This is a genomic window from Opitutaceae bacterium TAV5, from assembly GCA_000242935.3.
Classification (GTDB): Bacteria; Verrucomicrobiota; Verrucomicrobiia; order Opitutales; family Opitutaceae; genus Geminisphaera.
This window is the reverse complement of record CP007053.1, coordinates 799,109-914,451: the sequence shown is the minus strand read 5'-3', so window position 1 is coordinate 914,451 and position 115,343 is coordinate 799,109. Positions and strand designations below refer to the sequence as shown.

At 62.5% G+C, this 115,343-nt stretch carries 101 protein-coding genes (2 of these 101 running past the window's edge); 49 read left to right on the top strand and 52 right to left on the bottom strand.

Annotation, left to right across the window (positions count from 1 at the left end; all coding sequences use genetic code 11):
- Window positions 1-744, top strand: partial view of a TonB-denpendent receptor gene (locus tag OPIT5_04570; protein AHF89616.1) — the final stretch only. Its footprint begins 1,332 nt before the window's first position; 744 of the gene's 2,076 nt are visible here — the last part of the coding sequence; its start codon lies beyond the left edge, outside the window; its stop codon occupies window positions 742-744.
- A gap of 36 nt (window positions 745-780) precedes the next feature.
- Here the strand turns inward: OPIT5_04570 and OPIT5_04565 are convergent, their stop codons facing one another.
- Window positions 781-2,001 (bottom strand): glutamate-1-semialdehyde 2,1-aminomutase, encoded by a 1,221-nt coding sequence (locus OPIT5_04565; protein ID AHF89615.1) that lies wholly within the window; start codon window positions 1,999-2,001, stop codon window positions 781-783.
- Window positions 1,998-2,780 carry a hypothetical protein gene (locus OPIT5_04560; GenBank protein ID AHF89614.1) on the bottom strand — a complete coding sequence of 261 codons (783 nt, stop codon included), beginning with the start codon at window positions 2,778-2,780 and terminating at the stop codon, window positions 1,998-2,000. Before OPIT5_04560 ends, OPIT5_04565 begins: the two co-directional genes overlap by 4 nt.
- A 346-nt stretch (window positions 2,781-3,126) precedes the next feature.
- Between OPIT5_04560 and OPIT5_04555 the strand changes: the two genes are divergently transcribed.
- From OPIT5_04555 to OPIT5_04545, 3 genes are all read left to right on the top strand, one after another.
- Entirely contained in the window at window positions 3,127-4,902 is a 1,776-nt protein-coding gene (locus OPIT5_04555; GenBank protein AHF89613.1) for an acetolactate synthase, read from the top strand.
- Between the two features lie 1,635 nt (window positions 4,903-6,537).
- On the top strand, window positions 6,538-9,831 hold the full coding sequence (locus OPIT5_04550) for a hypothetical protein (GenBank protein ID AHF94074.1): 3,294 nt from the start codon (window positions 6,538-6,540) through the stop codon (window positions 9,829-9,831).
- A 41-nt stretch (window positions 9,832-9,872) separates the two neighbouring features.
- Window positions 9,873-10,535: a hypothetical protein gene (locus OPIT5_04545; protein ID AHF94073.1), complete on the top strand. Its 663-nt coding sequence runs from the start codon at window positions 9,873-9,875 to the stop codon at window positions 10,533-10,535.
- 218 nt (window positions 10,536-10,753) lie between these two features.
- Here the strand turns inward: OPIT5_04545 and OPIT5_04540 are convergent, their stop codons facing one another.
- The 5 genes from OPIT5_04540 to OPIT5_04520 all read right to left on the bottom strand — a co-directional run bounded on the left by OPIT5_04540 (window position 10,754) and on the right by OPIT5_04520 (window position 18,759).
- On the bottom strand, window positions 10,754-14,068 hold the full coding sequence (locus tag OPIT5_04540; protein ID AHF89612.1) for a beta-galactosidase: 3,315 nt from the start codon (window positions 14,066-14,068) through the stop codon (window positions 10,754-10,756).
- A 253-nt stretch (window positions 14,069-14,321) separates the two neighbouring features.
- Complete coding sequence (locus OPIT5_04535; GenBank protein AHF89611.1) at window positions 14,322-15,530, bottom strand: AraC family transcriptional regulator; 1,209 nt, start codon at window positions 15,528-15,530, stop codon at window positions 14,322-14,324.
- A gap of 436 nt (window positions 15,531-15,966) precedes the next feature.
- Window positions 15,967-16,977, bottom strand: coding sequence for a polyphosphate:AMP phosphotransferase (locus tag OPIT5_04530; protein ID AHF89610.1), 1,011 nt, complete (start codon window positions 16,975-16,977; stop codon window positions 15,967-15,969).
- A 159-nt stretch (window positions 16,978-17,136) separates the two neighbouring features.
- Entirely contained in the window at window positions 17,137-18,237 is a 1,101-nt protein-coding gene (locus OPIT5_04525; GenBank protein ID AHF89609.1) for a peptidase M23, read from the bottom strand.
- A gap of 12 nt (window positions 18,238-18,249) precedes the next feature.
- On the bottom strand, window positions 18,250-18,759 hold the full coding sequence (locus tag OPIT5_04520) for a hypothetical protein (protein ID AHF89608.1): 510 nt from the start codon (window positions 18,757-18,759) through the stop codon (window positions 18,250-18,252).
- Between the two features lie 115 nt (window positions 18,760-18,874).
- On the opposite strand from OPIT5_04520, the gene OPIT5_04515 reads away from it, so the two are divergent.
- A complete protein-coding gene (locus OPIT5_04515) occupies window positions 18,875-19,105 on the top strand; it encodes a hypothetical protein (protein AHF94072.1) in 231 nt (76 codons plus the stop codon).
- A gap of 261 nt (window positions 19,106-19,366) precedes the next feature.
- Here the strand turns inward: OPIT5_04515 and OPIT5_04510 are convergent, their stop codons facing one another.
- Window positions 19,367-20,644, bottom strand: coding sequence for a coproporphyrinogen III oxidase (locus tag OPIT5_04510; GenBank protein ID AHF89607.1), 1,278 nt, complete (start codon window positions 20,642-20,644; stop codon window positions 19,367-19,369).
- A gap of 53 nt (window positions 20,645-20,697) precedes the next feature.
- Between OPIT5_04510 and OPIT5_04505 the strand changes: the two genes are divergently transcribed.
- On the top strand, window positions 20,698-21,639 hold the full coding sequence (locus OPIT5_04505) for a cell surface protein (GenBank protein ID AHF89606.1): 942 nt from the start codon (window positions 20,698-20,700) through the stop codon (window positions 21,637-21,639).
- Window positions 21,640-21,810: 171 nt separating this feature from the next.
- Here OPIT5_04505 and OPIT5_04500 read toward each other — a convergent pair whose 3' ends face one another.
- Together OPIT5_04500 and OPIT5_04495 are read right to left on the bottom strand one after the other, a co-directional pair.
- Window positions 21,811-22,623: a hypothetical protein gene (locus OPIT5_04500; GenBank protein ID AHF89605.1), complete on the bottom strand. Its 813-nt coding sequence runs from the start codon at window positions 22,621-22,623 to the stop codon at window positions 21,811-21,813.
- 108 nt (window positions 22,624-22,731) lie between these two features.
- The gene (locus OPIT5_04495; GenBank protein AHF89604.1) at window positions 22,732-23,403 is read right to left on the bottom strand and encodes a phosphoribosylanthranilate isomerase; all 672 of its coding nucleotides are present in this window, start codon (window positions 23,401-23,403) and stop codon (window positions 22,732-22,734) included.
- Window positions 23,404-23,567: 164 nt separating this feature from the next.
- Between OPIT5_04495 and OPIT5_04490 the strand changes: the two genes are divergently transcribed.
- The 5 genes from OPIT5_04490 (at window position 23,568) to OPIT5_04470 (ending at window position 28,934) form a co-directional block, all read left to right on the top strand.
- Window positions 23,568-24,761, top strand: coding sequence for a LacI family transcriptional regulator (locus tag OPIT5_04490; GenBank protein AHF89603.1), 1,194 nt, complete (start codon window positions 23,568-23,570; stop codon window positions 24,759-24,761).
- A gap of 217 nt (window positions 24,762-24,978) precedes the next feature.
- On the top strand, window positions 24,979-26,358 hold the full coding sequence (locus OPIT5_04485; protein ID AHF89602.1) for a hypothetical protein: 1,380 nt from the start codon (window positions 24,979-24,981) through the stop codon (window positions 26,356-26,358).
- Between the two features lie 42 nt (window positions 26,359-26,400).
- Window positions 26,401-27,225, top strand: a complete 825-nt coding sequence (locus tag OPIT5_04480; protein AHF94071.1) for a hypothetical protein — start codon at window positions 26,401-26,403, stop codon at window positions 27,223-27,225.
- Between the two features lie 71 nt (window positions 27,226-27,296).
- Window positions 27,297-28,139: an anchor protein gene (locus OPIT5_04475; protein AHF89601.1), complete on the top strand. Its 843-nt coding sequence runs from the start codon at window positions 27,297-27,299 to the stop codon at window positions 28,137-28,139.
- 132 nt (window positions 28,140-28,271) lie between these two features.
- Window positions 28,272-28,934 (top strand): N-terminal cleavage protein, encoded by a 663-nt coding sequence (locus OPIT5_04470; GenBank protein AHF89600.1) that lies wholly within the window; start codon window positions 28,272-28,274, stop codon window positions 28,932-28,934.
- Between the two features lie 16 nt (window positions 28,935-28,950).
- On the opposite strand, the gene OPIT5_04465 is transcribed toward OPIT5_04470, so the two are convergent.
- Window positions 28,951-30,060: a Pleiotropic regulatory protein gene (locus OPIT5_04465; protein ID AHF89599.1), complete on the bottom strand. Its 1,110-nt coding sequence runs from the start codon at window positions 30,058-30,060 to the stop codon at window positions 28,951-28,953.
- A gap of 117 nt (window positions 30,061-30,177) precedes the next feature.
- Here OPIT5_04465 and OPIT5_04460 point away from each other — a divergent pair, with 117 nt between their 5' ends.
- A complete protein-coding gene (locus tag OPIT5_04460; protein ID AHF89598.1) occupies window positions 30,178-30,771 on the top strand; it encodes a damage-inducible protein CinA in 594 nt (197 codons plus the stop codon).
- An 18-nt stretch (window positions 30,772-30,789) separates the two neighbouring features.
- On the opposite strand, the gene OPIT5_04455 is transcribed toward OPIT5_04460, so the two are convergent.
- Window positions 30,790-31,848 (bottom strand): LacI family transcriptional regulator, encoded by a 1,059-nt coding sequence (locus OPIT5_04455; protein ID AHF89597.1) that lies wholly within the window; start codon window positions 31,846-31,848, stop codon window positions 30,790-30,792.
- 305 nt (window positions 31,849-32,153) lie between these two features.
- Between OPIT5_04455 and OPIT5_04450 the strand changes: the two genes are divergently transcribed.
- From OPIT5_04450 to OPIT5_04425, 6 genes are read left to right on the top strand one after another with little or no spacing between them, the layout of a single operon-like run.
- Complete coding sequence (locus OPIT5_04450) at window positions 32,154-33,053, top strand: hypothetical protein (protein AHF94070.1); 900 nt, start codon at window positions 32,154-32,156, stop codon at window positions 33,051-33,053.
- A gap of 46 nt (window positions 33,054-33,099) precedes the next feature.
- On the top strand, window positions 33,100-33,846 hold the full coding sequence (locus tag OPIT5_04445) for a hypothetical protein (protein AHF89596.1): 747 nt from the start codon (window positions 33,100-33,102) through the stop codon (window positions 33,844-33,846).
- A 29-nt stretch (window positions 33,847-33,875) separates the two neighbouring features.
- Window positions 33,876-36,488, top strand: coding sequence for a glycoside hydrolase family 10 (locus OPIT5_04440; protein ID AHF89595.1), 2,613 nt, complete (start codon window positions 33,876-33,878; stop codon window positions 36,486-36,488).
- Between the two features lie 6 nt (window positions 36,489-36,494).
- Entirely contained in the window at window positions 36,495-38,396 is a 1,902-nt protein-coding gene (locus OPIT5_04435) for a hypothetical protein (protein AHF94069.1), read from the top strand.
- A gap of 11 nt (window positions 38,397-38,407) precedes the next feature.
- Entirely contained in the window at window positions 38,408-39,475 is a 1,068-nt protein-coding gene (locus OPIT5_04430; protein AHF89594.1) for a hypothetical protein, read from the top strand.
- Window positions 39,472-40,338: a hypothetical protein gene (locus OPIT5_04425; GenBank protein ID AHF94068.1), complete on the top strand. Its 867-nt coding sequence runs from the start codon at window positions 39,472-39,474 to the stop codon at window positions 40,336-40,338. Before OPIT5_04430 ends, OPIT5_04425 begins: the two co-directional genes overlap by 4 nt.
- A 53-nt stretch (window positions 40,339-40,391) precedes the next feature.
- Here OPIT5_04425 and OPIT5_04420 read toward each other — a convergent pair whose 3' ends face one another.
- The 4 genes from OPIT5_04420 to OPIT5_04405 all read right to left on the bottom strand — a co-directional run bounded on the left by OPIT5_04420 (window position 40,392) and on the right by OPIT5_04405 (window position 43,787).
- Window positions 40,392-40,811 carry a lactoylglutathione lyase gene (locus tag OPIT5_04420; protein AHF89593.1) on the bottom strand — a complete coding sequence of 140 codons (420 nt, stop codon included), beginning with the start codon at window positions 40,809-40,811 and terminating at the stop codon, window positions 40,392-40,394.
- A 200-nt stretch (window positions 40,812-41,011) separates the two neighbouring features.
- A complete protein-coding gene (locus OPIT5_04415) occupies window positions 41,012-42,328 on the bottom strand; it encodes a toxin HipA (protein AHF89592.1) in 1,317 nt (438 codons plus the stop codon).
- Window positions 42,325-42,720, bottom strand: coding sequence for an XRE family transcriptional regulator (locus tag OPIT5_04410; protein ID AHF89591.1), 396 nt, complete (start codon window positions 42,718-42,720; stop codon window positions 42,325-42,327). Before OPIT5_04410 ends, OPIT5_04415 begins: the two co-directional genes overlap by 4 nt.
- 296 nt (window positions 42,721-43,016) lie before the next feature.
- A complete protein-coding gene (locus OPIT5_04405) occupies window positions 43,017-43,787 on the bottom strand; it encodes an HAD family hydrolase (protein ID AHF89590.1) in 771 nt (256 codons plus the stop codon).
- Between the two features lie 215 nt (window positions 43,788-44,002).
- On the opposite strand from OPIT5_04405, the gene OPIT5_04400 reads away from it, so the two are divergent.
- The 7 genes from OPIT5_04400 to OPIT5_04370 all read left to right on the top strand — a co-directional run bounded on the left by OPIT5_04400 (window position 44,003) and on the right by OPIT5_04370 (window position 53,219).
- Window positions 44,003-44,716: a peptidase gene (locus OPIT5_04400; protein ID AHF89589.1), complete on the top strand. Its 714-nt coding sequence runs from the start codon at window positions 44,003-44,005 to the stop codon at window positions 44,714-44,716.
- Between the two features lie 261 nt (window positions 44,717-44,977).
- Window positions 44,978-46,069, top strand: coding sequence for a LacI family transcriptional regulator (locus OPIT5_04395; protein ID AHF89588.1), 1,092 nt, complete (start codon window positions 44,978-44,980; stop codon window positions 46,067-46,069).
- 126 nt (window positions 46,070-46,195) lie between these two features.
- Window positions 46,196-47,047 (top strand): glycosyltransferase family 1, encoded by an 852-nt coding sequence (locus OPIT5_04390; GenBank protein AHF89587.1) that lies wholly within the window; start codon window positions 46,196-46,198, stop codon window positions 47,045-47,047.
- A gap of 79 nt (window positions 47,048-47,126) precedes the next feature.
- Window positions 47,127-48,464: an FAD-dependent pyridine nucleotide-disulfide oxidoreductase gene (locus OPIT5_04385; protein AHF89586.1), complete on the top strand. Its 1,338-nt coding sequence runs from the start codon at window positions 47,127-47,129 to the stop codon at window positions 48,462-48,464.
- Between the two features lie 86 nt (window positions 48,465-48,550).
- Window positions 48,551-50,623, top strand: a complete 2,073-nt coding sequence (locus tag OPIT5_04380; protein AHF89585.1) for a beta-agarase — start codon at window positions 48,551-48,553, stop codon at window positions 50,621-50,623.
- A gap of 109 nt (window positions 50,624-50,732) precedes the next feature.
- Complete coding sequence (locus OPIT5_04375) at window positions 50,733-51,500, top strand: N-terminal cleavage protein (GenBank protein AHF89584.1); 768 nt, start codon at window positions 50,733-50,735, stop codon at window positions 51,498-51,500.
- Between the two features lie 123 nt (window positions 51,501-51,623).
- Entirely contained in the window at window positions 51,624-53,219 is a 1,596-nt protein-coding gene (locus OPIT5_04370) for an ABC transporter substrate-binding protein (protein AHF89583.1), read from the top strand.
- A 26-nt stretch (window positions 53,220-53,245) separates the two neighbouring features.
- On the opposite strand, the gene OPIT5_04365 is transcribed toward OPIT5_04370, so the two are convergent.
- The 6 genes from OPIT5_04365 to OPIT5_04340 all read right to left on the bottom strand — a co-directional run bounded on the left by OPIT5_04365 (window position 53,246) and on the right by OPIT5_04340 (window position 63,990).
- On the bottom strand, window positions 53,246-53,926 hold the full coding sequence (locus OPIT5_04365) for a glycosyltransferase family 1 (protein AHF89582.1): 681 nt from the start codon (window positions 53,924-53,926) through the stop codon (window positions 53,246-53,248).
- A 208-nt stretch (window positions 53,927-54,134) separates the two neighbouring features.
- Complete coding sequence (locus OPIT5_04360) at window positions 54,135-57,389, bottom strand: carbohydrate-binding protein (GenBank protein ID AHF89581.1); 3,255 nt, start codon at window positions 57,387-57,389, stop codon at window positions 54,135-54,137.
- Window positions 57,390-57,547: 158 nt separating this feature from the next.
- Entirely contained in the window at window positions 57,548-59,044 is a 1,497-nt protein-coding gene (locus OPIT5_04355) for an autotransporter (protein ID AHF89580.1), read from the bottom strand.
- Between the two features lie 79 nt (window positions 59,045-59,123).
- Window positions 59,124-60,791 carry a glycosyltransferase family 1 gene (locus OPIT5_04350; protein AHF89579.1) on the bottom strand — a complete coding sequence of 556 codons (1,668 nt, stop codon included), beginning with the start codon at window positions 60,789-60,791 and terminating at the stop codon, window positions 59,124-59,126.
- 166 nt (window positions 60,792-60,957) lie between these two features.
- Complete coding sequence (locus OPIT5_04345) at window positions 60,958-61,761, bottom strand: N-terminal cleavage protein (protein AHF89578.1); 804 nt, start codon at window positions 61,759-61,761, stop codon at window positions 60,958-60,960.
- A gap of 132 nt (window positions 61,762-61,893) precedes the next feature.
- Entirely contained in the window at window positions 61,894-63,990 is a 2,097-nt protein-coding gene (locus OPIT5_04340; GenBank protein AHF89577.1) for a beta-agarase, read from the bottom strand.
- Between the two features lie 168 nt (window positions 63,991-64,158).
- On the opposite strand from OPIT5_04340, the gene OPIT5_04335 reads away from it, so the two are divergent.
- The gene (locus OPIT5_04335) at window positions 64,159-65,265 is read left to right on the top strand and encodes a LacI family transcriptional regulator (protein ID AHF89576.1); all 1,107 of its coding nucleotides are present in this window, start codon (window positions 64,159-64,161) and stop codon (window positions 65,263-65,265) included.
- A 3-nt stretch (window positions 65,266-65,268) separates the two neighbouring features.
- On the opposite strand, the gene OPIT5_04330 is transcribed toward OPIT5_04335, so the two are convergent.
- The 5 genes from OPIT5_04330 to OPIT5_04310 all read right to left on the bottom strand — a co-directional run bounded on the left by OPIT5_04330 (window position 65,269) and on the right by OPIT5_04310 (window position 70,832).
- Window positions 65,269-66,081 (bottom strand): hypothetical protein, encoded by an 813-nt coding sequence (locus OPIT5_04330; protein ID AHF89575.1) that lies wholly within the window; start codon window positions 66,079-66,081, stop codon window positions 65,269-65,271.
- Entirely contained in the window at window positions 66,069-68,858 is a 2,790-nt protein-coding gene (locus OPIT5_04325; GenBank protein ID AHF89574.1) for a hypothetical protein, read from the bottom strand. Before OPIT5_04325 ends, OPIT5_04330 begins: the two co-directional genes overlap by 13 nt.
- Before the next feature lie 142 nt (window positions 68,859-69,000).
- Window positions 69,001-69,690 carry a hypothetical protein gene (locus OPIT5_04320; GenBank protein ID AHF89573.1) on the bottom strand — a complete coding sequence of 230 codons (690 nt, stop codon included), beginning with the start codon at window positions 69,688-69,690 and terminating at the stop codon, window positions 69,001-69,003.
- A gap of 101 nt (window positions 69,691-69,791) precedes the next feature.
- Window positions 69,792-70,502, bottom strand: coding sequence for a hypothetical protein (locus OPIT5_04315; protein ID AHF94067.1), 711 nt, complete (start codon window positions 70,500-70,502; stop codon window positions 69,792-69,794).
- Window positions 70,503-70,655: 153 nt separating this feature from the next.
- Window positions 70,656-70,832 (bottom strand): hypothetical protein, encoded by a 177-nt coding sequence (locus OPIT5_04310; GenBank protein ID AHF94066.1) that lies wholly within the window; start codon window positions 70,830-70,832, stop codon window positions 70,656-70,658.
- Here OPIT5_04310 and OPIT5_04305 point away from each other — a divergent pair.
- The 10 genes from OPIT5_04305 to OPIT5_04260 all read left to right on the top strand — a co-directional run bounded on the left by OPIT5_04305 (window position 70,831) and on the right by OPIT5_04260 (window position 80,273).
- On the top strand, window positions 70,831-70,941 hold the full coding sequence (locus OPIT5_04305; protein AHF89572.1) for a hypothetical protein: 111 nt from the start codon (window positions 70,831-70,833) through the stop codon (window positions 70,939-70,941). The genes OPIT5_04310 and OPIT5_04305 overlap by 2 nt on opposite strands.
- 1 nt (window position 70,942) lies before the next feature.
- Window positions 70,943-71,206, top strand: coding sequence for a DNA-binding protein (locus OPIT5_04300; protein AHF89571.1), 264 nt, complete (start codon window positions 70,943-70,945; stop codon window positions 71,204-71,206).
- 119 nt (window positions 71,207-71,325) lie between these two features.
- Entirely contained in the window at window positions 71,326-71,610 is a 285-nt protein-coding gene (locus OPIT5_04295; protein AHF89570.1) for an XRE family transcriptional regulator, read from the top strand.
- Between the two features lie 251 nt (window positions 71,611-71,861).
- Window positions 71,862-71,993, top strand: coding sequence for a hypothetical protein (locus OPIT5_04290; protein AHF94065.1), 132 nt, complete (start codon window positions 71,862-71,864; stop codon window positions 71,991-71,993).
- Between the two features lie 65 nt (window positions 71,994-72,058).
- The gene (locus OPIT5_04285) at window positions 72,059-72,853 is read left to right on the top strand and encodes a hypothetical protein (protein AHF89569.1); all 795 of its coding nucleotides are present in this window, start codon (window positions 72,059-72,061) and stop codon (window positions 72,851-72,853) included.
- Window positions 72,850-76,020, top strand: coding sequence for an ATP-dependent helicase (locus OPIT5_04280; GenBank protein ID AHF89568.1), 3,171 nt, complete (start codon window positions 72,850-72,852; stop codon window positions 76,018-76,020). The genes OPIT5_04285 and OPIT5_04280 overlap by 4 nt, the downstream gene beginning before the upstream one ends.
- A 77-nt stretch (window positions 76,021-76,097) precedes the next feature.
- Window positions 76,098-77,231, top strand: a complete 1,134-nt coding sequence (locus OPIT5_04275; protein ID AHF89567.1) for an anticodon nuclease — start codon at window positions 76,098-76,100, stop codon at window positions 77,229-77,231.
- Window positions 77,232-77,247: 16 nt separating this feature from the next.
- The gene (locus OPIT5_04270) at window positions 77,248-78,249 is read left to right on the top strand and encodes a 2-hydroxyacid dehydrogenase (protein ID AHF89566.1); all 1,002 of its coding nucleotides are present in this window, start codon (window positions 77,248-77,250) and stop codon (window positions 78,247-78,249) included.
- A 97-nt stretch (window positions 78,250-78,346) separates the two neighbouring features.
- Window positions 78,347-78,703, top strand: coding sequence for a hypothetical protein (locus OPIT5_04265; GenBank protein AHF89565.1), 357 nt, complete (start codon window positions 78,347-78,349; stop codon window positions 78,701-78,703).
- Between the two features lie 310 nt (window positions 78,704-79,013).
- Window positions 79,014-80,273, top strand: coding sequence for a threonine dehydrogenase (locus OPIT5_04260; protein ID AHF89564.1), 1,260 nt, complete (start codon window positions 79,014-79,016; stop codon window positions 80,271-80,273).
- Window positions 80,274-80,389: 116 nt separating this feature from the next.
- On the opposite strand, the gene OPIT5_04255 is transcribed toward OPIT5_04260, so the two are convergent.
- Window positions 80,390-82,180, bottom strand: a complete 1,791-nt coding sequence (locus OPIT5_04255; GenBank protein ID AHF89563.1) for a hypothetical protein — start codon at window positions 82,178-82,180, stop codon at window positions 80,390-80,392.
- Between the two features lie 159 nt (window positions 82,181-82,339).
- Between OPIT5_04255 and OPIT5_04250 the strand changes: the two genes are divergently transcribed.
- Window positions 82,340-83,107 carry a hypothetical protein gene (locus OPIT5_04250; protein ID AHF94064.1) on the top strand — a complete coding sequence of 256 codons (768 nt, stop codon included), beginning with the start codon at window positions 82,340-82,342 and terminating at the stop codon, window positions 83,105-83,107.
- 427 nt (window positions 83,108-83,534) lie between these two features.
- Window positions 83,535-84,104, top strand: a complete 570-nt coding sequence (locus OPIT5_04245) for a hypothetical protein (GenBank protein ID AHF94063.1) — start codon at window positions 83,535-83,537, stop codon at window positions 84,102-84,104.
- 284 nt (window positions 84,105-84,388) lie between these two features.
- Here OPIT5_04245 and OPIT5_04240 read toward each other — a convergent pair whose 3' ends face one another.
- From OPIT5_04240 to OPIT5_04190, 11 genes are all read right to left on the bottom strand, one after another.
- Window positions 84,389-85,318, bottom strand: coding sequence for a lactate dehydrogenase (locus tag OPIT5_04240; protein ID AHF89562.1), 930 nt, complete (start codon window positions 85,316-85,318; stop codon window positions 84,389-84,391).
- A gap of 121 nt (window positions 85,319-85,439) precedes the next feature.
- Entirely contained in the window at window positions 85,440-86,522 is a 1,083-nt protein-coding gene (locus OPIT5_04235; GenBank protein ID AHF89561.1) for an aldolase, read from the bottom strand.
- Window positions 86,523-86,563: 41 nt separating this feature from the next.
- Window positions 86,564-86,878, bottom strand: coding sequence for a carbon dioxide concentrating mechanism protein CcmL (locus OPIT5_04230; protein ID AHF89560.1), 315 nt, complete (start codon window positions 86,876-86,878; stop codon window positions 86,564-86,566).
- An 11-nt stretch (window positions 86,879-86,889) separates the two neighbouring features.
- Window positions 86,890-87,156: an ethanolamine utilization protein EutN gene (locus OPIT5_04225; GenBank protein AHF89559.1), complete on the bottom strand. Its 267-nt coding sequence runs from the start codon at window positions 87,154-87,156 to the stop codon at window positions 86,890-86,892.
- 124 nt (window positions 87,157-87,280) lie between these two features.
- Window positions 87,281-88,756 (bottom strand): aldehyde dehydrogenase, encoded by a 1,476-nt coding sequence (locus OPIT5_04220; protein AHF89558.1) that lies wholly within the window; start codon window positions 88,754-88,756, stop codon window positions 87,281-87,283.
- A gap of 122 nt (window positions 88,757-88,878) precedes the next feature.
- On the bottom strand, window positions 88,879-89,184 hold the full coding sequence (locus tag OPIT5_04215; protein ID AHF89557.1) for an ethanolamine utilization protein EutN: 306 nt from the start codon (window positions 89,182-89,184) through the stop codon (window positions 88,879-88,881).
- 140 nt (window positions 89,185-89,324) lie between these two features.
- Window positions 89,325-89,630 carry a carboxysome shell protein gene (locus OPIT5_04210; protein ID AHF89556.1) on the bottom strand — a complete coding sequence of 102 codons (306 nt, stop codon included), beginning with the start codon at window positions 89,628-89,630 and terminating at the stop codon, window positions 89,325-89,327.
- 77 nt (window positions 89,631-89,707) lie between these two features.
- A complete protein-coding gene (locus OPIT5_04205) occupies window positions 89,708-90,913 on the bottom strand; it encodes an acetate kinase (protein ID AHF89555.1) in 1,206 nt (401 codons plus the stop codon).
- A gap of 195 nt (window positions 90,914-91,108) precedes the next feature.
- Complete coding sequence (locus OPIT5_04200) at window positions 91,109-91,387, bottom strand: microcompartments protein (GenBank protein AHF89554.1); 279 nt, start codon at window positions 91,385-91,387, stop codon at window positions 91,109-91,111.
- Window positions 91,388-91,442: 55 nt separating this feature from the next.
- Entirely contained in the window at window positions 91,443-91,715 is a 273-nt protein-coding gene (locus OPIT5_04195; GenBank protein AHF89553.1) for a carboxysome shell protein, read from the bottom strand.
- Window positions 91,716-91,798: 83 nt separating this feature from the next.
- Complete coding sequence (locus OPIT5_04190) at window positions 91,799-92,476, bottom strand: transcriptional regulator (GenBank protein AHF89552.1); 678 nt, start codon at window positions 92,474-92,476, stop codon at window positions 91,799-91,801.
- A 384-nt stretch (window positions 92,477-92,860) separates the two neighbouring features.
- Between OPIT5_04190 and OPIT5_04185 the strand changes: the two genes are divergently transcribed.
- A complete protein-coding gene (locus OPIT5_04185; GenBank protein AHF89551.1) occupies window positions 92,861-93,475 on the top strand; it encodes a hypothetical protein in 615 nt (204 codons plus the stop codon).
- A gap of 54 nt (window positions 93,476-93,529) precedes the next feature.
- On the opposite strand, the gene OPIT5_04180 is transcribed toward OPIT5_04185, so the two are convergent.
- Window positions 93,530-94,384: a diaminopimelate epimerase gene (locus OPIT5_04180; GenBank protein ID AHF89550.1), complete on the bottom strand. Its 855-nt coding sequence runs from the start codon at window positions 94,382-94,384 to the stop codon at window positions 93,530-93,532.
- A 380-nt stretch (window positions 94,385-94,764) separates the two neighbouring features.
- On the opposite strand from OPIT5_04180, the gene OPIT5_04175 reads away from it, so the two are divergent.
- Complete coding sequence (locus OPIT5_04175; protein ID AHF89549.1) at window positions 94,765-96,150, top strand: arginine biosynthesis protein ArgJ; 1,386 nt, start codon at window positions 94,765-94,767, stop codon at window positions 96,148-96,150.
- On the opposite strand, the gene OPIT5_04170 is transcribed toward OPIT5_04175, so the two are convergent.
- Window positions 96,138-96,302, bottom strand: coding sequence for a hypothetical protein (locus OPIT5_04170; protein ID AHF94062.1), 165 nt, complete (start codon window positions 96,300-96,302; stop codon window positions 96,138-96,140). The two genes, OPIT5_04175 and OPIT5_04170, sit on opposite strands and share 13 nt — an antisense overlap.
- 95 nt (window positions 96,303-96,397) lie before the next feature.
- Here OPIT5_04170 and OPIT5_04165 point away from each other — a divergent pair, with 95 nt between their 5' ends.
- Window positions 96,398-97,891, top strand: coding sequence for an acetyl-CoA hydrolase (locus tag OPIT5_04165; GenBank protein AHF89548.1), 1,494 nt, complete (start codon window positions 96,398-96,400; stop codon window positions 97,889-97,891).
- 545 nt (window positions 97,892-98,436) lie between these two features.
- Here the strand turns inward: OPIT5_04165 and OPIT5_04160 are convergent.
- The gene (locus OPIT5_04160) at window positions 98,437-100,053 is read right to left on the bottom strand and encodes a xanthan lyase (GenBank protein ID AHF89547.1); all 1,617 of its coding nucleotides are present in this window, start codon (window positions 100,051-100,053) and stop codon (window positions 98,437-98,439) included.
- Between the two features lie 76 nt (window positions 100,054-100,129).
- Here OPIT5_04160 and OPIT5_04155 point away from each other — a divergent pair, with 76 nt between their 5' ends.
- Complete coding sequence (locus OPIT5_04155) at window positions 100,130-101,332, top strand: LacI family transcriptional regulator (protein AHF89546.1); 1,203 nt, start codon at window positions 100,130-100,132, stop codon at window positions 101,330-101,332.
- A gap of 22 nt (window positions 101,333-101,354) precedes the next feature.
- Here the strand turns inward: OPIT5_04155 and OPIT5_04150 are convergent, their stop codons facing one another.
- Entirely contained in the window at window positions 101,355-102,803 is a 1,449-nt protein-coding gene (locus OPIT5_04150; GenBank protein ID AHF89545.1) for a LacI family transcriptional regulator, read from the bottom strand.
- 170 nt (window positions 102,804-102,973) lie between these two features.
- On the opposite strand from OPIT5_04150, the gene OPIT5_04145 reads away from it, so the two are divergent.
- The 3 genes from OPIT5_04145 to OPIT5_04135 all read left to right on the top strand — a co-directional run bounded on the left by OPIT5_04145 (window position 102,974) and on the right by OPIT5_04135 (window position 107,064).
- Entirely contained in the window at window positions 102,974-103,903 is a 930-nt protein-coding gene (locus OPIT5_04145) for a hypothetical protein (GenBank protein AHF94061.1), read from the top strand.
- A 73-nt stretch (window positions 103,904-103,976) separates the two neighbouring features.
- Window positions 103,977-106,337: a glycosyl hydrolase family 5 gene (locus OPIT5_04140; protein AHF89544.1), complete on the top strand. Its 2,361-nt coding sequence runs from the start codon at window positions 103,977-103,979 to the stop codon at window positions 106,335-106,337.
- A 22-nt stretch (window positions 106,338-106,359) separates the two neighbouring features.
- Window positions 106,360-107,064 carry an N-terminal cleavage protein gene (locus OPIT5_04135; protein AHF89543.1) on the top strand — a complete coding sequence of 235 codons (705 nt, stop codon included), beginning with the start codon at window positions 106,360-106,362 and terminating at the stop codon, window positions 107,062-107,064.
- 120 nt (window positions 107,065-107,184) lie between these two features.
- On the opposite strand, the gene OPIT5_04130 is transcribed toward OPIT5_04135, so the two are convergent.
- The 3 genes from OPIT5_04130 to pyrH form a co-directional block, all read right to left on the bottom strand.
- Complete coding sequence (locus OPIT5_04130) at window positions 107,185-108,300, bottom strand: glutamate 5-kinase (protein ID AHF89542.1); 1,116 nt, start codon at window positions 108,298-108,300, stop codon at window positions 107,185-107,187.
- Between the two features lie 135 nt (window positions 108,301-108,435).
- Complete coding sequence (locus tag OPIT5_04125) at window positions 108,436-108,981, bottom strand: ribosome recycling factor (protein ID AHF89541.1); 546 nt, start codon at window positions 108,979-108,981, stop codon at window positions 108,436-108,438.
- Between the two features lie 70 nt (window positions 108,982-109,051).
- Window positions 109,052-109,816 carry a uridylate kinase gene (pyrH, locus tag OPIT5_04120; protein AHF89540.1) on the bottom strand — a complete coding sequence of 255 codons (765 nt, stop codon included), beginning with the start codon at window positions 109,814-109,816 and terminating at the stop codon, window positions 109,052-109,054.
- Between the two features lie 325 nt (window positions 109,817-110,141).
- Between pyrH and OPIT5_04115 the strand changes: the two genes are divergently transcribed.
- Window positions 110,142-111,317 carry a hypothetical protein gene (locus OPIT5_04115; protein AHF94060.1) on the top strand — a complete coding sequence of 392 codons (1,176 nt, stop codon included), beginning with the start codon at window positions 110,142-110,144 and terminating at the stop codon, window positions 111,315-111,317.
- A gap of 2 nt (window positions 111,318-111,319) precedes the next feature.
- Here OPIT5_04115 and OPIT5_04110 read toward each other — a convergent pair whose 3' ends face one another.
- The 5 genes from OPIT5_04110 to OPIT5_04090 form a co-directional block, all read right to left on the bottom strand.
- Window positions 111,320-111,631, bottom strand: coding sequence for a hypothetical protein (locus OPIT5_04110; protein ID AHF94059.1), 312 nt, complete (start codon window positions 111,629-111,631; stop codon window positions 111,320-111,322).
- Window positions 111,631-112,074 (bottom strand): hypothetical protein, encoded by a 444-nt coding sequence (locus tag OPIT5_04105; protein ID AHF94058.1) that lies wholly within the window; start codon window positions 112,072-112,074, stop codon window positions 111,631-111,633. Before OPIT5_04105 ends, OPIT5_04110 begins: the two co-directional genes overlap by 1 nt.
- 167 nt (window positions 112,075-112,241) lie before the next feature.
- Complete coding sequence (locus OPIT5_04100; protein AHF94057.1) at window positions 112,242-113,060, bottom strand: hypothetical protein; 819 nt, start codon at window positions 113,058-113,060, stop codon at window positions 112,242-112,244.
- Window positions 113,061-113,072: 12 nt separating this feature from the next.
- Complete coding sequence (locus tag OPIT5_04095) at window positions 113,073-113,423, bottom strand: hypothetical protein (GenBank protein AHF94056.1); 351 nt, start codon at window positions 113,421-113,423, stop codon at window positions 113,073-113,075.
- A gap of 46 nt (window positions 113,424-113,469) precedes the next feature.
- A complete protein-coding gene (locus tag OPIT5_04090) occupies window positions 113,470-114,045 on the bottom strand; it encodes a hypothetical protein (GenBank protein AHF94055.1) in 576 nt (191 codons plus the stop codon).
- 30 nt (window positions 114,046-114,075) lie between these two features.
- Here OPIT5_04090 and OPIT5_04085 point away from each other — a divergent pair, with 30 nt between their 5' ends.
- A complete protein-coding gene (locus OPIT5_04085) occupies window positions 114,076-114,327 on the top strand; it encodes a hypothetical protein (GenBank protein AHF94054.1) in 252 nt (83 codons plus the stop codon).
- Window positions 114,328-114,376: 49 nt separating this feature from the next.
- On the opposite strand, the gene OPIT5_04080 is transcribed toward OPIT5_04085, so the two are convergent.
- Entirely contained in the window at window positions 114,377-114,937 is a 561-nt protein-coding gene (locus OPIT5_04080; protein AHF89539.1) for a transcriptional regulator, read from the bottom strand.
- Between the two features lie 80 nt (window positions 114,938-115,017).
- On the opposite strand from OPIT5_04080, the gene OPIT5_04075 reads away from it, so the two are divergent.
- Both OPIT5_04075 and OPIT5_04070 read left to right on the top strand, forming a co-directional pair.
- The gene (locus OPIT5_04075; GenBank protein ID AHF94053.1) at window positions 115,018-115,317 is read left to right on the top strand and encodes a hypothetical protein; all 300 of its coding nucleotides are present in this window, start codon (window positions 115,018-115,020) and stop codon (window positions 115,315-115,317) included.
- Window positions 115,314-115,343: the beginning of a hypothetical protein gene (locus OPIT5_04070; protein ID AHF94052.1), read on the top strand. 342 nt of this gene lie beyond the right edge of the window; the window shows 30 of its 372 coding nt (coding positions 1-30); it begins with the start codon at window positions 115,314-115,316; its stop codon lies off the right edge, out of view. The genes OPIT5_04075 and OPIT5_04070 overlap by 4 nt, the downstream gene beginning before the upstream one ends.

Genomic DNA, 115,343 nt, shown 5'->3' with positions numbered 1-115,343 from the left:
CCGACCTGGGCGCTCGCGCTGTCGCTCACCGCGACCGAACGCGCGCCCAATGCGCAGGAACTCTATGCCGACGGTCCCCATATCGGCACCGATGCCTACGAGGTCGGCGATCCCGGTCTCGATCTCGAGCGCTCGTTCGGCGCCGAACTGAGCCTGCGCAAACGCACCGGTTTCGTCACCGGTTCGGCGGGCCTGTTCGTCAACGCCTTCAACGGCTTCATCTACGAAAACGCCACCGGCGCCCTCGTGGATTTCGAGGGGTCCGGCGATCCCGACGAGTTTCTGCCCGAGTACCGGTTCATCCAGCGCGATGCGATCTTCTACGGCGCCGAGATCGAGACGACCTGGCACCTCCATGCCTCGGAGAGCCAGACCCTCGATCTCAAGCTCAATGCCGACTACACTGTGGCCGAGGACAGCCACGGGAACCCGCTCCCGCGCATCCCGCCGCTCAAGGGCCTGATCGGGCTCGCCTGGGCGAGCGGTCCGTGGTCCGCCGGCGCCGACGTGCAACTCGTGGCGAAGCAGAGCCGCAATGCCGAAAACGAAACCGACACCGCCGGCTACCAGTTGCTCGGCGTGTACGCGGGCTACCGTTTTGCCTGGAACCGTGTCGTCTGGGACCTCTTTGTCCGGGGCTCCAATCTCACGGACGAGGATGCGCGCCTGCACACGTCGTTCCTGAAAGACATCTCGCCGCTCCCCGGCCGCAGCGTGGTCTTCGGCCTGCGCGCGGGCTTCTGACGCGGGTTGCTCCCGCCGGGACGCTGCGCATTTCCATCACACCCGCATCGTGGCCAGGGCGCGCCCGATCCGGGCCAGCGCCTCGTCGATCTCGGCGTCGGTGTGGGCGGCGCCGATAAACCAGTTGTGGTGCGGATGCAGGAACACGCCCTGCGCCGCCACGGCCGCGCAGAGCGCCTGCGTGCGCATCAGCGAAGGGTCGTCCTTGACGCGCACATACGGCAGCGCGGGCGGGCCGCTCGCGAGCAACGCTACACCGTGCCGTTCGCCGAGCGCGAGCAGGCCGTCCACCAGACGGCGGCCGGCGCGCTCCAGCTTTTGCGGGAGACGATCGCGCGCGACGATCTCCAGCACGGCCAGCGCGGCGGCCATCGGCGCCGGGTCGTTCCAGTAACTGCCGGTCAGGTACACGCGGCTCGCCGCGACCTGGGTTGCCTTGCGCCCGACACAGGCCGAGATCGGGTGGCCGTTGCCCAGCGCCTTGCAGTAGATCGCCAGGTCGGGCTCGTATCCGAAAACCGGGTGCGAGCCACCTGCGGAGAGCCGGAAGGCGGCGCGCACATCGTCGAGGACGAGCAGCACGCGGTGCTCGCGGCAGAGCCGGTTGGCCGCGGCCACGAACTCCGGCGCGGGCAGTTCGCTGTCGCCATAGGCCGGATGGTGGAACGGCGTGAGGACGAGCGCGGCGAGTTGCCCGCGGTGTTTTTCGAAAACGGCTTCGAGCGCCGCGGTGTCGTTCCATCCGCAGTCATGGAGATGCGCGCGGTCTTCCGCGACGAGGCCGCCGAGGCCTGGCGTGCACCAGGCATGCGAGCCGTGGTAGGCGCCGCGGATCCTGACGATGCCGGGGCGTCCCGTGGCCTCGCGCGCCACCATCACGGCCCAGGTGGTGAGGTCGGAGCCGTTTTTGCCAAAAACCGCCCAGTCGGCGAAGTCGATCCGCTCCACGAGCTTTTCCGCGAGGTCGACGAGCAGCGGGGTGGGGTGGTTGAAACACGCGCCGCGCCGCCGCGCCGCCTCGGCGGCGGCCTCGACTTCCGGATGGTGATACCCGAGGACGAGCGGACCATAGCCGCACATGAAGTCGATGAACTCGTTGCCGTCGACGTCGCGGTAACGGCATCCGCCCGCCGCTTCCGCCGCGAAGTACGGCATCGCCCCTGGCACGGTGACGGCGGGCGCGGTGTGCCCGTAGATGCCGCCGGGAATCACCCGCGCGGCGCGGCGGAAAAGGGCCTGGGAGTGGACGAGTTTCATCGAATGGGCCTTTCCGGCAGGGGACGCAGCAGCGCGCTCGCCCGGTTGATGACGGCGGAGAGCCGGTCGACGAGCGGCAGCCGTCCGGTGATGCGGAGTTCGCCGGTGCCGAGCGCGGCGAGGGCGTCGAGGCGGTGCCCGAGTTCGGCGAACAGCACCGGGACGTGCGCAAACTCCACCCGCGCGACCGGCGCTCCGGGCGGTTCGCCGGCGCCGCGGCGCAACGAGGCCGGGTGGATCCAGAGCGGAGAGGGCAGGGCGTCGCAGTCGAAAACGAAGGCGCCCTCGCCGAGCTGCGCCCGCTCCGCCGCGCCGTCCGGGTGATGGCGCAGCCAGGCGGTGGCGGCGGCGAGTCCGGCGGCGAGGCTGCCCCAGGCGTGGAGCGCGAGCAGCGCAGGGTCGCGCCGGGCGGCTTCGCGGTCATCGAGGATCACGCGGAGCCGTTCGCCGGCGCGGCCGAAACGCCGCACGCCGTCCCGCAGGTGTCGCCACCCGCCGAGCGGGAGTGCGAAGGCCGGCCGGTTTTCGAAGGCCCGCACGAGCGCTCCGGCGCTCATGAACCGCAGCCGCAAGTCGCCGGGGCGGCCGGCATCCTCGCTCCGGATCGCACCGTCGGCGATGGCGAGGCGGGCGCGCAACCCGTGCGGCCCCGCGAAGACGATTCCGAAAGCCGGCCCGGCCAAGGCGGCGGCAAGCGCCTCGTCATGGCCGGAGAGCAGCGTCAGCACCCCGGGAACGACTTCCAGGTAGAGCGCGGCTTTGAGTGTGGAGGGAGACATGGCGGGCGGAGGGCGAGTTTGGCGAAACGGGAGGGAAAAGCCATCCGGGGTGACAATACAAGCTTCCCGCTCTTTCTCATTCTCGTACTCATTCTCTTTCTCCGGTCTGATTCGTTCTCCTGCTCCTGCTCTTGCTCCCCGTTTTTCTCTCTCAAGAAGGAAGAGTACGATTACGAGAATGAGAAAGAGCACGAACCGGAGGAGGAGAAGGAGAAGGAGAACGAGTACGAGAACGAGCCTCCGGGCTGGCTCCCCCCCCCGCTCCGGGCGGCTCCTGCCTTGAGGCTTGCATCAGCCCGGCCACGCAGATTTTGCTCTTCCCCTTCCGCACACAACAACCGCCACCATGAAAACGACCACCTCGTCCTCTCCGTCCACCCAGCCCGCCACCGGCCGTGAAATGAATGGCGCCGATGTCGTCGTCGAAGCGCTCGCCCGCGAAGGGGTTGACGTGATTTTCGCCTACCCCGGCGGCGCCTCCCAGGAGCTTCACCAGGCGTTTGCCCGGTCGGACAAGGTGCGGGTCATTCTCCCCCGTCACGAGCAGGGCGGCTCCTTCGCCGCCGAGGGTTACGCCCGCGCCACCGGCCGGGTCGGCGTGTGCATGGCCACCAGCGGTCCCGGCGCCACCAACCTCGTTTCCGCCATCGCCGACGCGTTCATGGACTCCACCCCGCTCGTCGCGATCACCGGCCAGGTGTTTTCCCGGTTCATCGGCAAGAGCGCGTTTCAGGAGACCGATTTTTTCGGCATGACGCTGCCCATCGTGAAGCACTCCTACCTCGTGCTCAACGCGCACGATCTGCCGCGCGTCATCAAGGAGGCGTTTTATCTCGCCCGCACCGGCCGTCCCGGCCCCGTCGTCATCGATATCCCGAAAGACGTGCAGCAGGCGCGCCTCACGCCCGTTTTCCCCGAAAAAGTCGAGTTTGCCAACCCCACGCTCAATGCGCTCCCGAAAGCCTCCGACGAGGACCTGAAGCTCGTCCTCGACCTTATTGCGAAGGCCGAGCGTCCCGTGCTCTATGTGGGCGGCGGCGTCATTTCGGCCGAGGCGCACACCGACCTGAAGACCTTTGCGGAGCGCACCAACATCCCGGTCGCCACCACGCTGACGGGCGTCGGCGCGTTTCCGGAAACGCACCCCCTTTCCATGCAATGGTTCGGCATGCACGGCAGCGCGTACGGCAACTGGGCCGTGGACCAGAGCGACCTGCTGCTCTGCTTTGGCGCGCGCTTCGATGACCGCATCACCGGCGACACGAGCAAGTTCGCCCCGCACGCGCGCATCGTCCACATCGACATCGACCCCTCCGAGCACAACAAGAACAAGCGCGTCCACCACCCGATCGTCAGCGACCTGAAACACGCGCTTTCGCGTCTCAACGAGCTCGCCGCCACCGCGAAGTTCACGCCGCCCGACACCAAATCCTGGCACACCCAGGTCAACGCCTGGAAGCGCGACTATCCCTTCGCTTACGAGGAAAGCCGTCACATCATCCCGCAGGAAGCGATCGAGGCGCTTTACGAACTCACGAAGGGCGACGCCATCATCACGACCGGCGTGGGCCAGCACCAGATGTGGGCTGCGCAGTTTTACCGTTTTGACGAGCCCCGCCGCTACATCAGTTCGCTCGGTCTCGGCGCGATGGGTTACGGCTACCCGGCGGCGCTCGGCGCCAAGGTGGCGTATCCGGAAAAACAGGTCATCGACATCGACGGCGACGGCTCTTTCCTCATGAACGTGCAGGAGCTCGCCACCGCCGCGGTGGAGAAGATTGCCGCCAAGGCGATGATCCTGAACAACCAGCACCTCGGCATGGTGGTGCAATGGGAAGACCGCTTCTATGGAAGCATCCGCGGCAACACCATTCTCGGCCATCACGACAACATCGGCGGCCCCGACAACCCCGGCGGCCTGTATCCGGATTTCGTGAAGATTGCGGAAGGTTTCGGCGTGAAAGGCCGCCGCGTCATTCGCAAGGAAGAGTTGCGCGAGGCCATCCAGGAGATGCTCGACCACGACGGCCCGTACCTGCTCGACGTGATCGTGCCTTACACCGAGCACGTGCTCCCCATGATCCCGGCGGGCCGCACGGTGAAGGACATGATCCTGAAGTAAGCGCCGCCTCGCCGGAGCACGGCGGGCATGCTTGGGCAGTGGCGCGGGCGTCCCGCCCGCAGACGGCGAAGCCGCCGGATCGCGTGGCATGGGCTTCCAGCCCATGAGCGTTGCCTCTCCGCGTGGCACGGGCTTCCAGCCCGTGTTCTGCGGGAGTTGCCTCTCACCCTTGTTTCAGGGGCGGCGCTGCGCGCCGTCAGCGGGCGAGACGCCCGCGCCACGACGCTCCGCGTAACATCAGTGAAGCAAGCGTCACCCACCGCGGAGAAAGCCGCAACCTTCGTGTTGCCTCCGGCATAGGGATGAACGTCATGGTTGGGTCCGGAGTCGGGCATCGAAAAACGGGTGCCGTCGATCAACTTGACCGGATGGCCGCACCCCTTCCCGTGCTCCCCGGACCAAGCCTCCAGTCGACCGACCAATGCCTTGTGGACCTTTCGTAATGTGTCGATCCCAAGCTGGCCCCTTTATTTTTTGACGGTCTTTTTTTAGATTTTTAATATTTAAGCGGATTCCCATGTGCGCTTCCTCATTATTCGCATGATCCGCAGCAGCCCACCCTCCTTCCTGTGTTTATCCCCGAAAAATCAATGGAATTATTAATAATTGTGACTATGCCCCAAATCATCTCATCCGGTCTTTTCTGTTTTGTAATTAGTTATTGAATACATAAACCCGAATCAGGCATTCCATGAAATCTATTACATATCTCCTCATCACTCAGGTGGTTTTGCTCATATCGAGCGCCAGCGTGTGCAGGGCTTATTCCGTTGATCTGACCAAGGCAAAATCGCTGCCTGCTGGTTGGTCCGCAAGTAATTCTAATACAGGAAAGGGCTCCAGTGTATCATTCTCGGACGATGGAATGACCCTTCAAACATACTCCGGAGGTTGGAGCAGGCAATTCATCTCGGCCGCGAGTTCATCCTATAGTTTGGCTGAAGTCGGTTCGTCATTGACGTTCTCTGCCGATTTCACCGGTCAAACCAGCGGTAATCTCTACAGTTTTCAACTGGGACTTACAACAAGAAGCAATCTGGACACCACGGATAATCCCGCCGCGGCAGCCGGAGCAGGTGGAGCCAATGTCTGGATAAACTACAATATCGCCAGTGGCGAATTGTCGTTATTGGGGACCGCTGGAACTGCTGCCGCAACAACCTATGCGAATAAACTTCAAATAGGGGAGGGTGGCACAATCCCGACCGGAACCTATGGCTTCACCCTGACGCATCAGGCATCGGGATGGATTAGTGCGACAATATTTTATACACCCACGGCAGGCGCCACGGTCACGGCAACAAACACCCTGTATCAAGCCACGAACGCCGTGTTCACTGGCTATGAGGGCATCTCCAATCTGTATCTCTCCGCGACGAGCGATGGTGCCGGTGGCACAAACGCGGCGGTTACCCTCTCTTCGCTGAGTGCCCCGGGGAGTTTGGTGCCGGAACCCTCCGCCGTGGCTGCTGCGGCGGGGGCGTGCGCTTTGCTTCTTGCTTTCGGCTGCCGGAGAAAAGCAGTCAGGTCATGACAAGGCACTACAACCATCTGCAAACACAATCCCCTCCCGATTCGTTTTAAAATCACGACATGTCTTCCGCTCCGCTTTCGCGTGTATTTCGCTGCGCCCTTGTGCTCCTGGGCATAGTTAATGCCGATCTGCAGCCACGGCTTGCCGGAGCGGAAATGGCAGGGTTTCAGATTTCCGACGTCGGGAGAATCGAGCGTGACGGGGTGCGTTTCGAGGTTGTTTATTTCAATCCCAAATGGAATCGAAGCACGCCTTCGTTCAAAACGTTGCGACTCTCGTCCGATGGGAGCCACCAAAACTCCACGGAAGCGGTTTATGACGGGACATGGATGATTCGGGAGGATGCCTCTTTCGCGTTTGTTGAAAGAATCAGGACGGATGGCCAGAGCGCTATCGACTACTCGCTGAATCTGGCTTCCGGGAATGGAGTGGCGGGCGCGGGCGTCTCCCTTGTCGCCATGCTGCCGATAGAGAGGTTTTATGGACGCTCTCTGATTGTGGACGGGACGCCGCGCAGTTTTTACGGGAAATATAATCCCGATCAGAAATCGTGGTCCGGCCCGGCCCGAAAAATCATCATTCCACTCGATAACGGAGAGCTGACCGTCACGGGAGACATAGTATATCAGTTTCAGGACAATCGTGGCTATAACCGGAACAACTGGGAACTGCGTTTCTGGCTCAAAGGCTCCCGGAGTTCTGTCGTGCGGGATGCCAGCCTCGACTTGCGTTTTTCCTACACGGCTTATCGCCATCACCCGGTTTCCATCGCCCAAGTGGCAAACATGGGATTTGCGGATGAGAAGGCCGATGACGGAGCAGGCGGATGGACGGATCAAGGCCCGGATAACGATCTGCGCATGTTCCCGGCAGGGAGGCACGTCTTAGGCGGGATTCCCTTCGAGATTACGAATCCCGATAGAAACGATGGCAAAGCATGTGTCGTGCTCCAGGGGAAATCCCGTAGCTATTTTCCAAAGCAAAAGGTTATCACCCTCGATCGTCCCGTCGCGGGTAAATACCTTTACCTGTTGCACGCAGTGGCATGGGAGGAGGTTGGGAAAAAAGCGGGCACGCTTTCGGTCCAATCCGCATCTGAAGCCGACTACGTGGACAAGGAAATCCTTTCCTATGACATCGTAGCGGGCAGAGACGTGGCAAATTTTTGGAACCCAAGGAAAATCCCCCATGGCGTGGTTGCCTGGACGGGACGCAACCCAAACGCCATCGTTGGAATTTACCTTACACGTATCGAATTGTCGGGGAAACCTGTTTCAGAAATCACGCTGGAGAGCGCAGGCGGCAGTGTCTGGATGGTCGCGGGACTGACCTTGTCGGACAAGCTGGCTGGCGAAGCCCCGCCCGATGAGACGATTGTGCTCGAGGCCGGGGAGGACTACGCGCCCGTCTCCGGCCCTCGCCAGGTCAAGAAAGGGAGTATTCTCGATTTGAGCGGGCTGCTGGATGCGCCGGCGGGGAAGCATGGCTTCCTGCGGAGTGTGGGCGAACATTTCGAATTCGAGAAGCGGCCCGGACTTCCCGTCCGTTTCTGGGGCGGCAATTTTGTCGGACTCCCCGGAAATCACGAGACGACGGATGCCAATCTGGATGCCTTCGCCGCAATGGGCTATAATCTGATACGCCTTCATCATTTTGACGGCTATCTGGCGGACGCAAAAACAAGTTCATCCCTCAATTTCAACGCGACGAATCTCGACAAGCTGGACTACTTCATCGCCGGCTGTAAAAAGAGGGGGATATACATCACTCTTGATTTATATACCATGCGGCGTCCCGCAAGAGGGGAACTCCCCGGGTATGCCGACAGGGATATCAATCCCGGTGAATACAAGATGCTGACCTTGATGGATGACGGGGTGATGGCCAACTTCAGGGAATTCTCGAAGCGCCTCCTCGATCATGTAAATCCCTACACGGGCTTGGCGTGGAAAGACGATCCAGCCATCAGCTTTGTCAGTCTCCTCAATGAAAATACGATTTACGCACTGTATCAATGCACGCCCTTCATCAAGGGGCTGTTTGAGAAAAGATTCAGCGATTACGTGTCGCGCCATGATATTTTACTGACCAAGGAAAACAGAATCTCCCACGAGAGACGGTTCCTTCACGACACATATGCGTCAGCCTTCATCCGGCTCAGGGAAATGTGCAAGGACATCGGAATTCGCGTTCCCATTACAGACCAGAACTTCTGGTTGAATCTGGCGACAACCTTGCAGCGTGAAGAATACGACTATGCCGACGTCCATTTTTATTGGAAGCACCCGGTTGGATTGGGTTCGAATCCATACGGGCTGCCTGCACGGATAGAAAGCACAAGCGCGATTACCGAGTATGGCGGAACGCTATTGAGATGCGCATCCGCCCGGGTCTATGGCAGGCCGTTCACGGTCAGCGAGTGGGATTTTGTCGCGCCCAGTTCCTTTAACACGGAAGGCTCCCTGCTTGTGGGTGCATTTGCGGCGGCGCAGGACTGGAGCGGCCTGATGCGGTTTTGCTACTATAAGTCGTATGCAATCGGTGATTATGAAAACAGCAAACTTGGTTCTTTCAGCCCCGGGCAAGACCCGCAGACAGGGCTGTCGGAAAGAGCAGGCGTCCTCCTTTTCCTGCGGGGAGACCTCGGTGCCTCCGTGGTTAACTACCCGTTGTTATTGCCTCGCAATCATCTCGATGTGGGTGGCCAGGATGAAACGCCCAGATTGGCGGATCGCCTCGGGTTGCTTGGCAAAACAGGGGTCTTGATTGTCGATCCGGACAAGACCGCAATCCTGCCGCCTGCCACCAAGGCAGCCATCACGCTTGGCGCGGTAAAGACTCCGCAAGGAGTGCCCGTCTATGCCGAACAAACCTTTTCCGGTGCGCTCAATCTGGAGCGCAAGGTGTTCTCAAACGACACGGGCGAGATCACGATGAATGTGGAAAAAAACACTTTCGCCGCAGTCAATCCGCGTAGCGAGGGTTTTGTCCTGGCGGAGGGGCAACAGAGCGAAGGTTCCTTTGTTTCGGTCCAAAGTCTCAGGTCGTTTGCAACTGTTTTTGTGGCGGCGATGGACGGTCAACCGCTTGCTACAAGCAGCCGTTATCTCATTCTCCACCTGACCGACACCAAAGGCACTGGCATGCGTTTCCGGGACAAGGAGATGACGTTTATTGAAGACTGGGGGCAGTCTCCATTGTTGGTGCGTCGGGGCCAAGTGAAGTTCCGATTCAATCGAAACCTGGAGGGATTTGTCCTGTATGCACTCGATCTTGCCGGGGAGCGGTTGTTTCCCGTCGAGATAAAATCACAGGGAAGCAAATCCGTGTTCACCGCCACGAACACCGCCGATGGGCACATCGTCGCCGCCTATGAACTGATATACCGTGATTGATATAAGGTCGTTCCGCTCTCCTCGCTTTGCTTATTTTGCCCATGAATACAACACTTGTCCGTCTTGGAAAAAACACGCGTGATGGTTTCACACTGATCGAATTGCTGACCGTCATTGTCATTATCGGGATACTTGCCGCCATTATGATCCCTGTTGTCGGCGTCGTCAGGAAAAACGCATACACGGCCAAGGCAGCAAGCAATCTTCGGCAATGGGGCTTTCATTTCATACTCTACGCAAACGACAACAAGGGGCTGGCACCGAGAGGGTGGGTTGCCGCCAATCCCCCCGGCACGGGTGATTTTACATGGCTCCAGCCCATTCAAAGTTATACGGACAAGCCGACCCGGCTCGCGCTCATGTCCGATCCCAACCTGCCTTCGGGAGCAAGCTACGATTACGAGAACAAGGAGTATTTCTCGTGTTATTCGATGAATACGCTGACCTGGTTGGTCAGTGCCAACGCGCGGCAGTGGGACCCTGCCCGTGTATCGAATTTAGCAGGATTCGTGGTCCTTGCCGATGGAGTCTGGAACGACACTTGGCGTGGATGCGCATCGACGTTCACATATAACGCGAGCAAACCGGAAGATTGCGGCATCGACTACCGGCAGAGTAACCACCGGGCCAATGTGCTGTTCGGAGACTGGCACGTGAAAACCTTGCGAGTTGCCGACATGAAAGAGAATATCATGAAGCCGTAGCTTGCGGTGTTTGTTCGGGATGCAATGGGGGTATTGTTGCCCGTTGGGTACAACGTGCCCGGCGACGATTTATAGCAATCGTTCCTGAAAAACGGGCAATGACGCAAAGTCGCAGATAGACACAAAGAAAGGGCTTAGGACCAGGATACTGCCCTGTCTTTGCGGCTTGGCGACGGACTTGCGTCGAGAAAACTCCAGTTTCAATCGGGCGGATGGCATCAACCAGCAATGTGCAACGTGTAGTTCAGGCAGTAACTCTTTTTCCGCAGGCGGTGGCATTCGAGTGTATCGGGACCGCAGCTACCTGTTCCTGTTCCGCGATGAGCCGCATCGAGATACAGGATCGTTTCGGCGCGCGGAGTGAGGTCGATGGTGTGTTTTGCGGCGTAAAGATCTTCGGCGGTGTAGTGCGTGGCGTTGAACTCGAAAAGCGGCGCCGCTTCGATGCGCACGACGGGAAGCCGCCCGGCGGAGGTGCGGCGGTTCCAGTCGCCGGATAGCTCCAGCCAGCGAACGTCAACATGGTGCCCGTGCTCCTGCGGCATCACATAATCCACGTATTCGCGACTTACGGTGTTCCGATAAACGCCCACTAGGGAGGAGGCACGGCGGTCGTTGTAGGTCTCCTTGGGGCCGGCCCCAAACCACGAGAGACATTCGTAGCCGGGGACCAGATCGAAGCGCACGCCGACGCGGGGGAGATCGGTCATGTCGGCTCCGGAAAACACGATGTCGTTGGCAACCTCCAGCGTGCCGTCCGGATGAAAGGTGTAACGGTGGGTGTGCACGCAGTCCGTCCAGCGTTCGCGCCCGCTGGCTTCGTGCCGGAGGGTGACAGCGAGGGCCCCGGCTGCATTGGGCGCGGCGGCATAAGTGAGGGCTTTTTTGCCAACGGGGCGGTGCCGGAGCGGGTTTTCGACGAGGCCGAGTTTGCGCCAGCGGCCAAGGGCCTTCCAGTCCTGGCCGGTCCAGAGCTTGAGGCCGTCGTTGTCCGTCGCGCCGCGGTTGAGTTCGACGAGTGGCGCACGGGCGAGGAGCTCGATGCCGCGCACGCGCAGCGAGGCGAGCGTGGCGGTGGTGTTTTCAAAATATGCTTCAAGGTTGCCCGCCCGGACGCGCAGGCCGACGTCCGTTTTTTCCGCGCAGACGGTGGAGGCGGAGATGTTTTTGCGCGGAGTTTTCGCGGACGACGGGAGACTGGCCGGAAGCGTCGGAGTCAGGGCAAGCTGACTCCACGCGACTTCGTGGCCGGGCTTGGCGTAGGCGGTCGCTCTGGCGGTGACAAAGCGGATGTTGAGATGCGCCTCGACTCCGGCGGGAACCGGTCCGACAGGCAGGACGACTTCCTTCGCTTCGCCGGGAGCGAGGTCGAGCCGGGGCAGCGCCAGCGGCTTTTGGGCCGGTCGCCCGTCGAGCAACAGTTCCCAGGAGCCGCGCAGCCAGCCAAGCGAGGTGAAATCCTGTTCGTTGCGAATGCGGATGGCGACCTTTCCGCCTGTTTTGCCGGACTTGCCGCCGGGCGTCACGAGTTCGACGGCGACGGGTTGTGCGAGGTGCTTGAATTCCCACAGGGCGGGATGCGGCACGCGGTCGGCGGAGAGGAGCCCGTCGCACACGAAATTGGCGTCGTTGGGCACGTCGCCAAAATCGCCGCCGTAGGCAAACCATTCGCGGCCGTCGGCTGTTTTCCGGCGGATGCCGTGGTCAATCCACTCCCAGATGAATCCGCCCTGGACGCCGGGCTTGGTCTTGAAGACGCGGAAGTAGTCGGAGAGCGAACCGTTGGAGTTGCCCATCGCATGTGAATACTCGCAGAGGATGAGAGGCCGGTCGAAGGGGTGGAGCGGAGCGGGCGGGACGGCCTTGCGCCCGCCCGGAGGATAAGGCGGGTAGTGGCGCTCCAGCGCGGTGGCGGCGGCGGGGGACAGGAAACGCGAGGGTTCGTGATGCCGGGTTACGAAATCGCTCCACGCCTCAAGCTCCTCGATGCGGGAATACATCGGACAAATGAGATCGGTGGAGGCCGACCCGTGCTGCCAGCGCGAGAGGCCTGAAATGGCACCCTGATGATGGAGAAGCCGGGTCGGATCGTAGCCGCGAATCCAGCCGGCGGCGGCATCGTGGTTGGGGCCGTGGCCGGATTCGTTGCCAAGGGACCACGCGATGATGGACGGGTGGTTTTTGTCGCGCACGACCATGCGCATGGCGCGGTCGAGCCAGGCGGTGGCATAGCGCGGGCTGGCGCAGAGCTGGTTGTAAAAGCCGTGCGACTCGATGTTGGCTTCGTCGATGACGTAAAGTCCGTATTCGTCGCAGAGATCGAGCCAGCGCGGATCGTTGGGATAATGCGAGGTGCGCACCGCGTTGAAGTTGAACCGCTTCATCAGCGTGATGTCCTGAAGCAGCGTTTCCCTGGGGACTGTTCTGCCCAGATCGGGATGATGGTCGTGGCGGTTTACGCCCTTGATCAGCACGCGGCGTCCGTTGACGAGCAGGTTGCGGCCGGCGATCTCGACCCGCCGGAAGCCGACACGGATCGCCGCGTGCTCTTCGCCGTGGGGAGACTTGAGCGTGACGAGCGCCGTGTAGAGCGCGGGGCTTTCGTGGGACCAGAGGCGGAGGCGCGAGGCCGGAATCGTCTCCTCGAAAAACGCCTCGCCACGGTGGACGTTTTTCCATTCGAGGCCGAGACAATCGACGCGCCTGAGCAGCGGTTTTTTGAATACCTCGCGGCCGGACGGATCGAAAAGCCGCAAGGCAACCGTGGCGTCGCCATGCAGGCCGTCGTTGAAGCCAAGTTGCGCGGTGAGCCTGAGCGTGGCGGTGCGGTTGCCCTCGTGGAGCAGCGGGACAGCGTGAATATCGGCCAGGTAAGTTTGCGGCGTCGCAAAAAGAAAAACCTCCCGATGCAGGCCGGAAAACCACCACATGTCCTGATCCTCCACAAAGGAGGCGTCGGACCACTTGATGACGACAGCCAGAAGCTCGTTGACCTCGCCATGCGCACGCACGGCGGCGGTGATGTCGAACTCGGCCGGGAGCTTGGAATCCTTGCTCAGCCCGACTGCGATGCCGTTGACATAAACGGCGAGGACGCTGTCCGCTCCGCCAAAATGAATGACGATGCGTCGCCCGCGCCAATCCGGGGGAATGTCAAACACCCTCCGGTAAACGGCCGTCGGATTGGCCGCCGGCACGCAGGGCGGTTCGTCATCGAAAGGCATTTTGATATTGGTGTAATGAGGGGAGCCGTGGCCCTGGGTTTCCAGGCTCCCCGGCACACGCACGCTGCTCCAGTCATTGCATGGAGTGGCGGCATGCGTGGCGATCCATTGCCGGGCTTCGTCCGGAGAGGATGCCATGTGGAGTTGCCACTCGCCATCAAGGCGCAGGAAACGGGAGGAGTTTTCGCGCTTTCCCGCGAGGGACTGCCGGGCGGTCGGATAGCCGTGAAATGTGGCGCGGGGCGGGAGTTTGTTGAGGGACGTGACCTCGGGATTTTCCCAAGCAGTGACAAGGCCGGTTTTAAGCATGAGTCGGAAGGGGACGGAAGGCGCGACGGCGCGGAGCTTCCGTGCATAACAAATATACTTTTCAACCCAAAAGGGATGGGTGTGCAAATAATGCCGGATCAGACATGCCCGGCGGCAGGCGCAGAAGTACGATTTAATTAAATCGCATCGTCAAAAAATAAGGCTGTCGCCAGACGCCTCCCTTTCCAGCTTTATGGCTGTAGTGACGCTTTCCACCGTCACCCGACCAAAAGCTCAATTTCTATCGTAGCAGCTATAATCCGGATTTTTGATTCCGCTTTCGGTAATCATTCGGAGTCATGCCCAACTTCCGGCGAAAAACACGCCCCAGACGATCGTCATTGGGGAATCCGCATTGCTCGGCGATGTCACGGGTGCGCAGGCCGGTGTTGACCAGAAGAAACCTGGCTTTCTCCATCCTTTTAAAGGTGATCTCATCCGCGATGGTTCTCCCGACATGCTTGATGAAGGCATGATGCAGAGTCGGATAAGACAGGGGCACGGTTGACGCGACCGTTTTTGCATTAATCTGCTCGGTGTAATGCTGCCAGATATGCAGCAATGCCGATGCGACATGAGGATGCTTTACGGCAAGAATATCGGTGCTCAGTCGGGTAGTAATTCCGACCGGCGGAATCAAAAGCACCTCCGGAGGAACGGGTTTCCCCTGCAGCATCATGTCCAGCAGGGCCGCCGCCCGGTATCCGCCCATTTCCAGATTGATATCCACGCTGGAAAGGGGAACCGGGGCAAATTCGCAGCGCAGCTTGTCATCATCCACCCCCAGCACAATGATCTGGTCCGGCACGGAAATATTCATGTCGAGGCAAGCATGAAGGATTTCGCATGCCGATTCATCTCCTGCAGAAAACACCGCCAATGGCTTGGGCAGGCTGGCCAACTGGCGCTTGAGCCAGTTGATGCGCGCATTTTCACCCTGCCTATGACCGCCCTGATTATTGTATTCAATGAGCCAGGTCCGGCCTCTGTTTTCCTCAATGCGTAACCGAAAGGCGTCGTAGCGCCTGGAGATCAAAGGCGCATCGCCATGCTTGAAAAAAGCGGTGTTGCGAAAGCCCCGCTCCAGAAAGTGATCTGCCGCCATCTGGCCGATGAGCGTATCATCATAACGCACAACCGGAACTCCTGCTATTTCAACATCGCCAATATTGACAATGGGACGGGTTGAGGTCCGGACATGATCACAGCCTTTTTCATTCCAGGGTAATAGCGTGATCGCGCCATCGCCGCGCCAATCGTCCATCGTAAATCCGCCATGGGTCATGCTCGGGTCGAGAATCCAACCAGCCTCCCGGGCATAACGAGCTATCCCGAGGTGGATTGCGGGAGAATACCAAGCGAGAGCGACCAGGATGCAGGGGCGGCGGTTTTTACGGGTGACAACAGGTCGGGCAGGCATGGAGGCGAAAATCACAAAGTTTCGTTTCACCTTCTCCTCCATCAAGCCTTTTTGCGGCATTGCCGATTGGAAAGAGCTGTGCACCTCGCGCTATCGTAAGGGGGTAATCATTCCCTTGTTGGCGAAAACGCGTGGGTTGGTGTCGCCGCTGATGCCGGCGCGGCGATCGCAGATTTCGAGGTGCCTGGCGGTCGCTGGGTGCGCCCAGGCGCGGCGGAGGCGGGCTGGGTGCTGGCGGCGGATTCGTTTGAAGCCTGCGCAGCGGCTGCAGCCATATAATGAATTGCCGCGCCGGATACGGCATGCACGGAGGCATGCCGCTACGATTATAGCTTTATTTAAAATACTCCAGCGTAACTGCGAATGTAAGTGCGTAGGGAATACTTCCCCCCCCTGGAGCCTGCGAACTTACGTTCGCAGCTGCAGGGCGCGTGCTGGCTAAACAGATACGCGGCAGGATGCCACCGCCTCCTCGGCCTCAGCCTTTCGCGCGGGGTTTCGCTTTCGTTCCGACCTTCGATTTCGGCTTTGTCTTCGCTTTCGCCTTCGGCAACTCCTTCTCCAGTTGTTTGCCGATGGCGGCGAGTTTCTGTCGCTGTTCTTCGGATACGTCGGGGTAGCGCAGCGACAGGCGTTTGAGAACGCGGACGATCGTTTCCGATACGGAGAAACGCGTGAACCACTTGTTGTCCGCCGGCACCACGAACCACGGCGCCCAAGGCGTGCTCGTGTGGTTGAGGCAGTCCTCGTAGGCGGCCTGGTAATCGTCCCAGTGCTGGCGCTCGGCGTAATCGGACGAAGAGAACTTCCAGTTTTTCTCCGGGCGCGCGATGCGCTCCGCAAAGCGCCGGCCCTGCTCCTTTTTGGAGACGTTCAGGAAAAACTTGAGGACAACGACACCGTTTTCCGTCAGGTATTTTTCGAAGTTGTTGATCTGTTCGAACCGGCGTTTCCAGATGCCCTTGCCCTTGAAGTGCTCGGGGATGTTCTGGCGGTCCAGAACCCCGGGGTGCACGCGCGCGACCAGCACCTCCTCGTACCAGGAACGGTTGAAAATGCCGATCATGCCGCGACGCGGCAGCTCGAGGACGCAGCGCCAGAGGTAGTCGTGCGCCAGTTCCCCGGACGAGGGAACCTTGAAGCCGGTGACGTTGCAGCCCTGCGGGTTGACGCCGGACATGACGTGTTTGATGACACCGTCCTTGCCGGCCGCGTCGAGCCCCTGGAAGAGGATCAGCACGGCCCAGGTGTTTTGCGCATAGAGCTTGTCCTGGAGTTCGCTGAGCAGGGTGGTGTTTTCCTGCACGCGCTCGATCGCGGCCTCCTTGTCCCGGAAGCCGCCGGTGAAGCGCGGATCGTAGTCTTTGCCAAGGCGGATCTTTTTGCCGGGCGGCACGATGACGTGCTTCAGCTTGACCTTGATGTCCTTGTCGTTGCCGAGGTCGATGGTGACCGATTTGCGGGAGGCAGGCAGGAGCGATTTTTTCATGGTGATCGTTTGTCGGGGTCAGGTATCCGGCGGGTTTCGGGCGGGGACAGGGACTTCCCTGCATGAGCGTACGAACAGATTGAGGATGCCGCCTGCCCGGGTCAAAGCCCTTTATTCCAGGCCCTTGCCGGGAGCGCGGCGGGCGTCCGCGCGTCAGGATCAGGTGTCGGCTTCCTTGCTGTACGCGCCTTCCTTTTCGGTGCCGGAGCCGGAAGTGATCGAGCGCAGGCCGAAGAGTTGCTGGAGGGTGGTTTCGAGAGCGCGGCCGGGGCGCCAGTTGCCATGCTGTTTCACGACGGTCTGTTTGCTGCGCTCGCGGGCGACGATGCCGGCGTCGACATCGAGGAGCCGTACTTCGTCGGGCAGCCAGCCGAGGACATCGGCGGCGGTCAGCGGCGTGAGGGCGAAGGGCAGCCCGGTCCAGTCCACGAGCACGTCCCAGCCGGCGACGCCGGATGCGGGGACGGGCCGGCGCAGCAGGGTGGGGTAACGCTCCGCAAAATCCGGGATGCGCGGGGTGGCGATGCGCACGCGGGCGACGGGCTGCATGCGGGAAAAGTACTCGTCGAAGCTGCCGGCCTGACCATCGCGGAAGGCGGTGTAGACCGCCAGCGGATCGATGCCCATGAGGTTGAGGCCGTTCCAGATGCCGTGCTGGTTGCGATTGCCGAATTTTTTCGAGTCGTACCACGTCTGGAAATCGCGGGTGATCATGAGCCCGATCTCGAAGTGCAGGTGGGCCCGTTCGCGCGGGATGGTGTAGCCGCCGGCGCTGCGGCCCATCGTGCCGATCACCTGGCCGGCCTGCACGCGGGCGTCGGCAACGATGCCGGGAGCCGTGTCGCTCAGGTGGGCGTAGAGCGTGTAGACAGCGGGAGTGACCGTGTCGTGCTCGATGACGATGTAGCGGCCGTAACCGCTGTTGCCGGCGATGGTGCTGACGTGGCGGACGATGCCGGGCATGGCGGCATGGATTTCATCAGCCGGTTCGCGACGGCGGTCGCGGGTGAGGGGCAGCAGGTCGATGCCCTCGTGAAACTGGCGACCCTCGCTGCGGACGCCGCCGAAGAGGCCGGATTCGGGTTTGCCGGAGGCTGTGGGCTGGATGAATGCGGTGATCGGCTGCCCTTCCTGCCAGGCAGGATTGGGCGTGGGCCAGACGAGATCGACGGGCTGCGGGACGGCTGCAGCCACGGCTGCGAGAAGAAGGACGAGAAGCGCGAGCAGGCTTGCAGGTGGTAGCAGACGAAGCCGGGCCATCGGGGAAGGGAACTAGCGGTTTTTCTTTTCCATCTCCTTCTGGATGTCGACAGAAGTCTTGTTGAGATTCTGGACGAGGTCGGGAAGTTCGTCATCGGGGATTTCGGCGAAGATCATGATGTTGCCGTCGGTGAAAACGCGGTCGATCAGCCGGGCGCCGGCCGGGATGCCGTTGAGGGTGAGCAGGAGGCGGAGGCCCCGGTTGCTGACGGTAAAGCGGTAGAGGTCGCGGGAGGCCTGCGGCGTGAGGCTGAACACGAGGAATGAGCCGAGATCGGACTTGGCGATTTGCACCTGGGTGATGTCGTACTCGGTGAACTGGGGGCGGTTGAGGACGGTGAGCGAGAGTCCGCTTTGCGGAAGCGTGACCGGAGCGCCGGCTTCGGTGGGACGGGCTTCGATGAGGAAGCGGGCAATGGTGACAGGGTAGTTTTTGGCTCTGCTGGACTCGCAGCCGGCCGTGAAAACGAGCGCCATGACGGCGGAGAGGGCGAGGCTGAGGAGGAGACGGGGATGTTTCATACAGGAACGGGAACGGGCGATGGTGATGACGTGACGGGCAGGCCAGCCTGAGGGCGGAACGGAGCGCGGCAATCTCCGTTTGCGGGTTTTGTGGGTCGGGGGGGCATTTCAAAAAATGGACATGCAGCAAGTAAAGTCGTGGCACGGGCATCTTGCCCGCATCAGGAGGTCTGGAATCGTTCTCTTTCTCGTTTCTCATTCTCATCCCTCCGGTTCGGTCCTCCTTCTCCTTCTCTTGATCTTTCTCCTGTCCGTCCTGTCCGGAGTCCGGACGGCAGAGGAGAAAGCGCGGGCTGGTGCGAGGAGAATCCGGAAGACGGAAGAGAAGGAGAACGAGAAGGAGTAAGAAAAACGATCCGGAGCAAGAGAACGAGTAATACCAGCGTCCCGAATGTTTTTGATTTTACACAAAGGCCGCAAAGGACGCGAAGAAGGTAACTGGCAATCCTTTGCGCTCTTTGCGGCCTTTGTGTAAAAATCTGAAGGCTTTGGGGCTTTGGTATAAGAGAACGATTGGATTGGGGGCGTCTCGCCCGCTCCGGGTGTGGAGGCATGGAGGCGGCGCTTCGCGCCGTCGGCGGGCGGGAGGCCCGCGCCACTCCCTCGCTCATGCCGCCGTGCCGGTCAGCGTGCCAACCAGCTCGGCGCCGACGGCATCGGCGACAAGCCGGCCGCGCGGGGTGAGGCGCAGGCGGCGGGAGGACGCGCGGGAGCCGTCCGCAGGGCAGCCGACGGTTCCGCTGCTGGCCCATTCGGCGACGCCATCGGCGACGAGGCGTTCCGCAGCGGCTTCCAGGGCGGCGAGCGGGGCGGCGGCTTCCGCGCCGAAACGCCGGGCCAGCACCCGGAAATCGACGCCCTCGTTCATGCGCAGGCCGAAGATCGCGGCGTCTTCCATGAGCAACGCGGGTGTGAGCGGCGTGCGGTCTTCCGTCGCGCGTTGGCCGTTTTCCACGAGCTGTTGCCACTCGCCGAGATCGGCGATGTTGGCGCCGCGCCAGCCGGCGTGCTGCGAGGCGGCGGAGGGGCCGAGGCCGATCCAGGAATGCATCCGCCAGGTGTTCAGATTGTGAATACTGGCGTGGCCGGGGCGGGCGAAGTTGGAGATTTCGTACTGGGCATAACCGGCGGCGGCCAGCCGGGCCCAGGTGGTTTTGTAGAGGCGGGCCTCGTGTTCGGGATCGAGCTTCACCTTGCCCTGCGAGAGTTTCACCCAGAGTTTCGTGTCTTCCTCGAAGGTGAGGCAATAGGTCGAGAGGTGGTCGGGCGCGAGGGCGATGGCCTGTTCCAGATCGGCGAGCCAGGCGGCTTCGTCCTGGCCGGGGAGGGCAAACATCAGGTCGAGGTTGACGCTGGCAAAGCCGGCGGAGCGCACGCGGTCCCAGGCGCGGAACACCTGCTCGCGCGTATGCTGCCGCCCGAGCGCATCGAGCAGCGCGGGCTGGAACGACTGCGCGCCCATCGAAATGCGGGTGACGCCCGCGTCGCGCAGCACGGCGAGCCGTTCGTCGGTGACGGACGCCGGAGCCATCTCGACGGTCCACTCCGCAAGCGCGGCCACACCACGGCCGGCTGAGCCGTTGCCGCCGCTGCCGCCAGCCGCGGCGCAAAGTTCGCTGACATGGGCGCAAAGCGCGGCGAGGTCGCGGGGTGCCAGAAGCCCGGGCGTGCCGCCGCCGAAAAAGACCGTCGTCACCGGCTGGCCCCAGGTGACGAGTGCGGCTTCATTGCGGAGGGTTTGCAGGTACGCGCGGATGCCCTGGGCCGTGGGAGTCTCCTGGTAGAAAGCGCAAAAATCGCATGTGCGGGCGCAGAACGGCACATGCACGTAGAGGCCGAGCGGGGGGGGGAGGGGAGGGGCGGCATCTGTTTTCATTTCGCTCATTGCCAAGGGGGGGGCTTTCTGTTGCGTTCCGTCAACCTGGTTTTCTCAAAAGAATGTTAACCTTCCGTTCTGCCCAAGTGAAACGACTCATCGCCATCCTTCCGGTTGCGCTCTGCCTCATGCTGGCGGGCTGCAATCTTCAAGTCACCAATCTCACGCCCGAGGCCATTCCCGACAATCCGTCGCGGATCTTCACGTTCTCGGCCCGCGTCAATCCCGGAGGGGGCACGATCGTCCCGAGCAGCATCAAGGTGCGCATGGTCGTGGACGGCCAGAGCTTCGCGATGAAACCGAGCGAGCTGGGCAAATACGTGTACGAGTTCGACTACCAGCTCCCCGCCGGGCGCGACGAGGTGGCCTACTATTACATCGTTAACTACGAGGTGCAGGATGCCGGCGGCAAGTCCCACTCGCGCGAGGCCTACACCGACATCGTCCGGTCGCGCATCGTGGGCCGCTACGTGCTTTCGCTCGAGACCAGCCGCGGCCCGGCCGGCGCCCGCGTGAGCATCGTGGGACGCGGTTTTACTCCGCAGGACGCCGTATCCTTCGACGGCACGCCGGTGCAGACCGCCTACGAATCGGCCAACTCGATCGCTTTTTATGTGCCGGATGTCCCGGCGGGTCGTAACTACGACGTGACGATTGCGGGCGCCAATGGCACTTCGCCGGTCGGCACGTTCCGGGTTGACGGGGATGTTTCCCGCTCCGCGCCTGCCGGCACCACCGTCCAGGTGTCGCCGACCTCGCTCCAGCTTGCCAGGGGGCAGTCGCAGAATCTTACGTTCATCCTCTCCTCGCCTGCTCCGGCCGCCGGCCTGACGCTCGACGTGCTGACGGACGTTCCGAAGAGCGTGATCATGCCCGAGGTGACAATCCCGGCCGGCAGCACGAGCACGACCGTGAAGGTCGAGGGCGGAGAGCCGGGCGCCGGCAGCCTCTACCTGAAGGGCTTCGGTTCCGGCGAAGTCACCATTCCCGTAACCGTGCGCTGAGAACGCAACGCACGCGGAAGCCGGAGGCACAACGCCTCCCCGGCGCAGCAGCCTTTCCCGGCACGACGCGTCACGCGGAGAGGCAACGCTCACGGGCAAGGATGCCCGTGCCACGTCGGAAGCGGGCGGGACGCCCGCGCCACTTCGTTTCGTCCGGTTATCGGACGCGAATTACAACCGGGCGGCGAGGAGCTCGGTGTTGTTGCGGCGGATGGTGATGAGCTCCACGCGCGCGGCTCGCTTCAGCGTTTCGTCGTAGTCCACGAGCGCGGCCGAGATGCGCACGTCGCCTTCGGCGACCTCGAAACGGCGCGGCATGCCGTCGAGAAACTTGTCGAGCACCGGCCGGACCGTGCGCCCGAGGATCGAGGCATAGGGGCCGGTCATGCCCACATCGCACATGAAGGCCGTGCCGCCGGGCAAGACCGTGGCGTCGGCCGTCGGCACGTGGGTGTGTGTGCCGAGCACGGCAATGGCGCGTCCGTCGAGATGCCAGCCCATCGCCTGTTTTTCGCTGGTGGCCTCGGCATGCATCTCGACAAAAATGCCGTCCACCTGACCGGCGAGCCGCGCCAGCATGGCGTCGGCCATGTGGAAGGGACAGTCGGTGTTGATCTTCATGAAGTGGCGCCCGAGCAGCGTGAAAATGCCGAGCCGGAACCCGTTGACGTTGACGATCAGATGATCGCGGCCGGGGTTGCTGACGGGAAGGTTGGCGGGCCGGCAGACGCGTTCGAAGCCGCCGATGTCGCTCTCCCAGCCGCGCTGGTCCCAGACGTGATCGCCGAGGGTGATGGCATCGATGCCGTTGGCGAGGAGGCTCCTGGCGATGCTTTCGGTGATACCGGAGCCGGCGGCGGCATTTTCGCCGTTGGCGATGACGATATCGGCTCCCGACTCGCGGCGGAGCCGGCCGAGCCGCTCCACCAGAATTTCCCGGCCAGGACGGCCCACAATGTCTCCGATGAACAGGATTTTCAGCACACTGCCCAGGAAACACGGCGGAAGCGCTGAAACCAACCCCTAATCTGCAACGATGCGTTTTTTGGCGGCCTTCGGTCTGGACGCAGCGGCAGGAATGCCGCCGCTCCTTTACATTTTCTTCCCGCCCAGCGCAGCCGCGAGGGCACGCAGCCGGGCGTGGTCCTTCACGCCGGGTGAATCCTCGACGCCGCTGTTCACATCCACGAACTGCGCACCGCTGCGGGTAATCGCGTCGGCGATGTTTTGCGGATCGAGGCCGCCGGCGAGGATCCAGGTTTTTTCGGGAAACGCCTCGCGATGGCGCGCAAATTTCTGCCAGTCACCCGTCCGGCCCGATCCGCCGAAGCTTTCGGCATCAAATGTATCCAACAAAAATGTGTCCGCGAGCGGCAGGAGCAACGGAGAGACCTCCGCGCCGGCCGGCAGCCGTGGCGCGAGCCAGAGACGTTTGCGGCCGACGAGTTCGCTCCATTCCATGACGAGCGAACGCGGCACGGTCGGGTTGAAATGGATCTGGAAAAAATCGAAACCCGCCCGCAGGGCTGCGGTGAGATCGGCCAGCCCGGGCTCGACCATCACGGCCACGCGCCGGGGCGCACCGGGCGCGCCGGTGGCGGCGGGCAGACCGGGGCGCAACGCCTCATATCCGGTCATGCTCACGCGTCGCGGGGATTTGGGATAGAAGATGAAGCCGAGAAAATCCGCCCCCAGCTCCGCCGCCACGACGGCGTCTTCCGCGCGAGTGATGCCGCAAACCTTGAGCGTGATTGCATGGATCATGTCACACAAGCAAACGGGCGAACGGGGTGGAGCGCAAGGCGTCCGAAGCGACGCGGGCCGGACGCCTGCGCGCCTCATGCATCCCTCCCGGCAGGCATCCGTGCAGGCCGTCCGGGAGCAAACGCGCTTGACTGCTGCGCCGGTTCACCCGGATACGAACGGGCATGCCCCCCTCCGTTCAGGTCAATCTCCAGCAAGTGGCGGCCCATGCGAAGGTGAGCGTGAGCACGGCCTCGCGTTGCTTGCGTGGCGACACGCGATTTTCGGCGGCGACACGCGAACGTGTCGAGGACTCGGCGCGCGCGTTGGGTTATCGGCCCGATCCGATGCTGCGGGCATTGATCGCATATCGAACCCGCAAGAAGCGCGCTTCGGTGCGCGCCGAACTTGCCTGGTTGCATCCGTACAAGGGAGGACTGCGCAAGGCTCCCGTGCCGCGCCACCGTCTGCTGTCGATGTTTGCCGGCGCACGGCAGCGGGCGGAGGCGCTCGGTTACAGGCTGGTCGAGATGGCCTTGCCCGACGAGTCGGCCGTGCCGGCCGTGCAACGCATCATCGCCGCGCGCGGCATCGAGGGGGCGGTGCTGTGCTCGGTGCGCCGTTCTCCGGTTTGCACGGGGTTTGATTTTTCGCGGATGGCGGCGGTGTCTGTCGGCTACCCGACCGGGGAACAACCGGGTTTTCCGACGATTGTGCCGCATTATTTTCGCGGGGCGGTGCGGGCGCTCGACGAATTGCGTCGCCGTTTCGGGCGGCGGATCGGGCTGGCGTTGTTTGACGACACCGATGTGCATACCGATCACCTCATCCATTCCGCGTTCGGCTACATGCGCGATGTGCACCCGGAGATCGCATGGCCTCCAGTCCTGATCCGGCGGGAGCGTTGGAAAAGCTGCGTCGAAACTTTCCGCGAGTGGTATCTGGAGCATCGCCCCGACAGCATCCTCACCAACGAATGGCGCATCATTCACGTCATCCTCAGGCAGGGGCATGCCGTGCCGGACGATGTGAACGTGGTGTTGACCGATATCGCCCACCCCACGGCGGTGTGCGGCGGCATTTACGAGAACGCGCAGACGCTGGGCATCTGCGCGATCAACCAGCTTGCCGGCATGATCCAGCAACGTGAATTCGGTCCTCTGGAGCGGATACAACATACCTTTGTCGAAAACCCCTGGATGGAAGGCCCCACGATCCGCCCGTTGACCGATGCGACGCCGGAGGAACTCGCCCGGCGGGCGGAGGAGTTGCGCCGGTTCCGCCAGATGCAGGTGCCGCTGCTGCCGCGAAAATCCTTTGCCCACCACCTGCCGGATATCGGTTACGGCTACGGCGTGCCTGCCCCGGTGCGGGTCTAGGCGGAGAGGCGCAGGCAACCGAAAATCGGCGGCTCCGTTTTTCCGTTCGTCAAACGGCTCCTCCCTTTTCTCCTCTGGGGCGAAAATCGAGGTTTGTTGCATCTATTGCATGAACTTTACCGGCGCGTCACTCCGCGCTTCATGGCGCCAGTTTCTCACTGCGATTCAGCAGACCTTGTTTCCCCCGCCGTCCACTCGCCATTTTTCCCCGTCACGTATGAAAACAGCCATCTGCCTCCGATCCCGATTCCCCTTGCTTGCCACAGGCATCGCCCTTCTCGCCGCCTTCACGTTGCCGGCTCCGGCCGGGACCACGCGCATTGTGGAGCGTGTCGAGGTGGATCGTATTTTCTCCGGCCTTACAGTCGGCTTCCAGTCGCTCACCGACGAAGCCAACAACCGCCAGTATGTCGCCTACTACGACGCCAACCGCGACATGGCCGTGGCCTCGCGATCGCTCGGTTCCCGTCAGTGGACCAAACGCGTGCTGCCCACGCGTGTCGGCTGGGATTCGCACAACTACGTCACCCTGGCGCTCGACCGCGACGGCCAGCTCCACGTCACCGGCAACATGCACTGTGCGCCGCTCATCTATTTCCGGACCACGACCCCCGGCGACGTGATGTCGCTGCGTCCTGTGGCCCGCATGACCGGCGCCCGTGAAATGCGCGTGACGTATCCGCAGTTCATCAAGGGCTCCGGCGACGAACTGATTTTCACGTACCGTGACGGCGAAAGCGGCAACGGCGACACGCTCTACAACCGCTACGACGAAAAGAGCAGACGCTGGACCCGGCTGACGGACAAGCCTCTCTTCGATGGTCAGGGCCTCATGAACGCCTATCCCGTCGGCCCCGTGCGCGGTCCCGACGGCCTCTGGCATCTCACCTGGGTCTGGCGCGGCACACCCGACGCCGGCTCCAATCACGACCTCTCCTACGCCCGGTCGCGTGATCTCGTGCACTGGGAAACGGCCGACGGCAAATCGCTTTCCCTGCCCATTTCGCTCAAGACACCGGGCTCCGTCATCGATCCCGTTCCTCCGGGCGGCGCCATCATCAACGGCACTGGCCGCATCGGCTTCGATGACAAGGGAAGAACCGTAATCTCGTATCATAAATATGATGACAAGGGAGCGACCCAGATTTATTTCGCCCGCGATGAAGGCGGCGTCTGGAAAATCACCTGCCTCACCGACTGGAATTATCGCTGGTCTCCCGGCGGCGGCGGTACGATCTCCTTCGATGTGAGCTGTTCCGAACTCCGCCATGACCCGCGTGTCGGGTACTACATCGGACTCGAAAACAAGGTGGAGGGGAGCGGGACTTGGCGCATCGATCCGACGACGCTGAAACTCGGCGAGAAACTGCGTAACGACGAACTGCCTACATATGTCCCGCCCGAGCTCCTGCGTCGTACTGGCGAAGATCCGCGTCTCACGGTGCGCATGCCGTCCGAACCGAGCACGACGCATCCGGGAAGGCGTTACCTGTTGAGGCGCGAATCGCTTCCCTTCAACCGCGACCGTCCGCCCGAGCCTCCGGTTCCGGCTCCGGGCCCGCTGGAGATCATCACGGTCGAAACAACCTCCGGCTGACCCCTGCAAACTCACGCGTACCTCCATCCTGCTTTTCACCACATGAGACTTCTTCCGTTATTTGCATACCTTGCTGCGCTTGCCCTGTTCGCTCTGCCCTCCCGGGCGGCGGCCATCGAAGACGGGGCTGAAATGCCGCTTCAGCTTCGTTACGACTTTGCCGACGCCAGTGGACAATCCGTCCCTGATGTTTCCGGGCATGGCCGCAACGGCGTGGTTACGGGCAAAGCCCGGATCGCCCCGATTCCCGGCGCCACCGCGCCACGCAGGAATGCGCTGGACAACACCGCCGCCGTCATGGGTTCCGCGACCGGAGGGACCGGCGGCAGCGTCCGTTATGCGGGTGCCGGCTGGGGGCCACAAAAGGCGTTTACCGTGACGATGTGGTTTCACACCAGTCCCGGCCAGCCGCTCGCTCAGGGCACGCGCCTCTGGGAGCTTCACGGCATCGCGCCGAAGCATCTGCTCCTCGGAATCAACCAGGGAAGACTGACCGTCAACCTTGGCGACAGGTCCCTTTTGTCGCACACCACTCCCCGTCCGTTGCTCCAGGAGACTGACAAGTGGGTGTTCGTGGCTTTCGCTTACGACGGCACCTACGAACGCGACAACCTGCGCCTGTTTATCGGTTCCGGAACCGACCCGATTCAGGCGCTCGCCATCGGCACCACCGCGGAGCCGCTCTGGGCAAAGCCGGCCGGCAAAGTTGAACTTGTCGTCGGTTCCAACACCGCCAATGGACGCGCGCTTTCCGGCTGGATCGACGACGTCCGCGTTTACAGTCATGACAATGAAACTACGGGAGCGCTTGTGCTTTCCGAATGCCAGACCGTGCTCGATGAACGCGCCGTCAGTTCCACTCGCTGAGCCGCCCCCTCCCCTTGTTTGCCTGCCATACCATTCCTGTTTCCCAAACTCATCTGAATCCACACTCCATCATGAAAACGCAAAGCACATTCCTCGCGGCATTCCTTGCCAGCCTTGTTCTTGTCGCATCCTCCGCGCGCGCGGAGCTTCTGTTCAGTTACGATTTTAACACCCCCGAAACCAGCGCGACTTCCTCTGGCACCGCGCACATCGGAGCAGCCGGCACCGGCCTTTCCGGTGCCCCTGTGGACAAAGCCCTGGATAACACTGCCGCCACCATGTCCGGCGCCGGTGGCGGCGCTTATTACGAGGGCACCCTCGGCACGCTTGCTTCGTTTACCGTGACCATGTGGTTCAAGACCGATGGAATGCAGACCAAAGGTGCGACTCGCCTGTTCGATAACGGCACTCAACTCCTGGCCTTCGATGGTGCCGACAGCAGCGGTTCCCAAAAACTTACATTCAACAGCGGCACCTCTCTCGGCACTTATAGCACTTCCACGCTCGCTACCTCCGGCGAATGGATTTTTGTAGCGGTTTCCTACAACGGAAAAAGCAACTCCGACAACCTTACGTTTTACGTCGGAACGAAGGGGACCGAAACACAACCGGGCAGTTTCGAATCCAGCACGGTCACTGCTGACCGCGGCTCCCTCAACTGGGGTAGCAGCGTCGTCAAGCTGATGTTCGGTGCCAACAGCACCAATGGCCGTTCCCTTGATGGCTGGATCGACAACATCAAGTTCTACGGTTCGGCCAGCGATGCCACCGGTGCGCTCGATACCATCGCCATCAACAACATCTGGCAAACCGACATGACCAGTACCCCCGTTCCCGAGCCCGCCGTATGGGCATGGCTGGCGGGCGGGCTGGCATTGGCCGCCACCGCCCTTCGACGTCGGCTGACACGCTGAAGTCTTCCAGCAACCACTCCGGAAATATCCAACAAAAATCCTGACATGAGCATTCCCCCCAAACGCATCACCGCCTTCACGTTGATCGAGTTGCTCACAGTGATTGCCATCATCGGCATCCTTGCCGCGATTATCATCCCCACTGTCAGCAAGGTTCGCGAGACGGCCAGGCAAGCCGTCTGCACCAGCCGCCTGAAAGAGCTGGGCGCAGCATTCGCTCTCTACGTGCAGGATCGCCGCGACTGCCTGCCCGATCCCGACGATGCGGCGGACAAACGGTGGCCGCACTACATGATGCCCTACATCGGCCCCTATCAAAACAAGTTCGGTATGGACGGCCGAGTCACCGGCATCGATGGGGCGGCGTCCGGTCTCGTTTACAAACTCCCGATCTTTCGCGACCCCGTGCAGGAAGCTCAACACACCGGCACCGGGCACGGTGTTTTCGGATACAACACCAACCTCAACCACACCTATCCCGACGCCACGCTCAAAAACGCCACCCCGGTTCGCTACAGCAGCCTCTCGCAACCCTCCCGCTTCATCGTCCTGGCGACCACCGAAGCGATCAAGGTGACCAAAGGCGGCGGCATTCAGCTTGAAACCGGCGTGCCTTCGCCGATGGCTGCCAGCAAAGGCTACACGGGAGGCACGACCAGCGACCGGGGCATCGCTCCTCTGTTCGGACGGAAGGCCATGATTCTCTTCGCCGACTGGCACGTTGCGGCAAAGGATGTATGCACGGCGAACGTCTGGCCATGGAATGATGACCAGGCGTTCGATCCCGCAAAGTAGAGCGCGAGGTGTTTTTCTATCCGGCGAAGCTGTTGATCGCGGCGATGACGTGATCGACCTGCGTGTCGGTGAGCTCGGGGAAGATCGGGAGACTCGTGCAGGTGGCGCAGGTTTTTTCGGCGACAGGCAGGGAGCCCTCTCCATAGCCGAGCGAGGCGAAGCAGGCCTGGCGATGCAGCGGCACGGGGTAGATGAGGTCGGTGCCGATCTCGTGTTTCGCGAGATGTTCGCGCAAGGCGTCGCGCCGCGGGTGGCGGAGCGTGAACTGGTGCCACACGCTCTCGCCGGCGTTGTCGGCGGTGTTGGCCACGGGCAGGATCGTATCGGCGAGCTTGATACCGGCGAGATAACGGTTGGCGATCTCGCGGCGGCGGGCGGTCCAGGTGGCGAGGTGCGGGAGCTTGACGTTGAGGAGCGCCCCCTGGAAGCCGTCCATGCGGAAGTTGAAGCCGACGTGGTCGTGGTAGTAGCGGCGGCCCATGCCGTGGACGCGAAGGAGTTTTGCCCGGTCGAAAACGTCGTCGCGCCGCGAGACAAACGCGCCGCCTTCGCCGCAGCCGCCGAGATTTTTGGTCGGATAAAAGCTGAAGGTGCCGGCGTCGCCGAGCAGGCCGACGGGCGTGCCCTTGTAGCGGGCGCCGACGGCCTGGGCGCAGTCTTCGACGACGAACAGGTTGTGCTTTTTCGCGATGGCGAGGAGCTCTTCCATCGGCGCGGGCAGGCCGAAGAGGTGGACGGCAACGATGCCTTTCGTTTTCGGGGTAATGGCGGCTTCGACGGCGGCGGGGTCGAGGTTGAGCGTGGCGGGGTCGATGTCGGCGAAGCGCGGCGCAGCGCCGACGTAGGTCGGCCCCCAGGCGGAAGCGATGAAGGTGAACGGCGGCACGATGACTTCGTCACCCGGCCCCCAGCCGGCGAGGGCGGCGGCGAGGTGGAGCGGGGAGGTGCCGCTGTTGACGCCGAGCGTGCGCGGATAACCGAGGGTGGCCGCGAAGTTTTTTTCGAAATCCTCCACGTCCCTGCCGAGACAGAAGCGCGTGGCGTCGTAGGTCGCGGCGAGGGCGGCGAGCGCCTGCTCGCGCAGGGCCTTGTGCTGGAGTGAAAGGTCGAGGAACGGGACTTTCATGGAGGTGCGGACGGATGGATTGGCGAGAGTGCGAAAGGCAGACGTTACGCGCAGCGGGCCGGCGGATGCCAGACTGGAGTCTGGCGCTCCCGGGAAATCCGGCTATCGGGGTTGGGCATGTTTTCTGGAAATTCCGGTTCAGGCGAGGCCAACGGCAAGGGGGACGATGCGATCCTGGCGGACGAGATCCGGGCGCTGGCGGCGGGCAGGGCCGGCGAACGGGTGATCACCGTGGCGACGGCGGAGAGCCTGACCGCGGGGCAGGTGCAGGCGTTGTTGGGCGCGGCGTCGGGGGCGTCGGCGTATTTCCTCGGCGGCGTCACGGCCTACACGCTGGCGCAGAAGGAGCGACTGCTGGGCGTGCCACTGGCCGAGTCGGAGCCGTGTGCGGGCGTTGCGGAAGCGATCGCGCGACTCATGGCGGCCGGAGCGCGGCGGCTGTTCGGTGCGGAAGTGGCGGTGGCGACAACGGGGTTTGCCGAGCCTGCGCCGGAATCGGGAGTGACAGCGCCGTTTGCCTGGTGGGCGGTGGCGTGGTCGCCGTGGGCAGGAGCGGGCGGGAAGGACAGCGGGTTACGCTTTCGGACGGGGCGTGTGGAGTGGCCGGGCGCCGGGCGGATCGTGGCGCAAACGCTGACAGCGCGGGCGGCGGCGCACGCGCTGCGGGAGGTGTTGCGCGAATTGCGAGGGAGTGGCGCGGCGATTGGCTGACAGCCGGTGCGCCCTTCGTTATCTGCTTGTCTTCCCAGCGGAATATTTCTGTCGGGTTGTCGGACCATCGATCCAGGTGCCTTCGATCAGGGTGAGGGCAGGAGTCGACGGCAGCCCGATTTCGTTACGGAAAAGCTGGCTGGCGAGCATGTCCATCGCGGCGACTCCCAGGTTGCGGTTGTCCTGCTGCATGCCGGCGAGCTGGCCGGTGCGGTTGCCGAGGTCCAGGGTGGCATAACCGACATCGGCCGGCACGCGCGCCCCGCGTTCCTGCAACCAGGGGAGTGTGAAGTCCGGCCAGATGCCGATGACCGCGTCGGGCTTGTGTTTGTCGAACCAGCGCAGGAAGGCGGAGGGATCGGTGTAGCTGTCGAGCGCGACCGGCTGAAGGTGAACGCCGCCGTACATCGGCTGGCTGCCCAGAAAACCGGTGCGCCACAGGTACCGGACGCGAAGGTGATCATCCTGATGCAGGGCCATGCCGATACGCCGATACCCCAGCATGCGCAGGTGCTCGTAGCAGGAGAAAATCAGGCTGATGTTGTCGTGGGCGGCCCGATGCAGGGCCATTTGACGGAAGGAGTAGCCGATGGCGACGACGGCATGTTCATGCCAGTTGAGTTCCAGAGACTGATGATGGATCGATATGGGCGCGAGCAACGAACCGCGCACGCCCCGCGCATCGAGGATACGGGCCATCTGGCGCGACCGGCAACCCGCCTTGCCCAGCCACATGGGTTGCAGATCGAAACCGAGAGTGCGGGCGCGTTGCCGGGCGCCTTCGAATTGTTGCAAGTGGGAAGGATGCCGGCGCCAGTCGTCCTCCGTGGCGTACGAGGTCAGATAGGCGACGACTTCGCCGGTGGGCTGAAGGCGATGCCGCTGGCGGACCTGCGACATGAGGGCATTGACGAGGGCGTTGTTCCGGTAACCGGCCTCGCGGGCCGCGGCGAGGACACGTTCGCGGGTGGCAGGGGCTACCTTGGGATGATTGCGGAGGGCGCACGCCACCGTCGTGTGGCTGATGCCGAGCCGGGCGGCGAGTTCACGAACGGTGGGTATCCGGGACGGGGCCATCTTGTATTGAAAATCGCGCGCAGATCGCCGGTCCGGTCAAGGGCGTTATTCACCATCGTCGCAATCAGAGGCCACCTTGCCCGGCGTCGTCGGCATTCTTTTCGTTCCGTCACGTTGCCGCTTTTTTGTCGTTTGCCAACCTCGCCCGCGAACGAATCCCGGTTCCTTCCCGCCGGGCGGGAACCGGAGAGATCGCGCCTGCGGCAGGGCCTGTCTATCCATGAAATTCTTACGTGTAAGACGGAGGCGCCGTTGAGACGCCGGGAAAGTCGTGTTCGTTGAGGTTCCATCAGCTCCCCGTCTGTATGAAAACTCCCAAAACCCTGAATCTGGCAGTCGTCGGTTTCGCCCTGGTGGCTGCGGCCTTGGCGGCACGCGCCGACTACACCGAAAACCTGCTCGTCGGCTGGACCTTCAACAGCGGGCCAGACGACGTCCTGACCAGTGATCTCGGATCGCTTTCGAACGTCATGCTTGTCGCCAGGGATGTCGGCAGCGATACCGCATTCAGCGCCAACAGCGACGGCACGCTTTCCCTGGGCGGGGGCAAGGTGCTCGTCGCCGATGCCATCAACAGCGCAACGTACCCGGGATTGGCGAATGCCTTCACCCTCTGGGTGCGATTGAGGTTCGATACGCTCCAGACCAATGCGATGGTGTTCGGTCTCATCGACAGCGTATCGGCCGCCAGCGGTTTCGGCCACCTTTCGGGAACGCTTCGGGTGGTCAGCGGCGAAGAGGGCACGATCGGATATTATGGCCGGACCGACAGCGGCGGCGATATTTCCCGCGGCTCCGGATTCATGGCGATCTCCGGTGGCGAGTTCATCGACATTGCGATCCGGTTTTCGGATACGGACAACAACAGCAGCGCCTACGATGCCTGGCTCGGCAACGGGGAGAACGGGCAGTCGCATGGCGGCACCTGGAACGGCGCCTCCGCCGGCATGCAGGCGTTCCAGTCGCTTGCTCTCGGTCGTCTCAACAGTGATACGTCGGCCAAACTGACGATCGACGAGGTGCGTCTCTACGATGCCTTCCTGAGCAACGAACAACTGGCGCAAATTTCCGCCCGGGCGATACCGGAACCGGCAGCCGGAACGACAATCGCCGCGGTCTGCCTCCTTGCCGGGATTCTTGGCGCGCGTCACCGCCGTCGTCGCCGGCAACATGATGATGCCGAATCCTGCAATCCCCTGACTTGACCTGAAATCAGATAACACCCGAAAAAACGCTCACGAAATCCCCGCCATGAAAACACCGCTTTCTGCCATCTTCCCGCGGCCGGCCTGTCGCCGCGCCTTTACGTTGATCGAACTGCTTACCGTGATCGCCATCATCGGCATTCTCGCGGCGATCATCATACCGGCCTCCATCTCGGTGAGGCAGACGGCGCGGGCGGCGGCCTGCAAGAGCAACCTCCGGCAGATCGGCGTGGCGCTCAACCTCTACGCCGGGGATAACAAGGGATATTTCCCCGCCCCCCGGGCCAAAACGTCCGCCGGGCAGGCTTCGCCGGCATTTCCGGAAGGAGACGGCGACTGGTACACTGACGTATGGATGACAAAACTACAGTCCTACCTGGAGAACAGGAACCCGGATGTGAGTGACGGCTATGGCAAGAAGGCCGCCATCTGGGACGGCGTGTTTCGCTGCCCGGGCAAACCCAACTGGGACCTGAATGCGACGCCTGGCGATTTCGACAAACTTTCCTACAGCATGTCTTCCTGCAACGTGAACGGCACCGAGGTAAACCGGGCTCGTCGCCAGGAGGAGTTTCTGCGTCCGACATTGACTGCCATTGTCGTCGATTCAAACACGGGAACCGTGTTTATAAACAACAACCATTTCATGTACCGGGACTACATGGCGCTATGGCACAAGGGAAAAGATAACGTCCTGTTTGTGGACGGTCATGTGGAGACTGTCGCCAAGGGCGGACTGAATTACTGGCTGGTAAAATCGGCCGACGATCTGGACCGGCCGGTCGACCCGTAACCGGCGGCATTGCGCTTGTCATCCTCCTCATGAACTTACGCACTCTCGCGTTTCTCTGCGCGGTCCAGGCAGGCATCGTTTCCGCGGTTCCCGTCGCCTTGCCGGCTGCGGCGCAGCCTTCCCCTGCGTTGACGATCGGTACCGGCCGTCTCACGGAAATCTGGCCGGCAGGCGAAACGGTGCGCTGGCGGTTGACGCTGGCCGCTGCCGCCGGCGAACCGCTGCGAGGTGCACGGATCGTCTGGACGATCAATACCTGGAACCGGCAGGGCGTGGCGCATGGAGAGATTCCGGTATCGTCGGCCAGACCGGGAAAGGGCGAGATCGTCATGGATTTCGACTACAAACCGTCTGCGCTTGGCTGGCATGAAGCCGTCCTCGAATTGCGCGATGCGGCCGGAACGGGTCTCGACCGGCAGGCGCGGCGTTTTTCGGTGGGCTCCGCACCGCGAAGCACCGGCGAGTATTTCCGTTACGGGCTTTGCTCGCACATGCGGCGGCAGATCGGCACGCCGTTTTTCGAAAAGGAGGTCGAGCTCTCGCGCCAGCTTGGCATCGATATAATCCGCACGGAGCTGGCGGGCTGGGAAACGACCCAGCCGCGCGAGGGGGAATGGAATTTTTCCGTGGCCGACACGGTGCTCGATGCGCTGGCGAGGCATGGCATCGAGATCCAGCCGGTCTTCGGGTATTCCACGCGCTGGGCCTCGACCGGCGATCCGCAGGCGAAGGACTGGAACGAGTGGAACAAGACCGCTCCGCGTCTCGAACCATGGCTCAACTACGTGCGCACCGTGGTCGAGCGTTATGGCGACCGCGTTCGTTACTGGGAAATCTGGAACGAACCCGACATCAGTTTCTGGCGCGCCCCCACAGAAGCCTACGTCGAACTTTTCGACAGGACGTCGGCGCTCATCAAAAAGACTTCGTCCCGCGCACTCGTCCTCAACGGCGGTCTGGCCATGGTGAGGCGTCCTCCCAACCCCGATTTCGTCACCCGGTTTCTCGCCTCGGCTTCACCCGGAAACTGGGACATTTTTGCGTATCATGATTATCATACATTCGCGCAACTCCTGCAAAGGCGAGAGGAGGTCGGCGCCTTGCTCCCGCGGCTGAAAGTGAAGCTGCCCGTCTGGGTCAACGAGGGCGGATCGCACACCTTGCTCGCCGGCGGCGAGCGCGAGCAGGCGCGGCGGCTCGTAAAGAAAATCTCCACCGCGCCGTCGCTCGGGATCGGCGCCTACTTCTGGTACAACCTGCGTGACGACGGGCTCGATCCCGGCGAGCCCGAACACCACTTCGGCCTCACGCTCCACGATGGCCAGCCCAAGCCTGCATGGTCGGCGTTCCAGGCCCTGATCCGGGAGCTGGGTGCGGCCCGTTACCTGCGTTCGTTGCCCGAGTCCGGGCTTCCGGCGGGCGCCTGGGCTCATCTTTACCGATTGCCGGCCGACGGCTCCGCATCGCCGGCGAGGCATACCCTCGTGCTCTGGCGGGAAGGCGCTTCCCGTCAGACTCCCGTCTGGCTCGACGCCGGTGCCGGTGCACGGATCACGGCTGTGACCGACCTGATGGGCAACCCGATCAAGGTGGCAGCCGGTTCGGGCGGTGTGGCGTTTCCGGTGACGGACGATCCTGTCTATGTGCACATCGAAGGCGAGGGGGAACCCGCCCTTTCGGTCAGGCCGTTGCTGGAAGCGCCCTCGCCGGTTGTCCTGGTGGCGGGAGAACCGTCGCGCATTGCGGTGACCTTGCATAATCCGCTGCCGCATCCCGTGACGGCGGAGATGGCATGGAGCAGCCCGATCGCGGGTCTGCATTTTCCCGAAAGGCAGAGCCGGCTTGCCCTGCCCGCACACGGCTCCGCCGTGACCACCGTCGAACTCCATGCCGCTGCCGACCGGCCTGTATCCACAGACACGATACGGGAGGCGGAAGCGAACGAGATCCGTTTTGTCCTCTCGCTGCCCGACCTGGGCCTTTCCCTTCCCGGTAGCATCCCCGCTTCGCAGGCCACCGCAATCCGCCGTCTTCCCGCCGGGGCCGCGGCCATTCCGGAGAGCATCCCGGTGATCACGCTCGATCACCGGGATGATATCCACAACCTTTACTCGGCCGAGCCGCTGCCCGCCATGCACTGGGGTGGTCCCGAAGACCTCGGCGCTGTCGCCCGTCTGGCATTTACCGGCGAGGCGCTTTATCTGCACGTCGCCGTCCGCGACGACGTTCACTATCAGACCGACGTGGGCGAAAATCTTTGGGAAGGCGACAGCCTGCAAATCGGCCTGAGCCCGGGCGACGGGACCCCGGGTTACTTCGAGGCAGGCATCGCTCTGGCCAATGACGGGCGCACCGGCGGCTGGGTATTCACCCTTCCCGGCAACGGCGCGGGATCGCTCGCCCGCGGACCACTCGATCCGCGTGTGCAGCGCGAGGTTGTCCGCTCGGACCGGACCACGACCTACCGGCTCCGGTTGCCCTGGGCGCTCCTTGGCCTGAAAGGGCCGCCCGCGGGCGGCTTCCGGTTCAATTTCGTGATCAACGACAACGACGGCCGCGGTCGCAAGCAGTGGGTCAAGCTCGACGACGGGCTCGGCGACCAGAAAAACCCCGCGTTGTGGCGTATCTTCACCTGCCCCTGAACTGCCATGACCATTACCTCGCCTTGCCCTTCCTTCCGCGCCCTGGTGCGCGTGTTGCCGTTGCTCCTGATTCTTGCCGGCTCCGCTACCCGGGTTCGCGCCGACGCTGCGACCATGGATGCCTTTGGCGTCTGTGCCAGCCCGCAAAGCACCTCCGGTTACGAGGCCTATTGTGACGACATCATCGCTTCCGGCATCAAGTGGGTGCGCATCTCGCCCGAATGGGGCAGCATCGAGACGGCGCGCGGCGTTTTCAACACGACCTACCTGGACCGGCTCGATGCGATCGTCTCCCGGCTTCGCGCCCACGACGTCAATATCCTGTGGATCCTCTGCTACACCGCTCCCTGGGCCTCGTCGCAACCCGCTCTCGGCTGGCCCGATGCCACCCGCTACAAACCGGCCGACTGGACCGACTGGGAAAACTACGTCGCCTTCATTGTCGACCGCTACGACGGACAGATCCGGTACTGGGAGGTCTGGAACGAACCCGATCTGAACGGATTCTGGAAAAGCTCCGTCGCCGACTATTACACCCTGCTGGCCAAAGCCCATGCGAAGATCAAGGCGCGCAACGCGACCAACCAGGTGTTGCTCGGAGGCCTGGCGGTCAGCACCGGAACGGACTTTTTCGAAGAGTTGCTCGATCTCGGGGCCGCTTCGTATTTCGACATCACCAATTACCACGCCTACGGTCCGATCCGGCGTCATGTCAGCCTCTACGAGCAGATGATCGGCGTGACGACCACCTGGGGCATCACGGACAAGCCGATCTGGATCACCGAGACCGGATACACTACGGTGGGTGATGCCGCCCTGGAGCCGGTCAAGGCCGGCCTGGTGGAGCAGATTCAGCACGGGAATCAGCAGCGCCCCGAAATTGCCCGCGCCTTCTGGTATCGCTTCGAAAACACCGCTTCCACGCCGGCCAATCCGTCGGAGGACAACTTCGGCCTGCTCACCGCGGCGCGCGCGCCTCTTGCGGCGTTTTATGCTTACCAGGCCTGCAACGGGGCGGAGACCGACTTCGGGTTGCAGGCGGCCTATGCCGCTCGCACGCCAGTGCTGCGGACGCTGTTTTATGTTCCCGCGACCAGCGGCGACGGCAGTTATGTGATCGACAACCCCGACGACACCCGGACCATTCCCGCCTCGCGTTACCTGTATTTGCGCGTGAATGACGACTGGATTCATGATGCCAATCAGGGACTCGATACCACCCTCGATGCGGAGGTCACGTACCTGGACAGCGGTACGGGCAACTTTGCCTTGCAGTACGACGCGGCGGCCAACGCCTACCAGTCCCTTTCGCAGGCGCGCACCAATACCGGCACATGGAAAACCGCCACGTTTACCCTGACCGATGTCAAGTTTGCCAATCGCCAGAACAACGCGGCCGATCTTCGTCTGTCCGCCGGAGGCACTGACCTCACGGTGGGCCAGGTGACGCTTCGCCGACGGATCAATCCGGCGGTGGCCATTCTCGGAGCCACGCCCGTTTCCCGATTCATCGACTACGTGATCGATCCGGATTCTTCCCATGAAGGTTACAACCCGGTCGCGACCGTGGGAGGACTGGAATGCCGGCAAATCACGGCCAACAATCGTTTCTTCTATTTCAACGTCAGCGACAGCCTCGTGCGTTCCGGAGATACCCACCTTTCCGTAGCCATCACCTTCCGGGATCAGGGGACGGACAACATCGTGCTCCAGTACAATGCCGTCGGCAATGCGCACAAGGGAGTGAATATCCCCAAAACCAATACAAACGCCTGGCGCACGGTCACCGTTGCCATCACCGACGCCGACTTCGTCAACGCGCAGAGCTATTTTTCCGATTTCCGCATCGCCAACGGCTTTGACAGCTCTGCCGAATACGTCCGTCGCGTCGAGGTCATCCTGCCCTGAACCTTTTTCCCATGCCTGCCTCTCTCCAGCCCGAAGCGATCGATGAATTTTCCCGGCGACGGTATCTGACCTACCCGCACGCCAACGGTTTTGCCGGGGGCGGCCGTTTTCTCGTGCTGGGCCAGCAGGAGACAACGGGCTTCAGCTTGTGGCGGTGCGATCTTTCGACAGGAGAAGAACAGAGGCTGGGCGTGCTGCCGGCAGATGTGGCGGGAGATCCTTTGTGGTTCGACATCGCTCTCCGGTCCGGCCGCCTCGTCACGGTGACGAACAACGAGGTCTGGTGCTGCGATGTCCTCCGCCCGGGGTCCGCGGACCGGATCTATCGCGAAGAGGCGCCGGGTGCGTGTCTGCAATCGCTCCCCTCCATTTCTGCCGATGGCGAACGGGTCTTGGTCGTCCGGCGCACGGGCGATAATCATGCGGTGATGGAAATCACCACGATCACGGGTCAGGCACGCGTGCTGTTTTCCGTCCCCTGGCATGCGGGGCATGTGCATTTTTCGCCCTGCGACGAAACCTGGATCGGATTCTGCCACGAGGGCAGGGCCGATGCCATTACGGATCGTGTCCAGGCGTGGCATGCGCACCAGGCTCCGGAGGGAATGTGCCTGCTGGATCAGCGTCCGGCGGGCCTCTGGCTCGGGCACGAACGGTGGGCGTTTCATGCGCCGACGGTCCTGGTCGTGGCTTATGGCGGAAGCCCGGGAAAACCGCGCGGCGTGTATGAACTTTTCCACGACAGGCGACCGCCGCGTCTGGTCAGCGAAGGCGACCGCGACTGGCATGTGAATGTGAGCCGCGACGGGCGCTGGGCGGTGGTGGACACCACCGGCCCCCACGACCGGCCGGGGCGCGGCTGGGAAGAGGCGGAAAATATCAGCGATGTGCTGCTGATCGACCTGGTTACAGGCCGGCGGACGTTTCTGGCGCGTTCGCGACGGGGTGCGAATCACCCGCGTCACCCGCATCCGGTTTTCAGCCCGGATGGCGAGACGGTTTTTTATAACGAAACGGCCCCCGATGGCGATGCCGTCCGGGTCATGCGGGTCGGAAACCCGCTCCGGAGGGCACGATGACGGAAGCAGTTCGCCAGTCATGGTTGCATGTCATCGTGAATACGTGGGACCGGGCTTTCGATCCCGGTTCGGGATGGTTATGCCTGCCCGGCAACAGCCGCCGGATCAGGGAGCATGCCGGTGACGGAAAGGAGGTGGAATCGCTTTATTACGCGCTTGCCTTGCTGGAGCTGGCCGATCGTCCGCGGCAGGGAAGGGCGGAAGCGATCATGGCGCGGGTGATGGCGTGGCAAAAAACAACCGCCATACCCCAGGCGGCGCGGGACCTGGGCATGGGTTTGTGGCTGATCCGGTTTCGGCACCGCACGCGATTACCGGCGGAACTTCGTCAGCAACTCGAGGAAGCATGCCTGGACGCGGCCCATCTGGCCGCGAGGACCGATGCGACGGCAGCGAGCGTGTTTGTACAACTGGCGGCCGCAGAACCCGGGCATGACGACACCGGAATGCGGGGCCTGCTGGAGGACTTGATGCGGATGGTCAGCACGGCTTCGCCGCAGGAAACGGCGAGTTTGCTGGTGGCGTTGCACGCCATCGAGAGCAACGTGAGGCATCCGCTGGTACGCGAGCAGATCGGCCCGCTCGTGGTGAGCGCATGGCGTGAAGCCGCGCGCCGGTTTGGCCGCAGCGGAAAGGACCGTCCCGATGCCGTGACTACGGCGCTGGCCATGCGGGCAACACAAGGCCTGGCTGGCGGGGCGATCGTTCCGGAGGCGGACCAGTTGCGCGCCCTGCTGTGCGTGCTGGCGATCAACCTGCGGCTGCCGGATGCATTCCCGGAAACGCTGGCCGCCTTGTGGGCTTCCGGTCCGGGGCCGGTCAGGAAGTCCCCGGTTGCAGGCCTGGAGGTCGGGGCTTTCTGAGCAGGAGAAGATTGCCTCCCGGATGCGGAACCGGCCAGACCGGCGCCGGGTTGTTACCAGTTTACGGATACATCCTTGCCGGTGCGCTGGGAGCTTTGCGGGGTGTATTGCTGGAACTCGACGCCGAGGCCGTTGGGATCGGTGATCCAGAATTGCGGGGTTTGATCGGAGCCGGTCTTGATGTCGCCGGGCGTGAGGCCGCGCTCGCGGAGGCGGGCATGCAGGCCGGCGAGATCGTCGGTTTCCAGGCAGAGGTGGTGGATGGGCTGCTTGCCGAGCGGCTCGATGGCATCGGCGAGGAATACTTCGATGAAGGTGCCGTTGCCGGCTTTCAGATAAAAACCGAACTCGGCGCCGTTGCGGATGAAGTTGAACTGTTTTTCGAGTCCGAGCGCGTCGCAGTAAAACTCGCGGGTGCGTTTCAGGTCGGTGGTCTTGAGACAGACGTGGGCCAGGGAGGTGATGGGCATGATCCCGAAGGCTGGAGGGAAAATGCAGGCGGGGCCAACTGAAATACCGGAGCGGCGGCTTTCCAGCCGCTGTGACGACGCGCAGCGTCGCCCGATTGATTCGGCAACGGAAGGTTCCGGAAGCCCGCAGCGCACGAATGCGAAAGGGCGAGGCGCATTGCGCCTCGTCGCAGCGGCTGGAAAGCCGCCGCTCCGGGGGGGAGTCACTGCGACGGCAGTTGCAGGCGGAAGGTTTCCGCGATCCGGCTGCGCCCGGCGACGGCGACGCCGGCCTGCTCCGCAAAGTCGGGCCAGCGTTTCACCGCATCGCTCACCTCGGCGAAAATCGTTTCGGCGCGACCGCGTTTCATCGACGCACTCCGGGCGCAGGCGCGCAGGTCTTCCATGGAAAAACCGTCGCGTTTGCCATTGACGGTCATCTGGTGGCTGGAGGTCCACGCGCCGTCGGGATTGTAGCTGTAGATCACATCGAAGGCGGGCGAGAGCGCCCACCGGCCGCGCCGGTCCATCAGGAAGGCGATGTTTTTCGGGTGATCGTCCTGATTGCGCGCCACGATGTTGAAAACCATCCGGCGAAACTGTTCCTCGACGGCTTCCGGCGGCAGACCGAGCTGCCGGATGACCAGCAGCGCCTGTTCGTAGGCGTAAGCCCCGGCCTGGTTGAAATCGAAATGCGCCAGCGCGCACAGCGACTGCATGTGGAGCTTGCCGCCGTTTTCGGCGCGGTCGAAGCGTCGCGTCATGAAGTGGCGGCGGCCGTTTTCCTCAAAAAGGCGGCACTCGCTCATGCGGATGCCGGCTGCCCTCGCCATCAGGGCGTAGGCGTACTCGATGGCTCCGTATCCTTTGGGGTCGTCGAGTTCCTTGTCACGGTTTCCGGATACGCCGTCGAATTTCAGCAGCCAGTATTCGAAGCCGGCGCCGGCGGTGACCTGGCCGGAGCGCACCTCGTTGGTGGCGGGGTTCCAGGCGATCACGGCCTTGGCGCGCGCGCCGCCGGCCGAGGTGCCGACGCGCAGGATGTCGCGCAGGGCATTTTTCCGGTCCGCGCCGGCGCCGCCGAAGGTGGTGCGCAGTTCGTTGCGGTGGCGCAGGACTTCGGAGGCCAGGGCGACGAGAGCATCGATGCGGATCGTACGCGTCCGTTGCGGTCGCGGTCCCAGGCCGGGGGCAAACTCCAGCGCGCCGATGCCGCGCGTGCCGGTGTAACAGAGGCGTTCCACCGCGTTGAAGCTTTCCGGCGTGCGCCCCTGCGTGGCGAGCCAGGCGTCGATCAGGGCGTTGCCGAACTTGTCGGGCAACGAATCCGCGAGCATGCCGGGCAGGCCGTGAAAGGTGCCGGGCGGCAGCGCTGGGAACGAATAGACGCGGTCCGAGAGCGGCATCATGAGCGGGGCCACCTCGATGCCGCTCCGCGCGAACGCCGGATCGTACTGAAAGGTGGCGATGCTCTCGCCGTCTTCCAGAGAAACGGCCCCGATCAGGCTGCCCCAGAGCCGGACTTCCGCGATGGTGCTCACGTTTCGTCACCCCACTTCCAGTCGGCGGGGCCGGGCTCGGCCACCGACCAGGTGCCGGCGGGATCGGGTTGCGCGCCCTTGATCGGCGCATGGCGCGAAGCCCGCCGGCGCTGGTGGCCGCGAAGTTTGAGTTGTTCGATCGGGCTCGGGAGTGGCGCCGGCACCAGCAGATCGAAGCGCTCCGTCAGCCCGAGCGCGTTGCACACGCGGATAAATCCCGACAACTGCGTGCCGACCACCCCCGCTTCCAGCCGCTCGATGGTGCGCTTCGAAACCCCGGCCAGCACGGCCAGTTCGGCCTGCGTGATGTTCTGCTCCAGCCGGGTGCGGGCCAGCCGCTCGCCCAGCTCGCGCAGGATTTCGGTATCGGCTACTGTTTTTGTGATCTTCACAACGCCTCAAAAATGGCGAATAGATCCGGTAAAATCAAGATATTCGTCTTAAAAGGAGAATTATTTGAATTGTTGTAATTCGACTCTAAAGGCGAATATCCTGATTTTATATGCTATATTCGTCATTATAGACGAGATAGCTTGGAATCGTTTTCGGAGGAAACCGATAAAACACGCTGAAGAACGCTGAAATTATCGGACCTTGCCGCAGATCACAGGGCAGGGGGCGGTATGACCGGGTTTGTTTTTTTAGCGTTCTTCAGCGTTCTTTAGCGGTCTCTCTCCCGGTATTGCGCTCAGCCGGCGAGGTCGGCGAAGGAGTCGATGACGACATCGGGGCGGACGGAGCTTTTTTGCAGTTCCTCTTCGGAAAACTTGCCGGTGCGCACGAGCACGCCGTACAGCCCGATGGCCTGCGCGCCGCCGACGTCGCTTTCGAGGTCGTCGCCGATCATCAGGGCCTCGTCGGGTTGCAGGCCGAGGTCGTCGAGCGGCGCCCGGAAAAAGTGCGGAGCGGGTTTGCCGAGCAGGGTCGCTTCGCGGCGCGTGCCGTACTCCAGCGCGGCGGTGAAGGCGCCCACATCGAGCCGCAGGCCGTCGGCGGCGCGATAGCAGCGGTTGCGCGCCAGCGTGAAAAAGGCGGCGCCGTCGAGGAGGAAGCGGAAGGCACGGTTCAGGGCTTCGCCGGAGATGCCGCCGCCCATGTCGCCGACCACCACGGCCTGCGGATGGGTATCCACGTGGGTGATACCCTCCATGTCGGCGATGACATCGGCCGGCAGCAGGCAGTGGCAGCGGACCATGCCGGCGGCGAGGAGATGGTCGCGGGCCACGCAGGGGGCGGTGTAGAGGTGGGCGATTTCGACCGGGAGGCCGAGCCGGTGGAGCTGGCCGGCGATGACGGATCGCGGCTTGCTGGTGGTGTTGGTCAGATAACGGATGCCCAGGCCGCGTTCCCTGATCCGGTGCAGGGCTTCGATCGCTCCGGGAATGGCCGTCTGGCCGACGTAGAGCGTGCCGTCGAGATCGGCGAGGATTCCCCTGATGTTTTCCGGCAGCGTTGGCATGGCGATTGGCAAAAAATGGACGATTTTCGCCGGAACACCAGGCGCATCGCGGGTTTGGTCCGCGCGCGGCCGGGGCCGGTTCTGTCGTCGGCAATCGCGGCCAAACCGGCGCAGAGGTGCAAACGAATCTTGGCAGACGGCGGGGTGTCTGCACATCACTTGGGAAGAAATCTGTCGGGCACTCTTGATCCGGCTGCTTGTCCGGAGACAACCTCATGCGGTTTTTTTTAAGTATCCCCCTCTTCTTTCTGGCGATTCTTTTGCCGGGAGGCGTTCTGGCGCAATCGAAGCCCGCGCAACCGCCCTTCCGCCCGGCGGTAGCGGGGCAAGCCTCGCTGGCGACTCCGACCCGACCGCAGGCCGGGCCCGGGTCTTCCGGATCGCCCGCGGTGGTCACGGCCGGGCCCGCGGTGGACATCTGGCTCATCCCGCTGGAAGGATTTCCGCCTGCCGGTGCCATCGGGCTGCAGCAGACGTTTTCGCGAGAGCTCGGGCTGATCGTACGCGTGGCCCCGCCGGTCCGGCGCGAGGCGGCGATGTTCGACACGTCGTCGGGCCAGATGATCGCGGCGCGGGTGCGGGACAGCCTGCGAGCGCAAATGCTGGCGCTCGGGAATGTGGCTCCGAGGACGGCTTTCATCGCGCTTGTCGGCGACGATCTCAACCTGGGGGATGCCCGCCAGCGTTACGTGTACTCGGCGCATTTTCCGCAACAGCATCTCTCCGTCGTCTCGCTTGCGCGGTTGCGCGATGCGTTTTATGGCACTCGCGATACGCCGGAACTGACGGAACGCCGCCTGTACAAGATCACCAAGGCGGCGATCGGCGCACAATATTACCGGCTGCCGCCGTCTGCCAGCCTGGACAGCGTGATGTTTTCGCCAGTCTCCACCCGTTACGACATCGACCGGCTCGGGACAGGTTTCTGAGGCGACGACCGGAAAAAAGCCCACGTGCCGGTCGAGGCGGCAATCTGTCCGCGTCCACGCCCGCCTGACCAAAGAGTACGAAGGCATCCCTGCCGCCATGGACGGCGAGCATCGGCGGGATGCCGGTTCCGGCGCGGATGCACGAGACCAGGCTGGCTTCGCGGGCAAAATGGATGCCGTTTGCTGCCGGAGGGGTAGCACGCTTGTTTTCGGAAGCGGCTTTCGCTACCATGCCGGCATGGCCTGGTCCTCTTCCCCCGCATGAACATTCGTGAACTCGCCAGAATCGCCGGTGTTGCCCACACCACCGTCTCCCGGGCGCTGCGCAACCACCCCAGCCTGCCTCGCGAGACCTGCATTCGTATCCAGAAAATGGCGACGAAGCACGGTTACGCGCCGCATCCGGTCGTCTCGCAGCTCATGACGCAACTGCCCCGGGTAAGGCAGCTGCCCCGTCCGGCGCTCGCCGCCATTACCTGCTGGCCCGACTGGCGGCGGCGTTCTCCTTTCAACAGCCTCATCTATCAAGGCATGGAAAAGCGCGCCGCCCAGCTTGGCTACAGGCTGGAGGAGTTCTCCCTGCTCGACGAGGACATGACGGCCTCCCGCCTTTCCTCGATCCTCTATGCGCGACGCATCGAGGGCGTGATCGTCTGTCCCTTCAAACAGGGTCCCGTCCGGCTCGATCTCAAGTGGGAATACTTCGCCGGCGTCGCCATCGGCCACTCGGTCATTTCGCCGCCGCTGCATCGCATCAGTCCCAGCTACTACGAGAACATGCTTCTGGCACTACGGGAGCTGAAGCGTCTCGGCTACCGCCGTATTGCGCTTGCACTCACCCCGGCCATCCGCGTCCGCACGGACGACGCCTATGTGGCTGCCTACGGCCTTTACGAACGCGATCTTCCCGCCCGGGAGCGCATCCCCGTCTTTTGTTCGGCCCAGGCAGGCTCCGAAGTCAAACCGCGCCGTCGTTCCCTGCACGCGGATGCGTCGCTGGACATGCACGCCTCGCTCGATCCCGCTGCTGTCGCTTCCTGGCTGCGCCAGCACCGTGCCGACGTCCTGATCTGCAACTCCAGCCCGGCTCTCGCCGCGTTGCGCCGGGCGGGCCTGCAAATCCCCGGAGAGGTGGCCTACGTCTCACTCGACAACACGATTTCCCGGGAAGAAATCAGCGGCATCGATCTGATGCCCGAACAAATGGGCTCCGCCGCCATCGACATGGTCACCGCCCACCTGCACCGCCGTGAATGCGGCCTGCCGGACACGCCCAAAATCATGTCCCTGCAAAGTTGCTGGAGAGCGGGTGCCACGGCCATCGCCCGCGAACTCACGGTCCGGGAGCCTTGACCCGGTCGAACGTCTGCCACCGGGACGAGGGAGGCGAGCGGGAGGCATTTACGCACCTGGTGCGTGACGAGGTCATTGATCCCTGCAACGTGCGCGATACGCCTGACCCGCAAGCCTTCACCTCCCATGAAAAAAGCCCAACTCGCCCTCGCTCTTCTTGTCGTTGCCGGAACCTGTGCACAGGCTCAGGTCCTGATGCTCGATTTCGGCGCCACCGCCGCCATCGCCAACCCGGGTAACAGCCCTTATCACGCCGCCAACACCGGGTTTACCGCCACGACCTGGAACCAGGTCACCAATGTGGACGTCGGCTCCGGCTTGCACTTCGCCGATGGCACTGCGGCGACCGGAGTCACCGTCAGTGTCGGCGGCAGCGCCAGTGCCTCCGCGCTGAACGTGATCGATCTGGCCCGGACTCCCACAAGCAGTGCTCTCGGCGGCAGCTCTGTCAGCAACAGCGGTATCTACGCCGCCAATACGGTTGGCCGCGACGGCATCTTCATGACCCACGCGCTTACCGGTCCCGCTCGCAATGTCGGCAGCGTGGGCGTCCAGGTCGGCGGCCTCGCTGCCGGCACCTACGACATCTACATCAGCGGACGCAACACCAGCCTGATCAGCAGTTCCCCCCAGGAGACGATCACCGCCTGGGTCGGCGTTTCCTCCATCACGGGCAACTTTGATTTCACCGACTACAGTTCGGGCGCGAACAATTTTTCCGGCAGCACCACCACCGCCTCCTGGATCGAAGGCGAAAACTACATCAAACTCAGCGTTACCCTCACGTCGGGGCAGGTGCTCAACATCGCCACCTCGGGTGCCGGCAGCACCGGCGGAGGCAGCACCATTGACGAACGCGGGTTCCTCAACTCCGTCCAGATCGTCTATACCGGAGCGATTCCCGAGCCCTCGACCTGGGCAACCCTCTGCGGCCTCACGGTGCTGGCCGGAGCCTTCGTGCTTCGCCGCCGCCGGTAAACAGCGCCGGGTTTCAATCATCCCGGTTCCGGAGATGCCGACGATTTTCCGGGCGGCATCCCTTTTCTTTTCCCCCATCATGCCAACGCCATTTCATTTCACCGAACCCGCGCGCACGCTTTCGCTTCTCGACACCGCCGATGTTCTCGTCCTCGGCGCCGGCCCCGGCGGCATCGGCGCCGCCATCTCCGCGGCACGAAACGGGGCAAAAGTCATCCTCGCCGAACGCTTCGGCTGCTTCGGGGGCACCTGGACCAACGGCATCCTGAGTGCAATCATGCCTTTCCCCTACGTGAGGGGCATTTTTGCCGAAATCACCGCCCGGCTCCAGCGGGAGGCAGCCTGGCGCTCCTGGAACAATCATTACGGCGCCGGCGGCCAATATGACACCGAGACGGCCAAGCTCGTGCTCGACCGCATGGTGAAGGAAGCGGGCATCCGTCCTTATTTTTTCACCCAGGCTGCGGCCGTGATCCGGGACGGATCGCGCCTTGCCGGTGTCATTGTCGAGAGCAAGGAGGGGCGTCAGGTTATCACCGCCCGGCAATTCATTGACGCAACCGGTGACGGTGATGTCTCCGTGCTCGCCGGCGCCGACTATGCAATCGGCCGCGATGAAGACGGCGCCAGCCAGCCGATGAGCCTGATTTTCAAGATCGGCGGCATCGACGATGATGCGCTTCACGCCTACCGGAAGACCGACCGCACCTGTGAACAGGCCTGGCGTCGCGCCAAGGCGGCCGGCGAAGTCACGGTGCCGCGCGAAGACCTCCTCCTGTTTGCCCTCCCGCGCCCCGGCACCTGGGCGATCAACGGCACCCGCATCGTCAACAAGGACGCGACCCGGGTGAGCGACGTCACCGACGCCATGATCGAAGGGCGCCGGCAGGCGGCCGAGATCGTGGCCTTTCTCCGCCGCCACATACCGGGATGCCGCGATGCCGTCCTCATCGAGACCGCCCCGCACATCGGCGTGCGCGAGAGCCGGCGTATCCGTTGCGATTATACAATCACGGCGGAGGATATTCTTGAAGTGCCCGAGTTCGAGGACTGCATTGCGCGCGGCAACTGGTTTATCGATATCCACAGCCCCACGGGGGAGGGCACCCGGCGTCTCTATCCGCCCGACGGCAAATCCTACGGCATCCCCTGGCGCAGCCTGCGCGTGCGCGGTCTGGACAACCTGCTTGTGGCTTCGCGCTGCCTCGACTGCACGCACGAAGCGCATGCCGCGATCCGCATCACGGCGCAAATTGTCGCCGTCGGTCAGGCCGCCGGCACCGCGGCCGCCCTTTGTGTGCGTCACGGGCATAAATCCACCCGGGACCTCGATCCCGCGCTGCTCCGGTCGGTGCTTCGCGAACAAGGCGCCTTTCTTCCCATCAGCGAACCCGCTGCACTCGCGGCCGTTGGTTGAATCCGGACCTTGTGGCATCATCGAGAAATCCGTCCCTCCTCTCCCTTTCCTCCCCTATACATCCGCTCCATCCTCTGAAGTCCGTCATGCTCCTGAAACCCGCCGCCCTCCTGCTCGCCGCCTCCCTTGTCACGGCCCACGCCGCCACTCTGTCATTGACCGAAAAGCAGGTCGAAGAGGCCAGGAGAGGCTCGGCCGAAGCACGTCTGGAATCGGGGGCGATACGACTGCGCTTCGACAATCCCCGGGGCGATTCCGGCATCCGCCTGCGTCCCCCCGAAGGGCAGGCGTATTGGGATCTCAGCGGCGGCAAGATTCTCACTGCGGACGTGGAAAACCTCTCCGCCGACAAACAGCTCCGCCTCACCCTGCACATTTCCAGCGGCAAATGGGGGGAAAAAACCTTTGGCCGGACCAAGACCGGCATCGCACTCAATCCCGGCGAAAAGCGCACCATGCACCTCCCCCTCCTGCACCGCGCCACCTGGGAAACACCGGAAGGTATCCGCACCCCCAGGGTGCTCGATACCGACAAAATCAACTGGATCGAATTCTTCATGGAGTGGCCCTTCGAAGGACCGCAACCGGGCCTCGTCGATTGCCGCATCTCCAACCTCCGCCTCGACGATGCGCCCGCCGGCAGTCCGCTGGCCGTCTCGTCCATCGCACCCGTGCCGCGCGGCGACAAGTTTTTCCCCTTCATCGACATCTACGGCCAGTACAAGCACGCCGATTGGCCTGAAAAAATCCATACCGACGCCGACCTGAAAAAGGCGCACCAGGCCGAGCTCGCCCAACTGGCCGCGTCCACCCGCCCGGCCGAATGGAATCGCTACGGCGGCTGGGCCAACGGCCCCCGGCTCGAGGCCACCGGCAGCTTCCGCACCGAAAAATATCAGGGCAAATGGTGGCTGGTGGATCCGGAAGGCCGGCTCTTTTTCTCGCAAGGCATCGACGTCCTCATCGCGCACACCGACGCGACCAAATCGACCGGGCACGAGAAGTGGTTCGATTTCCCCGTGAAGACCGCCGACCTCCCCTTCACCGGCTGGAATCTCCAAAAGAAGTATGGTCAGGAAGACTACGCCGCCGCTTTTTACGAGACCCTGACGCGCCGTCTCGAAGCCTGGGGCATCAACACGATCGGCAACTGGGGCAAGGCCGACCTCATACTCCTCGGCAAGACGCCCTACACCCTGCAACTCACCGACTATAACCGGAATCTCCCACGCGTCGCCGGCAGCAAACTCAAGTTTTACGACGTCTTCGACCCCGCTTACGCCAGAGCCATGAAGACGCTCATTTCCGACAGGGCCGCCAGCCGTCCCGAGGTGATGAAGTCACTCACCGATCCCATGTGCATCGGCTACTTCATCGACAACGAGCTCAACTTCGGCAATCGCGGCAGCCGCCAGACGTTTACGGACGACGTCCTCAAGAGCCCCGCCAAACAGGCCGCGAAGCGCGAATTCGTGGATGACCTGCGCGTCAAATACGTCACCATCGACAATCTCAACAAGTCCTGGGAAACGGACTACGCCGACTGGGCCGCGCTGTTCAACCGCACCGTCGTCCCGAAGTCCGGCGGCTACCGGACCGACGCCGACGCCTTTTTCGAAAAAGCCGTCAACGAGTACTTCCGCCTTTGCCAACTGGCCGTCAAAGGCTCCGCTCCGCACCGTCTCTATCTCGGCACCCGTTTCATCGCGACCGATGCCACCCGCAAGGTGCTTTTCGAAGCCAGCCAGAAGCACTGCGATATCCTCACCCTCAACATTTACGCCCCTGGCACCGCCAACCTCCGGACGGAAGGATTTCCCGACATGCCCGTCCTTATCGGCGAGTTTCACTTCGGCATCTTCGATCGCGGCCTGTTCTCCGCCAGCCTGACGCCCGCCGGCATCACGCAGCAGGAACGCGCCCTCGCCTACACCCGCTTTCTCCAAGGGGCGCTCGCCCACCCGAACATCGTCGGCACGCACTGGTTCCAGTTCCGCGACCAGCCCCTGACCGGACGCTGGGACGGCGAAGGCTACCCCATCGGTTTTGTGGACGTGGCCGATACGCCGTATCCGGAAATGACCCGCGCCTCCCGCGAAGTCGGCGAGGGCATGTACCACTACCGTGAACGTGGCAAGCTGCTCAATCCCATGAAATAAACCGCCCACCGACCCAGCACTTCCATCTCATCTCATCACCTCGACCCTTCCTCACGCCATGCAAGACGATTTCAAGGATCAAGAGCCTCCACTATAACCCACCCATACCATGTCTACCTCAAGTCCATGCCCCTCCCGGCATCTGCGTCGACCCGGCCGATCGGGCCAGACAGCATTCACCCTGGTCGAACTCCTCACCGTCATCGCCATCATCGGCATCCTGGCGGCGATCATCATCCCCACCGTTGGCAAAGTTCGCCAGACCGCCCAGCGTGCAGCCTGTGTCTCCAACCTGCGCCAGATCGGCGTCGCGACTTTCAACTACGCGGCGGACAACAAGGACTGGCTGCCCGGCTATGAAAAGCGAAGTGAAGGTTATTACGGTTTTGAGCGCACCGCCAGCGCCAAGGGATGGACCGGCGGCGGCCAGCTCGTGGCCTATCTGCACACCTATCTTGGAGGCAAGGGAGACAGTCCTGTCACCAACCGGATATTTGTCTGCCCCGGCAACAAAATCGCAAAAGATTCGGTTGAAACAGTAGCGGCTTCGGATCTTCCCGTGGCGGCGTATTATATCGGATTGAAAGCCCGGGTGACCACCAGCACCGCGCTGAAAAAGCCCATAGCCTGGGATGGAGCGCGATCGATAAAAATTACCCAACTGGAGAATCCCGGGACGGCCGTTTACCTTTTCGACCAGGATGCCGAGATGGTGAATGTCGGGATGAAAGACCTGAAGGGAACAACCATTCCCCTTGCCGCATCGCTTCCCAAGCTGCCCGCCACGGCCGTGCATGGCAGCACGCGCAACGTCCTGTATTTTGACGGACATGTGCGGGCGGTGGACAAGAATACCGATCCGCACGAGAAGTTGTAAGCTTGCTATGTTCAGACCTCCGGTTCTTCGACCTCTTCAGCGGAGCCGCCCCGGGCATTTTCCCGAACAGGCATGCCTGGTATCCACCGGTGTCGGATCGGAGGGAGAGGAACGAATCCTGGAATGAAACGCGAAAATATCGGTAACCTCATCGGACTTCTGCTCCTCCTCGGCTGCTTCAGCTTCGCGCTCTTCAAGGTGTTTTCACGCACCCGCGCCGAAGCCGCCGGTGGCGAAGTCATCCGCTTCGCCCACTGGCAGCTCGAGGGCGGCCTGCGCAAGGCTTTCGACGTCCTCGCCCGCGATTACGAAAAACTCCACCCTGGCGTGACGGTCGAGCAGCTCGCCATCCCCGAGCGCACCTACGCCCAGTGGATCCAGACCCAGCTCATCGGTGGCACCGCCGCGGACATCCTCCAACTCGGCCGCCTCAGCGCCGGCGAAGACGAGATGCTCGCCCGCTTCTTTCTCCCCCTCTCCGATCTCGTCGAGCAACCCAACCCCTGGAACAAGGGCACCGACCTCGAAAACACCGCCTGGCGCAACACCTTTGTCGATGGCCTCGCCGGCGGTTTCAACTACCGCGCCAACCTTCTCGAATACTACGGCGTGGGCATGTCCATGTTCACCACCCGCGTTTATTACAACGTCTCCCTCTGGAAACGCATCCTCGGCGACACGCCTGTCCCCGGCGATTACGACCAGTTTATCGCCATCTGCGACCGTGTCCGCGACTATGCCGAAAACACCGGCTCCAGAATCATCCCCGTCGCCGGCTCCAAAGCCAACGGCCCCCCTCTCGTCGACCGTCTCGCCGCCAGCCAGACCCAGCGCCTCGCCCGTACCGTCCTGCGCAACTACACCATGAAACAATCCCCCGCCGAGATCGGCATCAGTTATCTCCGCGGCGACTGGACCCTCGATACCCCCGCCATCGAAAGCGCCTTCACCATCATGCGCGACGTCGGACTGCGCCTCCAGCCCGGCTACATGTCCATCACCCGCGAGGACTCCACCTTTTACTTCGTGCAAGGCCGCGCCCTCATGATCGTCGCCGGCAGCTGGGATGCCCCCAGCTTCCGCCAGCAGGCTCCTTTCGAAATGAAGGTATTCAATATTCCGATACCCGAGCGTACCCACCTCAAGTATGGCGCCAACGTCTATGGCCCTCCTTCCGAAGCCGCCACCGAAGTCGGCCTCAGCTTCGGGATCACCCGCCAATCCTCCCACCGCGAACGCGCCATCGACTTCCTCCGGTTCATCACCTCCAAGGCGGCCAACACCCGGTTCACCGAACTCAGCGACTGGCTCCCCGGCGTCGTTGACGTGAAGCCTCCGCCTTTTGTCCAACCCTTTCTCCCTCTCGTCGAGGGCTATGTGAACGGCTTTGGCATCGGCAGCATCGGCGCCAACACCAAACGCATCATCGAAAACGCCAACACCCACCTCGTGCAACCCTCCGGCTCCGTCGAGGAATTCAAGGCTGCCATCGAGCCCGGCCTCCTCGCCGCCATCCGCCAGGATCTCGCCCGCCAGGCTCACCTCTCCCGTCTCGCCATCGGCCGTCAGGATCTCTTCCTCGCCGCCAACAACGAACTCCTCTCCCGCCCAGGCACCGATAACAAGGACATCCAGCGCCGCATCGCCGAAACCATCGAGGCCCAAAACGAGCAGGAAGGCACCCGCGCCTGGATCCAGAGCGAACTCGATCGTCGCTGACGGAAAGCGTCACCGGGAGTCCGGATTCAGGTTTCCGCGCCGACGACTCGCGTTGCCACACGGCGGCGCAGGCACGCCAGAACCGAGACACCGGAAAAGAGCAGCGCCCAGGCGCCGGATTCGGGAACGACCGCCACCATGTTGAAGCCGGGCAGCGCGCCGCCGCCGAGTTGGTAGTCGTGGGAAAAATGATTGTAGCCGCCGACCAGCAGCTGGCCCGGAGTGGTCCCGAGCAGGGCCTGCGCGACGAAGGACTCCGGCTGAAAGACCACGTCGAACTTGTAGATCAGGTATTCCGCACCCGTATCCGTGAAATCCGATCCTGTACTGACAAACAGATACACGTTTTGGCCGGCAAAGGGATTGGACGTGGCGCTGATCGAGGTCTGGAAGAGGCCGTCGTAGGCGCCACCCCAGTTTTGCATATCCCCCCGCGCTCCGTATTGAACAAAACTGTTACTGAGCAAGCCAAGGTCACCTGCTGCCCAGGCCGCCGCGATCCCTGCGTCGTCCAGGCTGAAATAACCGAGGCGAAGGTTGCCGGTGGTTGCGCCGGAAAGCAGCCCGCCGTCGGAATCGAACAGTCCATAGCCGGCCGTTTCGTCCGTGGTCAGGTTTTGCAGAAGGAGGGGACCGGCCTGCAGGGACAGGGCCTGCAGGGACAGGATGCCAAGCAGGCCGACCGCGGTGAATTCAAGTAGCTTCATGTTATGGGAACTTCTAAAAATTGAACAGAAGGTAACAAAGAGAACGAAGAACAACCAAGGATACAGACTGCTCACTTCTGCTTAACTCAATTGGAATAAATAGTTTGTCATTCATGGTCTTCTTTGTTTTTCCTTCGTTCTCTTCGTTTCCTTCTGTTCAAAAATGAATTTTTAGAACCTCCCTTATTTGTTCGTGAGACTTTTCGGATCACCAGGGAAGGTCGCGGTCGATGGTGACCGGAGGGCTTTTTCTGAGGATGAAGAAGCCGGAGGGCACCTCGACGGAATCGCAGGGCGCCGAACCTCCGCCAACGCGTCGCCAGCCGACGCCGTTGAGACCGCCGTTGGCGTAATACCAGGTTTCCAGGATGCCATCGCCATCGGCGTCGAAGTGGATGTGGTCCGCACTCGCCGCCGTGCCGGCGCGGATACTGCGATCGGGCCGGTCGGCCTGGTAAAAGTCGCTCGTCCCCAAGGTGACGCCAGCGGCGAACACCGTGGCATACGCAACAAAACCCTCTTCGACCACCAGGTGGACGCGGGCTTCCTGCACGCTGCCGGTCAGCTCGATCCCGGCGGGGCCGGGACTGCGTTTCAGCACGCTCACCCCGTCGGTAAAATAGATGGGGTAGCTGCCAAAATCCTGCGAGCCTTTACCCGCCGCCCGCCAGCCGGTGCCGTTGATGCCGCCGGTGGCGTAGTAGAGGCTCAATGGTTCGTCGCTTCCGGTGGAATCGCGCACCATCACAAGGTCGGCCGTGGCCGCGGGACCTCCGGTGAGCACCTCGCCGCCCACTCCGAAGAGGTCGAGGAGAGTGGGCAATTCCGTGATCCGGATCGTGTCCTCGCCGGGCGCCAGCCGGCCCGCGAGGTCGTCGGCCAGGGTCAGCACGGAGCCGTCGCGGCCGGTGATGCGGGTGTGCGCTCCGGCATGCGAACCCCCGGTGACGAGCAGCGCGTAGGCGCGGCCGGCGTCCATGCGCCGGTCGAGGTCCACCGTGTCCACGGTCACGGTGTTTGCGCCCACCGCGGAGACCGGGCCGGTGTAGGCCGGCTTCGCGATCAGGTTGATTCCGATCACGCCGGTCGCTCCGTCGCCGGGGAGGCGCAGGGTGGTGACGCCCTGCGGCGTGGTGACCGCGGTCTGCCCGTCGGCGGTCACTTCCAGCCGCGCGAAGCGGCGGTCGCCTTCGCCGCGGGGAATGGCGACGGTGACGCGTTCGGTCGCGCCCTGGTCCTCCACGCGGGTCACGACCACGCCGGCGGCGCTCCAGCTTTCCGGCGCGAGGGTGTCGCTCCAGGTCACGGTGAAAACCACGCCGTCCGCGAAGGCCGCCTTGTTGCGGGACCAGGTGAATTCAAGAAACTCTCCCGGCTCATCCAGCGCGATCTCGCCGGGCTCGGTGCCGGGCACTCGCGGGTCGGCCGTGCCGTCGCCGGTCGCGAGCTTGAGCAGGTTGGCGATTCCGTCCCTGGCCGGCGCGGCCAGATTGGCTGCATCGTCGGCGTCTTCCCTGGTGCCGAACCATTGCAACCTCCAGGCTTGCGGAGCCGGATCGGAGGGCGCCGCCACCTGCCATTGCTGGCCGGGCAAGCCGGAGAATTCCTGCTGGATGATCCGGGCTCCGTTCGCGGTCGATGAGTCGGCGACCACGAGGACGAGGCCGGTGTTGGCCGAGACGAGCTTGTAGTAGCCGGAGTCCGTCGGCACGGGGATCCAGCGCTGGTTCGCGGAAGACGAGTTCAGCGAATACATCTGGATGTGGTCGCCGCTCAGCACCAGGCCGGCGGCCTGGTCGATGGCCTTGCCGGTCTGGGCGCTGGTGATCGTGTATTGATTGGCGCCCCGGTGCGTGAACACCCACTGCTGGTTGCCGGTGCCCGCGTAGCCCCACTGCTGGATTTTCGCGCCGTTGGCAGTCGAGGCGTTCACGACATCCATTGCCTTGCCGCTGTTGCGATTGACGATTTTATAGGTGCCGTTGGCAACCAGCCCGGAGGCAACCGGGACAAACTCGATCCAGTTCAGATTAAAGCCCGAGGCGATCGTTTCGAAACGCAGGATTTGCTGGCCGGGGACGAGATCGATGGTTTTCGAGAGGGTGGTCCAGGTCTGGTAATCACCGGTGGCCGGCACGGCCCAGGCGCCCGTGAGGTCCACGCCCGCGAGTCGCAGGCGCAGGCTGCCGCTCGCGGTCGGCGCGGCCACGCGGACGTTGAGGGTGTAGCGGCCCGGGTTCTTGACGTTGACGGTGTAGCCGAGCCATTCGCCGGCGGCGATCCAGCCGACGTTGTAGCCGCCGCCGGTATCCGAAGTGGCCTGAATGTCCACGTCCTCGCCCGGGCGATACTGATTTCCCGAGTTGCCGGACGTGGTGTCGTGGTAGGCTATGCCCGGGCCGCCGTTGTCGAAATCCTCCGCCTCGATGCGGGTGGTGACCGTCGACCGGATCGCGCGCGGTTCTCCGCCGTTGCCATACACGCTGCGCGAGCCGGAAGGCCAGGCGCCGAAGTCGGGCGTCCAGACGATGCCGCCGTTGTCCAGCCTGTCCTTGAAACGGGTGTCGTCCATCACCCTCCCGAGCGAAAGAAACGTCAGCCAGGAGACGCCGAGGCGCTCGAGATCGCCGGTCTCGTCCACGCTTTGGTAGAGCGAAGGAGGGTCAACGAGGGCGAAATCGCCCGTGCCCCAGGGCCAGCGGTAGAACTCGGTCTGGAAGCAGGCGTAGCCCGCGTTCATGACGGCCTGGAGACACGTTCGGGTGGCGTCCGGTCCATATTCGCCATAGCCATGGAAGGCGATCGCGGCGTTGGTCCAGTCGATGGTGCTTCCGAGGGCGGCGATGTCGGCCAGGACGCCCGGGGCATTCTGAAAAATCGTGTAGCTCATCAGGAGCACGGGGGTGTGGGGAGCGGCGGCGCGGATGATGTTCCAGGCGGCCTTCTCCATGTCGATCACGCTGGCGGATACCGGAGGACGGACGACGGGCTCGTTCTGGATCTCGTAGATCACATGCGTCTCGTTCGCGTAACGAGGCGCGTAAAACGTCCAGAAATCCTGGATGAACGCGGCGTTCACCCCGCCGCCGCCGATGGTGATGACGAGATAGAGGTCGTTGTCGCGCGTCATCTGCACGACCTGGTCGAGAGCGGCGGAATGCCTGCCGGCGGCATAGCCGTAGTCGGCGCGCTCGGCGTAGCAGTGAATGGCGTTGAGCCCGCGGGTCTTGATGCCCTGGACGGCGGACAAGGCGGGCACGTTGCCGGTTTCGGTGCTGATGATGGCGCCGCGAATCAGGGTGCCGGTGTCGGTGACGAACGTGGTCCCCGCGGCGTTGATGTAGGGCCGGCCTCGCGCCGCCTCGGCGTTTCCGGCGAAAGCGAGCGAGACGAGGGCCGCAAGGAGGGCATAGCTCCGCTTGATGAATCCTGGCAGGGATGGGAGAAGTGGGGCGGGGTTCACGGCGATGTCAGGGTTAAGGTGGCTTAAGGAAAGTTGTGGCCACCGGTTGAGGGTGCAGGGCCCGACCTTGCGTCGAACCACTTTGGATACACGGAGGAAAAAACGGCGGCACGCCGGCAAGCGGCGGCCTTGCAAAACGGATATTAACGTAAGATGCTTCAGGGAGCCGGTCCGATGCGGAGCTGGATGCTGTCCGGGTTGCGGATGAGCGAAGCGGTGTAGCCGTCGAGGCCGGGGCCGAGCGAGAGTTCACCGGAGTAAGCGTGGTCGGCGTCGAAGGTCACGAGGGTATGGAGACCGTCGGCCAGGCGGTCGCCGGTGACGGAAAGCTCCACGACAGTGTCGTTGAAATTGACGCGCTCTTTTCCCCCGGCGAGGCCCGTGACGACCAGGGCGCCGCTCGCAGCGTTGCCGAGTGCGATGGAGAGTTTCGCTCCGGCGTGGAAGGTGACGTGGCCGGTGGTCGCATCGAGAGCCAGGGTGAGTTTGCCGCCGGGCCGGGTCGTGCCGTCCGGGGAGAGCTCGCCGGGAGACACGACCGCCTTGCTGCCGAAGGTGATGTCGTTGCTGCCGGCGGGAGCGAGGATGCCGGTGCCGGCAAGCGTCGCCCCTTCGCCGATCAGGACGGCCCCCGTGCCGGTCGCGGAGCCGGCGGTGTTGGTGACGAGCAACGTGCCTGCGTTGATTGTCGTGCCGCCGGTGTAGGTGTTGGCGGCGGCAAGGTGCAGCAGGCCGGGATCGATTTTGTCGAGCGCGAGGCCGCCGGCGCCGATGGACCCGTCGGAGATGTCGCCGGTGACGAGAGCGGCGCCCTTGGCGCGAACACCCACGCGGAAGCGGTTGGCCACGCTGTCATCGGTAAGGGCGGCCTTGGCGGCGCCGCCGCCAAGTTTGCCGCTGACGGGTCCGGCGAGGGTGAGCGTGCCGGAGATCACCTGCACGCCGAAGGTCACGGGTTTGCCATGCCTGCCGAGACGCTCGAGCGTGAGCGGGCCGGTGAGGGTGTTGTCATTGTTATCGTTGTAGAGTCCGGTGGAGTCGCCGGGCGAGAGGTGGCTCAGGGTGATGGACTCGGGGCTGGTGATGCCGCCGTAGATGTGGAGCTGGGGCCAGGAATTGTCGTGGCGGATGACGGTGGGATTCTCGGGACCGGCGGCGCCGAAGCCGTTGTCGGAGCGGAGAACGAGCTGGCCGGCGCGGATCAGCGTGGGGCCGGTGTAGGTGTTTTTTCCTGACAGGATGACTCTGCCAGCGCCGCTTTTGGAGAAGCCCCGGGTGCCTTCGAGGGTGGCGGCGATGAAGTGCTGGCCCTTGCCCTTGACGGTGAGGGTGGGTTGTTTCGAGGGGGTGTCGGTGGCGAGCGTGAGGGTGCCGCCGGAGAGGTTCCACTGCTTGTCGTTGTCGAACACGATATGCCCGACGGTGCGGTCGCCGACGTTGATCACTCCGCGGTCGCTGGCGATGCGCGTCTGGCCGAAGGTGGCGGTGGCGCCGGGGCCGTCGGCAATTTGACCGTCTTTCCAGTTGCCGGGAGTGGTCCAGTTGCCGCCTTTGCCATTGGTCCATTCGCCATCGACGGCGGCGGTGGCGACGCCGGGAAGGCCGAAGGACTGGAGGCCGAGAGCGGCGAGGGAGAGGATGCCGAGTTTTTTCACGAGTCGAGGTGGTGACAATGTATCCGGAGAAGCATGCCCTCCCGGGCGGGCCGGGAGGGCATGAGCGAACGACAGGGGATTAGCGGTTGCGCCGGCGGCGCCGGATGGCGACGACGGCAAGTGTGGAGAGGCCGAGCATCATGCCGATGGTGGCGGGTTCGGGGATGGCTCCGATCTGAAGCTGGATGCTGTTGGCGTTGTGGATGAGCGAGGCGGCGAGGCCGTCGAATCCGTTGCCGAGAACGAGATTTCCGGAGTAGGCGTTGTTGGCGTCGAAGGTCACGAGCGTGTAGAGGCCGTCAGCCAGGATCCCGCCGGTAACGGAGAGGTTCACGGTGTTGTCGTTAAAGAAAATCGTGGCTTGGGACTCGGTGAGTCCGGTGAAGGCGAGGCTGTCGATGAGTCCGGCGGAGGTCGCATCGAGGTTGATCTGCGCGCCGCTCTGGAAGGTGGCATTGCCGGAGGTGTCACGGAGGTTGAAGGTGAGCTTCTCGCCCGCGCCGGTGATCGCGCCGGAGGCATTGAGATTGCCCGGAGCGACGATGGCGTTGCTTTCGATCACCACGCTGTTGCTGCCGCTCGGGGCGATGATGCCGGTGCCGCCGAGAATGGCGCCGGCCTTGATCGAAACCGCGCCGGCGCCGGTGCCCGAGCCGGTCGTGTTGTTGATGAGCAAGGTGCCTTTCTGGTGCACCGTGGAACCGGTGTAGGTATTGGCGCCGGAAAGACGGACGATGCCGGAACTGTCTGCTGCGGTATAGACGGAGAGACCGCCGGTGGTCAGCGTGCCGTCGGAGATCGCACCGGAGACATTGATGTTGGCGCTGGTCGTCGTGGTGCGGAACTGCAACCGGGTGGGATCGACGTAGGCGCCGCTCGCCTGGCCACCCGTGGCCGAGCCGCTGACCGCACCGTTGATGTTGAGGGTGCCCGTGCCGGATTGCAGACCCATCACATGGATGATGTTGGCATTGGAGCCGGCCTCGCGATTGAGGGTGAGCGTGCCATTCAATGTCGTGGTGCCGCTGTCGTTATAAATAAGGTTTCCGCCGACCGTGCTACCCGCGGTCGTGGTGTACCAGTTCATGCTCAGCGTGATGTCCTCGGAGGTGGTCACGTTGTTGGAGAAGTGGAGCTGAGGATATTGTCCGCTGACCTGACTGACCACGGTGCCGTTGCCGGCGCCGGTCGCGCCCAGGGCGTTGTCGGAAGTGATCGTCATGTTGCCATCGGACAGCGTGGTGACACCCGTGTAGAGGTTGTTGCCGCTGAGCGTGAGTTTGCCACCACTGGTCTTCCTGAAGCCCTGGGTGCCGAGAATCTGCGCCGATATCGTCTGCGTGCCGCGCACGTTGAGAATCGGGGCGTTGGCGGTGCTGGTGGCGAGGGTCAGCGTATGACCACCGGTCGAGCCGATGGTCCAGCCCGTGGCCGTCGATGCTCCGGGGGATTCGAAGGTGATCCCTCCCAGGGTCACATCGACATCAAGATTGATGTTCAACAGGGCGGCGGGCAAAGGGGCCTGAAGGGTGGCGACGGCATCCACGCCTCCGGCGATCGTCCCGCCGTTCCAGTTCGCGGCGGTATTCCAGTCACCACTCGTGGTGACGTTGCTCCACGTGCCGTTGTCGGCATGGAGCGAGATAGCGGACAGAGCCATGCCACACAGGATCATGGGCAGGGCGGGTGTGAATTTCGGACGGGTGATGTTGCGGGTATTCATGGGAGGATTGAGTTGCGAAGGCATGCAAGGCCCGTTGCGACAGGTATGGCGGCCTGCCGCACTGCGAGAAATGCGTCTCCGATTTTGTCGTTAAGGAATTTTTGCGGGACTACTGGCGAACTTTATTATTCGAAGATTGTTATCGCGTAGCAAAGTTTCAACTACGGAAGATTTTTGATCACATGCAGCCTCATTTTTCGTGAGGATCGATATTCTTGGCTATGGTTTGCACATGCCCGTCATAATACAGGACATTGCGCGTGCTGCCGTGAACGGCAGTGAGAGGTAATCCTGATGTCGCTGAAGGAACGATAGCTCCGCCTTTGTAATTGGTCATCCCGAGGTTTCCCATTTCGACGTCCTGATCGAAAAGATAAACGGCGGCTTTGGGATTCTCGATCTGGGTGATTTTTACCGACCGTTTCCCATCATAAGCTATGGGCCTCCTCCACTCGGTGGTGGTCGTCACGTGCGCTTTGGCTCCGATGTAATACGCGGCGAGCAGGGTGGCGCCGCTGTCGCCAAGCTTGGCCTCGTAGTCGCGCTTCACCTCGTTGTTGCCCGGGCAGACGAATATTTTGTTAACAACCGGGCTCGGCCCTTGGCCGCCGAGATAGGTATGGAGGTAGGCCAGGAGTTGGCCGCCGCCGGTCCATCCCTTGGGACTCGCAGTGCTCTCTAATCCGTAGTAGCCTTCGGAACGTAATTCCCAGCCGGGGAGCCAGTCCTTGTTGTCCGTCGCGTAGTTGAAAGTCGCGATGCCGATCTGGCGCAGGTTGGAGGCACAGGCGGCGCGGTTGGCGACCTGGCGGACTTTGCCAACGGTGGGGATGATAATCGCCGCCAGGATGCCGATGATGGCGATGACGGTGAGAAGTTCGATCAGGGTGAAAGCCGCCGGGGAAGGCGGAGTGGCGCAGCGGCCGGGATGCCGGGAGGCGCGGTGCGGAGAATTTCGGACGCAGGGGAGTGGACTGGACTTTGAGGTATGCATGATGAGTGCGGGTTACGGTTAATAATGCAGTGAACAGGAGGCCTTGGTCAAATAGTTTTTCTTTGTGTAAAACTCTTTTACTATAGATGTGGTGATTTCGACTGAAGGCATGAAGGACCGGCAGAGAGAATGTTACTTCATGGGATTGAGCAGTTTCCCGCGCAGGCGGTACGGGTACATGCCCTCGCCCACCTCGCGGGCGGCGCGGGTCATTTCCGGATAAGGCGTGTCGGCGACGTCCACAAAACCGATGGCGTAGCCTTCGCCGTCCCAGCGGCCGGTGAGAGGCTGGTCGCGGAACTGGAACCAGTGCGTGCCGACGATGTTCGGGTGCGCGAGCGCCCCCTGGAGGAAACGGGTGTAGGCGAGGGCGCGTTCCTGCTGCGTGATGCCGGCAGGTGCCAGGCTGGCGGAGAACAGGCCGCGGTCGAGGATACCGAAGTGGAACTCGCCGATGAGCACAGGCATGTCGGGAAACCCTTCCGTCCGGAGGTTGGCGGTGCTGTGGGCATACACGTTGAGGGTGAGGATGTCGCAATACTTCTGGCTGGCTTCGAAAAGGACGCGGCGGGTGGCGTCGGTCGAGACGAAGCGGGTGCCGAGATAGAGGCGGTGGGGGGCGGAGCCCTTGACGGCCAACTGGCAGAGGCGGAAGTACTGGTTGACCGCTTTTTCGAAAAAGACGCCGGCGTCGGTCCGGTAGCCGCCGGACTTCGGAACGACGGTGCGGTTGAGCAGCGCGGCCCAGTCGGGGTAGTCGGTTTCCCAGGACGCGTTGAGGCGGTCGATGGTGATGTACTTGACGCGCAGGTCATCCACGAACTCCCGCTTCGCGGCCTGCTTGGCCGGGCTCCTGAGGACGTCGTCCGTAAACGTCTGGCGGCCGCCGCGGTTGCCGAAGTTGAGCTCGTTGTCGATGAAGTAGCCGATGCACATCGGGTCGGTGAGAGACTTCATCACTTCGGGGCGTTTGGCGGCGTTGTCGGCGATGAGCATCTTCATGGCGTGCGCGTAGGCCGGGTCGAAGACGTCGTAGAATTTGAGCTTGCTGCCGGCGATGCGGGGGAAGCTCCAGTTGTAGTCGGTGAGCTGCAGGGTGTAGGGTGTCGTGCCGAGGAGCATGAGGTCGGCCTTGCCCCAGTCGCCGATCGTGTTGATGCCCCAGGCCTCGAGGCGGCGGGCCAGGGTCTCGTACCAGGCGGACTCGTAGTCGTCCTGGCCATACTTCTTGCGGAGATTCCAGTCGGTGAAGGGGAGGTCGGCGGTCTTCACGGGGAAATCGAACCACTTCTCGTGTTGGGTCGATTTGGTGGCGTCGGTGTGGGCGATGAGGACGTCGATGCCTTGCGAGAAAAAGAGGCGGCCTTCGGGATCCACGAGCCACCACTTGCCCTCGTATTTTTCGGTGCGGAAGTTGCCGGTGGCCTCGAGCCGGGGGCCGTTGGCCCAGCCGCCGTAGCGATTCCATTCGGCCGGACGGGTGGACGCGGCCAGTTGGGCGAGCTCGGCCTGGTGCGCTTTTTTCAGGTCGGCGTCGGTGCGGATTTTTTCGGGCCAGTCGGTGTGCTTGTACTGGCCGTAGATGTCGATGAAGGGGAAAAACCGGTTGGCGGGCGGCACGGGCGCGAGGGACGAGACGGCCAGCGGGCTGCCGGCGGGCGGGTTGTCGAGACGGAGATTGGAGATGCGGCAATCGACGAGGCCGGGCTGCTCGCCCTCGTAGGGCCACTGCATGTCGAATTCGAGCCAGTTGATCCTGTCGGTATCGAGCACCTTGGGACCGGGCACGCCCTCCGGCGTTTCCCACGTCGAGCGATGCGGGAGGGGGAGGTTCATGGTGCGCTTCTCGCCGGGGTTGAGCGCGATGCCGGCGTTGAGGGCGGCAAACGACTTTTCTCCCCACTTGCCGCTGGTGATGTGCAGGGTGAGGCGGAGCTGCCGGTCGGCGGAGAGGTTTTCCACGTCCACCGCGAGGACCTTGCCACCGGAAAGGTCCCAGTACGGCTTACCGGCCGGCGGGAGCAGGCGGAGGCCGGAATCGCCCCGGGGATTGTCGAAGCGCAGCCCGATCGCACCGTCGCGCCACTGCACCGTGGCCGCACCCCGTTGCTGGAGCTGCTTTTCGCTTACCGGCAACGAAGCCGCGCCTGCGGTGGTGGCCGCGACGGCGAACAGGGCAAGGGAGGTTTTGAAAATCATGCTGAAAGACATGCGGTTGTAAAACGTCATCGGACAGGCGGGCAACAGGGCGATGGGTGAAACACAGAGTAAAACTGTGATCAGAAATTGCGAAAGAGTTTCCATTGGTCAAGGTTTTTGATCTTCTTTTTTGCAGTCTTTCCTGAAAAGTTCTCTCAACTCTTCAGGAGAAGCGCGCTTCCCGAACTATTTCCTTTCATGCCCACGACGACTCCCCGGCCTGTTTCCACCGCCCTGCCTGCTTCTTCGACCGACGTTCCGCCTGTCAAAAAAGCGGGCGGCAAAAAAACACCCCGGCTGCCCGTTCTCCCGGTCGGGGCGGAGGCCGTGCCTGTGGCGGGAGAACAGGCCGAGGGGCGCGTGAACGTCTATCAGGTGGCCGAGCGGGCGGGCGTGTCGCCGGGGACGGTCAGCCGCGTGCTGAACAACCGTGGGCGTGTGCACATCGACACGCGCAAACGGGTCTTCGACGCGGCGCGGGCGCTGGGCTTCCGGCCGCAGGTCCAGGTACGGACCAAGCAGGTGGCGGTGGTTTCCGACAACATGTGGGAGTCGATGCGCAACTGGGGTTATTACCAGGTCGTCTGGGCGCACATCGCCTTTGCGCTCTACAAGCACAACATGACCATGGTGCTTCCGGATACGCCCGAGGAACTGAGGCAACGGCATGTGGACGGCATCATCGTGGTGGGCGAATACCCGCCCATCCGGCCGGTGCTGGCCGAGCTGCAGAAACACACGCCGGTCGTGCTGACCGACGACTTTTCGGAGACTGCCGACCACCACTGGGTGGTGCGCAGCGACCAGTTGCTCGCCGGGCGCCTCGCGGCGGAGCAGTTCATCAAGTCGGGCCGCAAGCGGCTGGGGTTTGTCGGGTCGTGGGGATCGCAGGAACGTGTCATCCTCGCCGGATACAAGGAAGGCATGGCCCGGGCCGGGCTCGACTGCGTGGAGGAGCTGTTCGTGATGCGCAACCAGGAGGTGACGTTTTACGGCGCCGTCAGCCGCGTGATCCGCCTCGGCGCGGATGCGATCTTCATCCCCGGCTCCAACTACGAGGGGCTGGAGGGGCTGAATGTGCTTTCCAACGTATTGCGCCTGCAAATACCGAAGGACGTGGCGCTGATCGGCGGCGAGATGCACGGTGTCTCGGAATTCCTGACCCCGCCGATGACGACGATCGAGGAACCGCTGGCCGAGACCGCCAACCACGCGGTGGCCACACTCACGGCGTTGATGAACGGCGAACAACCCCCGCGCCGGATCTCCCTGCCCGTCCGGCTGCTGGCCCGCGAATCGGCGTAGTGATCAGTCGCTGTCCCGGTCCAGCAGCAACCAGCCGTAACGCTCGGGACGGTGCGGATGCGGAAACGGAAACTGCGGGTTGGACCAGATCGTAAACCGGTCGCCCCCTCCCGCGTTCCTGTTCCTGTCCCAGCGGGCGAAATTGGCCCGCAGTTTCTCCGGAAACGTGTCCGGCACTTCGGTCGCGCCTTCACCGGTGAACAGGCCGACGACCGGATACAGCGGAGCCAGAGGGATCGCCACCTCCACCCGATACCCTGGCACACCCGGTCCCCATGTGACCGGCGCGCGCGAAACCGCGATTTCCACTTTCGGATCGAAACGGTAGTTTATCCAGTCGGCGTGCCGGTAGTAGAAAGCGGCCAGCGTGCCCAGGGCGTTGATCTCCAGGCAGGCGGCATCGGCCAGCCGCTCGATGGGCGCCCCCAGCATGATCTCGACGCAGTCATCCCGGAAGGTCTGGTCATTCTTCGCGGTGCGCGCCGCGAGGACGTCGTGGTCCTCACAATCGAATGCCAGGTAAAGTTTTTCGTTGTCGTGCAACAACAGCACGCGGGTGCGCCGGGCCGGCGCCGCCTCCGGTTTTTTCCAGAAGTCGTGCAGCGTAATGCTTGCCGCCCGCGACCAGACCGGGTCTCCCGCCCGGCCGTCCAGCCGCACCGGGAGATGCACTTTGGGCACGCGTATTTCGGGAAGCATGTTTTCTGAGGGGTCAGGGACTGATGATGATGCGCGCGCTTCGGGCGCTGCGATGGCGAGCAGGCTCGCGGCAAGAACACCGGGCAGGCCCAAAAATCGCGCGGTCATTGGCTGGATTCGACGCGGATGGAATCGACATCCAGAAATCCGGAAGCGGGTTTCACTCCGCTGATTTCGGTATCGGAAACGGCAAGACGGAGGACGACATGCCGGGTTCCCTCCGCATCGAGACGGAAGGGAAGCGTCGCCTCACGCCACTCGCCCGCCGTGTCCGGCAAAACCAGCCACCGGCGTCCGGGCAATTCCCGGTTTTTGCCCTCCTTTTCGCCAAAACGCATCAGGGCGACATTGGCGAACGGGGCCTTGCCCGTTTCGCCACCGCGAACGGTGGCGCCTGTCGAACCGGTGCGATAGCGCAGCGTAACGACGCCCGCGAGCGTCAGCCCCACCGGTTTGTCGATGCGCTCCGGGCGGCCTTCCGATTCGATGCGCACAAACGACATGCGCTCCGCCCCTTCGCCCTCGGTGAGAAGGGACGCCCGGCCTCGTCCCGACCATCTGAGCGTGTCGGTGAAATGATCCTCGAAGCGTCCGGGAACCGCTTCGCGATAACGGCGATCCTCGGGCAGTTCGTAAACCTTCTCGCCGCTCTCGAAAATCGCCGGCGCCGCCAGTCCGTGAAACCCGGTGGTGCGGGGATTGATGAACAGCAGCTTGCGATGGTCGTCGCGTGTGTAGTCGATGCGGAGGGCCTGCCTGTTTGCGGCGGCGTCGCCGGTCGCCCCGGAGTTGTCGGGATTGTCCGGAATGCCGGAAAAACCTTCCACGGCTCCATCCGGAGACCACACCGCCCAGGCATGTTTCGGAAGTAGCACGTTTCCGAATACAGGAAGTTTCAAGGCCAGCGGATCGTCCTTGCGGTTGATGACAACCGTGAGTCCGTTTCCATAAACCACCTTGATGCGGGCGAAATACGGGAGCGGATTTTTCCCGGCGAGAAGCAAGGCTTCCAACGTTTGCCAGTCCGCCGGCGAATCCGTCGAAGCGGGGACCTCGTAAGTGATTTCGCGCACCGGCTGGAGCAGGTAATGGCGTTGCAGGATGCCCACGGTCATTGCTTCGGTCAGCGCTTTGTCAAAGACGGCGGGATCGGGCGCGTAGTCGAGGTAGGCGGCGTTGCCCCAGGCGATGGTCATGGCCCGGTAATCGTCGGAGCCCGCGCCGTAAATGTCGTTACGATACATCCGGCTGCCCTGTCCCTGACGTCCGGTGCCGCCATAGGGCGGACCGAAGAAATAGCGGTAGCCGAGGCCCATGCCATGCGTGACGGTGAGCGCATGCAGGCGGCGCAGTTTGTATTCGGGCGTGATCATGCGACGGAAACCCTCGAAAATCCCGTAATCGCCCGAGTCGACAAATTCGCCGATGAGGAATTCGCTGTTGAGCGTTTCGGAGAGGAGCGGACCTCCGACGATGCTCTTGATGAGGCGGGCTTCGGCGCGGAGCGCGGAGCGAGCGCCGCGGATCGTGCCGGCGTCGGGATTGCCGGGCGTGAAATCGACATAGGCCCAGGCGGGGCCGCCCGACGTGATCTGGTCGGAGAACGTGGCCGTCGTGCCGAGCAAGGACTGGATGTAATGCTCCTGCCGTTCGATGACCGGCAGGATGTCCTGCGGTTGGGTGTGCCACTTGGGTTTCCCGTGAGCGTCGAGTGCGCGGCGCACGGTCTGCGGAAGCGGTTTTTCCTTGCTGCGGTAAAGCTGGTAGTTGGTGCGCAGTCCGGCCGACCCCCAGCTTTTCATCTGCTCCATCCACGCCTTCAGTTGTTCGGGAGTGCCGACCATGCGCGGGCTGGGCGGGAGCTCGTCGGCGATGGCGAGCGGCAGGTTGGAATCGAAGCCGCCGCCCTGCCAGTTTTGCACGATGCAGAGTCCGCCGATGTAGCGGCCCACCGTCTCCTGCATCCACGCGGTGAACGCCGAGCGGTCAGGATAGAAGCCGGCCCAGAGGTCGACATACATGAGGTCCTTCATCGTCTCGCGATACGGGCTCGACCGGTTGGCGGGGATCGCGACGGCGCCCCAGAGGTTGTCGGCGAGGGAGAGTTCGAAACGCTCGCGCAAGAGGCGACGCGATCCGTCGCGCAGCGGCAGGTAGGTCAGGCGGCTGGCGAGAAAGTAGCCGGCGGCGGCGTTTTTGTTGTTGGCGTCCGGGCTGTCGGCCGTATCGCCCTCGTCGGCAAGCCCCGGGAAGAAAACGGCATCCTCGCCCTGAAGCGTGTTTCTGTTTTTCGGATACAGGGAATCGCTGGTCGCCGCATTGCTGGAATCGAGATCCCAGCATCCGCGAAACCAGAGGCCGAGCCGGCGATGGTAAAACAGATCGGGGAAACGTCCGTGCTGCGCATAGTCTTCCGTGTAGCGGGTGGGGACATTGAAACCGACGAGCGAGGCGTCGGCCGCGAGGCGGCCGGGATGTGCGCCGGCGAACTCGCCGGCGAGACCTTCGAGCGTCAGCACGATTTTCCCCGTGCCGGGGTCGCGGCTGATCGTCACCGCAAACTCCGGCGCAGGGGATAGACCGGTTACCTGATAGACGAGGCGGGTTTCCCGGTCGTCGGCGCTGTGCGTTTCGGTGAGCAGGCGCGTGCCATACTCTCCGGGCAGGCGGGTTGCCGGGCCGTCGATGACGACAGGGCCAAAGCCATCCAGCGGACGATATGTCCCGCCGACCGAGCGCAGTTCGATCAGGCCGTGCGGGAATGCTTTCGGCTGGACAACTACGGAATCGAGCGGAGCCGCCTTGGCGGTGGGCAGGCCGGATGTCGTCACGGCAACGGCAAGGATGCCGGTGACAAAAGCGAGGATGCCGGGGAGGGATGTGGAAAATGACAAATGTCTGGATGGGGACATGAGACGGAAAATGAGACGTTCGGGAAAATACGGTTTACGGAACAGGAGGACGATGGAGAATGCGGTAAGCTCCTCCGTTTTTCTGGCGATGAAGGAAGGAGAGGGAGGTGCCGGAAACGGAGGCTCAGTTGTTTCTGATGTAGGTGGTCTGGTAAACGGAGTAGTTGCCATCCATGACAAGCAGGTCGGCGGTTCGCGGGATGCGGCGGGCGTGGCCGTCGCAGAAGGCCGCGTTCATGCCGCCGTTGTGGGAATCCGTCAGGGAGGCGCTGCCGAACCAGCCGGCGGCCTTGTAACTGTTCACGGCATCATGTTTCTCGGACAACATCACCATGCGGGCGGGATTGCCGATATTGCGGATCAGCATGCCTTCGCCGCCTTTCCGGGTGCCCGGATTGGCGGGATTCCAGCCGGAATGATCGTATTGGCCGTTCTGGTTGAACAGCACCGGATTGATCGAATACGAGCGCGGCTCCTCCGGGTTGTTGGTGGTTCGCTCCAGCTTGTCGGCGGCGCACCGGAGCAGGGGATTCCACGGAGTCGGGGTGGCATCGGAGAGAATGGAGAGTGCGGCTTCATCCCAGCCCGGATTGGTGGAGTTGGGGAGCTTGCCGCGATTGGCCTCACTCCAGATGAGGAGCGAAGTGGCCAGTTGCCGCATGTTGCTGAGGCAGGAGGCCGCATGCGCCGCCGAGCGGGCCTTGCCGACCACCGGGATGAGGATGGCCGCGAGGACACCGATGATAGCGATGACGGTGAGGAGTTCGACCAAGGTGAAGGCACGCGTAAAAGGGGAAGAATTTTGAAGTTTCATGGGCAGGAAAGGCGGTGGGGAAAGGGGTGGATTCCGGGTGCCTGCGGTTCATGTGTCGCGTTCTCCGCGGCACACGAACCGGAGGGCAAAGCGAGGAAAGTTCAGTCCAGCTTTCGCCGGTTGCGTAGTATATATGTGGCTACAAAAGCACCGGCTCCGGCAAGAATCGTCCAGGAGGCCGGCTCGGGGACATTGGGAACATAGGGCCGGGTGGTGATGGTGACGGCGACGATGGTGGAGCGCCACGCATTCGATACTCCGGCCGCAGCGATCAAGTCCCAGTTGCGGAACTGGAAACCGGTGGCCACCACGCCATCCGGCACGGTCCAGGTCAGGGAGGTTCCGGTACTGCGATTGTCTATGGTGCCTGACGGGATGACGCTCTCCAGCTTCGTGTCGAAATTCCCCTCCCCGACATACACGGAAAGTTGCAGGTTGGGGCTGAGCACGGACTGGTAGGTGAAGGTGATGCTCGTGATCTGTTCACCTTCCGGCGCTGCCCACGTGGCGCCGGCATACGTGCCTGGAGCATTTGCGTTGGCGTTGGTCTGCTCGCTCCTGACCTCGATCTTGTTCAGGTCATCGGTCACATAAAACGTTTGGGACGGAGAACCAGTCCCCCTGACAACGTATTTGGTGAAAGCGGGCAGAGTCTCCGAGGCGGTGAACCAGTCCGCCACGGAGGCATTGTAGGTGTATTCGCTGGCGACAGCGGACGGCAGGGCGACAAAAGCCTGCGCCGAGACGGCGAGGGCGAGACAGGCCACGGCACGAAGCGCCGGTGATGGGGGAGGGAGGGTTGGATGTTTCATGGGAAAGAAATCCTTAATCGGAATCTTATGGAATCAAAAGATTCGTAATAACACAAGTGATTTTCCTGAGAAAGTTGCATCCCATTGTTCCGTAATGGAAAAACGACGCTTCAACCTCTCTCTCCCGGAACACATTGCCCAAGAGCTTGAGCGCTACAGTGCACCGCTCAGCAGTAACCCGACCGAGTATGCCGGCTTGATCGTCCGCAAGTGGTATGCGGATGGCTGTCCTCCGGTGACCCCGGAAGAGTCTCGTTTGCGAGAAGCAGCCAACGCAATAAAGCCTGCCCGAAAATCTTCCACCAAGTAAGCCATCAACACGACCTGCATGGGTGAAATCGAACGCGGAGAGAAAATGCTGCCCCTCGATGTCGTTTTGCACGTGGCGAAAGCGCTGGGCTTGACGGGAGCGGAACTGCTGAAAAGTGGCGGATTCTAAAATGAAGAATCGGATCACGCCCGGCCGGAAAAGGTTTTCACCAAAACGAAACCCACTCCTGTCCCATTTGGGAACATGGGTGCGGGAAAAGCGTGAAGCCTTGGGCCTGACGCAAGAGAAGTTGGCTGAACGGGCAAATCTGTCGAAAAACTACATCGGCAACATTAAGCGTGGAGAGCAGGAGGCGGGTATCGTTGCGTTGATCAAGATCGCCTCCGGACTCGGCACTACCGCATCCGTCCTGATTGCTGAGATCGGCTACTGAATCAGGGCGGCACTGTGGTAATCAGGCCGGCTTGCGCAGCTCTTGTGCACAGAGACGGTTGGTTTGGGAGAGGTTGGGTTTGATCGCGGACACAAATCCGCCCACGATAATCTGTGATTATGTGCTCAAGCGCGCGCCCGCCCCGAAAGAAAAGAACCCGTAAAAATTTGATCGGGAGGGTTCTTTCACGGATTCGCGACGAGAAAGCTATTTCGCAACGCGAGTTGGCCGACATCTGCCAGCGCTCGGGCTGGAGTATCGCTCGCGACACGATCACCCGGATTGAGAACGGAAAAAGAAAGGTGAGCGATTACGAGGTGGTGATCCTTGCCCGAGCTTTGGGCGTAGATAAACACTCGCTGTTCCCTCACGACGATCAAGCCAACGAGTTTTTGGAATCGTAGGCGACAGAAGCATCCTCAATCCAACGCAGGGATGATTCAGACCGTGGCGGAGAGGAATCCGGTCATACGAACCGATCCCGGCCCGTACTGATGCCCGTGGCGAAAATCAGTCGTTGAGGAACATCCTTTGCATCAAGCCGAACCCACAACTTGAAGGTTGAGCCCCTGCGTTAAAGTTGCCTCACTCGTATCTGCTTCTCCCTCATGACCCTCTCTTACGCGTAACTTCTGCCAAAAAGGTCGGAATTCTCATGCACACCACTTATTTTTTCGTTCCCACCGACCTGATCGCTGCCCAAAGCAACAAGCTCGAAGCCCTCCAGACCCACAAGAAAGGGCTCGTGCAACAGTTCTTTCCGTCCCCCTTGGAGGCCGTGGCATGAAGCCTAAAATCGGAATCGCTGCCTGTGAGCACCTTGCTTCAGAGTATTCCCCTTTGGTTTAATCGATGCCATTCCCGTCCCAAATCGCCTATCAATCCTCTTATGGCTGCGTGTCGTGCAATGGCTTGCATGCGCAGGACGGAGACGATCTAGGCGCATTTTTGGCAGGTCCGGTGGCGGCCCGCCTCAATGATGCGGAAGGCAGCGAAGAATTAAGCAGCCACCTCCGCGGACTCAGCTTGACCGGTATGGGACAGGATGCGCTGGAGGAAGTGCTCGCCGCCGAGGTGCCGGAAGAGCGCGATTGGGCGGCAGGCGAAGCCCTCGCCGAAGCCGTGCTGGAAGATCAACACGACGTCGTGCTGCCGTGGAACACGGAGCGCGACAAGCGCAACCCCTTCGCCTCGCTGCCCGGCGCGGACATTGTGGGGTTCCAACGCGACGGCGATTCCCACCGTCTCGCCTTGGGAGAGGTCAAATGCTCGTCCGAGGCGCAGTGGCCTCCGCAGGTTATGAGCGGACGTAGCGGCGGATTGGGCCACCAACTCGACACCTTGGCCAACAATCTCGGGACCATCTGTCAGCTCCTCAAATGGCTCTTGCCTCGTGTAAGAAGCACCCCGCACGAGGTTACATTCAACCAAGCCTGCACCCGCTATTTCAACTCCGGGCGTCGCGATCTGGCGCTCTTTGGAATCCTCGTGCGCGACCAGGAGGCCCGTGAGGCCGACCTTCAGACTCGCGGGCGCAGCCTGGGTGGTCGGCTGCAAAACCCGACGCGTTGCAGTCTCCTCGCCCTTTATCTACCGTGGCCTATCAGCCGGTTGCCTGAGTTTATCCGGCAAGGAGGTGCGGCATGAATCACTGGCTACTCGATGCGATTTCAAACAAGCGGGCCCGTGCGCTGCGCGAGGCCGACCGCGTCCAGTTTTACCGCGAGATGGCACGGGAAGTCCCGGAGTTCGATCAAGAGATACTTGGGGAACTCGCCTCCGCCTTGGAAATCGCTGTGCTCGACTTGGAGATTAATCGCCTAGCCGACGATCCCGAACGCCGCGCCCTCGGATGCGGGGCCGCCGCCGATGCCTTCCGCCTCTTGCGTGTGCTCCCCGTGCCCGAAGTTCCGATGGAGGCTGGGGCGCACCTGCTGCGCGCCTCTGCCCTCGCCGTCCTCGGTGATCGCGGCGCGGATGCCGCTCGCTGGCTGCGGGCCTTGGAAACCGAGCGCGCTTGGCCGGCGCTGCCGCTCGACTCGCAGAACTGGGGCGAACGTTGCCGGGCCACGCTGACCGACACGTGGCTGCGGCTCGTGCGCAAAAAGGGCTGGAGCGACCGCGACATGGTTTTGGAACGCGTGGCGGCTTTGCGCACCGCGCAGCAGGACTTTGAGCGAGACTACCTGCATACCTTTACACCGCTCGCAGCCAAACGCTCGGCCTTGGAACTGATTGCTATCTACCACTTGGCAAAGGCTGCTGACGTGCTCGCGCACTTCATCACCGACGGCGTGGTGGACGGAAACCATCAAGTTCAGCTCCTGCTCGATTCGCATTTCGATCGTGCCCTCGCCGCGTGCGAAACCGCCCGCTTGGTGGAACTGGAACCGATGACAAGGCTGCTCGCCCGCGCTGCCGCGCAGATGGTCGAGAATTCCATTTGGACGGTCACCCGGGCGGTGAATTCGCGGGTGACGGACTTTGTCCGCGAACTGGTGAGCCGGGGACGCGGCGACCGGGCTCTGTTTGATGTTTTGCCCCCGCAACGCCGCACCCTCGCTGAGCGCGGTCTGCTCGGCTCCAGTCGTCGCGCGGTGGTCGTGAGCTTGCCGACTTCCAGCGGTAAGACCCTCATCGCCCAGTTCCGAATGCTTCAGGCGCTCAACCAGTTTGAAGACAGGAAAGGCTGGGTGGCCTACCTCGCGCCCAGCCGCGCACTGGTGAATCAGGTCACACGTCAGCTGCGCCGCGATCTTTCCCCGCTCGGTCTTGTCGTGGAGCGCGTGAGTCCAGCCATGGAAGTCGATGGCGTCGAAGCCGGCGTGCTCACCGAGTCGCGTGACGAGGCACGTTTCCGCATCCTCGTAGCCACGCCCGAAAAATTCGACCTGATGCTGCGGCAAGGCTGGGAGGAGAAGATCGGCCGCCCACTGACTTTGGTCGTGGTAGACGAGGCCCACACCATTCAGGACAAGGAGCGCGGTCTGCGGCTGGAGTTACTGCTCGCCACGATCAACCGCGAATGCCGCGAGGCGCAGTTCCTGTTGCTCACGCCGTTTATTCAAAACGCACGCGAAGTCGCCCGTTGGCTCGGCGGTCCGAACTCCGACGACATCAGTCTTGGCGTGGACTGGCAGCCCAACGACCGGGCCATCGGCATTGTCAGCCCGGTGGATAATGGCCCGAAAAATGGGCGCAGTCGTGACTACCGGCTGAATTTTGAGTCGGTTCACACCTCGCGCCACACCATCGTGATTGATGACGCCTTCTCGCTGGGGAAGGAGGAGTCGTTGGCTTCCACGCTTTCCAAGGCGCGGGATGTAGGCACCTTGGCCGCCATGGCGGCGCGGAAGCTCATGGCGCGCGGTCCGGTCATCGCCATGCACAGCCGGCCGGACTTCGTCTGGAAGCTCGCCGAAAACATCAAAGCCGAACAAGCCGAGACATTGTCGGACGATGTGCGGTTTGTTCAGGAATACGTGGCTGCGGAGATGGGCGCGCAGTTTCCCTTGGTCGATTTGCTCTCCCATCGCATCGGCGTGCATCACGGCGGTTTGCCGGAAGAGATCCGCATGCTGATGGAGTGGCTCTTCGAGAAAGGGCAGCTCGATGTTTTAGCCGCCACCACCACCATCGCCCAAGGCGTAAATTTCCCAGTCAGCGGTGTGGTCATGGCGGCCACACACTATCTTTCGACCGGATATGCGGTTCCCATGCCGTCGGAGGATTTTTGGAATATTGCAGGCCGTGCCGGTCGCGTATCTCAAGGCCAGCTTGGCGTGGTTGCCTTGGTGGCCAAGGATGAGGCCGAGGCTGCTGAGAGAAAGGCGTTTATTTGTCGCAATACGGGGGATTTGAATTCTGCGCTGATCCTTCTCGCGCAAGCGGCGGGTAACTTGATGTCCGACCTTGGCAGGATCGTCTACTCCCGCCCGGAATGGTCTAGCTTCCTCCAATATCTCGTCCACACCTACCGCCAGATGGGAGAGCCGGCTAATTTCGCGGATCAAATCGAACAGGTGCTTCGTGGAACGCTTGGATTCGAGAAGCTCCGTGCATCAAATAGTCAAGTCGCTCGTCAGCTTCTCACCGGCATCGAAGCCTATATTACCGACATGACTCGGCCAAGGCAACCGCTCAAGCTCGTGGACAGCACTGGATTTTCGCTTCAGAGCATCCGCACGGTCATGGCAAATCGTGGCAATATCGGCCCGGCGTCATGGGACCGTGACCGCCTGTTTCGCGATGGAGACAGAACCTTGCAGGATATGATGGGAGTGCTGCTGCGAGTTCCCGAGCTGCGTCAGAATCTGAATGCTGTTCTTGGCGGTAGAGCTCCAGATGGCGACAAACTCGCGCTCATTCTAAAAGATTGGGTAAACGGCGAAGAACTCACGACTATAGCCGCGCGTCATTTCGCCGACGAAGACACAGATGGCATAACCGCGCTGACCAAATGCGGTCAAAACCTCTTCGGTAAACTCGCCCAAACCTCGTCTTGGGGGCTCAATGCCCTGCTGGCTATCACCGGGTCCGAACTCTCGGACGAAGCACATAGCCGCTTGGCCAATCTCCCGTCACAGGTGTTCTATGGGGTCGCCACCGACGAGGCGGTCACGCTGCGGTTGCTCGGGGTTCCGCGCCGAGCCGCCACCAGTCTCGCACGAAATTTGAATATGCGCACAGGCGAGTCGTTGCCCTCGATCCGCCAGCGTCTCGCCGCGCTATCGGATCAAGATTGGAACGCAGCCGTGGGAACTGCCGGCAGCGCCTATCGCAAGGCATGGCGAATCATCGACGGAGCGGAATAAGACATGAAGTCTCGACACCATTTCCGGACACGGGTGCGCATACTGCATTTCTTCCCGTCCCCAGCGGAGGCCGAGGCATGAGCGACAAACCCAAGATCATTCGATTCCCATCCCTCGACCGTTTGGTCGCGCGGCTGCGCGACGACTTCGTCAACGGAGGCCACGACTTCGTGCTCCTCTACGCCTACAACGGCACCGGCAAGACCCGCCTCTCGATGGAGTTCAAGGACGCAGGCAAACGCAAAAACTCTGGCACCCCCGATACTCTTTATTTCAACGCCTTCACCGAGGACCTGTTTTCGTGGGAAAATGACCTCGCGACGGACAGCAAGCGTTTCCTTAGACTCAATTCAGACTCTCAATTTTTCGGCGGCCTCGATGAGTTGGACTTAAACAAAGACATTCAGTCTTACCTCGGCCGTTACACCGATCTCACCTTTGAATTTACCAACTGGACAGTCTCCTTTCGTAAGCAGGGCGCCACTCATATCAAAATTTCCCGCGGCGAAGAACGTCTATTCATTTGGTGTCTCTTCATGACCATCTGTGAACGGGTGATCGCCGGTCACTGGTCCTACGCTTGGGTCGAGTATCTCTACATCGACGACCCCGTTTCATCGCTCGACGACAACAACGCCATCGCAGTCGCCAGCGACCTCGCTAGGATACTCCAGAAGGCCAAAAAGAGACATAAAAGACTGCAAACAGTTGTTTCCTCGCACCACGCCCTGTTCTTCAACGTCGTCTGCAACGAGCTTAAGGCCGGGAAGTGCAAACGCTACTTCCTGCACCGCCCCGGCGGCAGCGGCGACTACACCCTGCGCGCCACCGACGACACGCCTTTTTTCCACCACGTCGCCATGTTGGCCGAGCTGCGCAAGGCCGCTGATTCCCACTCCGGCACGCTCTTTTTCCACCATTTCAACATGCTGCGTGGGATCATGGAAAAAACCGCCGTTTTTTTTGGCAAGAAGGATTTCTCAGAATGCCTCGAAGGCGTGAAGGACGAAGCCCTGTATGCCCGCGCGCTCAATCTCCGTAGCCACGAAAAATATTCGCTCTACGCGCCGGTCGAGATGTCGGAGGCCGACAAACAACTCTTCCGCGACATCCTCGCGGCCTTCCTCAACAAACACGCCTTCGACCTGCCCGCGCTGGTCAACGAAGCGCCCCCGCCCGCCGCCGCGCCAATCCCCGCAGCTCAACCCTAAACCGCCTTCGCCGATGCTGATCCTTTACACCACCGAAGATGGCCAGAGCCGCATCCAGCTCCGGGCCAAGGACCAGACCGTCTGGCTCACCCAACGGGAAATGGCCCAGCTTTTTGATGTCAGCACCGACAACATCAGCCTGCACCTCAAGAACATATACGAGGACGGAGAACTGAGCCGCGAAGCAACTATCGAGGAATCCTCGGTAGTTCAAACCGAAGGTGGCCGCGAGGTGCGGCGCCCGGTCACCCTCTACAACCTCGATGCCATCCTCGCTGTCGGCTACCGGGTGCGTTCGCCGCGCGGCGTTCAGTTTCGGCGCTGGGCCTCCACCGTCCTCAAGGAATACCTGCTCAAGGGCTTCGCCATGGATGACGAGCGGCTCAAAAACCCCGATGGCCGCCCGGACCATTTCGACGAGATGCTGGCGCGCATCCGCGACATCCGCGCCTCAGAAAAACGGTTTTATCAAAAAGTCCGCGACCTCTTCGCTCTCAGCACCGATTACGACAAGACCGACCGCGCCACCCAGCAATTTTTCGCCACCGTCCAGAACTCCCTGCTCTTTGCCGTCAGCCAAAAGACCGCCGCCGGACTCGTCACCGCACGGGCCAATCCCGACGATCCCCATTTCGGCCTGCTCGCGTGGAAGGGCGACAAGGTGCGAAAGACCGACATCCTCGTCGCCAAAAACTACCTCACGGAGGACGAAATCGACACCCTCAACCGCCTCGTCGTCATCTTCCTCGAAACCGCCGAGCTCCGCGCCAAAAACCGCAAGGAGACGCGCATGAGCTTCTGGAAAGAAAACATCGACCAGATCATCGCTTCCAACGGCTTCCCGCTCCTCGAAGGCAACGGCGACGTCAGCCACGAGCAAATGGAAGCGTCCACCACCGCGCTCTATCTCGATTTCGATGACCGCCGCAAAAAACAGGAAGCCCTCGCCGCCGACCAAGCCGACGAGGCCGAGTTGAAGTCCATTGAGGCGAAACTGAAACGCAGGAAGATGAAGTGAGAATTTTGAAGTGAGAAAAGGGTGTCTCGCCCGAAATCTGCCCTGTGCGTCAACGAAGACTGGCAACTGGTCGCGGACTGCGTTCATCGTGGGCGGCATGTTCGAGATCACCGGCACCATCAAAAAAATCTTCGACGAGCAGACGTTCGGCAGCGGCTTCAACAAGCGTGAATTTGTCCTCACTATCGAGGACGGCCGCTTCCCACAGGACATCAAGTTCGAGTGCGTGAAGGACAAGGTCAGCCTCCTCGCCTCCCTCAATCCGGGCGACAAGGCCAAGGTCTCCTTCGATCTGCGGGGCCGCGAATGGAAGGAAAATTACTACGTGAATCTCAACGCATGGAAAATCGAACCCGTTGACGCATCGCCTGACGCGCCGCCCCCGGAAGACGACGGCGCCCCCCTCCCCGAAGAGCCCGGCGAGACGATCAATGACGACGACGTGCCGTTTTGAGGGGCGTGTTTTGGGCCATACGCTTTGCCAGCCTGAGGCGTATGCCGATGCAGGGGCCTCGCTTGCGAGGCCCGCGCCAGGCGGATGAGGCTCCTCTCCCGTTCGCGGGCGTCGCAAGCGACGCCCCTACTTGCAAGCGATCACGTTTCCGGATACAAAACGTATGAAACATGCCGGTTAATAGGTGCTAAAAGCTGCGTGAAGAACGTCGGCCCGGCTCCATCCTCTCGTTGACGCCAGGGAACCGGCGCAGTGATGCTGCCTTTTTCCCTCAACAGGGTGGTCCTGAACACCCTGAAAAAGCCAAGCCATGCAAATTGAAGACATCAGCCGGATCGTCCGGCAAGTGATCGAAGAACAACAGGGCAATCTGCTCCGTCCCGCGTGCTCGGCCGTGGTCTCTTCCCGTCCGGTCGCCGCACCGCCGGAGGCGGCGACCGTTGCCGTCCCGGCGTCCTGCAAAGCTGCCTTGCTCACCGGTCCCAAGCACATCGAACTGCGCGAGTTTCCTATCCGCGCGATCACCGATGACGAGATTCTCGTCCGGGTGGAGGGCTGCGGCATTTGCGGCACCGACGTTCACGAATACAAGGGCGACCCGATGAAGCTCGCCCCGCTGGTGCTCGGGCACGAGGGCACGGGGGAGATCGTCCGGCTCGGCAAAAATGTGACGCGCGACAATTCCGGCAAGCCGGTGAAGGTGGGCGACAAGATCGTCACCAGCGTCACCACCTGCGGCAAATGCGATCCCTGCCTCTATCTTCCGGGCCGGCTCAACCTCTGCGAAAACCTCGGCGTGCAGGGTCTTTTCCCCGATGACGACACCCATCTCAACGGCTACTTCGCCGAGTACATGATCGTGCGGGCCGGCGCTTCGTTTTTTGTCGTCAACGATCTCGGCCTCGAGCTGCGCATGCTGATCGAGCCCGCCGCCGTGGTGGTGCATGCGCTCGAGCGCGCCAAGAGCACCGGCCTGCTCAATTTCCGCAGCCGCGTGCTCGTGCAGGGATGCGGGCCGATCGGCCTGTTGATGCTGGCGGTGGTGCGCGCCGCCGGCACCGAGCACATTGTCGCGCTCGACGGATCGGACAGCCGCCTCGCCATGGCGAAGCGCATGGGAGCCGAGACCGTGATCAACTACCGCAACTACCCCGGCCTGCCCGACCTGATCGATGCGGTGAAGGGCGCGACCAAGGGGCGCGGCTGCCACTTCGCCTTCCAGTGCACCGGCGTGCCCGCCGCCGCGTCCAACATTTTCCATTTCGTGCAACGCGGAGGCGGGGTGTGCGAGGTCGGCTTCTTCGTCGACAACGGTACCTGCACGGTCAACCCGCATCAGGATTTCTGCGCCAAGGAGATTTCGCTGGTCGGTTCCTGGGTGTACTCGGTCGATGAATACCCGATCGCCTACAATTTCCTGCGCCGCGCGCAGGGCATCGGCCTGCCGGTCGAGGAACTCATCACCCACCGTTTCCCGCTGGAAAAGATCACCGAGGCGATGGAGCTGAACATCCGCCAGGAGGGCCTGAAAGTCGTGGTGCTGCCCGGAGCGGTTCAGGAAAAGTCGTAGCCGGTAAAAGCAGCGGCAGGCGTCTCTGCTGCCTGCCGGACGAGGCGCGACGCGCCTCGCCCCAAACCCGGTGATGCTGCGCAGCATCAGCACAGGCCCTTTTCCGCAGGGAAAGGTCAAGTCTTGTGGTTACGGATACGGCTCACTCCCCGCAGGGCGGCCAGCGCCGCGGCGAGGGCGCCGAGGAGCGCGGCGAGGGCGGCGGGTTCGGGAATGGCGGCCGTGACGGCGAAGCGGCTGTTGTGGTCGAGTACCGCCCAGACGGTGTTTGTATCGGTGTCGATCCCGTAGGTGCCGAGAATAAAATTGGTTTCGGGGTCGTAGGCTCCGGCGACGAAGTTCATGAAGCTGGTGCTGTTGCCGAGCACGGCGTTTTTCCATTGGTCATCCAGCGGGTCGAGCCAGGCGAGGAAGGCGAGGCTCTCGTCGCCGAAGAGGGCGGTGGCGAGGGCTTCATCGTAGGTGAGCTGCAGCATGAAGATGTCCGCGCCGGTACCGCTGACTTCGAGCACGTCGCTGACGAACCGGCCGGAGGGTGCGGCGCTGAAGCCGAGATCGACGTCGCGGTTGGCTCCGGCAATGCCGTCGAGCAGGGTGGCGGTGGTGCCGAGGGTTTCGATCGAGGTGAAGGGGGCGACGTGCCGGTAGTCGTAGCCGGCGATGACCTTGGCGTTGTGCGCCGCGCCGCCGGCGAGGGTGGTTTGCAGGATGTCCACGGGGTTGAGCAGCAGCACGCGATCCTGGCCGGCAATGCGTTTGCCGACCACGATCTGGCCCCAGTCGTTAATGGGTTTGCCGACCTGACCGGTGGCGCTGAGGGAATTGATGTCGCTGGCAAAAAGGACATTGTCGCTCACGCCGAAGCCGTCGATCAGGGAGTTGAGGGCGTACATCTGGCCGTCCTTGTAAAGAAAGGCGCGCCGGGCTGTCGAAAAGGTCTGCGGCTGGTATTGATCGGAGACGCCCACGATCCAGCCCGAGGCGTTGATGGCGTGGGCAAAGCTGTCGCCCTGGTTCGAGAGCGTGCCGAGGTCCTGCATGGCGCCATCGGTGTAGAGAAAGGCGTGAGTGTTGCCGCCGGAGGTGCTGGCATGGCCGACGATCTGGCCCTGGTTGTTGATGTCGTGGGCGCTGCTGGTGGCGTTCGCGTCGGCGGAGAGCGTGCCGAGTTCGGTCATGACGCCGTTCTGATAGACAAAGGCGCGCTCGCCGGCGCCGATGCCCGTGCCGGAGTAGCCGACGACCTGGCCGGCGTCGTTGATGCCGTAGGCGACGCTGACGGTTTTGCCCGTGAGGACGCCGAGATCGTGGAGGGTGCCGTTGGCGTAAAGAATGGCGTGCGGAGCGCCGAGCTGGCCGGCCGCGGGAGGCGGGACGGTTTCGGACCAGCCGACGGCGTGGTCCGAGGCGTTGATGGCAAAAACCTTCGAGCGTTGGCCGCCGAGCGTGCCGGTCCGTTCTCCGGAACCAACGGGGTTGTGGATGAAGCCGGTTTCCCGGAGTGCGGGGTAGCCTTCCGATCCCGGACTCAGCCAGGCCGCGCCGGCCACCTGCCCGGCCTCGTTGAGTCCGTAGGCCCGGCTCTCCCCGGAGGAGACGGACGATCCGAGCCACAGGAAAGTGTCATCCGCGGTGGAGTAGAGGAAGGCCCTGGTTTCGTTGTCGGTGATGGCCGCGCCGGCGATCTGGCCGGCGTTGTTGATGGAGTAGCCGTAGCTGTCCGTGCCGGGAGTCGCGAGCACGGTATAGGTGTAGCGGGGGGCGTCGGCCGCCCGTGCCATCGCGAACGGGAACCCGGCCAGCAGGGTGGCCAGCCCGGCGCCGCGGGCGAGGAGGCAAGGCCGGCGGCGCGGGAAAAGCCGGTGATCGGGACGGTTCGCACGGGCAGCGGCAGGGAGCAGCGTCATGGTGACGAGTGTCGCACAGCGGCCGGGTGCGGACAATGTGCCGTCCGGCACATTTTCCGCTGGCTAAACGCGCTCGTTCGGGAAAGGTGGCGCAGTTGTTGCAAGCATACGGCAAGAATGAATCCCGGCCACTGGCGAATACGTCGATTTAACACGGTGATGGCTGCCATGTACCGGGCGGTGCTGCTGCCGGACCCGTTGGCGCGGGTGGTCGGCCTGCTGCCGTGCATCGTCGATGGCGAGTTGGCGACCGGAAGCCTGCGGGGCGCGGCGAGGGAGGAGCGGGATGTGTTTACGGCGGGCGGGCTGCCGGGGTTTTCGGCGGAGGGGATGGCGTCGCATCCGTCCATGGGGCGGCGGGACCGGCAAGCCTCGTGTATCTCGGATTTTTTGAGCCCGGGCGAATGGCACCGGCGCGCGCTGTATCAGGAAGCGCGGCCGGTGGTGCGCATCGAGGACGACCTCGGCTGCGACTGCGAATGGATGCCGGGGAACACCTTCAGCGTTTGCGTGATCCGGGACCGGCGCAGTTTTTGCGCCGAGGACCGGATGCTGTTCGATCTGCTGGCCGAGCACCTGCCGATCCTGCTCCGCCTGATGCTGGGGCGGGGGCAGGGGAGTGAGGCGCACGCGGCGGAGTTCGCGGCGCGGGCCATCGGCTCCGGCCCGGCGGAACCGGTTTCCCCTGGCCAGGTGCGGCGGACGCTGCAGGCGCGGCAGGCCGGAGGGCGGGGGCTGCGGCTGAGCGGTCGGGAGCAGGAGGTGCTTTCCTGGCTGGCCGAGGGCAAGACGAACCAGGAGATCGCGCTCATCCTCGGCATCAGCCAAGGGACGGTGAAGCGGCACCTGGAAAACATTTACGGGAAACTCGGTGTGGAGAACCGCCTCGCGGCGGTCGCGGCCACCTGCGGGAGGCTCCGGCCATAGCGGGGGCAGAAATCAACGGGGCTCGCTTCCGAACCACTGATGGAGCTGGCGCGCCCAGGACCGGGATAAATCTCTCTCCATGGCGCAGGTGCCTGTTGCAGAGTTGTCCCGGAAGGATGATGTGAGAGTTGATCAACTCGCGCCTGCCGATGACGTTGGAATCCTACGATGAAGCAAGGATGCGAGGAAGTTCCTGCTGCCCGAATGCCGACAACTTTTTCAGTGGAGAGGATACGATGAGTTTTACCGGCAGGGCATCGGTCGGCAGTACGTCTTTGTGTCGTCGAACGAATTCGTGTGCATCCTCGGAAATCACAACTCCAAGAGCATGTTGAAGCAGTGCGAGAGCAGGCCTTTCGTTTTCCGGAGAAGCTGAACTGACGACGTCGGTCAGGAATTCGCGCAACACGAGCAACATGATTTTTACGTGTTTGTCATCCTGGCGCCCTCCCTGATCCAGATGACGGGCATTCTTGAGTTTTCCCTGGAGAAGCAGGTGCGGGAACAGCACGGGGACCGGATGGCCGCAGACAGCCAGGGTGACAGTATCCTGGGTTTCAATACGGGGAACTCCGTTGAGACTGCGCAACACGTCAATTTCTCGTGTGTCCGGCTCGACGCCGAGGACCAGAGTACCATGAGTAATTTCCCGACTCTGGCTCAGATGAAGCGTGCCACCGAGTTCCTTGTGAAGTGCGATCAGGGCATTCCGGGTTGCGACCAGGTCCATGTCGGCACTGGTAAGCGGACGATGCGGGCGGAGTTGGTCTCCGATGCGATCAACATAGGTCAACGCCCAGACATTTACAGCGTGGCCGCCGACAAGGATGACCGAACCGGGCGCCTGATGGGCGATTGCCTGAAAGACTGCCTCGAAATCCTCAACCGGTCTGCGTTCGGTGCGGGACATGATGAGGAGCAGGGGGGCAGACGTTATCGTTTTTGGGCAAATCGACGGACGTCTTTCCAGAGATCGATTACATGGACCGGGGAATGAATCGGCGCATTGCGTTCTTGCGCCTGTTCCGGGGTCAATTTCCCGGACGCCAACCAAGCCAGCGTCTCCTGCCGCTGCCGCACCTTCGTGGCAGAACGTTTGGCAAACAATTGCTTATGAGTAGTGGTGCGCATCGGATGGTGTTGAATCGTATCTGTTGACAAAAAGCCAACGATGACAAATTGGCAACACTCCACACTCAAGTGCTGCCGGCAGAAAAACAAACAAAGCCGAAGCGTGAGGGCTTCGGCTTTGCGGAGAGAGGACGGTGACTCGGGAACGAATCAGGCCTTGGCGACCTTGGCGTAAGTTTCCTGGAGGGCGCGGGCGCTGGACTGGAGGCCTTGCAGTTCCTTGGGCCAGAGCTCGACTTCGAGGTGGGCGAGGGCGCCCTTGCGACCGACGAGAGTCGGGACGCTGATGGAGACGTTGCGCAGGCCGTAGGCACCTTGCTGGATCGTCGAGACGGGAAGGACCGCGTGTTTGTCCAGGGCGATGGCGTGGACGACTTCGGCGATGGTCAGGCCGACGGCCCAGCCGGCGCCGCCCTTGCGGCGGATGACTTCGGCGCCGCTGGTCTTGGTGCGCTCGAAAATCTGGTTCTGGAAGGCGCTGGTGCAGCCGGGGACCTTGTCGAGCGGGAGGCCGGCATAGGCGGCGCTCGACCAGACGGGGATCATGGTGTCACCGTGTTCACCGAGGATGAGGGCGGTGATCTGGGCGGGGTTGAGCTTGAGCTCGGCGGCGATGAGCGAGCGGAAACGGGAGGTGTCGAGCATCGTGCCGAGGCCGATGACCTGTTGCCAGGGGAGGCCGAGCCTGGCGGCGGCGAGCTGGGTGAGGATGTCGACGGGATTGGAAACAACGAAGAAAAGCGCGTCCTTGCGGTAGCCGGCCTGCTGGATGCTGGCGAGGATTTGCAGGAAGAGGGCGACGTTGCGGTTGATGAGGTCGAGGCGCGATTCGTCGGGTTTGCGGCGGAGGCCGGCGGTGATGATGAAGATGTCGCTGTCGGTGGCGCGGGCGTAGTCGCCGGCGTAGATGCGCTGGCCGCCGATGGTGGCGGTGCCGTGGAGGAGGTCGAGCGCCTCGCCGGCGGCGAGGTCGGCATTGGCGTCAAGTATCTGGATTTCGGAGACAATGCCCGCGCACTGGAGGGCAAAGGCTGCATTGGAACCGACGCGGCCGCCGCCGCCGATGATTGTGGCTTTCATGTTTGGAGAGTGCAGTTGGCAGTTTGAAGTTTGAAATTGGTCAGGCAGCACCTGTCGGGTTTGGCGGGAAGCCGGAGTCAGGAACAAATTTCCAACTTCCAACTGCCAACTTCCGGGTTCGTCAGAGTTTTTTCAGGATTTGTTCGGTGATCTGTTTGACGAGGGCCTCGATGCCGGGATCGGGCTGGGCCTCGGGTGCGGAGGCGGGCGCAGTCTCGGGATAACAGACGACGCCGGGGCGGAAGTCGCTGTTGTCGCAGAGTTCGCACTCCTTGAGGCCGTCGCGGTTGTCGGGCATGCCGAGCGCCTTGCGGATTTTTATAAATTCCTTCGCCTTGGCTCCGCCCACGCCTTCGCCGATCTCGCCGCCGAGCTGGGAGGCGATCCAGATGGTTTTGCAGTAGGCATCGGTGTTTTCCATTTTCCAGTAGGCGTCCTCGACGTCCTTGCCCCAGGTGATGACGCCGTGGTTGAGCAGGAGGACGGATTGGTTGTCCTTGCCGACTTCGCCGACCGTGTTGGCCATCTCGGGGGAGCCGGGAGTCTCGTATTTGGCGAGAGCGATCTTGCCGAGGAAAATGTCGGCTTCGGGGATGAGGCAGGTGGGGGGCTGCACGCGGGCGACGGCAAAGGCGGTGGCGTGGGGCGGGTGGGCGTGGACGCAGGATTTGCAGAGGGGCTGGCGCTTCATGATCGCGAGGTGCGTCATGGCTTCGCTGGTACGCTTGCGGGCGCCGGCGAGCTGCTTGCCATCCATGTCGATGAGCGCGACGTCCTCGGGCTTCATGAAGCCTTTGGAGATGAGCGTGGGGGTGCAGAGGACGAGGTTGTCGCCGACGCGGACGGTGATGTTGCCGCCGTTGCCGTCGGTGTAGTCCTTTTCCCACATGCGGCGGCCGATGTCCACGATGCGGTGCTTGAGGGTCTCGATGGCGGGGGAGGCGAAGAAGGCGGCGATTTCGGCGGGCGTCTTCGGGTCGCTGCCGGGCGTCCACTTGTATTCGTAATCCGGAACGATCGGCTCGGTCGGCGTGGCGCTCGCGGCGGCGGACGCAGCGGGACGCAGGGCGCCGGAGGAAGGCAGGATCGAGGCCTTGTCGCGGAGCGTGTCGCGGGCGGCGGGCGTGAGGCGCGCAGTGGCGGGAATGGGAGCTCCGGTCTTGAGGAGATCTTCGATGTCGCGGGCGGTGAGCAGTTGGGACATGGCGGGTGAGGAATCAGGAATCAGGAATTGATAATTAAAAATTAAGAATCGGGAGTGACGGGCGGGGTGTAGGAAATGGTGTCGATGATGGCGGCGGCGTAGGCATCGACGGGCGTGGGTTTGTCGAAGGGAGCGGAGGCTTCGGCGCCTTCGGTGAAACCGATGATCTGGCCTTCGGCGGCGCCGAGAGCTTCGTAAACGACGGTGCTGTTGCCCTTGGCCAGAGGGAGCATGGGGTGGCCGGGAGTCGCGAATTTCTCGCGGTTGAGGGGCTGCGCGATCACGAGGCGTCCGCCGCGTAGCGAGGGATCTGCTACGCTGAGCGTGACTTTGCCGATGACGTGAGCGAGGCGCATGGTTTTGGTTTTTATTTCTTCGGTTCGTCGACGATGGCGAAGACGAGATTGCGGAGAGGGGAGTGCGAATCCTTGACGAGGTCGCGGGTGGCGGAGCCGTCGGTGTGGAAGAGGACGCGCTGGTGCAGGCCGGCGTTGAGCGGATCGGTGGCGAGGACCGGGTCGCCGACGGGTCGATTGTTCTCGTCGAGCGGCTGGCAAATGACCGTGCGGTGGCCGCGCATGCTGGGATGCGCGGTGGTCGCAGTGATCGTGCCGTCGATTCGGGCGAGTTGCATGGAAGAAAATTAAGAATTAATAATTAAAAATTAAGAATCGGGAGAGTATGAATCAGGTATGTGGATACAGAAGGCAGCGGGCTTGGAATTTTTAATTCTTAATTATTAATTCTTAATTCGCGCATCAATAGATGCGGAGGTTGTCGACCATGACGCAACGGCGGGTGCGGGTGAAGGTGCGCGGCGTGGCGATGCCTTCGCCGGTGGTCGTGGCGATGGAGTAGTTCAGGTAACCTTCGCCGCCGAGGCCGAGGCCGGCGGTGGAGGGGCCGTTCTTCACGAACAGCGTGGTGTCGAGCGCGCGGGCCATCTGCGTCATGTGCTCGACGTTGAGCGAATGGATGATCGAGGAGTGCTTGTAGCCGTGTTCGCTCCTGGTGGCCTGGGTGACGGCCTCGTCGAAGGTCTTGACGCGCACGACCGGGATCATGGGCATCATCTGTTCCTCGACGACGAAGGGATGGTTGGCGTCGGTCTCGGCGAAGAGGAGCGGGGTGTCGGCGGAGACGGTGGCGCCGGCGTGGCGGGCGAGGACGGCGGCATCGACGCCGACGAGCTTGCGGTTGAGCACGGGGTGCGAGCAGCCGCCGGCATCTTTCGCGGTGGTGAAGGCGGCGGCGGTGAGGGCGGCGAGCTGGCTGCTGTTGAGCTTGGCGGCGCCGGCGGCGGCGAGCTCGGTCATGAAGCGGTCGGCGATGTGTTCGAGGACGAAGACCTGCTTTTCGCCGACGCAGAGGAGGTTGTTGTCGTAGGCGGCGCCGGCGAGGGTGTCGGCGGCGGCCTTGGCGAGGGAGCCGGTGCCGTCAACGACCACGGGGGGGTTGCCGGGGCCGGCGCAGATGGCGCGTTTGCCGGACTTCATGGCGGCGGCGACGACGCCGGGGCCGCCGGTGACGCAGAGGAGGCGGACGGTGGCGTTCTTGCAGAGAGCGTCGAAGGTTTCGAGCGAGGGCTCGGCGATGACGCAGACGAGATGCTCGATGCCGGTGGCGGCGTGGATGGCCTCGTTGATCGCGCGGATCGCGATGGCGGCGCAGCGGGCGCCTCCGGGATGCGGGTTGACGACGATGGCGTTGCCGGCGGCGACCATGGCGACGATGTTGCCGCAGATGGTCGGGACGGAGTGGGTGACGGGCGTGATGGCGCCGATGACGCCGAAGGGGACGCACTCTTCGAGGGTGATGCCGTGGTCGCCGCTGAGAGCGTAGGGGCGAAGCCATTCGAGGCCGGGGACGAGTTTTACGATTTGCAGCTTCTCGACCTTGTGGGCGAGGCGCCCGATTTTTGTCTCCTCGAACTCGATACGGCCCCACTCGACGGCGTTGCGGGTGGCGAGATCCTTGACGATTTCGATGACCTTGGCGCGTCCGGCGAGGCCGGCTTGCTGGAGCTGAAGAAAGGCTCCCTGGGCGGCGCTGGCGGCGGCGGCGACGTCGTTGAACACACCGAAGCGGCCTTGGGGGACACGGGGGGCGACGACGGCCGGGGCGGCGGCGGGCGCGGAACCGTTGGAGGAGGCGGCGCCATTGCGGCCGAGTCCGCGGAGGACTTCTTCAACTACGGTGCGGAGGGCGGTTTCGTCGAGGGTGAAGGCTGACATGGGAAATTAAAAATTAATAATTAAGAATTAAAAATTGGAGAGGGCGTGAAAAAGGAGGCAGGGGGGGATGTCTGGCAGGTGGTTTTACCGGATCGTAATTCTTAACTTTTAATTTTTAATTATTAATTAATTACGATGCGTTTGCCGAGGACATCGACGGTGTCCACGATGCCGATGACGGCGGCGTCGACGGGGAGGTTTTTCATGCCTTCGGTGCCGCGGGCGGAGCTGCCCTGGCAGAAAAGGACAGTCTCGCCGGTGCCGGCTCCGAGCGCGTCGACCGCAACGATGGTGTTGGTGCCGGGACGGAACCGGGTCGGATCGGCCTCGTCGATCAGGAGCGGGCGAAGGACGAGGAGCTTGCGGCCGGTCATGGCCGCATCCTTCTTGGTGGCGACGATTGAGCCGATGACGCGGGCGAGAAACATGGTGGTGAGTGCCGGATGGCGGAAGGTGAGCGGTAGTCGCGGGTGAATGGGACATGGGCTGGAAGCCCATGCCACCGTCGATCATCACGGGCAGGATGCCCGTGCCACACGCGTTGCGGGCGGGACGCCCGCGCCACGGGTTATTTCTTGCCGGCGGCGGCGGGCGCGGGAGCGGCTTTCGGGAGGATGCTGGCGACGTCGTCGTGCGGGCGGGCGATGACCTGGACGCTGATGACTTCGCCGACCTGGCGGGCGGCCTGGGCGCCGGCGTCGGTGGCGGCCTTGACCGCGGCGACGTCGCCGATGACGATGGCCGTGACGAGGGCGTTGCCGACCTGCTTCATCGGACCGGCCAGGGTGACGTTGGCGGACTTGAGCATGGCATCGACGCCAGTGACGAGAGCGGTGAGACCGCGGGTTTCGAGGAGACCGAGTGCTTTGGACATATAGGTTGGGTGGTTAAAGGTTGATGTGGTCGGGAGCGGGAAAGGTGGTGGCGGGTGGTGGAGGCGAGGGCTGGGAGTTATGGGTGGAGGTTTTTCAGGAGGCGGCGGGTTTCGCGGGCGACGACGAGTTCCTCGTTGGCCGGGATGACGAGGACCTGCGTGCGGGAATCGGGCGTGGCGAGGTTGTGTTCGGCGGCGGCGGTCGTGTTGCGCGCCGGGTCGAGCGTGAGGCCGAGGGCGGCGAGGCCGGCGCAGACGTCTTCGCGGAGCCAGGCGTTGTTTTCGCCGATGCCGGCGGTGAAGACGAGCGCGTCGCAGCCGCCGAGCTCCAGCCAGAAGGCGCCGATCCAGTGGCGTATCGAATGGACAAATACGTCGATGGCGAGCCGGGCGCGGGCGTCGCCTTTTTTGGCGGCTTCGTGGATGTCGCGCAGGTCGTTGCTGACGCCGGAAAGGGCGAGCAGCCCGCTTTCCCTGGTGAGCTGTTTCTCGATGTCGGCGACGGGGAGGCCGAGCTGTTTGTGGATGTAGGGGATGGCGGCGGAGTCGAGGTCGCCGACGCGGTTGTTTTGCGGCAGGCCGGACTGGGGGCTGAGGCCCATGCTGGTGCCGATGGCCACACCGTTGCGGATGCCGGTGACGGAACTGGAGCCGCCGAGGTGGCAGGAAATGACGCGGAGGGGAACGGCGGCGTCGGAAAGCGGGGCGGGGCCGCGGAGGTAGAGGTTGCGGGCGTTGTCGGCGATGTCGTCGCGGCCGAGGAGCTCGGCGGAGCGTTCGGCGACGTATTTGTGGCTGGCGCCGTGGAAACCGTAGCGGCGGACGCCGGCGTCGTACCAGGATTGCGGGACGGCGTAGCGGGTGGCCGGTTCGGGGACCCACTGGTAAAAGGCGGTCTCGAAGAGGGCGACGAGCGGCAGGCCGGGGAGTTTTTCGCGGAAGCGGCGGATGCCGGCAGCGTAGGGGGGATTGTGCGCGGGGGCGAGGTCGGTGGCGGCGGTGAGCGCGGCCTCGGTTTTCTCGTCGGCGGGCACGCAGCCGGTGAGGTTTTTGCCGAGAACGGTCTTGAAGCCGACGCCGGCGAGATCGGTGGCGGCGGCGAGGTGGCCGGCGGCCTTGAGCTCGGCGAGACAGGAATCGATGGCCTGGCCGTAATCGGTGACGCGCTCGAAACCGCCCTTGGCCAGCAACGACGCCTCTTCCGCGCCGTCCGCTTCCGCGGCGAAGCGGAAGAGGCGGTACTTGAAGGAGGTGGAGCCGATGTTGGCGACGAGGATTTTCATGGGAAAAGCTGAAATACTGAAAAGCTGAAAGCTGAAATCAGAAGCAGCGGGGACGAGCGGCTGGCGGGAAGGTGGTTCCTCTTTACCTCCCGCATCCACCCGCCGGTCCGGGTGAGCGGAGCCGGGGTGATGCCGTGGATGCGGGATGGTGAAGAGGGGTAAGTGGTTTCCGGATACGCGGTGGCGGGCGGAGTGTCAGGCGACCCACTTGCCGAGACCGGCGAGGTCGTCGTGCGGACGGGGGAGGACCTGGACACTGATGACTTCACCGACGCGTTTGCCGGCTTCGGCGGCGGCCTCGACGGCGGCCTTGACGGCGGCGACGTCGCCACGGAAGAAGGCGGAAACGTAGGCGCTGCCGATGGCTTCGTAGCCGGTGAGGGTGACGTTCGCGGACTTGAGCGCGGCGTCGCAGGATTCCAGCAGGGTGGTGAAGCCTTTGACTTCAACGATACCGAGAGCGAGTTGTGACATGGTGGAAAAAATCAGGAATTAATAATGAACAATTAAGAATCGGGAAAGGCCGCGCTCAGGCGAGGCCGACGGCCTTGAGCAGGTCGGCGTGGGGACGGGCGATGACGTGGGAGCTGACGAGCTCGCCGACGCGCTTGGCGGCTTCGGCGCCGGCATCGACGGCCGCTTTCACGGAGCCGACGTCGCCCTTGATGACCACGGCCACGAGGCCGCCGCCGATTTGTACGGTGCGCACGAGCGTGACGCTCGCGGCCTTGACCATGGCATCGCTGGCTTCAACAGAGCCGACAAAGCCGCGGGTTTCAACTAGTCCGATGGATTCACTCATGATGGATACGGTTTAGAGTTTGGTGTTCAGGGTTCAGAGTTTGCGCAGACGGAGAATCGGGAGAGTGCGGGAGCGGGAAGGGTTCAGGCCTTGAGGAGGGTGACGGGGGTGTTGGGTGTGAGGGCGCAGGCGTTGGCCTCGTCGGTGTCGATGTGGACCTCCAGCTTGAAGTCTTCGTGGACGCGCGCAAGGATGCGATCGAAGGTCAGCGCGCATTCGCCGCCGATGCGCAGCTTCATGAATTCGCCGGGTTTCACCTTGTAGAAGGCGGCGTCCTCGGGGTGCATGTGCACGTGCGGCGCGGCGCGGATGACGCCTTCCTCGAGTCTGAGAAAACCGGCGGGGCCCATCAGCATGCAGCCGGGCGTGCCCTTGATGTTGCCGGAGGCGCGGACGGGGATGTCGAAGCCGAGGGCGATGGAATCGGTGAGGGCGAGCTCGATCTGGTTGAGGTCGCGGCAGGGGCCGAGGATGCGGAGATTGGAAATGACGCGGCTGCGCGGGCCGATGAGGGTGACGGTCTCCTTCGCGGCGTACTGGTCTTTCTGGTACAGCCACTTCATCGGGGTGAGTGTGCGGCCCTTGCCGAAAAGCGTCTCGACGGCCTCCGGAGTGAGGTGGCAGTGGCGGGCGCTGACGTTGACGAGAAGCGGATTGGGCGCCTGGACCTGGCGCGGCGCGGGACGACCGGCGCGGGCATAGAGGGCGCGGCGGACGAGGTGTTCGATTTCAGCGCGATGCGGTGCGGGCGGAGGCAACATGGGGGAGAGTGGCGATCGGGAAGGAAAGGTGGAAAACGGTGGAGAGAGTGAAGAGTCGGAAGAGAAGACAGCGGTGCTCCCGGAAGAGGAAGCGGGTGGATCGGCAGGAGGTTTTGGTCAGGGTGAAACAGGTCGGATAATGGGGAGAGCAAGAGCGAGGACGGCCGCAAAGGCAAGCCCGGGTTGGTAGATTTTGAGAGATTTTGCGAGTTTTGCTCCAGATTATGGCAGAATATTGCAGGACGGGTGGTTGGCCAAAAGGCCGCCGGCTGGTTGCCGTTGGCTGCTTGTGTGGCGGGGATGACCGGCTAGATTGGCGGCACGATGAAAACGACAGTCCTTTTCCGTTGCCTGCTTTGTTGGGTGCTGGCGGGTGCCTTCGGTATGGCGGGGCTTGCGGCCGGATCTTCCGCGCCGCAGCCGGAGCAGGACCGGGATCGCGCTCCGGCGGGCGAAGAGGCGACCGGCAGGCCGGAGGATGCGACGTTCTCCGAAAAGGCGGGGAAGGCAGCGGAGGAGGCGTGGGACGCGACGAAGAAAAAATCCCGGGAACTCTACGAGGATGCGAAGGTGGCTGCCCGCGGGGGCGTCGCCTGGCTCGACGAAACGACGTATGACGCGCGGACCGCCGCGGCGGCGAAGCTCGACAGGCTGGCGGACAAGGCGGGCGAGAAAATCGCGGACTGGAAGGCCGGGGCGAAGGAACTCACGCCCGAGATGAAGGCGAAGCTGGACAAGGCGCTGGCGGATTTCCGCGAGGCGGTCCGGGAACTCGGCAAGGCTGGAGCGTCCGGGTGGGGTGCGGCGAAGACGAAAGTGACCGAGTCCTGGGAAAAGCTGCGGAAGGCGTTCGGCGAGGCGGAAGGCGGAAGCGGCGGGGAGTCGGAAAAACCGGGCAAGCCGGAGAAGGAGGGAGATGCCGGCGAGGAACCGGACGGGGGCGGCAAGGCGCCGTCCCGCCCGGCCGGGGACGAAAAACCCCCGGTGGAATGGGTGTGAGGCGTGAGACCGTGAGGCCGGCGGCTCACGCTTTCGCTGGCACCTGGTGGGCCGTCAGACTTTGACGGCGAAGAGTTCCTCGTGCATGACGCCGTCGGCGACCTTGTTGACGGTGCCGGTCATGCGGATGGCGAAGTCGTCGGCGATCTCGATGCCGATCTGTCCGCCGGGCATGTGCACAGTGACGTTGCCGTCCACGAGGCCGAGCTTGTGCGCCACGGCCGCCGCAGCGCTGGAGCTGCTGCCGGAGGCGAGCGTGTAGCCGGCGCCGCGCTCCCAGATCTCGATGCGGATGTTGGCGCGGTCGAGGACTTGCAGGAATTGCACGTTGGTCTTGCGCGGGAAGTGGGCGTGCGTCTCCAGGTGGGGTCCGTATTTGTGGGCGAGTTCGGCGGAGACTTCGGGGAGCGGGAGCACGCAGTGCGGGTTGCCGATGGTGGCGGCGCAGAAGGTGAACTCGCGATCGAGGACCGTGATCTTTTCGTTGATCACCTCGCGGGCGGCACCGGCAACGGGGATGCGGGCGCTGTCGAAGCTCACGCGGCCCATGTCCACGGTGATGAGGCGACCGGCTTCCTTGATTTCGGAGCGGACATGGCCGCCGGGGGTCTCGATGGTGAACACGGGATTTTTGACCAGCCCGGCGTCCCACAGATAACGCGAAAAGATGCGCAGGCCGTTGCCGGATTTTTCGGCTTCGGAACCGTCGGGATTGAAGATGCGCAGCCCGAATTCGCTCTGCGAGGAGGGCAGGGGACCCCAGAGAATGCCGTCGGAGCCGACACCGAAATTGCGATGGCAGACGACGCGGATCTGCTCCACCGACGGAGCGGGTTGCCAGGCCGGGAAGTCCGCGGGGTCGAGGACGATGTAGTCGTTGCCGAGAGCGTGGTATTTGTGGAAGCGCATGTGTGAAGTAGTGCGGTGGTCGTGAGAGAGTGTGCGGTGCGGAATGTGCGGAAGCGGGCCGCCGCCGACGGGTGCGGAGAACGGGCCGGATATCGCAGCCGGATACGCAAGCACACAAACCGGGCAGAACGGAAGCCCGGACTGCTGATGCCAAAGCCCCAAAGCCTTCAGATTTTTACACCAAGGCCGCAAAGAGCGCAAAGGATTGCCAGTTACCTTCTTCGCGTCCTTTGCGGCCTTTGTGTAAAATCAAAAACATTCGGGACCTTGGTATGACAACGGTTGACGCCTGTTGACACGGCCGGAGCGCCGGCCTCCGGAGGCGGCGCTTTCGCATTTTTCCGCTTCACTCCGGGCGGCGCGCCGCCAGCTTCAGGCGCGTGCCCAGCACCGCTCTCACGTTTTCTTCCCGCGCGGAACACCGCGCATGGCTCGCCTCCCGCGCTGCGTTGCCGCGCGGCTTTCGCGTCGGCACGGCGCGCTTCGATTTCACGCCGGCGGAGGCGCCGAAACCGGCCCGGATGACGCTCACGCTCATCGCACTCGACCGGCCGGCGGAGAGCTTTGCCGCCATGTTCACGAAAAACGCCTTTCCCGGCGCGCCCGTGATCGTCGGGCGGCGGCGGCTGGCGGAGCCGGCGCTCGGAGCGATCATCGTCAACAACAAGATTTCCAACGTCTGCGCGCCCGGCGGCGTGGAGACGGCAGAGCGCATCTGCGCGGAGACCGGCCGCCTGCTCGGCATCCCGGCTTCGGCGGTGTTGCCGAGTTCGACGGGCGTCATCGGCTGGACGCTGCCCGTCGAGGCGATGCTGCAAAACCTGCCGCAGGCCGCCGCCGCGCTCGCCGCCGACGGCAGCGGCGACTCCGTGCTGCCCGCCGCCGAAGGCATCGTGACGACCGATCTTTATCCGAAAGTGCGCAGCGCGACCGTCGGTGCGGGCGGGGAAGGGGGCGCCGCGAACGCCGGCCGCATCGTCGGCATCGCCAAGGGCGCCGGCATGATCGAGCCCAACATGGCGACGATGCTGGTCTATATCCTGACCGACGTGGCCGTGCCGCGCGACGCACTGCGCGCCATGCTGCAACGCGCCGTGGAGGTGTCGTTCAACCGCATGAGCGTGGACAGCGACACGAGCACCTCCGACACCGTGGTGCTCGTCTCCTCCGGCGCGGTGTCGCTTTCCTCTTCCGGCGGCGCGGCCGCGCAGGCAGCCGCGCTCGCGGAGTTCGAGGCCGCGCTGACGCAGGTGTGCCGCGATCTCGCCGAGGACGTTGTCCGCAACGGCGAAGGCGTGCGCCACGTGATCCGCGTGGAGGTGAAAAACGCCGCCACGGCCGCGCTCGCCTGCGCGCTGGGCAAGGCCATCGTCAACGCCCCGCTCTTCAAGTGCGCCGTCGCGGGCAACGACCCCAACGTCGGCCGTCTCGTGCAGGCGATCGGCAAGCACGTGGGCGCGCACGCTCCCGGCATCGATCTTTCGCGGATGCGCGCGGAGATCGGCGGCATCGAGATTTTTGCGCGCGGAGCGTTCCAGCTCGATCCGCAGAAGGAACTCGCACTCGTGGCGCACCTGAAGGCGGCGGAGCTCTACGCGAGCCGGCCGACCGCCGAAGGCGTGTTCACGCCGCCGGTGGACTACCCGCCGCACGAGCGCTGCGTGGAGATCGTCGTGGACCTCGGCAACGGTGCGGAAACCGCCACGGTCTTCGGCGCCGACCTCACGCACGAATACGTGAGCGAAAACGCCGATTACCGGAGCTGACCCGCCGGCCGGGGCGCGGGGTGTGCGGGGGCGAGGGGCCTGCTTTCCGATTCAGTCTTGCAGAGGCCGGTTTCGGGCGTTTTTGTCCGAAACGCCCTGATTTTTCCCCGTTTTTGGGCTTTTTTTACCGAAAAAACCGGATTTTCACGCATTTCTTGCGAATCTTTGTGCCCCGCCTATCAGCCAGTTGCCCCGTTCGCCCGGGGCCTTCAGGAAACGGAGCTATCCGTTCTTCGCAATTCTCACCATGAGTCTTCCATTCCGCACCCTTACGGCCGAGGAGGCCGCTTCCCTTATCAACCACGGCAATACGATTGGCGTCAGTGGTTTCACGCCCGCCGGCGCCGCCAAGGTCGTGCCGAAGGCGCTCGCCGCCCGGGCCCGTGCGGAACACGAAGCCGGCCGCCCCTTCAAGGTCGCCATCGTCTCCGGCGCCTCCACCGGCGACTCGCTCGACGGTGAACTTGCCCGCGCCGACGCCATCTCCTGGCGCACGCCCTACCAGAGCAACAAGTCGCTCCGCGAAAGCATCAACAGCGGCAAGACCCGCTTTTTCGACATGCACCTCTCGCACCTCCAGCAGCAGGTGCGTTGCGGCTTCCTCGGCAAATTCGACTGGGCCATCGTCGAGGCCAGCGACGTGACCGCCGACGGCGAGATCGTGCTCAGCACCTCGGTCGGCGCCTCGCCCACCTTCCTGCGCACCGCCGAAAAAGTCATCATCGAGCTCAACCGTTACCACTCGCCGAAGCTGCGCGGTTTCCACGACATCTACGAACCGCTCGATCCCCCGCACCGGAAAGTCATCCCCTTGGAAAACTGTTCCGACCGCATCGGCAACGCGGTGGTGAAAGTGGACCCGAAAAAGATCGTCGGCATCGTCGAGAGCAACAAGGCCGACGAAGTCGGCGGCTTCGATCCGGCTGACGAACTGACCAACAAGATCGGCGCCAACGTGGCCGAGTTCATCGCCAACGAAATCCGCGTCGGCCGCATCCCGAAAGAATTTCTCCCGCTCCAGTCCGGTGTGGGCAACATCGCCAACGCCGTCCTCGGCGCGCTCGGCGCCAATCCCGACATCCCGGCGTTCGAGATGTTCTCCGAAGTCATCCAGGACTCCGTTATCGGCCTCATCCGCTCCGGCAAGTGCAAGTTCGCCACCGGCACCTCGCTCACCATCGCTCCGGACCTGCTGAAGAGCATTTACGAGGATCTCGAGTTCTTCCGCCCGCGCCTCCTGCTCCGTCCGCAGGAAATCACCAACAACCCGGAAATGGTGCGCCGCCTCGGTATCATCACCATCAATACGGCGATCGAGGTGGATATTTTCGGCAACGTGAACTCCACGCACGTCATGGGCAGCAGCCTCATGAACGGCATCGGCGGGTCGGGCGATTTCACGCGCAACGCCTACATCTCGATCTTCACCTGTCCGTCGTCCGCCAAGGGAGGCAAGATCAGCACCATCGTGCCGCTCGTCTCGCACATGGACCACAGCGAGCACTCGGTGCAGGTCGTCATCACGGAGAACGGCATCGCCGACCTCCGCGGCAAGGACCCGAACGAACGCGCCCGCCTCATCGTCGAAAAGTGCGCGCATCCCGAGTTCAGGGACCAGCTCCTGCGTTACTGCGAGATGGCGAAAAAAGGCCACACCCCGCAGACGCTCGCCAACGCCTTCCTCATGCACCAGCGCTTCCTGGAGACCGGCGACATGCGCGGCGTGCAGTGGATCGGCTGAGCGGGCCCGGAGTTTTTTGGGGCTCTTCGACGTTTGCGGTGGCTGAAGCTACGCAGACGGTCTGGACGGAGCGGCGGCATTCCTGCCGCTGCAGACGACGCGGAGCGTCGCCGGTCAGGTCAGGACAGTCAGGCAGAACAGCGAGGCACCGGGCGAGGCGCTGACGCGCCTCGTCGCAGCGGCAGGAATGCCGCCGCTCCGGTGTGGCACGGCCATCCTGGCCGTGGACGGCGTGGAGCGCCGCCGGTTGTTTTCCGGACGGAGCGGAGAGGCAACGGAAGCGGGCGGGACGCCCGCGACACTCCGGAATCGTTCTCGTACTCTTTCTCGTACTCTTTCTCCGGTCCGGGTTCGTTCTCCTTCTCCTTCTCTTGATCGTTCTCCTGATCGATCATTCTCCTGCTCCGGCATTCGCACGACGCGCCGCAGCACGAGTACGAGAAAGAGAAGGAGTACGAGAAAGAGTACGATCCGGAGAACGAGTAAGAGAACGAGAATGAGAAGGAGTGGTTGCGGGCGGGACGCCCGCGCCACGACGCCGGAGATCAGCGCCCGATCGGGCTGCTGTCGTTGCCATCGCCGGCGTGCGTCTTCGAGTCGTCCCAGGCGAGCACCTGCTTCGCGGCGTCGAGCTGCGGGCGTAGTTCGGAATACGCTACGTCCTGCACCGCGATGTCGCCGGCGCGGCGCGCCGTAGCGACAGCAATGGCGGCGCTCTGCGCCAGGATCATGAAAACGGGCTCCATGCGGATCGATCCGAAGGCGATGTGCGATGCCGAGAGCGCCACGGGGACGAGCAGGTTTTTCACACGATCCGCCCGGGGCGGGATGATGGAGCGGTAACCGATCGGGTAGGGCTTGGGGAGCTTGACCTGGACGTCGCCTTCGTTCCTGACGTGGCCGTTTTCGTCCACGAAGCGGCGGCAGTTGTGCGAATCCATCGTGTAGGCGGCCATGCCGATGGCGTCATCCACCTTCTGTTTCGAAAGGCAGTGAAGCTCGGTCATGACGAGATCGCCGACCATGCGGCGGCCTTCGCGGATGTAGAGCTGGTTGGGCCAGTTGCCGCTGTCGGTGAACTCGTCCTTCGCCAGCCCCCAGGTGTTGACCTGCGCCTGAATACCGGCGGGCACCGCGGGATCGTGGGCATAGAACCACCAGAGGCCCTGCACCCAGGTGACGTGCGCCTGGAAGAGTTTTTCGCGTTCCTCGTGCGAGGCGGTGGGCCAGGCGTAGTTGCCGCCGATGAAGTCGCTGGAGACGGCGCCATGGTTGTTGGTGTCGGTCTTGAGGCCGCGGATCCTGTCGTGTTTGTGGAAGACCTGGTTCCAGCCGGTGGCCAGGTAACGGGCAAGCAGCTCATAGGCCTGGCGGTCGTAGCCTTCGGGTTTCGGGAAGGGCACGAGATTGTCTTTTTCCTGCGTCATGCAGATGCGGAAATTGTAGGCCTGCACGCGGTGGTCGCCGGCGCCGATCTCGGGGAGGCCGGGCTCGATGCCGGGGAGGAAGCCGCTCTTCGGGTCGCCGGGGACGATGTACGGATCGACGGGATTGTCGAACTGGTGCTTGGGGTGGACAATCTGGCCGTTGAGCGTCTCGCCGTAAGTCGAATTGCCCTCGCGGCCGACCGTGAACGTGACTCCGGCGGCGGCCATGAGGTCGCCTTCGTAGGAGCAGTCGATGAAGTACGGCGCGCGGGCGCGGGCGCCATTGGTGAAAGCGATTTCGGTGACACGGCCTTCGAAAGCCGCGGCGCTTTTCAGGTAGTGGCCGTGGTGGACGGTGACGCCGGCTTCGGCGAGCCAGGCGTTGAGGGTTTTTTCGGCGGCGGAGGGTTCGAAGCGCCACTCGGCCTCGCAGCCGTAGTGCTGGCCGAGGCGTTGGTAAAATTCGAGGGCGAGGCCGCCAATGGCATCCTTGTTGCCGAAATCCGTGAAACCGAGACCGCCGGTGGTGAGGCCGCCGACGTGGGTATGCGGGTTGAAGATCGCCACGGTGAGGCCGAGGCGGCGCGCCTGAATGGCGGCGGCGCAACCGGCGGCATTGGCCGAATAAATGACGAGGTCGGCCTCGTGTGCGGGCTGGTCGGCGGGCACGGCCGGAGCCGGGCGGTAATAAGAGGCGCGGGTGGAATTGATACGGGTGTTGGCAGTGGTGCTCATGGCAAATGTGAAAAATCAGTCCACCGGTTTTTACAGCGTGACGGATTTGGCAATGCGCAGGTAACTTAACCGTAAAGTGAAACCAGCAAGAACCGAAAAGCGAACGGCCCGCGGCAACAGCGGCGGCGGGAGGAAAAAACGGGAACGGGCAGCGGAAGACGCGCTGCCTGTGCTGGCGTCGGCCCCGGCGGCGAATGCTGCGGCGGGTCCGGTCCGGGTGACACTTGCCGACATCGCCCGCCGGGCCGGCGTCTCGCGCGCGGCGGTGTCTTATGCGTTGCGCGGCGGAACGGGCACGTCGGCCGGTACGCGGGAACGGATCCGGGAGATTGCGAAGGAGCTGGGTTATCGCCCCGATCCCGAACTGACGCGGCTGATGGCCCGGTTGCACGCGGGGCGGCTGGCTCGCGCGAACAAGGACGGGGGGGAGGGGGGGGCGCGGTTCGTCGGGAAGCTGGCGTTGCTGAATCCTCATCAGGAAAAAGATTTCGCACGCAACACCGGTGCGGTGGCGGATTTTTTCCGCAGCGTGAGCGTGCGGGCGCGGGAGCTTGGTTACGAAACGGAGGAATTCTGGCTGGGGGAGCCCGGGTTGTCCCCGCAGCGGCTGGCGCAGATGTTGATGGCGCGGGGCATCGAGGGCGTGGTGCTGGGCTCGACGGCGCGGCATGGCTCCACGGTCGATTTTCCGTGGGAAAACTTTGCCGCGGTGACGGTAGGGTATTCCGTTGTGCAGCCGGCGTTGCATCGCGTCGTGACGCATCATTACAGAAACACGCGGCTGGCGCTCGAACAGGTGAGGGCGCGCGGCGCGCGGCGCATCGGCCTGGTGGCCAAACGCGAGGCGGAGGAAGCGATGGAGGAACTGCACCTGGCGGCGTTCGGGCGCTATCTGGAAGCGGCGCCGCCGGCCGACCGGGTGCCCCCGCTGGGGTTTGGCGCGAGCCTCGCGCCGGAGGCATTGCGCGGATGGTGGGTAGAGCACCGGCCGGACGTGGTCCTTTCCACGGGGATCGGCGTGGAAGATTTCGCTGCGGCGGGCCTGCGGGTGCCGAGGGATGTGCAACTGGTCAAGCTGCTGCTCTGGGATGCGGAGGAAGGCACGGCGGGCGTGTTGCCCGGCTACGACCGGCTGGGCGTGGCGGCGGCGGAGCTGCTCGCCGGCCAGCTCGCGCGCGGCGAGCTCGGCCTGCCCGCCGATCCGCGCGTGGTGCTGGTGGAAGGGCGCTGGCAAGAGGGGCGGACGCTGCGGAGGAAACGTGGCGCCGCCATCCGGTAGTGCCAACGCACTATCGGAGGCATCAGCGCACAGCACGCGCCGCGGCTGGATGGTTGAACGGCGTCAATTTTTCCACGTGCATGGTGGTACCCTGAACAAACTCGCCCTCGACCATCACGATCCTCGGAACGGCGGGGATGCCGCGCGCATTCGTGCGCATGAGCGAGATCAGCAGATCGACCGCCGCCACGCCGATCTGTTGCGAATTCTGGTCGATCCCGGTCGTGTCACCCATCGCCGACAGGAGATCGGCGGTGGCAAAGTCCGGAGTATCTTTTTTATGAATACGATCGGCCGCCAACCACCGGCAAACCTCCATGCCAACCGAGATGACAACATCGGGCCGGTATTTTTTCAGCCACGCTTCCAGATACTCCCGCTTCCAGGTTTCAGGAACAAGCATGGGGATGCGGCGTTTGCCAGGAAGCAGGTCCGCAGCCGCTGAAAACGCTCCGCGCCAGAGGTGCAGCACGCGGGTGTCCTGGCCTTCCTCCATCGCTAAACCGATGTTCCGGTAACCGCGCGCGTGGAGCCGGTTCACGAGCCGTTGCATGGACAGGAAATGGTTGTGGCACGCGCGGCAGAGTCGCGGTTTTGCCAGCGAATAACCCAGCTCGACGGCGGAAAAATAATGCCAGGGAAAATCCTGAAACAAGAGTTGCGACCGGGGGAGGGGGGCGATGATCACGCCGTCGATGCCACGATTGCGGATGATCTCGCCAAGGCGGCGATCCGTCATGCCGGGTTCGTACAGCCAGAAAATCTCCAGCTGGTAGCCGCACGCATTGGCTTGGGCGCGAACACCCTCGTAGTAACGAAACAGTGACTGGTCTTTTTTCCACGTCTCCCTGTCCGGGTAGGCGATGAGGTATGCCAGCGTATCCGGACGGCGGTTGATGCGACGTGCACGCATCGCGTCCATGAGTTCGTGCATCCGGGGATCGGGCCGGTAACCAAGTGCCTCGGCGTGCCGCCGTATCCGGTCGCATGTCTTTGCCGGAAGCGTCGGCGAGTTGCGCAACGCGAGTGAAACCGTCGTGTGAGAAACGCCTGCGCGTGCCGCCACGTCGCGCAAGGTGACAGTCATTCCGACCGTAGTTTTGGTTTTATTACACTCTGGGCCTGTCCGGATGTTTTCATTCGCATCAGGGGGCAGAGCTTCAACCCGCGCCGGACTACGCTCGTCTTTCGCCGTCGCACCGCTCTTGGGCTGCGACTCCACATCCTGTTTTCTTTTCCCACGGCGTGAAAGCAGGCACGCCTCGCCTTCACGTAAGAAGCGCGAATGCAAAATGCGCACCGTGTTGACCCCGAGTCCGGTGAGGGCGGCAATGCTGGCGGCGTCCATGTTGTTTCTTGATCGCATCAAAACCGACTGAATTCGCCGGTATTCGGCCAGGTCCACGGCCTGCTCCAGCAAAGCGGCGAGCCGGTTGCTTGTTCCCTCGTGAAATTTTTTTGGGGGACGCATGACGGGAGAGAATGAAAGGAATCTGCAGCAACTGGATCGTTTTTATGTGTCTATTTAGTTTACAGGAAAATTTCGGCACCATTGCGGACATCACGGCAAGCGCATTGTTTCGAGTCCGATATATCATCCCATCCCGATTTTGTCCCCTGACCGACCTGCCATTTCCACCCATGAAAACGAAGACCTCACGCATCCAATCCCGAATCCTGCTCGCCCTTGTCAGCGTGGCCGCCCTGGCGGCCTCCTCTATCGTAGCGCAAACCACCGAGACTCGCTACAGCCTCGACACCGCCAAACTCGTTGGCACCTCCGGAGCAAACACCTATGTTTTTTACACCGGCGCTATTGGCGGGGCCTCGCTCGCCAAGAGCGGCGACAACCTTGCGTTCACCCTCAATGTCAACAACCCCGGCACTTACAATTACGGTCTGATGGCCGCTCATTTCGACGCGGTGTCGCTCAAGCAAATCGGAGCGTCCATCACGTTGGATTACGCCATCACGGTCAGTTCCAATTCAAGCACCCATTTTCTTTTCAGAGAGGACCAAAACACACCCTTTCGCGTCGGCCTCTTTGATTCCTCCGCCAGCACTCACATCACCGGCAACAACCAATACATGACTTGGTCGGGTTTCCAGAACTACACGGGTTACTCCGCCACCTATGCCGGGCGGGCCGAAAAGACGACCTACAATCCGCTCAAGATCCGCCCTGCCAATACCGACAGCAACCTTTTCGGCGGCATGACGAATATCGGCAGCAATTATTCCACGGGACGCCTTGGCACCTCTGCGGGCGTGACAGACTTCACCGGCATTTTTAAACTTGAACGCATCTCCGACACCGAAATCCGCATCACCTCAAAAGTGAATAACGACACGGAAGTCTCTACCATCGTCAGTTCCAGCCTCATCGAAAACTTCGACACCTTTGGCATCGCCGGATTTGCAGGCTCGGACGACTCCGTCCTCACTTTCACCAAGCTCAACGTCATCGCTGTCATTCCCGCCGCCGTTCCCGAACCCGGAACATGGGCGCTGTTCGGCGGCACGCTCGTTCTCCTTGCCACGTTCGCACTTCGCCGCGCACGCCGCCGGTAAACGCTCCGCGCTCTGCGCTTGTCCGCGTTCCCCAAAACTCCCGCCAGCGTCCTCCTCCCCTGTGACATACACTATGAGCTTTTCATCCCTGTTTTGTCTCCAGACGAAAATCGTGACCGCGCTGTTTTTTGCCCTCTCCGCGTTGCCCGGTGTTTGTGCCCCCGAGATCATTCAAGCAGGCCCCGACTGGGCACCCTACGACCACCCGCTCGACATCGCGGCGGGCGGCGTGTTTGACCGCTCCGCACTCGTCCTTGCCGACGCCCCCGCAGGCAAATACGGACGCATCATCACGACTCCCGACGGCCACTTCGCCTTTGAAAAACACCCCTCCCGCCGCGCCCGTTTCTGGGGCGTCAACCTCTGTTTCGACTCCCTCTTCCTCGACCGCGAAAAAGCCGACCAGATCGCCGACCGTTTCGCCCGTGCCGGCTACAACACCGTCCGCTTTCACCACTTCGATCAAGTCCTCGTAAAAAACCGCGGTCTTGACGGCTCGCACGACATCGACCCGCAAAAACTCGACCAGCTTGAATACCTCTTCGCCGCGTTCAAAAACCGCGGCATCTACATCACCATCGACCTCTACACCTCGCGTCATTTCCCCGCCCGCGAACTCCCCGAAATCGGACGCCCCGTGCAAGGCGAAATCCGGCATCTCATCCCCGTCTCCGAAAACGCATACAACCTCTGGCGTGAATTCGCCAAAAAACTCCTCACCCACCAAAACCCCCACACCGGCCTCACCTGGGCCGCAGACCCCGCGCTCATCAACGTCAACATGCTCAACGAAGAATCCTTCTTCTTTGGCGGCATCTCCAAACGCAAACCCGACATCCTCGCCCTCTACGAAAAAGCCTATGCCGCATGGCGTGAGCGCCAGCCCGACCCCAAGCCCCCCGCGCTCACCGCCTCGCTCCACGATCCCGCCCGCCCCGCCATCTCGCCCGACGACGTCACCCCCGACCACCAGCTTCCCGCGCTCGCTCATCCCTCAGCCACCACGCACGCCGACCGCTCCGCGGATGCCGCCTTTAACCGCTTCCTCGTCGAACTCAAAATCGCCAGCGACGCCCGCATGGCCGCCTGCCTCCGCGACGAACTCGGCGTCCGCGCCCTCATCGCGGGCGACAACAACATCCACACCCAAGCCCAGACCTACATCCGCCAGCACTACGACCTCGTGGACAACCACGAATACTGGAACCACCCCGTTCGCAAAGGTCCGCACATCGGCGTCAATCCGCGCAGCGCTATCGTATCCAGTCTCTGGTTACCGCGTGAACTGATGCCCGCCCGCATCTTTGGCAAACCCTACATCGTCACCGAATACAACTATTGCTTCCCCAGCCCTGCCCGCTCCGAAGGCGGCGTCCTCATGCCCGCTTGGTCTGCGCTCCAGGACTGGGACGCGATTTACCTCTTCGACTACTCCTCCCGCTCCCGCGACAACGCCGCCATGTTCATCCCCGCCACCACGCACAAACCCGGCACCGGTTACGTCTTCAGCGTTGTTACCGACCCCATCGGAATGCTCTCCGACCGTGCCGCCGCCTTCCTCTTCCTCCACGGCAACATCCGCCCCGCGCCCGACGCCCTCGCCTACCTCGTTACCCGCGACGCCGCCTTCGACGGCCCCAAAGGTGCGCCGTCCAAATTCCCCGAAAAGTTTTCCTGGCTCGGTCTCCAGACCCGCATCGGCTCCCTCCCGTCCGACAATGACGACTCTGCAAAAACCCTCCCCGTCATCGCTTCGCAAACGAGTATCAAAGCTTTTATCACAAACACGCGCTCCGATTTTCCCAAAAACTTCAATCCCGGACGCCCCGTCTTTCCACTGACGCCGCATGCTCCCGACGGCACCCGCATCGCCAACGGACTTGAAAAAAGTCTCCAAACCGCCGCGCTCCTCCCCTCCGCCGCCGCTGACACCATTCGCGCCACCACCGGCCAGATGGAAATCAACCGCACCCTCGGCACCGCCCGCCTCGTCACCGACCGCGCCGAATGCTTTGTCACACCTGCCAACGCCAGCCTCGCAGGCGACCGCGTTGCCGTCGTCAACGGCGACACCTTCGCCACCACTTGGATCCTCGCCGTCGACCAGCAACCGCTCGCCAGCACCCGCCGCCTCCTTGTCCTTCACCTCACCGACAGTCTCAACACCGACATGCGATACTCCGATGCCACCCGCCGCGTTGTTGAGGACCTTGGCACTCTCCCGCATCTCATCCGCCGTGGCACCACCACCCTCACGCTCAAACTCCCCTCGCCCTCATCCACCCACTGGCAGGCATGGGCCGTTGATGCCACCGGACGCCGCCAGCACAGCGTCCCGCTCAAACGCTCGCCCGATCGCGCCGCCCTCATTCTCATCGCCGACACCGTGACGCCCGGCGGTGTCACCCTCGCCTACGAACTTTCCCGCAACTGAACTTGTTAACCACTCCAACATCATGAAACGTTCCCCCCGTCCTCAGCACTCCTGCCTCGCGAAAAAGCACGGTTTCACGCTCATCGAACTCCTCACCGTCATCGCCATCATTGGAATTCTTGCGGGCATTCTTATCCCCACTGTCGGCATGGTGCGCGAACAGGCATGGAGCACCCGTTGTCAGAGCAACCTCCGGCAAGTCCACCTCGCGCTCATGATGTTTGTTGACGACAACAAGGGCATGCTGCCCGGTCCGCTCCAGACGCCTCAGTCACCCTTTTACCGGGACAACACCCAGCAACAACTTTCCCGTTATATCGCTCCCTACATGGGCCAGACGCCAACCAGCGAACAACAACTGCTGCCCTTCATGCGATGCCCCGCGCACCTGGCCCGTATGACCAACGCTCACGACACCACCATCGACGAACGCAGCTACGAACTCCCTGCCGACTACCAAGGCAGGCCGGAGACGCGCGCCGATTATCCCTTCGGCTACCCCGGCGGCACCAACAAACCCTACCGCCTCACGACCTACCTCGAAACCCGCAACCCGAAAATCACTTGGGCAATCCGCGACTGCGACAGCGAGACCGGCCAGTCAGGCCGCATAAAAAAACCGTCTCACAAAAAAGGAAGAAACTACCTCTACTTTAGTGGCGCCGTCCGCCTGCTGAACGCCGAACAGGAGAAGGATCAGACCTCCCGTCAACAAAAGGGATTGTGACGCCATCCCTCCGCTCCCTCCTCCCCATAACATCACCTTGCTTTGCACCCGGCTTGCTGACTATCTCGCCGGGCGCAACTCGCGTACCACCTGGATGCTTCGCGACACGGACAGGCGTATTTACAGCACCACGAGATTGTCGCGATGGATGACTTCGAGGTGCTTGCGGCCGGGGAAGAGCGGTTTCAGTTCCTCGCTGGTTTTGCCTGCGATGGCGGCGATTTCGTCGTCGGACCAGGTGGTGACACCGCGGGCGATGACCGTGCCGTCCGGGCCGGTGATGTCCACGATGTCGCCTTTTTCGAAATGGCCGCGCGAGCCCGTCACGCCGACCGCGAGGAGGCTGCGGTTTTGTTCGCGAATTACCGGCACGGCGCGGGCATTGATTGCGATCGCGGCCTGCGGACGCTGGAAATAGGCGATCCAGTGTTTGCGCGATTCGAGACGCAGGCCGGACGGAACAAAAAAGGTGCCGGGATTGCGTCCGCCGAAAATGCGGGCGAGGACTTCGGGTTCGGCGCCGCTGGCGATGAAGACGCCGCAGCCGGCCTTGGTCGCCAGCCTGGCGGCGGAGATTTTCGAGATCATGCCGCCGGTGGCGGTGATGCTCGTGGTGCCGCCCGCCATGGACTCGATCTCGGGCGTGATTTTTTCCACAACCGGCACGATCAGGCCGGAGCCCTTCATGTCGATGAGGCCGGGCGCGGTGGAGAGGATGACGAGGTACTGTGCGCCGACGAGGGCGGCGACCATCGCGGAAAGCGTGTCGTTGTCGCCAAACTTGATCTCGGCCGCGCTGACGGTGTCGTTTTCGTTGATGACGGGGATCGTGCCGTACCCGATGAGTTCCTCGATGCAGGCCTTGACGCCGAGATAGCGGTGGCGGCTGCGGAGATCTTCATGCGTGAGGAGAACCTGCGCCGCCGCGAGATTGTGAGGATCGAAGCCGTCCTGCCACGTCTGCATGAGCAGCGACTGGCCGATGGCGGCGCAGGCCTGTTTGCGGGCCACCTCGGCGGGTTTGCGCGTGAGCGCGAGCCGTCCCATGCCGAGCCCGACCGCGCCGGAGGAAACGACGATGACCTCGGTGCCGGCGGTGCGCAACGCGGCGATCTCGTCGGCGATGGCGGCGACGCGGGCCGTATCCAGTTGGCCGATACCGGTGGTGAGGACACCGGTGCCGAGCTTGACGACGATGCGGCGGGGAGGGGAGGAGAGGAGGGAGCGGGTGGGCATGGTGAGGCGGCGTTGCCGCTGGCCGGGTCTGGAGTTCAGTGTTCAGGGTTCAGAGTCCGGGGTTTCTCAAACGCGGCTTTGCAGGAACTCCGGACTCCAAACCCTGAACTGCTGATCCTTGGCCGCGGCCAAAGATCAGACCGTGAGGAGCTCCTTTTCTTTCGAGGCGAGGTGCTGGTTGATCTCCTCGATGGATTTGTCGGTCAGGGTCTGGATGTCTTTTTCGAGCCGCTTGCCTTCGTCTTCGGGGAGCTTGGCTTTCTTGACGGTTTCGAGGATGTCGCGGCGCACGTTGCGGACCTGGACGCGGCCTTCCTCGGCAAGACGGTTGGCGACCTTGACGAATTCCTGGCGGCGCTCGCGGCTCATCTCGGGGAGCGGCACGCGGACGAGGTTGCCGTCGACGTTGGGATTGAAACCGAGATTGGCGATCTGGATGCCCTTGGCGATGGACTGGACGAGGCCCTTGTCCCAGGGCTGGATGACGATCATGCGCGCGTCGGGCGTCATGATGGCGGCGCAGTCCTTGATGCGCATTTGCGAGCCGTAGGCGTCGATCATGACGCTTTCGACCATGGTCGGGTTGGCCTTGCCGGTGTGGATGTTGGCAAATTCGTGGAGCGTGTGGTCCACGGATTTTTTCATGCGGGCCTGGGCTTCGGTGAGGATGGCGGATGACATATGAAGAGGAGGGTCGGGTGTTGGTGTCAGGGTTATGGAGACCGGACGGAGTCCGGAAAACCGGCGAGGCTCAGTTGTGAACCAGAGTGCCTACTTTCTCGCCGTGGACGGCGCGGCTGATGGCGGTCGGGTCGTTGAGATCGAAGACGAGGATGGGGATGCTGTTGTCGAGACAGAGCGAGAAGGCGGTGGAATCGAGGACGTTGAGCCGCTGCCTGAGAGCGTCGATGTAGGTGATTTCCTCGTATTTGACGGCGTCGGGGTATTTTTTCGGATCCTTGTCGTAGATGCCGTCCACCTTGGTGGCTTTCATGATGACATTGGCGCCGATTTCGGAGGCGCGGAGAGCGGCGGTGGTGTCGGTCGAGAAATAGGGATTGCCGGTGCCGGCGACGAAGATGACGACGCGGCCTTTTTCGAGATGGCGGACGGCGCGGCGCAGGATGAAGGGTTCGGCCACCTGGTCCATCGGGATGGCGGTCTGCACGCGGGTGTGGACGCCCATCTTTTCGAGGCAGTCCATGATCGCGAGGCCGTTGATGACGGTGGCGAGCATTCCCATGTAATCGCCGGTGGTGCGGTCCACGCCCCGTTTGGCGCCCTGAAGACCGCGGAAGATATTGCCCCCGCCGATGACGACGCCGATTTCGACGCCCATGTCATGGATCTCTTTCACCTGCGAGCACATGCGTTCGAGGATGCCGGCGTCAATGGACTCGGATCCTTTGCCGCGGAGAACCTCGCCACTGAGTTTCAGGACAATACGTTTGTATTTGACTGCGGAAGGCGCCGCGGGTTGGGCGGGAGGAAGAGGAGAAGCCGGCTTGGATTGCATGAACGGCAACACAACGGAAACCGGTGCAAACGGTCAAGCGGACGGTAGCGGCGAGAGGGGGGAGAGAATTGCGAGGGGGGTCCGACCCTCATCACAGCCAGGAGGGGATCTGAAAGTGGAGCCGATGGTCGGAGTCGAACCGACGACCAGCGGTTTACGATTTTGAACGGTTGAGACTGAGAAAAAACGCTTCCCTCGTGAGTAGTCGCAATAAAAAGCGAAAAATCGCGTAAAATTGCAAAATCTGGCAACTCGCCTGGCAACTTTTCGCCACGGTTGTCAAATCGGTTGCCAGCCTGTGCAATCCTCTGCAACACTGTGCAGCATGAAGAATCTCCCCTACTCTGTCACCAGCTTTACGAATCGCTCTGGAACCAAGTCATGGCGTGTCGGCGGATCGTGGCGCGGCGTCCGGTTGCGCAAAAATTACGACAGCGCGGCCACTGCCGAAGCGGTCTGCGCGCTCGAAAACCAGAAGGCAGTCAACGCAGAGGCCGCCGCGCCGCTAAATCTTGTCCAGACCCGGCTCCTGCCGAACCAGATCAGGGCCGCCGAAGCCGCCATCAACCTGATCGCCGGTCGCTGGCCCTTGGCCGACGTCGTCACTGCCGGCATCCACACCCTGAAAACACAGCCAAAGTCACAGCCCGTCATGCCGCTGCTCCTGGAGTGGTTGCCGATGGTGCAAAAGGATGTCGGAGAGCGGTGGGGTTATGAACTCGAAGCCCGCCTGCGCAAGTTCTTCCGCGATCACTCGTCGCTGACCACATCACAGTTCACACCTGCCCTCGTGCGCGAATGGATCGACGGACTCGGCAAGGCCCGCAACACCCGCGCCAACTACCGCAACGCGATTCACCGCTTCGGCGCGTGGCTGGTCGAGCGCGGCCACATCAAGGAAAACCCCGGCGGCGGAATCCGTATCAGCAAAAAGAGGACGGGGGAGGATGCGGCGACGATGCCGTCAGTACTGCTCGCGGCGCAAGCAGAGGCGTTGTTAAGGGCGGTCGAGGGCGCCGAGTGCAGGCGACTCAAGGGATGGGTGACGCTCTGCCTGCTCTGCGGCTTACGACCCGAAAGCGAGGCCACCCGGCTGACGTGGGGCGAGGTCGATTTTGCGACAGGCGAAATGACGGTGATGGGACGCAAGCGAGGCGCAAAACCCCGCATCCTGAAAATGCAGCCGTCTGCCTTGGCTTGGCTGAAATCGGTGAAGGCCGACAAGGAGCCGGCACCGGGGCATTTCAATGTGACGCTGCATCGGCGGACGGTAACGCTCGCCAACGAGTGGATTGCCAAGCGCCGGCCGGAGGTGCCGCCCATCACTTGGGATGAGGACATCCAGCGCCACACCTACATTTCGATGCGAGCCGGGCAAAAGACGCCAATGCACGAGGTCGCCGAGGAGTGCGGCACGAGCACGACCATGATCTATGCGCACTACAAGCACCCGCGACCGGGAGCAGAAGTGAAAACATTCTGGAAGATTATGCCGGAGTGAGTTCAGACCAAGGTGCCTCGCCGCAAGAGGTCGCGGAAACTGAGCTGGTTCAGCTCGCTGCGAGATGCCTCCTGGACCTTGTCAAGCACGGGATGGTAAAGCGTGTAATGCACAACGCCGTCGCTGTCTTTTGAGGCATCGGAAGCGAGTGTAACGATCGCGGTAAATTTCAGGATTTCGAGCGCCTTGCCCCACTCCATCGCATGCGCCTCGGGCGGATAGTGGAACACGTCACCTGCACGCACCTTGCCGGCGTTGAGGGCGTTTTCGAGGACTTCGGGCCAAAGAGTGGAGGAGGGCATGTGGCCCCACATCACCCGTCTGTCGGCGTCGAAGCAAGCCCGTGGGTAACGAGCTTCCTTTCCTTGAATGGAAGCAGACGTTTGATTTCCAGAATGCAAGAAATGATCATATTCACCTTCGCTATCATGTCCTGAAATTGTGCTTCCGTTACAGGTTCACTGTTTTTCCAATCAGTGAAACCGACACCTTGTTCTAGCGGACGGGCCAAGGCCTCTTCGGACACATCCACGCGCGAATGCGCCAACTTATTTCGGAACCTTTGGACGTCGTCAAAGGCTACCAAGGTCTCCTTGTTTTCTTCCCAGTAAGAAGGGTAATCGATTTTTACTATGGCTCGGAATAGTTGTTTTTTCCTTTCCAAACCGAAAAAATTGGTGGTCAGGATTTCATCATAGAGGAGAGTCCGTTTCCCTCCATCATTTGGGCAAAAATATTCCGCCAATAAATGGCCCATTTCATTCTCAATGAAAGCAAGACGATTTAGAAATTCTCCCCGGTACCTCGTCGCGACACGATGTATTTCGTTTGCAGCTATAGCCTTTTCTTCGTGTGTCATCGGGACAAAATATCAGGGGGTATCCGGAATCAGAAGCACAAAAGAACTCTCCGGAAAACTGCCTGTCAGTCAGTCGAGGGTTCCTGATGTGAAGGTTTTTGAGGGGCTTCGCGTAACCGCGTCACAAGGTGAAGGCTGCCAAACTCGTCTGCGATTTTCACGAGGCGAGAGTTCATCAGTTTTATGGTAGTCTCCTCTTTTTCGATTTCGGCTAATATCGGTTCGAGAATTTTGCGGACCTCCACAACTGTTCTGTGGTATATCTCTGCCTGTTTTGCGGACTGCTCATTATAATGACCCGCCTTAACGGAAGCGGCATGCATTCGAATACCATCTTCGGCCTGATGTAATCGTGGCATCTCTTCGCTTTCTTTTTTTCGTAGGCCCCTTAGTCGGTCTTGGCGGACTTCCTTGGCTTGGATAAATGCCTGAATTTCTGCGGTTAATCTTTGCGAGTCAACTTGCTGTCGCATGAACTCTGCTGTCTCTTTCTGTGTTTTTGAGATTTCGTCCTGAGCGTTTGCGGTTCTCGTCATCTCCTCCTTCTGAAGTTTAAACAGTTTGTTTGATCGCGCAGTTTCTTCCCGTTGCATCCGAATCTCCTCCCTCTGTAGCTTCAGTTCATTACCTTGGATCAGGATAGTGACAATCAGACCAGCGAAGGCGAGGCCAGTGAACAGGGCATTGACGGAGCCGAAGGCATCACCTCGTTCTCCAGCGTTAGGCGGCAATGTAGTACCACAGCTAACCAACCACGGGATACCAATCCACAGTACGAAAATTACAATCCCCAGCACGACGATTACCCACTTGGGCATGAACTTTTCGTCGTCTTTTTCATCTTTGCTGACGTGACTTTTATTTGAATCAGGCGATGCGCTCATGAGGTGGGATTGTTAGCGTTTCGTTTTGCTACGCTTTTTGGATGCCTGCCAAGGCGTGATTACGATCTGGAGATAGGCGGAGCCGGCCGGACTTTCGTCGGTCGGGAAAAACACCCAGCCGCGACTGTCTACGACGTAGCGGCCTGCGGGGATGCCGGTGGTGTGGGGCGTGGGGCGAGTGAGAGGTGATCCGTCTCGTATCTCCAGGTAGTCGCCCTTCTGGATGTTCGTGAGGTGGCGGGAATTTTCGACTGCGAGGTCATCGACGAAGGCGACTGTCGAGGTATCCTTGCGCGGGCGGCGCGGCGGTTTCTGGCCGAGGGCAAAGAGGTGAAATTCGACGCGGATCGGTAGGGTGCTCATAGTGTAGTTTTATTTTGGTTACGAAGGAAGAAGGCGGGCAAGGGGACTAAGGTGCGTGTTTGAGGATCAAATAGGAGGCGTATGCGCCGACGATGAAAAGGGCGTATGCGCCAATGACGCATACTATCGTTGCCCAGTGAAAAACTGGACCGAGCCGTCCTTTTTCGTAGTGATAATACCAGTACTGCGTGCAGTAAGACAATCCGCACGCAAGGGCTGACACCAAAACGCCCCCCGTGAATAGTAGCAACGACTCTGCGAATTGCGCCCCACTCAAGTGCGGATTTGCGGTTAAGCTGCCAATAAATGAAAGGATTGCTACTGCTGCTCCCGCATTGATTATCATGCCTGCATTGATGGAGCGCTTCCCGTATTCCAGTATCGAGGCAAACATCTGCTCGCGATCCAGCAAGTTTGCCTGCACTTGCGCGTTGTAGTGGGCCAGATGAAGCTCTACGGATGTCTGCTTTGGTAGCGCGTCGTTTGATGCCGTGGCCGCCTCTTGGGCGATGGTGTTGTCCAAATATTTTATGAGAGACCGACTCTGTATCGTTCCTTTTCCCTTGGGATCAGTTCTCAGAACCTCTTTGCGTAGCTGTTTTGCGAAGTCGGATGCGTTCATGTTTGTAGTTAGATTTTAGTTACACAGGAAATGTTTGCCCGCTCTCCCACGCGGGCGGCTCATGGTTGGATGCAATATCATAATTATAAGGAGTTAGAGAAAGCATGTGAGGAGTGCCGCGAGCAGCGTGAGCGGCTTTTTGCGCGGCTGGTAAGGCCGCTTTTGACAAAGATACAGATTGAGTATGTCAGAGAGCAGTGGGCCGCGATAGACGAGGATTTCCCGTTTAGAACAAGGTGTCCTGTGCTTGATGCAATCGGGCGAGACAAGGGGCCGGAGTAAGGAACAATCGCCCGCAGCATTGCAAATGGTGTTGCGGGCAAGTCGTCACTCATTTCGACACCTCCTTACCAATCGGATTCTTTTTCCCCCTGGCCAAAGACCTCCTGTGCCTCACGTATTCGCTGGCCGCCTTGCCGCCATCCGTATCTTCAATGATCCACTCCCCTGATAATGGGTCTCGAATTATGGATTGGTTGAACTGAAAATTCGCATAGCGGCCTTGCATTTCTACTTGACTAAACTCAAGCCCACAGGGGTGCGGCCCGAAGGTAATGGGAGCGTTTCGAGGGAATCCTTTCAGGAGTGAAATTAGGTCACAAACGGTGATTAGCTTATCAGCCTTGCTTTGGGCACGCTTCCTTAGCAGTATCATTTTTTCCCTTACATCTATTTTGATGACCAACTCCTCGGCGTCGTTGGTCAACATGCCGACGGGAATTTCAAAGAATTCGGCGAGTGCGCTGATTGCTTCGTCCTGAACTTCGCGCTGCCCATTTATCCACGCAGAGACGAGCGGCTGAGCGACACCAGCGATTTCGGCCAACTTTGCCTGACTTCCCGCAAAAGATTTTAGGATTTTGATTTTATCTTGAATTTTTTTAGCAGTCATTTTATTGATATTCATTGTTTTATATTTTTGTGATAAAATCGTGATTGTTTTGTGATAATTCATCTGTTTTCCGTCTGGTCATGAACCCGACAGAAACCAGTTCCACCCTGCCAACTACACGTAAGGCGGGTGATGGCAACAATAAGGCAAAAAGGTTTAAGAGGGGAAAGGCGGGGTATCGCTACACAGAGGCGAGCTACGCCCGCCTCCGCCAAGGCCGTCCGGCAAAATACCCGGAAGCCAAAATCCTCGCCGAGCGTTTCGGCGTCACCATCACCCACGCAATCCACGTCTGCGCCGGTCGGCGCGTCAGCCATTACCTCACCGCGCAACTCCCCGCCATCCGCGCCGAACTCGCCGCAAGAAAGGAGGAGGTATGAGCAAGCAGACACATACACCATGCCCT

Excerpts from the sequence above, each read along its gene's own strand:
- OPIT5_04350 (AHF89579.1), bottom strand. The coding sequence starts at position 60,791 with ATGCCTTCGCAACTCAATCCTCCCATGAATACCCGCAACATCACCCGT.
- OPIT5_04135 (AHF89543.1), top strand. The coding sequence starts at position 106,360 with ATGAAACGTTCCCCCCGTCCTCAGCACTCCTGCCTCGCGAAAAAGCAC.
- OPIT5_04440 (AHF89595.1), top strand. The coding sequence starts at position 33,876 with ATGAACTTACGCACTCTCGCGTTTCTCTGCGCGGTCCAGGCAGGCATC.
- OPIT5_04255 (AHF89563.1), bottom strand. The coding sequence starts at position 82,180 with ATGACGCTGCTCCCTGCCGCTGCCCGTGCGAACCGTCCCGATCACCGG.
- OPIT5_04220 (AHF89558.1), bottom strand. The coding sequence starts at position 88,756 with ATGTCAGCCTTCACCCTCGACGAAACCGCCCTCCGCACCGTAGTTGAA.
- pyrH (AHF89540.1), bottom strand. The coding sequence starts at position 109,816 with ATGCAATCCAAGCCGGCTTCTCCTCTTCCTCCCGCCCAACCCGCGGCG.
- OPIT5_04145 (AHF94061.1), top strand. The coding sequence starts at position 102,974 with ATGAAAACGAAGACCTCACGCATCCAATCCCGAATCCTGCTCGCCCTT.
- OPIT5_04200 (AHF89554.1), bottom strand. The coding sequence starts at position 91,387 with ATGTCACAACTCGCTCTCGGTATCGTTGAAGTCAAAGGCTTCACCACC.
- OPIT5_04320 (AHF89573.1), bottom strand. The coding sequence starts at position 69,690 with ATGAAACTTCAAAATTCTTCCCCTTTTACGCGTGCCTTCACCTTGGTC.
- OPIT5_04515 (AHF94072.1), top strand. The coding sequence starts at position 18,875 with ATGGACATGCAGCAAGTAAAGTCGTGGCACGGGCATCTTGCCCGCATC.
- OPIT5_04240 (AHF89562.1), bottom strand. The coding sequence starts at position 85,318 with ATGAAAGCCACAATCATCGGCGGCGGCGGCCGCGTCGGTTCCAATGCA.
- OPIT5_04390 (AHF89587.1), top strand. The coding sequence starts at position 46,196 with ATGAAAAAAGCCCAACTCGCCCTCGCTCTTCTTGTCGTTGCCGGAACC.
- OPIT5_04380 (AHF89585.1), top strand. The coding sequence starts at position 48,551 with ATGCTCCTGAAACCCGCCGCCCTCCTGCTCGCCGCCTCCCTTGTCACG.
- OPIT5_04215 (AHF89557.1), bottom strand. The coding sequence starts at position 89,184 with ATGTTTCTCGCCCGCGTCATCGGCTCAATCGTCGCCACCAAGAAGGAT.
- OPIT5_04310 (AHF94066.1), bottom strand. The coding sequence starts at position 70,832 with ATGCAGGTCGTGTTGATGGCTTACTTGGTGGAAGATTTTCGGGCAGGC.
- OPIT5_04265 (AHF89565.1), top strand. The coding sequence starts at position 78,347 with ATGTTCGAGATCACCGGCACCATCAAAAAAATCTTCGACGAGCAGACG.
- OPIT5_04205 (AHF89555.1), bottom strand. The coding sequence starts at position 90,913 with ATGAAAATCCTCGTCGCCAACATCGGCTCCACCTCCTTCAAGTACCGC.
- OPIT5_04280 (AHF89568.1), top strand. The coding sequence starts at position 72,850 with ATGAATCACTGGCTACTCGATGCGATTTCAAACAAGCGGGCCCGTGCG.
- OPIT5_04140 (AHF89544.1), top strand. The coding sequence starts at position 103,977 with ATGAGCTTTTCATCCCTGTTTTGTCTCCAGACGAAAATCGTGACCGCG.
- OPIT5_04335 (AHF89576.1), top strand. The coding sequence starts at position 64,159 with ATGCCCACGACGACTCCCCGGCCTGTTTCCACCGCCCTGCCTGCTTCT.
- OPIT5_04190 (AHF89552.1), bottom strand. The coding sequence starts at position 92,476 with ATGTTGCCTCCGCCCGCACCGCATCGCGCTGAAATCGAACACCTCGTC.
- OPIT5_04275 (AHF89567.1), top strand. The coding sequence starts at position 76,098 with ATGAGCGACAAACCCAAGATCATTCGATTCCCATCCCTCGACCGTTTG.
- OPIT5_04110 (AHF94059.1), bottom strand. The coding sequence starts at position 111,631 with ATGTGGGGCCACATGCCCTCCTCCACTCTTTGGCCCGAAGTCCTCGAA.
- OPIT5_04490 (AHF89603.1), top strand. The coding sequence starts at position 23,568 with ATGCCCCCCTCCGTTCAGGTCAATCTCCAGCAAGTGGCGGCCCATGCG.
- OPIT5_04170 (AHF94062.1), bottom strand. The coding sequence starts at position 96,302 with ATGCGTGAAAATCCGGTTTTTTCGGTAAAAAAAGCCCAAAAACGGGGA.
- OPIT5_04485 (AHF89602.1), top strand. The coding sequence starts at position 24,979 with ATGAAAACAGCCATCTGCCTCCGATCCCGATTCCCCTTGCTTGCCACA.
- OPIT5_04115 (AHF94060.1), top strand. The coding sequence starts at position 110,142 with ATGAAGAATCTCCCCTACTCTGTCACCAGCTTTACGAATCGCTCTGGA.
- OPIT5_04505 (AHF89606.1), top strand. The coding sequence starts at position 20,698 with ATGTTAACCTTCCGTTCTGCCCAAGTGAAACGACTCATCGCCATCCTT.
- OPIT5_04185 (AHF89551.1), top strand. The coding sequence starts at position 92,861 with ATGGCGGGGCTTGCGGCCGGATCTTCCGCGCCGCAGCCGGAGCAGGAC.
- OPIT5_04475 (AHF89601.1), top strand. The coding sequence starts at position 27,297 with ATGAAAACGCAAAGCACATTCCTCGCGGCATTCCTTGCCAGCCTTGTT.
- OPIT5_04210 (AHF89556.1), bottom strand. The coding sequence starts at position 89,630 with ATGTCCAAAGCACTCGGTCTCCTCGAAACCCGCGGTCTCACCGCTCTC.
- OPIT5_04165 (AHF89548.1), top strand. The coding sequence starts at position 96,398 with ATGAGTCTTCCATTCCGCACCCTTACGGCCGAGGAGGCCGCTTCCCTT.
- OPIT5_04525 (AHF89609.1), bottom strand. The coding sequence starts at position 18,237 with ATGGCCCGGCTTCGTCTGCTACCACCTGCAAGCCTGCTCGCGCTTCTC.
- OPIT5_04290 (AHF94065.1), top strand. The coding sequence starts at position 71,862 with ATGCACACCACTTATTTTTTCGTTCCCACCGACCTGATCGCTGCCCAA.
- OPIT5_04480 (AHF94071.1), top strand. The coding sequence starts at position 26,401 with ATGAGACTTCTTCCGTTATTTGCATACCTTGCTGCGCTTGCCCTGTTC.
- OPIT5_04395 (AHF89588.1), top strand. The coding sequence starts at position 44,978 with ATGAACATTCGTGAACTCGCCAGAATCGCCGGTGTTGCCCACACCACC.
- OPIT5_04085 (AHF94054.1), top strand. The coding sequence starts at position 114,076 with ATGTTTGCCCGCTCTCCCACGCGGGCGGCTCATGGTTGGATGCAATAT.
- OPIT5_04540 (AHF89612.1), bottom strand. The coding sequence starts at position 14,068 with ATGCTTAAAACCGGCCTTGTCACTGCTTGGGAAAATCCCGAGGTCACG.
- OPIT5_04100 (AHF94057.1), bottom strand. The coding sequence starts at position 113,060 with ATGAGCGCATCGCCTGATTCAAATAAAAGTCACGTCAGCAAAGATGAA.
- OPIT5_04160 (AHF89547.1), bottom strand. The coding sequence starts at position 100,053 with ATGAGCACCACTGCCAACACCCGTATCAATTCCACCCGCGCCTCTTAT.
- OPIT5_04150 (AHF89545.1), bottom strand. The coding sequence starts at position 102,803 with ATGCGTCCCCCAAAAAAATTTCACGAGGGAACAAGCAACCGGCTCGCC.
- OPIT5_04435 (AHF94069.1), top strand. The coding sequence starts at position 36,495 with ATGACCATTACCTCGCCTTGCCCTTCCTTCCGCGCCCTGGTGCGCGTG.
- OPIT5_04460 (AHF89598.1), top strand. The coding sequence starts at position 30,178 with ATGTTTTCTGGAAATTCCGGTTCAGGCGAGGCCAACGGCAAGGGGGAC.
- OPIT5_04295 (AHF89570.1), top strand. The coding sequence starts at position 71,326 with ATGTGCTCAAGCGCGCGCCCGCCCCGAAAGAAAAGAACCCGTAAAAAT.
- OPIT5_04195 (AHF89553.1), bottom strand. The coding sequence starts at position 91,715 with ATGAGTGAATCCATCGGACTAGTTGAAACCCGCGGCTTTGTCGGCTCT.
- OPIT5_04075 (AHF94053.1), top strand. The coding sequence starts at position 115,018 with ATGAACCCGACAGAAACCAGTTCCACCCTGCCAACTACACGTAAGGCG.
- OPIT5_04400 (AHF89589.1), top strand. The coding sequence starts at position 44,003 with ATGCGGTTTTTTTTAAGTATCCCCCTCTTCTTTCTGGCGATTCTTTTG.
- OPIT5_04565 (AHF89615.1), bottom strand. The coding sequence starts at position 2,001 with ATGAAACTCGTCCACTCCCAGGCCCTTTTCCGCCGCGCCGCGCGGGTG.
- OPIT5_04450 (AHF94070.1), top strand. The coding sequence starts at position 32,154 with ATGAAAACTCCCAAAACCCTGAATCTGGCAGTCGTCGGTTTCGCCCTG.
- OPIT5_04510 (AHF89607.1), bottom strand. The coding sequence starts at position 20,644 with ATGAGCGAAATGAAAACAGATGCCGCCCCTCCCCTCCCCCCCCCGCTC.
- OPIT5_04445 (AHF89596.1), top strand. The coding sequence starts at position 33,100 with ATGAAAACACCGCTTTCTGCCATCTTCCCGCGGCCGGCCTGTCGCCGC.
- OPIT5_04340 (AHF89577.1), bottom strand. The coding sequence starts at position 63,990 with ATGACGTTTTACAACCGCATGTCTTTCAGCATGATTTTCAAAACCTCC.
- OPIT5_04555 (AHF89613.1), top strand. The coding sequence starts at position 3,127 with ATGAAAACGACCACCTCGTCCTCTCCGTCCACCCAGCCCGCCACCGGC.
- OPIT5_04455 (AHF89597.1), bottom strand. The coding sequence starts at position 31,848 with ATGGCCCCGTCCCGGATACCCACCGTTCGTGAACTCGCCGCCCGGCTC.
- OPIT5_04405 (AHF89590.1), bottom strand. The coding sequence starts at position 43,787 with ATGCCAACGCTGCCGGAAAACATCAGGGGAATCCTCGCCGATCTCGAC.
- OPIT5_04345 (AHF89578.1), bottom strand. The coding sequence starts at position 61,761 with ATGCATACCTCAAAGTCCAGTCCACTCCCCTGCGTCCGAAATTCTCCG.
- OPIT5_04560 (AHF89614.1), bottom strand. The coding sequence starts at position 2,780 with ATGTCTCCCTCCACACTCAAAGCCGCGCTCTACCTGGAAGTCGTTCCC.
- OPIT5_04080 (AHF89539.1), bottom strand. The coding sequence starts at position 114,937 with ATGACTGCTAAAAAAATTCAAGATAAAATCAAAATCCTAAAATCTTTT.
- OPIT5_04545 (AHF94073.1), top strand. The coding sequence starts at position 9,873 with ATGAATACAACACTTGTCCGTCTTGGAAAAAACACGCGTGATGGTTTC.
- OPIT5_04305 (AHF89572.1), top strand. The coding sequence starts at position 70,831 with ATGGGTGAAATCGAACGCGGAGAGAAAATGCTGCCCCTCGATGTCGTT.
- OPIT5_04530 (AHF89610.1), bottom strand. The coding sequence starts at position 16,977 with ATGAAAAAATCGCTCCTGCCTGCCTCCCGCAAATCGGTCACCATCGAC.
- OPIT5_04495 (AHF89604.1), bottom strand. The coding sequence starts at position 23,403 with ATGATCCATGCAATCACGCTCAAGGTTTGCGGCATCACTCGCGCGGAA.
- OPIT5_04235 (AHF89561.1), bottom strand. The coding sequence starts at position 86,522 with ATGTCCCAACTGCTCACCGCCCGCGACATCGAAGATCTCCTCAAGACC.
- OPIT5_04285 (AHF89569.1), top strand. The coding sequence starts at position 72,059 with ATGCCATTCCCGTCCCAAATCGCCTATCAATCCTCTTATGGCTGCGTG.
- OPIT5_04465 (AHF89599.1), bottom strand. The coding sequence starts at position 30,060 with ATGAAAGTCCCGTTCCTCGACCTTTCACTCCAGCACAAGGCCCTGCGC.
- OPIT5_04315 (AHF94067.1), bottom strand. The coding sequence starts at position 70,502 with ATGAAACATCCAACCCTCCCTCCCCCATCACCGGCGCTTCGTGCCGTG.
- OPIT5_04300 (AHF89571.1), top strand. The coding sequence starts at position 70,943 with ATGAAGAATCGGATCACGCCCGGCCGGAAAAGGTTTTCACCAAAACGA.
- OPIT5_04430 (AHF89594.1), top strand. The coding sequence starts at position 38,408 with ATGCCTGCCTCTCTCCAGCCCGAAGCGATCGATGAATTTTCCCGGCGA.
- OPIT5_04260 (AHF89564.1), top strand. The coding sequence starts at position 79,014 with ATGCAAATTGAAGACATCAGCCGGATCGTCCGGCAAGTGATCGAAGAA.
- OPIT5_04520 (AHF89608.1), bottom strand. The coding sequence starts at position 18,759 with ATGAAACATCCCCGTCTCCTCCTCAGCCTCGCCCTCTCCGCCGTCATG.
- OPIT5_04225 (AHF89559.1), bottom strand. The coding sequence starts at position 87,156 with ATGCAACTCGCCCGAATCGACGGCACGATCACTGCGACCACCGCGCAT.
- OPIT5_04095 (AHF94056.1), bottom strand. The coding sequence starts at position 113,423 with ATGAGCACCCTACCGATCCGCGTCGAATTTCACCTCTTTGCCCTCGGC.
- OPIT5_04385 (AHF89586.1), top strand. The coding sequence starts at position 47,127 with ATGCCAACGCCATTTCATTTCACCGAACCCGCGCGCACGCTTTCGCTT.
- OPIT5_04105 (AHF94058.1), bottom strand. The coding sequence starts at position 112,074 with ATGGGCCATTTATTGGCGGAATATTTTTGCCCAAATGATGGAGGGAAA.
- OPIT5_04250 (AHF94064.1), top strand. The coding sequence starts at position 82,340 with ATGGCTGCCATGTACCGGGCGGTGCTGCTGCCGGACCCGTTGGCGCGG.
- OPIT5_04180 (AHF89550.1), bottom strand. The coding sequence starts at position 94,384 with ATGCGCTTCCACAAATACCACGCTCTCGGCAACGACTACATCGTCCTC.
- OPIT5_04125 (AHF89541.1), bottom strand. The coding sequence starts at position 108,981 with ATGTCATCCGCCATCCTCACCGAAGCCCAGGCCCGCATGAAAAAATCC.
- OPIT5_04365 (AHF89582.1), bottom strand. The coding sequence starts at position 53,926 with ATGAAGCTACTTGAATTCACCGCGGTCGGCCTGCTTGGCATCCTGTCC.
- OPIT5_04375 (AHF89584.1), top strand. The coding sequence starts at position 50,733 with ATGTCTACCTCAAGTCCATGCCCCTCCCGGCATCTGCGTCGACCCGGC.
- OPIT5_04425 (AHF94068.1), top strand. The coding sequence starts at position 39,472 with ATGACGGAAGCAGTTCGCCAGTCATGGTTGCATGTCATCGTGAATACG.
- OPIT5_04370 (AHF89583.1), top strand. The coding sequence starts at position 51,624 with ATGAAACGCGAAAATATCGGTAACCTCATCGGACTTCTGCTCCTCCTC.
- OPIT5_04535 (AHF89611.1), bottom strand. The coding sequence starts at position 15,530 with ATGGAGGAGAAGGTGAAACGAAACTTTGTGATTTTCGCCTCCATGCCT.
- OPIT5_04130 (AHF89542.1), bottom strand. The coding sequence starts at position 108,300 with ATGCCCACCCGCTCCCTCCTCTCCTCCCCTCCCCGCCGCATCGTCGTC.
- OPIT5_04090 (AHF94055.1), bottom strand. The coding sequence starts at position 114,045 with ATGAACGCATCCGACTTCGCAAAACAGCTACGCAAAGAGGTTCTGAGA.
- OPIT5_04230 (AHF89560.1), bottom strand. The coding sequence starts at position 86,878 with ATGCGCCTCGCTCACGTCATCGGCAAAGTCACGCTCAGCGTAGCAGAT.